105 protein-coding genes, 1 tRNA gene, 2 pseudogenes and 1 riboswitch (1 of these 109 only partly in view) are annotated in these 112,341 nt (G+C 67.0%); of the genes and pseudogenes, 65 read left to right on the forward strand and 43 right to left on the reverse strand.

The window, feature by feature from the left end; all coding sequences use genetic code 11:
• The 10 genes and pseudogenes from purU to QO033_RS14750 form a co-directional block, all read left to right on the forward strand.
• Positions 1-215, forward strand: a pseudogene (purU, locus tag QO033_RS14705) (formyltetrahydrofolate deformylase); the annotation flags it as partial.
• A gap of 199 nt (positions 216-414) precedes the next feature.
• Positions 415-1,128 (forward strand): FadR/GntR family transcriptional regulator, encoded by a 714-nt coding sequence (locus QO033_RS14710; protein ID WP_284481739.1) that lies wholly within the window; start codon positions 415-417, stop codon positions 1,126-1,128.
• A gap of 417 nt (positions 1,129-1,545) precedes the next feature.
• Complete coding sequence (locus tag QO033_RS14715; protein WP_284481740.1) at positions 1,546-2,925, forward strand: ammonium transporter; 1,380 nt, start codon at positions 1,546-1,548, stop codon at positions 2,923-2,925.
• A gap of 32 nt (positions 2,926-2,957) precedes the next feature.
• Positions 2,958-3,134 carry a hypothetical protein gene (locus QO033_RS14720; RefSeq protein WP_284481741.1) on the forward strand — a complete coding sequence of 59 codons (177 nt, stop codon included), beginning with the start codon at positions 2,958-2,960 and terminating at the stop codon, positions 3,132-3,134.
• Positions 3,135-3,204: 70 nt separating this feature from the next.
• Positions 3,205-4,338, forward strand: a complete 1,134-nt coding sequence (locus tag QO033_RS14725; protein ID WP_284481742.1) for an aminomethyltransferase family protein — start codon at positions 3,205-3,207, stop codon at positions 4,336-4,338.
• 68 nt (positions 4,339-4,406) lie between these two features.
• Complete coding sequence (locus QO033_RS14730; RefSeq protein WP_284481743.1) at positions 4,407-5,018, forward strand: dimethylamine monooxygenase subunit DmmA family protein; 612 nt, start codon at positions 4,407-4,409, stop codon at positions 5,016-5,018.
• Positions 5,015-5,965 (forward strand): PDR/VanB family oxidoreductase, encoded by a 951-nt coding sequence (locus QO033_RS14735; RefSeq protein ID WP_284481744.1) that lies wholly within the window; start codon positions 5,015-5,017, stop codon positions 5,963-5,965. The genes QO033_RS14730 and QO033_RS14735 overlap by 4 nt, the downstream gene beginning before the upstream one ends.
• Before the next feature lie 11 nt (positions 5,966-5,976).
• Positions 5,977-7,017: a heme-dependent oxidative N-demethylase family protein gene (locus tag QO033_RS14740; RefSeq protein ID WP_284481745.1), complete on the forward strand. Its 1,041-nt coding sequence runs from the start codon at positions 5,977-5,979 to the stop codon at positions 7,015-7,017.
• 108 nt (positions 7,018-7,125) lie between these two features.
• Positions 7,126-8,427, forward strand: coding sequence for a replication-associated recombination protein A (locus QO033_RS14745; protein WP_284481746.1), 1,302 nt, complete (start codon positions 7,126-7,128; stop codon positions 8,425-8,427).
• Positions 8,428-8,642: 215 nt separating this feature from the next.
• A complete protein-coding gene (locus tag QO033_RS14750) occupies positions 8,643-9,539 on the forward strand; it encodes an NAD-dependent epimerase/dehydratase family protein (protein WP_284481747.1) in 897 nt (298 codons plus the stop codon).
• Between the two features lie 53 nt (positions 9,540-9,592).
• Here QO033_RS14750 and QO033_RS14755 read toward each other — a convergent pair whose 3' ends face one another.
• From QO033_RS14755 to paaZ, 6 genes are all read right to left on the reverse strand, one after another.
• Positions 9,593-12,184: an ABC transporter substrate-binding protein gene (locus QO033_RS14755; RefSeq protein WP_284481748.1), complete on the reverse strand. Its 2,592-nt coding sequence runs from the start codon at positions 12,182-12,184 to the stop codon at positions 9,593-9,595.
• 465 nt (positions 12,185-12,649) lie between these two features.
• Positions 12,650-12,726: transfer RNA gene (locus tag QO033_RS14760), tRNA-Met, on the reverse strand.
• Between the two features lie 105 nt (positions 12,727-12,831).
• The gene (locus QO033_RS14765) at positions 12,832-13,788 is read right to left on the reverse strand and encodes an alpha/beta fold hydrolase (RefSeq protein ID WP_284481749.1); all 957 of its coding nucleotides are present in this window, start codon (positions 13,786-13,788) and stop codon (positions 12,832-12,834) included.
• A gap of 15 nt (positions 13,789-13,803) precedes the next feature.
• A complete protein-coding gene (locus QO033_RS14770) occupies positions 13,804-15,273 on the reverse strand; it encodes a flavin-containing monooxygenase (RefSeq protein WP_284481750.1) in 1,470 nt (489 codons plus the stop codon).
• A 93-nt stretch (positions 15,274-15,366) separates the two neighbouring features.
• Positions 15,367-16,188: a PaaX family transcriptional regulator C-terminal domain-containing protein gene (locus tag QO033_RS14775; protein WP_284481751.1), complete on the reverse strand. Its 822-nt coding sequence runs from the start codon at positions 16,186-16,188 to the stop codon at positions 15,367-15,369.
• A gap of 106 nt (positions 16,189-16,294) precedes the next feature.
• The gene (gene paaZ, locus QO033_RS14780) at positions 16,295-18,325 is read right to left on the reverse strand and encodes a phenylacetic acid degradation bifunctional protein PaaZ (protein ID WP_284481752.1); all 2,031 of its coding nucleotides are present in this window, start codon (positions 18,323-18,325) and stop codon (positions 16,295-16,297) included.
• A 179-nt stretch (positions 18,326-18,504) separates the two neighbouring features.
• Here paaZ and paaG point away from each other — a divergent pair, with 179 nt between their 5' ends.
• The 4 genes from paaG to QO033_RS14800 all read left to right on the forward strand — a co-directional run bounded on the left by paaG (position 18,505) and on the right by QO033_RS14800 (position 21,713).
• Positions 18,505-19,290, forward strand: a complete 786-nt coding sequence (paaG, locus tag QO033_RS14785; RefSeq protein ID WP_284481753.1) for a 2-(1,2-epoxy-1,2-dihydrophenyl)acetyl-CoA isomerase PaaG — start codon at positions 18,505-18,507, stop codon at positions 19,288-19,290.
• Positions 19,291-19,292: 2 nt separating this feature from the next.
• Positions 19,293-19,727, forward strand: coding sequence for a hydroxyphenylacetyl-CoA thioesterase PaaI (paaI, locus tag QO033_RS14790; protein WP_284481754.1), 435 nt, complete (start codon positions 19,293-19,295; stop codon positions 19,725-19,727).
• 75 nt (positions 19,728-19,802) lie between these two features.
• Positions 19,803-21,113, forward strand: coding sequence for a phenylacetate--CoA ligase PaaK (paaK, locus tag QO033_RS14795; RefSeq protein ID WP_284481755.1), 1,311 nt, complete (start codon positions 19,803-19,805; stop codon positions 21,111-21,113).
• A gap of 3 nt (positions 21,114-21,116) precedes the next feature.
• Positions 21,117-21,713, forward strand: a complete 597-nt coding sequence (locus QO033_RS14800; protein WP_284481756.1) for a TetR/AcrR family transcriptional regulator — start codon at positions 21,117-21,119, stop codon at positions 21,711-21,713.
• A 13-nt stretch (positions 21,714-21,726) separates the two neighbouring features.
• Here the strand turns inward: QO033_RS14800 and QO033_RS14805 are convergent, their stop codons facing one another.
• Positions 21,727-22,749, reverse strand: coding sequence for an acyltransferase family protein (locus tag QO033_RS14805; protein WP_284481757.1), 1,023 nt, complete (start codon positions 22,747-22,749; stop codon positions 21,727-21,729).
• Between the two features lie 281 nt (positions 22,750-23,030).
• Here QO033_RS14805 and QO033_RS14810 point away from each other — a divergent pair, with 281 nt between their 5' ends.
• Positions 23,031-24,392: an aspartate aminotransferase family protein gene (locus QO033_RS14810; protein WP_284481758.1), complete on the forward strand. Its 1,362-nt coding sequence runs from the start codon at positions 23,031-23,033 to the stop codon at positions 24,390-24,392.
• Between the two features lie 75 nt (positions 24,393-24,467).
• Here the strand turns inward: QO033_RS14810 and QO033_RS14815 are convergent, their stop codons facing one another.
• From QO033_RS14815 to pcaF, 8 genes are all read right to left on the reverse strand, one after another.
• Positions 24,468-25,178 (reverse strand): dienelactone hydrolase family protein, encoded by a 711-nt coding sequence (locus tag QO033_RS14815; protein ID WP_284481759.1) that lies wholly within the window; start codon positions 25,176-25,178, stop codon positions 24,468-24,470.
• A gap of 170 nt (positions 25,179-25,348) precedes the next feature.
• Positions 25,349-26,110, reverse strand: coding sequence for a Phenylacetic acid catabolic protein (locus QO033_RS14820; RefSeq protein WP_284481760.1), 762 nt, complete (start codon positions 26,108-26,110; stop codon positions 25,349-25,351).
• Positions 26,111-26,134: 24 nt separating this feature from the next.
• The gene (locus QO033_RS14825; RefSeq protein WP_284481761.1) at positions 26,135-27,208 is read right to left on the reverse strand and encodes a 2Fe-2S iron-sulfur cluster-binding protein; all 1,074 of its coding nucleotides are present in this window, start codon (positions 27,206-27,208) and stop codon (positions 26,135-26,137) included.
• A gap of 10 nt (positions 27,209-27,218) precedes the next feature.
• Entirely contained in the window at positions 27,219-27,692 is a 474-nt protein-coding gene (gene paaD, locus QO033_RS14830; protein ID WP_284481762.1) for a 1,2-phenylacetyl-CoA epoxidase subunit PaaD, read from the reverse strand.
• A 92-nt stretch (positions 27,693-27,784) separates the two neighbouring features.
• The gene (paaC, locus tag QO033_RS14835) at positions 27,785-28,546 is read right to left on the reverse strand and encodes a 1,2-phenylacetyl-CoA epoxidase subunit PaaC (protein WP_284481763.1); all 762 of its coding nucleotides are present in this window, start codon (positions 28,544-28,546) and stop codon (positions 27,785-27,787) included.
• A complete protein-coding gene (paaB, locus tag QO033_RS14840) occupies positions 28,546-28,830 on the reverse strand; it encodes a 1,2-phenylacetyl-CoA epoxidase subunit PaaB (RefSeq protein WP_284481764.1) in 285 nt (94 codons plus the stop codon). Before paaB ends, paaC begins: the two co-directional genes overlap by 1 nt.
• Positions 28,831-28,911: 81 nt before the next feature.
• Complete coding sequence (paaA, locus tag QO033_RS14845; protein WP_284481765.1) at positions 28,912-29,904, reverse strand: 1,2-phenylacetyl-CoA epoxidase subunit PaaA; 993 nt, start codon at positions 29,902-29,904, stop codon at positions 28,912-28,914.
• A gap of 30 nt (positions 29,905-29,934) precedes the next feature.
• Positions 29,935-31,137: a 3-oxoadipyl-CoA thiolase gene (gene pcaF, locus QO033_RS14850; RefSeq protein ID WP_284481766.1), complete on the reverse strand. Its 1,203-nt coding sequence runs from the start codon at positions 31,135-31,137 to the stop codon at positions 29,935-29,937.
• A gap of 317 nt (positions 31,138-31,454) precedes the next feature.
• Between pcaF and QO033_RS14855 the strand changes: the two genes are divergently transcribed.
• Positions 31,455-33,134: an alpha/beta hydrolase gene (locus QO033_RS14855; protein ID WP_284481767.1), complete on the forward strand. Its 1,680-nt coding sequence runs from the start codon at positions 31,455-31,457 to the stop codon at positions 33,132-33,134.
• A gap of 68 nt (positions 33,135-33,202) precedes the next feature.
• Here QO033_RS14855 and QO033_RS14860 read toward each other — a convergent pair whose 3' ends face one another.
• From QO033_RS14860 to QO033_RS14875, 4 genes and pseudogenes are all read right to left on the reverse strand, one after another.
• Positions 33,203-33,427: a hypothetical protein gene (locus tag QO033_RS14860; RefSeq protein ID WP_284481768.1), complete on the reverse strand. Its 225-nt coding sequence runs from the start codon at positions 33,425-33,427 to the stop codon at positions 33,203-33,205.
• A gap of 212 nt (positions 33,428-33,639) precedes the next feature.
• Positions 33,640-33,852, reverse strand: a complete 213-nt coding sequence (locus QO033_RS14865; protein WP_284481769.1) for a DUF1127 domain-containing protein — start codon at positions 33,850-33,852, stop codon at positions 33,640-33,642.
• A 157-nt stretch (positions 33,853-34,009) separates the two neighbouring features.
• On the reverse strand, positions 34,010-34,408 hold the full coding sequence (locus QO033_RS14870; RefSeq protein ID WP_284481770.1) for a carboxymuconolactone decarboxylase family protein: 399 nt from the start codon (positions 34,406-34,408) through the stop codon (positions 34,010-34,012).
• Positions 34,409-34,435: 27 nt separating this feature from the next.
• Positions 34,436-35,242: pseudogene (locus QO033_RS14875) on the reverse strand (cyclase family protein).
• Positions 35,243-35,437: 195 nt separating this feature from the next.
• Between QO033_RS14875 and QO033_RS14885 the strand changes: the two are divergent.
• Positions 35,438-36,088, forward strand: a complete 651-nt coding sequence (locus tag QO033_RS14885) for a GntR family transcriptional regulator (RefSeq protein ID WP_284481772.1) — start codon at positions 35,438-35,440, stop codon at positions 36,086-36,088.
• A gap of 151 nt (positions 36,089-36,239) precedes the next feature.
• On the opposite strand, the gene QO033_RS14890 is transcribed toward QO033_RS14885, so the two are convergent.
• Entirely contained in the window at positions 36,240-36,959 is a 720-nt protein-coding gene (locus QO033_RS14890) for a type 1 glutamine amidotransferase (protein WP_284481773.1), read from the reverse strand.
• Between the two features lie 79 nt (positions 36,960-37,038).
• On the opposite strand from QO033_RS14890, the gene QO033_RS14895 reads away from it, so the two are divergent.
• The 4 genes from QO033_RS14895 (at position 37,039) to QO033_RS14910 (ending at position 40,765) form a co-directional block, all read left to right on the forward strand.
• Positions 37,039-38,298 carry a cytochrome P450 gene (locus tag QO033_RS14895; protein WP_284481774.1) on the forward strand — a complete coding sequence of 420 codons (1,260 nt, stop codon included), beginning with the start codon at positions 37,039-37,041 and terminating at the stop codon, positions 38,296-38,298.
• Between the two features lie 10 nt (positions 38,299-38,308).
• Complete coding sequence (locus tag QO033_RS14900) at positions 38,309-39,598, forward strand: type I glutamate--ammonia ligase (protein ID WP_284481775.1); 1,290 nt, start codon at positions 38,309-38,311, stop codon at positions 39,596-39,598.
• A gap of 10 nt (positions 39,599-39,608) precedes the next feature.
• Positions 39,609-39,926: a 2Fe-2S iron-sulfur cluster-binding protein gene (locus QO033_RS14905; protein ID WP_284481776.1), complete on the forward strand. Its 318-nt coding sequence runs from the start codon at positions 39,609-39,611 to the stop codon at positions 39,924-39,926.
• A 128-nt stretch (positions 39,927-40,054) separates the two neighbouring features.
• Positions 40,055-40,765, forward strand: a complete 711-nt coding sequence (locus QO033_RS14910) for an FkbM family methyltransferase (RefSeq protein WP_284481777.1) — start codon at positions 40,055-40,057, stop codon at positions 40,763-40,765.
• A gap of 99 nt (positions 40,766-40,864) precedes the next feature.
• On the opposite strand, the gene QO033_RS14915 is transcribed toward QO033_RS14910, so the two are convergent.
• Genes QO033_RS14915 through QO033_RS14925 form a run of 3 tightly spaced genes read right to left on the reverse strand, consistent with a single transcriptional unit; the run spans position 40,865 to position 43,658 of the window.
• Positions 40,865-42,223: an aminotransferase class III-fold pyridoxal phosphate-dependent enzyme gene (locus tag QO033_RS14915; protein WP_284481778.1), complete on the reverse strand. Its 1,359-nt coding sequence runs from the start codon at positions 42,221-42,223 to the stop codon at positions 40,865-40,867.
• A complete protein-coding gene (locus QO033_RS14920) occupies positions 42,220-42,882 on the reverse strand; it encodes an HAD family hydrolase (RefSeq protein ID WP_284481779.1) in 663 nt (220 codons plus the stop codon). The genes QO033_RS14915 and QO033_RS14920 overlap by 4 nt, the downstream gene beginning before the upstream one ends.
• On the reverse strand, positions 42,879-43,658 hold the full coding sequence (locus QO033_RS14925; RefSeq protein ID WP_284481780.1) for an IclR family transcriptional regulator: 780 nt from the start codon (positions 43,656-43,658) through the stop codon (positions 42,879-42,881). The genes QO033_RS14920 and QO033_RS14925 overlap by 4 nt, the downstream gene beginning before the upstream one ends.
• 156 nt (positions 43,659-43,814) lie before the next feature.
• Between QO033_RS14925 and QO033_RS14930 the strand changes: the two genes are divergently transcribed.
• From QO033_RS14930 to QO033_RS14980, 11 genes are all read left to right on the forward strand, one after another.
• Positions 43,815-44,753 carry a tripartite tricarboxylate transporter substrate binding protein gene (locus tag QO033_RS14930; RefSeq protein ID WP_284481781.1) on the forward strand — a complete coding sequence of 313 codons (939 nt, stop codon included), beginning with the start codon at positions 43,815-43,817 and terminating at the stop codon, positions 44,751-44,753.
• A 66-nt stretch (positions 44,754-44,819) separates the two neighbouring features.
• The gene (locus QO033_RS14935) at positions 44,820-45,350 is read left to right on the forward strand and encodes a tripartite tricarboxylate transporter TctB family protein (protein ID WP_284481782.1); all 531 of its coding nucleotides are present in this window, start codon (positions 44,820-44,822) and stop codon (positions 45,348-45,350) included.
• Positions 45,350-46,972 (forward strand): tripartite tricarboxylate transporter permease, encoded by a 1,623-nt coding sequence (locus QO033_RS14940; protein WP_284481783.1) that lies wholly within the window; start codon positions 45,350-45,352, stop codon positions 46,970-46,972. The genes QO033_RS14935 and QO033_RS14940 overlap by 1 nt, the downstream gene beginning before the upstream one ends.
• Positions 46,942-48,321, forward strand: coding sequence for an aldehyde dehydrogenase (locus QO033_RS14945; protein WP_284481784.1), 1,380 nt, complete (start codon positions 46,942-46,944; stop codon positions 48,319-48,321). Before QO033_RS14940 ends, QO033_RS14945 begins: the two co-directional genes overlap by 31 nt.
• 14 nt (positions 48,322-48,335) lie before the next feature.
• Entirely contained in the window at positions 48,336-49,568 is a 1,233-nt protein-coding gene (locus tag QO033_RS14950) for a Tm-1-like ATP-binding domain-containing protein (RefSeq protein WP_284481785.1), read from the forward strand.
• A gap of 361 nt (positions 49,569-49,929) precedes the next feature.
• Complete coding sequence (locus QO033_RS14955; protein ID WP_284481786.1) at positions 49,930-52,017, forward strand: FAD-dependent oxidoreductase; 2,088 nt, start codon at positions 49,930-49,932, stop codon at positions 52,015-52,017.
• Positions 52,018-52,044: 27 nt separating this feature from the next.
• The gene (locus tag QO033_RS14960; RefSeq protein WP_284481787.1) at positions 52,045-53,220 is read left to right on the forward strand and encodes an acetyl-CoA C-acyltransferase; all 1,176 of its coding nucleotides are present in this window, start codon (positions 52,045-52,047) and stop codon (positions 53,218-53,220) included.
• An 11-nt stretch (positions 53,221-53,231) separates the two neighbouring features.
• Complete coding sequence (locus QO033_RS14965; protein WP_284481788.1) at positions 53,232-54,422, forward strand: acyl-CoA dehydrogenase family protein; 1,191 nt, start codon at positions 53,232-53,234, stop codon at positions 54,420-54,422.
• 5 nt (positions 54,423-54,427) lie between these two features.
• Entirely contained in the window at positions 54,428-55,561 is a 1,134-nt protein-coding gene (locus tag QO033_RS14970; RefSeq protein ID WP_284481789.1) for an acyl-CoA dehydrogenase family protein, read from the forward strand.
• Positions 55,542-55,982, forward strand: coding sequence for a PaaI family thioesterase (locus QO033_RS14975; protein WP_284481790.1), 441 nt, complete (start codon positions 55,542-55,544; stop codon positions 55,980-55,982). The genes QO033_RS14970 and QO033_RS14975 overlap by 20 nt, the downstream gene beginning before the upstream one ends.
• A complete protein-coding gene (locus QO033_RS14980; protein WP_284481791.1) occupies positions 55,979-56,752 on the forward strand; it encodes an oxepin-CoA hydrolase, alternative type in 774 nt (257 codons plus the stop codon). Before QO033_RS14975 ends, QO033_RS14980 begins: the two co-directional genes overlap by 4 nt.
• Before the next feature lie 105 nt (positions 56,753-56,857).
• Here the strand turns inward: QO033_RS14980 and rpe are convergent, their stop codons facing one another.
• Positions 56,858-57,550: a ribulose-phosphate 3-epimerase gene (gene rpe, locus QO033_RS14985; RefSeq protein WP_284481792.1), complete on the reverse strand. Its 693-nt coding sequence runs from the start codon at positions 57,548-57,550 to the stop codon at positions 56,858-56,860.
• A 171-nt stretch (positions 57,551-57,721) separates the two neighbouring features.
• Here rpe and phnC point away from each other — a divergent pair, with 171 nt between their 5' ends.
• From phnC to QO033_RS15010, 5 genes are all read left to right on the forward strand, one after another.
• The gene (phnC, locus tag QO033_RS14990; RefSeq protein ID WP_284481793.1) at positions 57,722-58,549 is read left to right on the forward strand and encodes a phosphonate ABC transporter ATP-binding protein; all 828 of its coding nucleotides are present in this window, start codon (positions 57,722-57,724) and stop codon (positions 58,547-58,549) included.
• Positions 58,550-58,613: 64 nt separating this feature from the next.
• Entirely contained in the window at positions 58,614-59,519 is a 906-nt protein-coding gene (phnD, locus tag QO033_RS14995) for a phosphonate ABC transporter substrate-binding protein (RefSeq protein ID WP_284481794.1), read from the forward strand.
• Positions 59,520-59,586: 67 nt separating this feature from the next.
• Positions 59,587-60,456 (forward strand): phosphonate ABC transporter, permease protein PhnE, encoded by an 870-nt coding sequence (phnE, locus tag QO033_RS15000; protein ID WP_284481795.1) that lies wholly within the window; start codon positions 59,587-59,589, stop codon positions 60,454-60,456.
• Complete coding sequence (gene phnE / locus QO033_RS15005; protein WP_284481796.1) at positions 60,453-61,805, forward strand: phosphonate ABC transporter, permease protein PhnE; 1,353 nt, start codon at positions 60,453-60,455, stop codon at positions 61,803-61,805. Before phnE (QO033_RS15000) ends, phnE (QO033_RS15005) begins: the two co-directional genes overlap by 4 nt.
• 54 nt (positions 61,806-61,859) lie before the next feature.
• Positions 61,860-62,483: an LbetaH domain-containing protein gene (locus QO033_RS15010; protein WP_284481797.1), complete on the forward strand. Its 624-nt coding sequence runs from the start codon at positions 61,860-61,862 to the stop codon at positions 62,481-62,483.
• 25 nt (positions 62,484-62,508) lie between these two features.
• Here QO033_RS15010 and phnF read toward each other — a convergent pair whose 3' ends face one another.
• Entirely contained in the window at positions 62,509-63,225 is a 717-nt protein-coding gene (phnF, locus tag QO033_RS15015) for a phosphonate metabolism transcriptional regulator PhnF (RefSeq protein WP_284481798.1), read from the reverse strand.
• A 103-nt stretch (positions 63,226-63,328) separates the two neighbouring features.
• Between phnF and phnG the strand changes: the two genes are divergently transcribed.
• From phnG to phnN, 8 genes are all read left to right on the forward strand, one after another.
• Positions 63,329-63,793: a phosphonate C-P lyase system protein PhnG gene (gene phnG, locus QO033_RS15020; RefSeq protein WP_284481799.1), complete on the forward strand. Its 465-nt coding sequence runs from the start codon at positions 63,329-63,331 to the stop codon at positions 63,791-63,793.
• Positions 63,793-64,371 carry a phosphonate C-P lyase system protein PhnH gene (phnH, locus tag QO033_RS15025; RefSeq protein ID WP_284481800.1) on the forward strand — a complete coding sequence of 193 codons (579 nt, stop codon included), beginning with the start codon at positions 63,793-63,795 and terminating at the stop codon, positions 64,369-64,371. Before phnG ends, phnH begins: the two co-directional genes overlap by 1 nt.
• A gap of 3 nt (positions 64,372-64,374) precedes the next feature.
• A complete protein-coding gene (locus QO033_RS15030) occupies positions 64,375-65,466 on the forward strand; it encodes a carbon-phosphorus lyase complex subunit PhnI (protein WP_284481801.1) in 1,092 nt (363 codons plus the stop codon).
• Positions 65,463-66,059, forward strand: coding sequence for an HAD family hydrolase (locus tag QO033_RS15035; RefSeq protein WP_284481802.1), 597 nt, complete (start codon positions 65,463-65,465; stop codon positions 66,057-66,059). The genes QO033_RS15030 and QO033_RS15035 overlap by 4 nt, the downstream gene beginning before the upstream one ends.
• Positions 66,056-66,916 (forward strand): alpha-D-ribose 1-methylphosphonate 5-phosphate C-P-lyase PhnJ, encoded by an 861-nt coding sequence (locus QO033_RS15040; protein WP_284481803.1) that lies wholly within the window; start codon positions 66,056-66,058, stop codon positions 66,914-66,916. The genes QO033_RS15035 and QO033_RS15040 overlap by 4 nt, the downstream gene beginning before the upstream one ends.
• A gap of 85 nt (positions 66,917-67,001) precedes the next feature.
• Entirely contained in the window at positions 67,002-67,772 is a 771-nt protein-coding gene (gene phnK / locus QO033_RS15045; RefSeq protein ID WP_284481804.1) for a phosphonate C-P lyase system protein PhnK, read from the forward strand.
• 10 nt (positions 67,773-67,782) lie between these two features.
• A complete protein-coding gene (phnL, locus tag QO033_RS15050; protein WP_407682119.1) occupies positions 67,783-68,496 on the forward strand; it encodes a phosphonate C-P lyase system protein PhnL in 714 nt (237 codons plus the stop codon).
• On the forward strand, positions 68,493-69,053 hold the full coding sequence (gene phnN / locus QO033_RS15055; RefSeq protein ID WP_284481805.1) for a phosphonate metabolism protein/1,5-bisphosphokinase (PRPP-forming) PhnN: 561 nt from the start codon (positions 68,493-68,495) through the stop codon (positions 69,051-69,053). Before phnL ends, phnN begins: the two co-directional genes overlap by 4 nt.
• Here the strand turns inward: phnN and QO033_RS15060 are convergent.
• Positions 69,035-69,724 (reverse strand): DUF1045 domain-containing protein, encoded by a 690-nt coding sequence (locus tag QO033_RS15060; RefSeq protein ID WP_284481806.1) that lies wholly within the window; start codon positions 69,722-69,724, stop codon positions 69,035-69,037. The genes phnN and QO033_RS15060 overlap by 19 nt on opposite strands.
• 46 nt (positions 69,725-69,770) lie before the next feature.
• Between QO033_RS15060 and QO033_RS15065 the strand changes: the two genes are divergently transcribed.
• Positions 69,771-70,913: an alpha-D-ribose 1-methylphosphonate 5-triphosphate diphosphatase gene (locus tag QO033_RS15065; protein WP_284481807.1), complete on the forward strand. Its 1,143-nt coding sequence runs from the start codon at positions 69,771-69,773 to the stop codon at positions 70,911-70,913.
• A gap of 83 nt (positions 70,914-70,996) precedes the next feature.
• Here QO033_RS15065 and QO033_RS15070 read toward each other — a convergent pair whose 3' ends face one another.
• From QO033_RS15070 to QO033_RS15105, 8 genes are read right to left on the reverse strand one after another with little or no spacing between them, the layout of a single operon-like run.
• Positions 70,997-71,473: a class I SAM-dependent methyltransferase gene (locus tag QO033_RS15070; protein ID WP_284481808.1), complete on the reverse strand. Its 477-nt coding sequence runs from the start codon at positions 71,471-71,473 to the stop codon at positions 70,997-70,999.
• On the reverse strand, positions 71,470-72,237 hold the full coding sequence (locus QO033_RS15075; protein WP_284481809.1) for a polysaccharide deacetylase family protein: 768 nt from the start codon (positions 72,235-72,237) through the stop codon (positions 71,470-71,472). The genes QO033_RS15070 and QO033_RS15075 overlap by 4 nt, the downstream gene beginning before the upstream one ends.
• Positions 72,234-73,370 (reverse strand): glycosyltransferase family protein, encoded by a 1,137-nt coding sequence (locus tag QO033_RS15080; RefSeq protein ID WP_284481810.1) that lies wholly within the window; start codon positions 73,368-73,370, stop codon positions 72,234-72,236. Before QO033_RS15080 ends, QO033_RS15075 begins: the two co-directional genes overlap by 4 nt.
• Entirely contained in the window at positions 73,367-73,957 is a 591-nt protein-coding gene (locus tag QO033_RS15085; RefSeq protein WP_284481811.1) for a histidine phosphatase family protein, read from the reverse strand. Before QO033_RS15085 ends, QO033_RS15080 begins: the two co-directional genes overlap by 4 nt.
• Positions 73,954-75,033: a glycosyltransferase family 4 protein gene (locus tag QO033_RS15090; RefSeq protein WP_284481812.1), complete on the reverse strand. Its 1,080-nt coding sequence runs from the start codon at positions 75,031-75,033 to the stop codon at positions 73,954-73,956. The genes QO033_RS15085 and QO033_RS15090 overlap by 4 nt, the downstream gene beginning before the upstream one ends.
• Positions 75,030-76,286, reverse strand: coding sequence for a glycosyltransferase family 4 protein (locus tag QO033_RS15095; RefSeq protein ID WP_284481813.1), 1,257 nt, complete (start codon positions 76,284-76,286; stop codon positions 75,030-75,032). Before QO033_RS15095 ends, QO033_RS15090 begins: the two co-directional genes overlap by 4 nt.
• On the reverse strand, positions 76,283-77,527 hold the full coding sequence (locus QO033_RS15100; RefSeq protein ID WP_407682120.1) for a glycosyltransferase family protein: 1,245 nt from the start codon (positions 77,525-77,527) through the stop codon (positions 76,283-76,285). The genes QO033_RS15095 and QO033_RS15100 overlap by 4 nt, the downstream gene beginning before the upstream one ends.
• A 4-nt stretch (positions 77,528-77,531) precedes the next feature.
• Complete coding sequence (locus tag QO033_RS15105; RefSeq protein ID WP_284481815.1) at positions 77,532-78,812, reverse strand: nucleotide sugar dehydrogenase; 1,281 nt, start codon at positions 78,810-78,812, stop codon at positions 77,532-77,534.
• 187 nt (positions 78,813-78,999) lie between these two features.
• Between QO033_RS15105 and QO033_RS15110 the strand changes: the two genes are divergently transcribed.
• A complete protein-coding gene (locus tag QO033_RS15110; RefSeq protein ID WP_284481816.1) occupies positions 79,000-81,420 on the forward strand; it encodes a mechanosensitive ion channel family protein in 2,421 nt (806 codons plus the stop codon).
• Between the two features lie 16 nt (positions 81,421-81,436).
• On the opposite strand, the gene QO033_RS15115 is transcribed toward QO033_RS15110, so the two are convergent.
• Genes QO033_RS15115 through QO033_RS15130 form a run of 4 tightly spaced genes read right to left on the reverse strand, consistent with a single transcriptional unit; the run spans position 81,437 to position 86,263 of the window.
• On the reverse strand, positions 81,437-81,934 hold the full coding sequence (locus QO033_RS15115) for a hypothetical protein (RefSeq protein WP_284481817.1): 498 nt from the start codon (positions 81,932-81,934) through the stop codon (positions 81,437-81,439).
• Positions 81,927-84,719 carry a 2Fe-2S iron-sulfur cluster-binding protein gene (locus QO033_RS15120; RefSeq protein ID WP_284481818.1) on the reverse strand — a complete coding sequence of 931 codons (2,793 nt, stop codon included), beginning with the start codon at positions 84,717-84,719 and terminating at the stop codon, positions 81,927-81,929. Before QO033_RS15120 ends, QO033_RS15115 begins: the two co-directional genes overlap by 8 nt.
• A complete protein-coding gene (locus QO033_RS15125; RefSeq protein WP_284481819.1) occupies positions 84,716-84,997 on the reverse strand; it encodes a sarcosine oxidase subunit delta in 282 nt (93 codons plus the stop codon). The genes QO033_RS15120 and QO033_RS15125 overlap by 4 nt, the downstream gene beginning before the upstream one ends.
• Positions 84,998-85,009: 12 nt before the next feature.
• Positions 85,010-86,263, reverse strand: coding sequence for a sarcosine oxidase subunit beta family protein (locus tag QO033_RS15130; protein WP_284481820.1), 1,254 nt, complete (start codon positions 86,261-86,263; stop codon positions 85,010-85,012).
• A 111-nt stretch (positions 86,264-86,374) separates the two neighbouring features.
• Between QO033_RS15130 and QO033_RS15135 the strand changes: the two genes are divergently transcribed.
• Positions 86,375-87,055 carry a TetR/AcrR family transcriptional regulator gene (locus tag QO033_RS15135; RefSeq protein WP_284481821.1) on the forward strand — a complete coding sequence of 227 codons (681 nt, stop codon included), beginning with the start codon at positions 86,375-86,377 and terminating at the stop codon, positions 87,053-87,055.
• A 6-nt stretch (positions 87,056-87,061) separates the two neighbouring features.
• Here QO033_RS15135 and QO033_RS15140 read toward each other — a convergent pair whose 3' ends face one another.
• The 4 genes from QO033_RS15140 to QO033_RS15155 all read right to left on the reverse strand — a co-directional run bounded on the left by QO033_RS15140 (position 87,062) and on the right by QO033_RS15155 (position 92,953).
• Positions 87,062-88,216, reverse strand: a complete 1,155-nt coding sequence (locus tag QO033_RS15140; protein ID WP_284481822.1) for an ABC transporter permease — start codon at positions 88,214-88,216, stop codon at positions 87,062-87,064.
• Entirely contained in the window at positions 88,213-89,241 is a 1,029-nt protein-coding gene (locus tag QO033_RS15145) for an ABC transporter permease (RefSeq protein ID WP_284481823.1), read from the reverse strand. Before QO033_RS15145 ends, QO033_RS15140 begins: the two co-directional genes overlap by 4 nt.
• 12 nt (positions 89,242-89,253) lie before the next feature.
• Positions 89,254-91,122 (reverse strand): ABC transporter substrate-binding protein, encoded by a 1,869-nt coding sequence (locus QO033_RS15150; protein WP_284481890.1) that lies wholly within the window; start codon positions 91,120-91,122, stop codon positions 89,254-89,256.
• A gap of 61 nt (positions 91,123-91,183) precedes the next feature.
• Entirely contained in the window at positions 91,184-92,953 is a 1,770-nt protein-coding gene (locus QO033_RS15155) for an ABC transporter ATP-binding protein (RefSeq protein ID WP_284481824.1), read from the reverse strand.
• Positions 92,954-93,163: 210 nt separating this feature from the next.
• On the opposite strand from QO033_RS15155, the gene QO033_RS15160 reads away from it, so the two are divergent.
• The 4 genes from QO033_RS15160 (at position 93,164) to ileS (ending at position 99,616) form a co-directional block, all read left to right on the forward strand.
• Complete coding sequence (locus QO033_RS15160) at positions 93,164-93,649, forward strand: class I SAM-dependent methyltransferase (RefSeq protein ID WP_284481825.1); 486 nt, start codon at positions 93,164-93,166, stop codon at positions 93,647-93,649.
• A gap of 230 nt (positions 93,650-93,879) precedes the next feature.
• Entirely contained in the window at positions 93,880-95,298 is a 1,419-nt protein-coding gene (locus tag QO033_RS15165) for a bifunctional enoyl-CoA hydratase/phosphate acetyltransferase (RefSeq protein WP_284481826.1), read from the forward strand.
• Positions 95,295-96,437: an acetate/propionate family kinase gene (locus QO033_RS15170; protein WP_284481827.1), complete on the forward strand. Its 1,143-nt coding sequence runs from the start codon at positions 95,295-95,297 to the stop codon at positions 96,435-96,437. The genes QO033_RS15165 and QO033_RS15170 overlap by 4 nt, the downstream gene beginning before the upstream one ends.
• Positions 96,438-96,670: 233 nt before the next feature.
• Entirely contained in the window at positions 96,671-99,616 is a 2,946-nt protein-coding gene (gene ileS, locus QO033_RS15175; protein ID WP_284481828.1) for an isoleucine--tRNA ligase, read from the forward strand.
• A 192-nt stretch (positions 99,617-99,808) separates the two neighbouring features.
• On the opposite strand, the gene QO033_RS15180 is transcribed toward ileS, so the two are convergent.
• On the reverse strand, positions 99,809-100,675 hold the full coding sequence (locus tag QO033_RS15180) for a hypothetical protein (protein ID WP_284481829.1): 867 nt from the start codon (positions 100,673-100,675) through the stop codon (positions 99,809-99,811).
• A 172-nt stretch (positions 100,676-100,847) separates the two neighbouring features.
• On the opposite strand from QO033_RS15180, the gene miaB reads away from it, so the two are divergent.
• The 13 genes from miaB to aroA form a co-directional block, all read left to right on the forward strand.
• Positions 100,848-102,170, forward strand: a complete 1,323-nt coding sequence (gene miaB, locus QO033_RS15185) for a tRNA (N6-isopentenyl adenosine(37)-C2)-methylthiotransferase MiaB (RefSeq protein WP_284481830.1) — start codon at positions 100,848-100,850, stop codon at positions 102,168-102,170.
• Positions 102,171-102,450: 280 nt separating this feature from the next.
• A complete protein-coding gene (locus tag QO033_RS15190) occupies positions 102,451-102,780 on the forward strand; it encodes a hypothetical protein (RefSeq protein WP_284481831.1) in 330 nt (109 codons plus the stop codon).
• Between the two features lie 279 nt (positions 102,781-103,059).
• Positions 103,060-103,638 carry an OmpA family protein gene (locus QO033_RS15195; protein ID WP_407682121.1) on the forward strand — a complete coding sequence of 193 codons (579 nt, stop codon included), beginning with the start codon at positions 103,060-103,062 and terminating at the stop codon, positions 103,636-103,638.
• 11 nt (positions 103,639-103,649) lie between these two features.
• A complete protein-coding gene (locus QO033_RS15200; RefSeq protein ID WP_284481832.1) occupies positions 103,650-103,946 on the forward strand; it encodes a hypothetical protein in 297 nt (98 codons plus the stop codon).
• A 167-nt stretch (positions 103,947-104,113) separates the two neighbouring features.
• The gene (locus QO033_RS15205) at positions 104,114-105,121 is read left to right on the forward strand and encodes a PhoH family protein (RefSeq protein WP_284481833.1); all 1,008 of its coding nucleotides are present in this window, start codon (positions 104,114-104,116) and stop codon (positions 105,119-105,121) included.
• Between the two features lie 110 nt (positions 105,122-105,231).
• Positions 105,232-105,744: an rRNA maturation RNase YbeY gene (gene ybeY / locus QO033_RS15210; RefSeq protein WP_284481834.1), complete on the forward strand. Its 513-nt coding sequence runs from the start codon at positions 105,232-105,234 to the stop codon at positions 105,742-105,744.
• 21 nt (positions 105,745-105,765) lie between these two features.
• Positions 105,766-106,662: a hemolysin family protein gene (locus QO033_RS15215; RefSeq protein WP_284481835.1), complete on the forward strand. Its 897-nt coding sequence runs from the start codon at positions 105,766-105,768 to the stop codon at positions 106,660-106,662.
• Positions 106,659-108,158 carry an apolipoprotein N-acyltransferase gene (lnt, locus tag QO033_RS15220; protein ID WP_284481836.1) on the forward strand — a complete coding sequence of 500 codons (1,500 nt, stop codon included), beginning with the start codon at positions 106,659-106,661 and terminating at the stop codon, positions 108,156-108,158. Before QO033_RS15215 ends, lnt begins: the two co-directional genes overlap by 4 nt.
• A 39-nt stretch (positions 108,159-108,197) precedes the next feature.
• Positions 108,198-108,247: riboswitch (SAM-SAH riboswitch) on the forward strand.
• Between the two features lie 6 nt (positions 108,248-108,253).
• Entirely contained in the window at positions 108,254-109,435 is a 1,182-nt protein-coding gene (gene metK, locus QO033_RS15225) for a methionine adenosyltransferase (RefSeq protein WP_284481837.1), read from the forward strand.
• A gap of 140 nt (positions 109,436-109,575) precedes the next feature.
• Entirely contained in the window at positions 109,576-110,217 is a 642-nt protein-coding gene (locus QO033_RS15230; RefSeq protein ID WP_284481838.1) for a COG3904 family protein, read from the forward strand.
• A 52-nt stretch (positions 110,218-110,269) separates the two neighbouring features.
• Positions 110,270-110,977, forward strand: coding sequence for a tRNA (guanosine(46)-N7)-methyltransferase TrmB (trmB, locus tag QO033_RS15235; RefSeq protein ID WP_284481839.1), 708 nt, complete (start codon positions 110,270-110,272; stop codon positions 110,975-110,977).
• A 53-nt stretch (positions 110,978-111,030) separates the two neighbouring features.
• A complete protein-coding gene (locus QO033_RS15240; protein WP_284481840.1) occupies positions 111,031-112,095 on the forward strand; it encodes an amidohydrolase family protein in 1,065 nt (354 codons plus the stop codon).
• A gap of 91 nt (positions 112,096-112,186) precedes the next feature.
• Positions 112,187-112,341: the start of a 3-phosphoshikimate 1-carboxyvinyltransferase gene (gene aroA / locus QO033_RS15245; protein ID WP_284481841.1), read on the forward strand. Its footprint extends 1,198 nt past the window's final position; 155 of the gene's 1,353 nt are visible here — the first part of the coding sequence; its start codon is at positions 112,187-112,189; its stop codon lies off the right edge, out of view.

The following is a 112,341-nucleotide window of genomic DNA, read 5'->3' on the forward strand; positions in this document are numbered from 1 at the left end:
ACCTGGACGAGGGCCCGATCATCGAACAGGACACGGTGCGGGTGACCCATGCGCAATCGGCGAGCGATTACGTCAGCCTCGGCCGCGACGTGGAAAGCCAGGTGCTGGCCCGGGCGATCCATGCCCATATCCACCGCCGGGTGTTCCTGAACGGCAACAAGACGGTGGTCTTCCCGGCGAGCCCGGGCTCCTACGCCTCCGAACGGATGGGCTGAGGCCCGAGGGCGATGGGGGCGCTGCCCCCGCCGCCCTGACGGGCGCCTCCCCCGGGATATTTGGGGCCAGAAAAAGAGCCGGGGGCCGCCAGGGAGAGGCGCCGGGCCGCTGCGGCGGCTGCAGGGTCGGGCTGGATCTTCCCCGGGCTTGGACGCTATCTTGCGGCACGCGCCGAATGCGCCTGTTCGAAGGACCGTCATGCCCAGCTCCCCCCGTCCCAATGCGCTGCAGTCGCTGCCCGGGTCCACCGTGCAATACGTGATAGATACGCTCAGCACGCGGATCGTGTCGCAGGAATATGCCGCCGAGGAGCGCCTGCCCTCGGAACGTCAGCTGGCGCAGGATCTGGGGGTGGCGCGCAATACCGTGCGCGAGGCGCTGGACCAGCTGGAGGAGCGCGGCATGATCCGGCGGCGCGCCGGCTCGGGCAGTTTCGTCACCTATGATCCCACCGGCGCCCGCGAGGCGATCTCGCCGGTGGCGGCAGAGACCGGGCCGCTGCAGCTGCAGGTGATGCGCGGCATCCTGGAGCCGGAGATGGTGCGGCTCGCCATCGTCAACATGTCGCCGCGCCAGATCGACGATCTGTCCGAAATCCTGTCGAAGATGGAAGCGGTGCAGGCCGATGCCACCGCCTTCGTGCGGCTGGAGGAGGAGTTCCATCGCCGCATCGCCGAGGGCACCGGCAACCCGCTGTTGATGGCTTGCTATAATCTGGTGATCGACGCGCGGCGGCAGAGTTTTCGTACCGCCATGTATCGCCGTCACCTGACACCGGCGCGGATCGCCGAATATCAGCGCGGCTACAACGGGCTGTTCAACGCCATTGCCGCGCGCGATATCGAGGAGGCGAGCGAGTTCATGAAGCTCGTCCTCATCCAGGATCAGAAGCTGTTGCTGCAGGAGACCTGAGCTGGTCTGAAACTGGCTCAATTGGTTCCTTTTGACCTGAGCGCGGGGCTGCGGCATGCGCCGCTGGCGCGGCTGCAATCCTGCGCCGGGCCATCGCCCGACTCGCGCCCGGACCCGTCAAAGGCGAGAGAATCATCTGATTTTCGTGCGATTCGCTCTATGTCCCGACGCTGCGGCGGTGCGGCGTTTGCGCTGAAAACGCCCGGATGACTGCACAATAATCACTCAAATAGCGCGAAACCTCTGTCCAAAACGCAGGTTTTTGCGCCCAACAAATTCCCGACAGGAAAAATAATTGACCCACGGTGAGTGGATTGGGTCAGTTTGTCCTATCCAGTGATCCAATTTCTGGATTTGGTTCAGACCAAAATAACGGACTGGGCAACACAGTCGCCTCCACAGGACAGGGAGTTTAGTGTGGAACAGGACCTTGCATCCTTGGCTGCCGCCGTCGCGGAGCTGAAGGCGGGCGTCGCCGCGACCAACGGCACGTTCTCCGAAACCTTCTACTTTCTCACGATCCCGCTCATGGTGCTGATCCATGTCGGGTTTCTCGCCTACGAGATGGGCGCCTCGCGCTCGAAGAACGCGCTGGCCTCGGGGATCAAGAACATCCTCGCCTTCGCGATGATCGTACCCTTCTTCTACTTCATCGGCTGGTGGATCTACTGGGCCTTCCCCACCGGGCTCAGCGGCAGCATGGGCGCGATGGAGATCTCCGGCTTCGACTATGCCACCGCCATCGCCGCGCCCTGGAGCGAATACATGGGGCCGAACCTGGATGACCGCTCTTCCGGCGTGTTCTTCGGGGCCTTCGTGCTGTTCGCCGCCACCACCGCCTCGATCCTCTCGGGCGCGCTGATCGAGCGGATCAAGCTGACCGGTTTCGTGGTGCTGGCCATCGTGCTGGGCGCCTTCGTCTGGATCCTCGCCGCCGCCTGGGGCTGGCATGCCGATGGCTGGCTGGTCACCAAATGGGGCTATCACGATTTCGGCGCCGCCGGCGTGGTGCATATGATCGCCGGGTTCTTCACGCTGGGTGTGCTGCTGAACCTCGGGCCGCGGATCGGCAAGTTCAACGCCGATGGCAGCGCCAACCACATCGCTGGACACTCGATGCCGATGACGCTGATCGGGCTGATGCTGATCATCGCCGGCTTCTGGGGCTTCCTGATGGGCTGCGTGATCGTGCCGGGCGAGGCCTGGAGCTGGTCGTCGAGCATCGAGGCGTCGATCTACGGCACGCCGATGACGATTTCGGGCATGACCTTCAACACGCTGATGGGCTTTGCCGGCGGTATCATCGGGGCCTGGATGATGACCCGCGATCCGTTCTGGATGATGTCCGGGGCGCTGGGGGGCATCATCTCCTGCGCCGCGGGGATCGACCTGTGGTATCCGCCCATGGCCTTTGCCATCGGCTTCGTCGGCGCCTGCGCCATGCCCTTCGTCGCCTCCTTCCTGGAGCGGCGCGGCATCGACGACGCGGTGGGTGCCTTTGCGGTGCATGGTTTCCTGGGCTTCTGGGGCGTCATGGCCGTGGGCATCGCCGCGCAGGGCTATCCGGCGATGTTCGGCGCCGATGTGGTGGAAACCTCCTTCATGGGCCAGCTGGTCGGTGCCGTGGTGATGGCGGTGCTGGGCTTTGCGCCGGGCTATGTCGTCTCCTTCATCCTGAAAGTCACCGGGCAGCTGCGTGTACCGGCCGAGGCCGAGGTGCTGGGCCTCGACAAGGTCAAGGTGCCCGCCACCGCCTATCCGGAATCGCTGCACCCCTCGGTCAGCCCGGCTGAATGATCCCAACCCTCTGATACGGAAAGGAAAGACCCATGGAAGCTCCTTTTGATGCAACCAGCTGGGACGGTATCTCCGGCGCCATCTATGCCGGCTACGGTTCGGTCGAAGGCCTGTGGCTGGCCCTGGTGCTGGCGATGGTGGTGGTGGCCGTGATCCTCGGCTGGCGGCACGAGAAACACGCCTACGACGCGGCGAAAGAAAAGGGCTGAGGCCCCCGGTGCGGGCGCTGATGCGCCCGCATCCCCCAAGTCAGAAGAAGACCCCAAGGAAGGACACGACATGACCGCATCCTGGCGATTTTCCGCATTGGCAGACCGGCACCGGGCGCTTGGCTCGGCGCTCGAGGACTGGAGCGGGATGGGCACCGCATGGAGCTATGACAAGGACCAGCTCGAGGAGTATCTGGCAATCCGCACCAAGGCGGGGGTCATGGATGTCTCCGGGCTGAAGAAGGTGCATGTGATCGGGCCGCATGCCAGCCATGTGATCGACCGCGCCACCACCCGCGATATCGAAAAGCTCAAGCCCGGCCGCTCGACCTATGCCACCATGCTCAACGATCAGGGCAAATTCGTCGACGACTGCGTGATCTACCGCATGGGGCCGCACAGCTTCATGGTGGTGCATGGCTCCGGACAGGGGCATGAGCAGCTGACCATGGCGGCGACCGGCCGCGCCGTGCAGGTGCTGTTCGACGACGATCTGCACGATATCTCGCTGCAGGGGCCGCTGGCGGTGGACTATCTCGAAAAGCACGTGCCGGGGATCCGCGACGTGGTCTATTTCAGCCACATCCAGACCACGCTGTTCGGCAAGCCGGTGATGATCTCGCGCACCGGCTACACCGGCGAACGCGGCTATGAGATCTTCTGCCGCCGCCAGGATGTGGTGGAGATCTGGGATACCATCGTCGCCGAGGGCGCCGAGATGGGGATCATTCCCACCCGTTTCACCACGCTCGACCTGCTGCGGGCGGAAAGCTATCTGCTGTTCTTCCCCTATGACAATTCCGAAATGTACCCATTTGCCGATGAGGCCTGCGGCGACACGCTGTGGGAACTGGGGCTGGAATTCACCGTTTCCAAGGGCAAGACCGGCTTCCGCGGGGCGGAGGAACATTATCGGCTGCAGGGCAAGGAGCGGTTCAAGATCTATGGCGTCAAGCTGGAGGGCACCACGCCCGCGGCCGAGGGCGCGCCGCTTCTCAAGGACGGGGTGCAGGTCGGTGTCGTGACCGTCGGCATGTACTCGCCCCTGAACGCGCATAACGTCGGCATCGCCAGGATGCCGGTGGACTGCGCGGTGGAGGGCACCGCGCTGACCGTGCGCAACCCGGACGGTGACATCGCCGCGATCGCCCATCCGATGCCCTTCTACGATGTGGAGAAGAAGCGCCGCACCGCCAAGGGCTGAGGCTCCGACACCCCGGGGCAGGGCGCCGAAGACGCCCGCCCCCACCTCTGAACAGGGAGGCACCGTTCATGCCAAATACGCAATTTTCCCCCTCGATCGATAGCCGGCCGGTCTATCCCGGGCTCACCCCGCATGGCGCCAGCCCGGCGATCATGGTCGCCGATGCCGAAGGCGCCGCGGCCCTGCGTGAGCTGGCCGCGCGCGACGCGTCGGTGATGGATCGCGCCCAGGTGGTGCTGGCTGCCGGGGGCGCCGCCGGTCTGGCCGAGGCCCGGGCGCTGCAGGCCCTGCAACCGAAGGGGGTCAGCCACGAACCAGACCTGGCTGCCGCGCTGCCGCTGCTGCGCCGTCTTCTGGCCGAGGCCCGGATGGGCACCCGGCTCTATCTGGCCGGCAGCGAGGGGCTGATCGGCCAGGTCTCGGCGCTGGCGCTGGACGCCGGATTGCCCGCCGACGCGATCGAGAGCGAACACCGCGGCCCGATCGCCCGCCGCATGCAGTGCGTTCATTGCAAGGGCATCACCGAAGGGGTGACCACCGACCCCTTCACCTGTTCCCACTGCGGGCTGACGCTTTTCGTGCGGGACCATTTCTCGCGCCGGCTGGGCGTGTTTCAGGGCGTCTGCGTCGACGCCGAAACCCCCGGCATCATCCCAGAACCCCAGGAGATTCGCCCATGAGCCGGCAGATGCTGCTCAGGGTGACCGAGGTCGAGCCGCTGACGCCGCTGGTCACCCGTTTCCGTTTCGAACATCCCGAGCGCGCGGCGCTGCCGCTGTTCTCCGGCGGCGCCCATGTGGTGGTCGAGATGCCCGATGACGGGGTGTTGCGCCGCAATGCCTATTCGCTGATTTCCGATCCCTATGACGGCTCCGGCTATGAGATCGCGGTGCGTCGCGAGGACACCGGCCGCGGCGGTTCGCGCTTCATGCACGGCCAGGTCGCCACGGGGACGGACCTGCGGGTGTCGCTGCCGCTGAACCTCTTCGCGCTGGACCCGCGGGCGAAGAAACACGTGCTGATCGCCGGCGGCATCGGCATCACCCCCTTTCTGGCGCAGCTGCGGCAGCTGGAGCGGCTGCAACAGCCCTATGAGCTGCACTACGCCGCGCGCTCGCAGGCCGAGGCCGCCGGGTTGAAGCTGTTGCCGCAGACGGCGCAGGTGCATGTGCATATCTCGGAAAACGGCGACCGAATGGATCCGGGCGCGCTGCTCGAAGGGCAGCCCATCGGCACCCATGCCTATGTCTGCGGCCCAGAGGGGCTGATCGCCGCGGTGATGGATGCCGGCGCCCGGCTGGGCTGGCCGCCATCGGCGCTGCATGCCGAGGCCTTCGCCGCGCCGCCCCCGGGCGAGGCGTTCCGCGTCACCATCGGATCCACCGGCGCCGAGATCGAGGTCGGCCCGCACCAGAGCCTGCTGGAGGCGCTGGAAGCGGCGGAGGTGGAGGTCGACTGGTCCTGTCGCGGCGGTGCCTGCGGCCGCTGCGAGACCGGGGTGCGCGCCTGCCATGGCCGGATCGAGCATCACGATCACTGGCTCAGCCCGGAAGAGCGCGCCGCACAGACCAAGATCATGCCCTGCATGTCGCGCTTCAGGGGCGACAGGCTGGTGCTGGACCTTTGAGGGACCCTTCGATGACAAAGCATTTCAACGACGAAACCTTCCGTGGCGATTACACCTACTACAACTCGCCCGAGGCCATCCGCCGCTTTCCCTTCCCCTTCGACCGCGACAGCTACATGTATTCGGTCAATATCGAGCAGCACCCCGGTGGCCCGGCCGGCTCGCCCTTCGAATATGCCTTCGACGTGGATGAACACTATGTGGCGGAGATGAAGGATCGCGCCATCACCCTGGCCGAGGATCCGCTGCGCTGCCAGTCGCTGCCGCATATGGAGCTGGCTGGCTGGGACCTGCTGGAACTGATCATGGAGGCGAAGGCGCGGGATTATCCCGATCTGTTCGGGCTGCACAAGGACGGCGACCGCTGGCACTGGATCAACCGGCCGCTGAGGATCGACCAGCGGTTCACCTTTCTCGACGCCACGACGCTGCCCTACGGGCCGATGGAATATATCACCCGTCAGGCCCAGGGCGATTTCGCGCTGCTGCACGAGCGCGAGGGCAATCTGTGGATGGATGCAGGCATGGTCACCAGCCAGGCCGACTGGTCGCTGGATTTCGATGTCGGCATGAATTTCTTCGAGTGGCACGCGCCTGTGCCCAAGGCCAAGAAGATGGGGGTCTTCGACAAGGCGCTGAAATTCCTGCTGGCGGTGCAGCAGGGGCAGGCCTATCGCCGCCTCAACTGGACCATGACGGTCAACCCGCGGCTCGATACCAGCCCGGAGAATTACCACAAATGGGGGCCGGAAAAGCGCACGATCACGCCGCAGAACGTCGGCCGCAAACAGTTCCTGCGGGTCGAGTTGCAGAGCTTCTGGCGGCTGCCGCGCTCCAATGCCATCGTGTTCCCGATCCGCTGCTACCTGGCCTGTCTCGACGATCTGGCGAGCCAGCCGAAATGGGGGCGCAGGCTGCACCGGGTGCTGCGCGATCTCGATCCGGTTCTGGTCGAGTACAAGGGGTTTGCGGTGAACCGCGACATCATCGTTGCCCATCTGGCGCGCTATGACGATGGCGCGCCGACCTCGCCGGGCATCTTCCCGGACTGAGCCGGGGCAGGGCGCCCCCTGCACCTCCGGCCCCGGGCGGTTGCCGGCTGGCGGCGGCTGCGGCCCCGGGGTATGGAAAGGGCGCTCTGTCCGATCTGGAGGTCGCCGATGATGGATCTGTTCGATACCGCGCCGTCCGGCCGGCGCCGGCCGCTCGCCGATGTGCTGCGGCCGGAGACGCTGGATCAGGTGATCGGGCAACAGGCGCTGGTGGCGCCGGGCTCGCTCCTGCGGCGCCGGATCGCGGCGGATGCGCTCGGCAGCCTGCTGCTCTATGGTCCGCCGGGGATCGGCAAGACCTCGATCGCGCGGGCGGTGGGGCAGATGCTGGGCAAGGAGTTCCGGGTGCTGCATGCCGCCGGGGTGCGGGTGGCGGATATCCGCAAGATCGCGGATGAGGCGCGGATACGCCCGGTGCTGATGTTCGTCGACGAGGTGCATCGCCTGTCGGCGACACAGGCGGACGACCTGCTGACGATCTGCGAGGAAGGCACCGCAGACTTCATCGGCGCCACCACCGAGAACCCCTATCATGCGATTCCCAAGGCGTTGATCTCGCGCTCGCAGGTGCTCAAGCTCGAACCGCTGTCGGTGGAGGACATGGAGGAGGTGATCCGCCGCGGGCTGGCGCATTTCGCCGGGGCCGGGATCGAGGTCGAGCTGTCGCCGGGCCACCTGCGCCTGATCGCCGGGCGGTCGGGCGGCGATGCCCGGCGGGCGCTGACCACGCTGGAAAGCCTGGTGGTGGGGCATCCGGCCAACCCGGTGCGGATCAGCGACGAGATGATCGAGGAGGCCTATGCCGCAGCCGCGGTGAGTTTCGACCGCTCCGGCGATCAGCACTACGACGTGATCTCCGCCTTCGTCAAATCCATGCGCGGCTCCGACCCGGATGCGACGCTGCACTGGCTGGCGGTCCTGGTTCATGCCGGTGAGGACCCGCGCTATATCGCCCGCCGGATCATGATCCACGCTTCCGAGGATGTCGGGCTGGCGGACAACAGCGCGTTGCAGACGGCGGTGGCGGCGGCGCAGGCGGTGGAGATGATCGGCTACCCCGAGGCGCAGATCATCCTCGCCCATGCGGCGCTGCATGTGGCGCGGGCGCCGAAGTCGGGCGCTGCCTGCCGCGGGATCGGCACCGCGCTTGAGCATGTGCGCAGCGCCCCGCAGCTGCAGGTGCCGCTGCACCTCAGGGATGCGCATTACGCCGGTGCCGCCAAGCTTGGCCATGTCGGCTATCGGTTTCCGCACGACGATCCGCGCGGCTGGGTCGAGCAGGACTATGCCCCCGGCATCGAGCCCGGCCGGTTTTACCAGAGCGACGCGCGGCAGGCCGCGACCTTTGAGAAACGCGCGGATGAGTACTGGACGAAGCTGACCGGCAAACCGGCGCCCCGGCGGTTCTGACCGCAGCCTTGCCGGACCCCCGGCGGGCCTGGTTGCCGGATGTGAGCGGTGCTCAGATCACGACCGTTTCAGCCTGCTGGCCGGTGCAATCGCGGTTTCGTCCGGTGTGCCGTGGCGGTGTGGCGGCAACAGGCTTGCGGGCTCTGGTCCGACGGCGGACAGTCGGGCCAAGCCGCGCTCAGAATGCGCGGGGCACCTGGAAGGAGAGGCGGATCATGAAGAATATCGTTGTCACCGGCGGCAGCGGCAAGGCCGGTCGGGCCGTGTGCCGGCATCTGGTCGAGCAGGGCCTCAACGTGCTGAATGTCGATACGGTTCCGTCGTCGGACCCGGTCTGTCCGTTCTACAGGGTCGATCTGACCGATCGCGGGCAGGTCATGGATGCGCTGCAGTGGACCGGCGGCCGGGATCATCCCTTCCGCAGCTTCGCGACCCCCGATGCGGTGGTGCATTTCGCCGCCATCCGGGCGCCCGACCTGGCGCCGGAGGATGTGACCTTCCGCAACAACATGATGAGCACCTACAACGTGTTCGACGCGGCCATGCGGGTCGGCATCAGGCGCGTCGTCTGGGCCTCCAGCGAAACCACCCTGGGGTTGCCGTTCACCCCTGATAATCCGCCGGCCTATGCCCCGGTCGACGAAGAGCACCCGATGCGTCCGGAAAGCGCTTATGCCCTGTCCAAGGATCTGGGTGAGGAAATGGCGCGCCAGTTTCACCGATGGAACCCCGATAGCAGCTTCATCGGTCTGCGCCTGTCCAACGTCATGGAGGTCCAGGATTATGATCGGTTCGCGTCCTGGCAGACCGATGCGGCGATCCGGAAGTGGAACCTCTGGGGTTATATCGATGCGCGCGACTGTGCGCAGGCGGTGCGCCGGGCGCTGCAGGTCGATTTCGTCGGGGCCGACCATTTCATCATCGCCAATGCGGACACCGTGATGGAACAGACCAGTGCCGAGCTGATGGCAGAGATCTTTCCCGACGTGCCGCTGCGGGCGGCGGTGCCCGGGCATGAGACGCTGCTGTCGATCGACAAGGCGCGCCGGGTTCTGGGCTTTGCGCCGGAATTCTCCTGGCGTGACGGCCAGACCCCGGGGGGTGGGGCATAGGCATCGCGCCGGGCGCTCAGGTCAGCCTGCCAGCGGGCGCAAGGGGCGTCATCTCATGTCTTTGTCGGCTCCGCGCCCCGCAGGCGCGGCGACCGGAGACCATAGTGGATGACCAGCAGGCGAAGCGTGAAGACGAAGGCGAGAGTGACGAAAAGCACCGCCGACACCAGCCAGCTGACCCCTTCGAAGCGATCCGCCACCTCCAGCAGCAACAGCATCAGCAGGCTGCCCAAGACCGCCAGTTCCTCGTAAGGTTCGCCGCGGAACGTGCGCGGTTCGCGTCCGGCGACGATATCGGACAGCATGCCGCCGCCGGCGCTGGTGACGGCGGCAAAGAACGGTGCCCAGAACCACTCCAGCCCGGCGACCAGCGCCACCTTGGTTCCGATCACCGTGAAGGCGGAGAGACCGATGGTATCGGCCAGATCCATTAGCCGGTCGAAGACGGCGGTTCGCGGTTTGAAATCGGGCGCGATGCGGGTCGCCAGGGTTCCGGCCAGCAGCACGGCAAAGATCAGAAACATGTAGTTCGGATCCTGGAACACGAAGGGCGGTGAGCGTTCGCCGCCGATCAGGAGATCCCGCAGGGTGCCGCCGCCGATGGCGGGCAGCATGGTCAGAATCAGCGCGCCCCAAAGGTCGAATTCGCGCGTGCGGGCGCGCAGGAACCCGGCGATCCCGGCTGCGAGGCAGCCGAGGATATCGAGGACGTAGAACCAGCGGGTGCTGACCGTCTGCTCGATGAAATGCAGGGTCGAGGCGCGGGGGCGCAGCAGGTTGTCGTGACTGAGGCCGGCATCGTACCAGATGTCATGGGTCCAGAGCCCGGCGAGCGCTGCGGGGCCGAGCAGCGGTGCAAGGTCGGCACTGTTCGCCGCGTCTGCGCCGGCCAGCTGTTCCACGCCTTCGACTGCGGAGAGGTCCAGAAGCCCGAGTTCCGATCCCTCGCCCAGATGGGTCAGCACCTCCTGCAGGATGGCGCGCTGTTCGAGGTCGTCGAGATCCGGGCTCAGCATCCGGCCCATCAGCGCGACCTCTTCGGGTTTCTCGCGGGCAAGGCGCCAGCCGGCCACGGTGGCGGCGAGGAACTGTGCGATGGCCTGGCGCCGCGCGGGATCTTTCAGGCTCTCGCGCCGCACGTAGAGCCCGTCCTCGGGGAGCGCATCGGCGGCATCCGCCAGCCGGAAGGTCCGCAGGCTGCCGCCGTTGAAGCCGGCGCCCAGAACCGTGCGGAAATCCCCCTGCGACAAGGCGGTGACGCAATCGCTGTTGCCGGAGAGCAGGTCGGTGACCAGATCGGTCTGCTGCACGAGGCTGACCTTTCCGGGGGCGATGTTCTGCGCCGCGAGGAACAGGGCCAGGTTCCGTTCGTCCCCGGTGTTGCGCACCGCGAGGCGCTTGCCAGCGAGATCCTCCAGCGTGGCAATGCCGGAATCGCGCCGGCAGATCAGCGTCGCCGAGGGGGTCCTATAGAACTGCGCGATGTTGAGGATGTCGTGACCCTGGGCGCGGAAAGCCAGGGCGTCGCCCATCCAGGCCAGCGCGACATCGCTCTTCCCGGCGATCAGAGAGGCCAGGGAATGGCTGTCGGCTTCGCCCTCGAGCAGATGCACGTCGAGCCCGGCCTCACCGTAAAGCCCGGTGGCGTCGGCGGCGTAGAAGCCGGAATACCGTGGCTGGTGCCGGTCCATCAGCTGCACCCGCAGCGGCCGGTAAACCTCAAGCGGGGGAGCCTGGCAGGCGGTGGCATCGGCCCGGCAGGCCGCGCTCTGCCACCGCTCCGATTGATGCTGGAGAAAGTCGGTGGGGAGTTTGTGGGCCTGCGCCAGCGCGATCAGCGTGCCGTCCCGGTGCAGCGTTTCGATCTCGGCTTCGAAGACACGGGCCAGCGGCGCCGGGGTCGTCAGCGGCATCGCTGCCCCCCAGTGTACCGGGATGAGCGAGAGTTTCCGCTCGAATTGTGCGGCGAAGGCGGGATCGTCCAGCCAGGCCGCGAGCAGGCCGTCGTCCTGTGCTATCAGCGGGCAGGTGCCGGTTTCCAGCGCGTCATGCAGCTGTCCGATATTGCGAAACAGCATCAGCTGCCCCGCCACCTTGGACAATTGGGCATTGGCGTAATTGCCGCTGGTGCTGCAAATGGTCCGGCCCCTCAGATCCGCCCAGCCGGTCACGGCCAGCGGCGCGCGGCCCACCAGCACGGTCTCACTGCTGTAGTAGTGGGTCCTGAGAAACCGGGCACGGCGATCCCGCTGCGTGTTGTGCCCCATCGTGGCGATGACGAGATCGACGTCACCGTCGCTGAGCGCGGGCAGCCGGGTGACCGGGGTGACCGTCTCGATCTTGAGCGTGAGGCCCAGCCGCCGGGCCAGCAGGCGGGCAAGATCCACCTCGAACCCCTCCGGCTCTGACCGGCCGGCGCGGCGGACGGCAAAACCGGGGTAGTCGTCGCGCAGACCGACCCGCAGGACACGATCGCAGACGATGTCCTGCCACGCCGTGGGCACATCGGTAGCACCGCAGGCGATTTCGCCGGATGCGGCCAGACGGTCCAATGCGGCGGCCCCGTCGTCAGACTGCGCCCATGCCTCCGGTCCGGAGAGGAGTGCGAAAGCCAGCGCCAGGATCGAGAGTAGAAGTGCCTTCATCGACCGGAGAGGCGATCCGGGGGGGCGGCAGGTGCTGCCCCGGGAAACTGGAGCGGGTGTTCAGGCATGTCCTCCTCCAGAGTGCAACGCGCGGGCAGGGACCGAAGTATACGTAAAGACAATGGGTTGAACTATCGCGTCCGGAATAGAGCCGGTCAACAGAGCTTGGCCAGAAAGCGGGTCGGTGGGGGAGGGGCTGCACGTTCAGGCGCCACAGCGCTCCGGTTTCGCCTCAACGGGAGTCGAGCGCTTGCCTCAGGTGGCGGGGGCGCCCGATCCGGGGGGCACCGGAAACCGGCAAACCGATCTGACCGAGATCGCGCATCACAAAAAGGGGGGCGGCGCGATGCAGGAGAGAGCAGGCCCCAGCGCCGTAGGCAGGTTTCCCGAGGGCGCACTGCGATCGATGCGCCGATGCAGGGCAGCGCCGAGGCGTGATGACTTTGCGATCTGGGGGGGGGGAAGTGGTAGCGGAGGAGGGACTTGAACCCCCGACACGCGGATTATGATTCCGCTGCTCTAACCAACTGAGCTACTCCGCCATGAGTGCAGGCGATTTAGGGGAGACGGCGGGGAGGGTCAAGCAGGAATTTGCGCCTTTCGGCGATGTTTTTTTCGCGCCTTTTCTGCCGGTGGCTGCGCGCGTCCTACTCGCGCGCGGCCATCCGCTGGATGAAATCGGCGCAGAGCCCGGGGGCGGTGATCGGCAGCATATGACCGCGTCCCGGCGCGGCCTCGTAATGCAGCCCGTAGCGCATCATCGGCCGCCCCTGGGTGTCGGGCGGCAGCAGGTTGTCCTCCGCCCCGAAGAGCACGCCGCCGGGGGTCTTCAGTTCATCGGCATAGCGTCCCTCCTGGGCGAGGATGCCGTCATTGGCGGCCATGTAATCGGCGGAAGCGGAAATGAATCCCTTGGGCCGCAGGCCGAGCGCGCCGCCGCCACGGGCGAGAAAATCGTCGGGCCAGGCCTCGGGGCGGAATACTTCGGTCAGCACCGTGGTGGCGGTGCGCTGTGCCAGCGGGGCGGCGATGGTATAGCCGATCAGCCGGCGCAGCGCCGCGGAGGGCACGTCGAGCCCACGGAAGGCGTCCATTTCCTCGGGCTGGCGATGGGTCAGCGGGCTGATCAGCGCCAGGCCGCTGGCCGCGCCGGGCCGTTCCAGCGCCATTGCCAGCGCCACCGCGCCCCCCAGCGAATGGCCGACCAGCAGCGGTGTCTCCACCCCCAGCGCGTCCAGCGCCTCCCAGATCATTTTGGCCTGTTCGGGCAGCGCGGCCAGCGTGTCGTGATCGCGTTCGGAATAGCCGCAGCCGGGCCGGTCCAGCGCGATGACGCGGAACTGTTGCTCCAGCAGCGGCACGATGCCGTAGGTATAGTGTTGCAACTGTGCCGACAGCCCGTGAATCAGCACCACCGCCGGCGCGTCGGAATTGCCGCTCTCGACATAGTGGATGGCGCCCCCCCGAACCTTCTGCATCTGTCCCGGACGCGGCACCAGCCGTTCGGCCATGCGGGCAAGCGACGCGGTCCAGAGCGCCGCCCCCAGCAGCAGCAGGGCCAGGATCGCGACGGGGATCAGCAGCAGGATCAGCAGGATGGGCATGGCGCGAGGGTCCTTTCAGGGCGGTGGTGGAGCGGGGATGTAGTGGTCGAGCCCGGCCCGGGCCAAACGTTTGCGATACTCGGCCACGGTGCCGGGCCAGAGCGTGGTGTTGCGACCGCGCCGGTCCTGATACCAGGAGCTGCAGCCGCCGGCCTGCCAGACCGTGGCGGCGAGGCGGTCGTCCATTTCCGTCTCGAAAGCCTCCTGCGCTTCTGCCCGGGGTTCAACCGCCGGCAGTGCATTTTCCCGCATTGCGCTGATCAGTCGTGCGATATGCTCCGCCTGCGCCTCGATCATCAGCACGACAGAGTTGTGGCCGAGCCCGCTGTGCGGCCCCAGCAGGAAGAACAGGTTGGGAAAACCGCTGACCGCCAGCCCCAGATGCGCCTCCAGTCCGCGCAGCCAGCGCCGGGCCAGGCTCTGGCCGTCACGGCCGGTGATGCGCAGGCCGCGCAGCGCGTCGGTGACGTGAAACCCGGTGCCCCAGATCAGCACGTCGGCCTCCGCTGTGGCGCCGGTCTCGGCGATCAGCCGGTGGCCCTCGATCCGCGACAGCCCGGCGGGGATCACCGTCACGTTGTCGCGGGCCAGCGCCGGATACCAGGCGTTCGAACTGAGGATGCGTTTGCAGCCGATGCGATAGGGGGGCGTCAGATCGGCGCGCAGCTGCGGGTCGGCGATGGTCTTCTCCAGCGTCCGGCGCCACATCTTCATGGCTTTGCGCACCGCCATCGGGCGACCGCGAAACACCATGTGGCGGGCCTCGAAGCTGTGAAACAGCCACCAGCGTCTGACGCGGCGGGTCCAGGGCCAGCGCCGGTGCAGCGCGCGCAGCCGGGGCGTGATCGGCCGGTCGGCGCGGGGCAGCACATAGGGGGCGCTGCGCTGAAACAGGGTGACGTGGTGCGCCTGACGGGCCACCTCGGGGAGGAATTGCACCGCGGAGGCGCCGCTGCCGATCACCGCCACCCGCTTGCCGGCGAAATCGACGCTCTGGTCCCAGCGGGCGGAATGGAAGGAGGGGCCGGGAAAGCTCTTCGCCCCGGGCACCTTCGGGATCAGCGGCAGGTGCAGCGCCCCGAGCGCCAGGCACAGAACCGGGGCGGCGAACCGGTCGCCGGTTTTCGTTTCCACCTGCCACAGCCGGCCGTCCCAGCGCGCCGCGCTCAGTTCCTGTCCGAAGCGGCAGAGATCGTAGAGGCCGTCCGTCCGGGCGACCCCCTGCAGATAGGACTGGATTTCCGGCCCTGGCGCATAGCTGCGCGACCAGTCGGGATTCGGCCGCCGGGCCATGGAATAGAGATGCGAGGGGATATCGCAGGCCACCCCGGGATAGACATTGTCGCGCCAGGTGCCACCGATATCGCTGGCTTTCTCGAGGATGACGATATCGGTGATCCCTTGCCGCCGCGCCTCCAACGCCATGATCAGGCCGGAAAACCCGGCCCCGACGATCAGAAGCTCGCAGCGAAGGGCGTCAGACATCTCGGTTGCTTCATTGCCAATATTCACAACCTATAGGGTTATTCCTGCGCTGTTAAGCCGGATTGTCGGCAAACCGCGCGGCCGCGCCGGGCCCTACTCGGCCTCCAGCTCGGCGAGGGCGGGGCGCGGCAACCGGTCCAGCAGGTCGAAGACGGCGGCGCGGCAGGCGGGGCCGGGCCAGTCGGCGGGAAAGAAGGCGGCGGGCAGATCGGGCTGGCGCAGCACCACCCGGCGCCAGCGGTGGACGATCAGCATTCGCAGCGTCGCGATCTGCAGCGGAGAGATCGCCTCCGGCGTGCGTGGCAGCAGGGCGTCGGCCTGGCTCAGGTCCCTCAGCAGCCCATGCGCCGCCTCTGACAGTTCGGGCGGGCAGGCGCGCAGCCTGACCCAGGCGGGAACGGTGCGGGCGCTGGCGTCGAAGACCAGCAGGTCGTCATCGATATCCTCGGGCACCGGCCCGGCGCCGAGTGCCACGTTGCGGGCGATGCTGAAATATTCCTCCGCCAGCAGCAGATCGTCGAGCGCGGTCTGGCCGGCGCCGTCCTCGGCGATCAGCAGGTGCCACGCCTCCGGTGCGGCGGCGGCGCGGGTATAGATGCGGGGGCTGACCTCGGCGCTCTGGGCGCGGCCATAGTCGGTGAGAAAATGCGCGCTGGCGCGGCCCTGGCGGGCGCTGTCGATCCAGCCATCCTTGCGCAGCCGGTGCAGGGCAACCCGAATCGCCTCGGGCTTGATGCCGGCGGGCATGATGATGCGCGACAGCGCGCCGCCGCTCAGCCGGTCGCCGGGGCGTTGTGCCAGATCGCCGAACAGCGACACGATAACAGACCAGACCCGCAGGTTCTGCGGATCGGTCAACAAGGCGGCGCAGGTGTCGAACCAGCTGTCTTGCCAGCTGTCTTTGGTGTCTTTCATGCGCTCAGGATATCTTCCCGGCCCGCGGGCGACCATCCTGAAGTTGCAGCGCTGGGGAGATGGGGGGCAGCGGCGGGCCGCCACCCCCCGGGGAGGAATGCTCTTCTCAGAAGGCGTTCATGGTCAGCAGCTCGTATTCGGCCACCTGATCGCCATCCTGATTGGTCAGCGTCACGTTCCAGCGCACCTCGCCATAGTCGTCGGTGCGCGGGGTCTTCTGCTTGACCGTCAGCCGCACCTTGACACTATCGCCCGGCACCACCGGTTTCATGAACCGCAGGTTGTCCAGCCCGGTATTGGCCAGCACCGGCCCTTCGTTCGGTTCGACGAACAGCCCGGCGGCGAAGCTGAGCAGCAGATAGCCATGTGCCACCCGGCCGGGGAAGAACGGGTTCCGCGCCGCCGCAGCCTCGTCCATATGGGCGTAGAAGGTATCGCCGGTGAAGGCGGCGAAATGCTCGATATCCTCCAGCGTCACGGTGCGGGCGGCGCTGTGCAGCGTCTCGCCGATCGACAGCTCGCCATAGCGGCGGGTGAAGGGATGCGCCGGCCCCTCGATCTCGGTCGCGCCGGGAACCCATTTGCTGCCGATGGCGCTGATCATGTCGGGCGAGCCCTGGATCGCGGTGCGCTGCATGTAATGCTTCACCCCGCGCACACCGCCCATTTCCTCGCCGCCGCCGGCCCGTCCCGGGCCACCATGCACCAGATGCGGCAGGGGGGAGCCGTGGCCGGTCGATTCCTTCATCGAGACCCGGTCATTGATATAGATGCGCCCGTGCCAGGCCGCCGCCCCCAGCACCACCCGCCGGGCCACCGCCGGGTCATGGGTGATGACCGAGGCCACCAGAGAGCCCTGACCGCGCTTGGCGATGTCGATGGCGTGATCCAGATCGCGATAGCCCATCACGGTGGAGACCGGTCCGAAGGCCTCGGTGTCATGCACCCGGGCGGCGCCGTCGGGATCGGCGCAGTGAAACAGCATCGGCGGCAGGAAGGCGCCCTTGTCCTTGTCGGCCCCCTCGACGGTGAAATTCTCGGGATCGCCGAAGACCCGCTCGGCCTCCGCCCCGATCAGCGCGGCGCGCTCCAGCACGTCGGCCTTTTGCCGGGCGGAAACCAGTGCCCCCATGCGGGTGGTCTCTGCCCGGGGATCGCCGATCACCACTTTCGACAGCCGCGCACTCAGGGCCTCGATCACCGCGCCCACCTGCGATTCGGGGGCGAGGATGCGGCGGATGGCGGTGCATTTCTGCCCCGCCTTGGCGGTCATTTCGCGGCTGACCTCCTTGACGAAGAGATCGAATTCCGGCGTGCCCGGCACCGCGTCTGGCCCCAGGATCGAGGCGTTCAGGCTGTCCTGCTCGGCGACGAATCGCACCGAGTTCTCCAGCAGATGCCGGTTCGACCGCAGCAGGTTGGCGGTGTCGGCGGAGCCGGTGAAGCTGACCACATCCTGCATCCCGAGTCGTTCCAGCAGATCGCCGACACCGCCGGTGATCAGCTGCAGCGCACCGGCGGGCAGGATGCCGCTCTCCAGCATGATCCGCACCGCCCGTTCGGTGACATAGCAGCTGTCGGTCGCCGGCTTCACGATCGCCGGCACGCCGGCCAGCAGGGTCGGGGCCAGTTTCTCCAGCATGCCCCAGACCGGGAAGTTGAAGGCGTTGATATGGACGCCGACCCCATGCAGCGGCGTACAGACATGCTGGCCGAGGAAGCTGCCGGTGCGGCCCAGCTGCTCGATCCCGCCATCGAGATAGATGTGATCGTCCGGCATCTCGCGCCGGCCCTTGGAGGCGAAGACGAACAGCGTGCCGATGCCACCGTCGATGTCGATCATATGGTCGGACTGGGTGGCGCCGGTGTCGAAGGAGATATCGTAGAGCGCCTGCTTGTGGGCGTTCAGGTGCTGTCCCAGCGCCTTCAGCATCCGGGCGCGCTGATGAAAGGTCATCGCCCTGAGCGCCGGCCCGCCGGTGCCCCGCGCATAATCCAGCATCGCCTGCATATCGAGCGCGCCATTGCCCGCCTCGGCGATCACCGCGCCGGTGATGGCGCTGGCGATCTGCCGCGCGCCGGCGCCGGGCGCGATCCATTCTCCAGCGGCAAAGCTGGCGATCTTCTGAATGCTCATCGGTATCCTCCCCGTTTCTCCTCCGTCGACCGCGGCCGGGAAAGCCACGATCTGTCGATTCAATATATTGACCGTCCGGTCGGTTTATGCAAGAAATTTGTCCAGGGACGCGAGACTGTCGCCGGGGGAGGACCCGGGGGCAGGGAGTCGCGAGGAGACAGCAGAAGAGGGAGGCGCAGATGTCGGAGACGATTCTGACCACGGATCACGGCGGCTGGGTCGAGATCACGCTGAACCGGCCGGAGCGGCTGAACAGTTTTACCGAAGAGATGCATCATGCGCTGCGCGCGGCGCTGGAGGCCGCCCGTGACGACGGTGCGCGCGCGGTGCTGCTGACCGGCGCCGGGCGCGGGTTCTGCGCCGGCCAGGATCTGGGCGATCGCGATCCGCGCAAGATGGACGGTCCGCCCGATCTGGGTAACACGGTGCGCACCTTCTATGCGCCGCTGGTCAATCTGATCCGTTCGCTGGAGTTTCCGGTGATCTGCGCGGTGAACGGCGTCGCCGCCGGCGCCGGGGCCAATCTGGCGCTGGCCTGCGATGTGGTTCTGGCCGCCGAGAGCGCCAAGTTCATCCAGTCGTTTTCCAAGGTGGGCCTGATTCCCGACACCGGCGGCAGCTGGCATCTGCCGCGCCTGCTGGGCGAGGCGCGGGCCAAGGGACTCGCCTTCACCGCAGAGCCGCTGCCGGCGCAGAAGGCCGAGGACTGGGGGCTGATCTGGAAGGCGCTGCCCGATGACCGGCTGATGGAGGAGGCGCGGGCCATGGCGGCGAAATTCGCCGCCGGTCCGACCCTGGGGCTGGGGCTGACCAAACAGTGCATCCAGGCCGCCGCCACCGATACGCTCAGCGCACATCTGGAGCTGGAGGCCGATGCGATGAAACGCTGCGGTGAAAGCGCCGATTATGCCGAAGGCGTGGCGTCGTTTCTGGAAAAGCGCGCGCCGGTCTTCCGGGGGGAATGAAGATGACGCCGGAGGATCGCGCTCAACGCTCTGCCGCCGCGATGTGGGAGAACGACCATGCCGCCCGCTGGGCCGGGATGCAGATCGACCAGGTGGGCGAGGGCCATGCAGCGCTGTCGCTGACGGTCGAGCCGCATCATTGTAACGGTCACAGCATCTGCCATGGCGGTGTCACCTTCATGCTGGCCGATACCGCCTTCGCTTACGCCTGCAACAGCCGCAACCAATCGACCGTGGCGCAGCACAACCTGATCAGCTTTCTGGCGCCCGGGCGGCTGGGCGACCGGCTGACCGCCACCGCGACCGAGATCAGCCAGACCGGTCGCAGCGGTATCTACGACGTCAAGGTCACCACCCAGGAGGGGCAGGTGATCGCCGAATTCCGCGGCATTTCCCGCGCGATCAAGGGCCAGCTCTTCGACGAAGACGGGCTTTGACCCCTTTGCGCGCGCAGAGGGTTCCGGCCCCCGGCGCGCACCCCTGACCGATACGACCCAGGCGAGGAGGACGCCATGAAGGATATGACCCCCAACAGCTGCGATCTGGATCCGATCGAGATCGCCTCACGCGATGAAATCGAGGCGCTGCAGCTCGAGCGGCTGAAATGGTCGCTGCGCCACGCTTATGACAACGTGCCGATGTACAAGGCGCGGTTCGATGCCGCCGGCGTACACCCCGACGATCTGACGTCGCTGTCGGATCTGGCGAAGTTCCCCTTCACCTACAAGAACGACCTGCGCGACAACTATCCCTTCGGTCTGTTCGCGGTGCCGCGGGAACAGATCGTGCGGCTGCATGCCTCCTCCGGCACCACCGGCAAGCCGACCGTGGTGGGCTATACCCAGCGCGATATCGACAACTGGGCCGATCTTGTGGCCCGGTCGCTGCGGGCCTCGGGGCTCCGCCGCGGCGACATGGTGCATAACGCCTATGGCTACGGCCTCTTTACCGGCGGTCTGGGCGCGCATTACGGCATCGAGAGGCTCGGCGCCACGGTGGTGCCGATGAGCGGCGGCCAGACCGAGAAACAGGTGAGCCTGATCAACGACTTCCGTCCCGACGGGATCATGGTGACGCCGTCCTACATGCTCAATATCCTGGAGCAGTTCCACAAGGTCGGTCTCGATCCGCGCGAGTGTTCGCTCAAGGTCGGGGTCTTCGGGGCCGAGCCCTGGACCGACGCCATGCGCAAGGAGGTCGAAGACGCCTTCGACATGCATGCGGTCGATATCTACGGCCTGTCCGAGATCATGGGGCCGGGCGTCGCCAACGAATGCGTCGAGACCAAGGACGGCCCTGTCATCTGGGAGGATCACTTCTACCCCGAGATCATCAACCCCGAGACCGGCGAGCCGGTGGCGGATGGCGAAATGGGCGAGCTGGTCTTCACCACGCTGACCAAGGAAGGTCTGCCGATGATCCGCTATCGCACCCGCGACCTGACCCGGCTGCTGCCCGGCACCGCGCGCAGCATGCGGCGGATGGCCAAGATCACCGGCCGGTCGGACGACATGATGATCCTGCGCGGCGTCAACGTCTTCCCCACCCAGATCGAGGAACAGGTGATCGCCACCGGCGGGTTGACCAACCATTTCCAGATCGAGCTGTATCGGTCCGGCCGGATGGACGCGATGCGGGTGCATGTGGAGGCCGCGGCCGACAGCACCGATGAGATGTCGAAAACGGCGGCTGCCCGCATGCTCTACAAACGGATCAAGGATGTGGTGGGGATCTCGACCGAAATCGACATCCGGGATCCAGGTGAGGTTGAACGCTCCCAGGGGAAAGCGGTACGGGTCGTCGACAACCGCCCGAAGGAGTGACCCTTGGCCCGCACCATCGCCAAAGACCACGATCACAAACGCGCCCAGATCCTGAAATCGGCGGCCAAGGTCTTCGCCGAAGAAGGGTTTGACCGCGCGTCGATGACCAAGCTGGCCAAGGACTGCGGGATCTCCAAGGCGAATATCTACCACTATTACGACAGCAAGGATGCGCTCCTCTATGACATTCTCGACAGCTATCTGTCGCGTCTGCGGGACCGCATCCTCAGCGTCGATACCGAAGGGCTGAGCCCCGAGGATCGTCTGCGCCGGCTGCTGCGCGAGATCCTGCACGCCTATCAGGGGGCGGATCACGAACATCAGGTGCAGATCAGTGCGCTGTCGGCCCTGCCGGAGGATCAGCAAGAGCAGATGCGCGGCTATCAGCGGGACATGGTCAAGTTCATGGGCCATTGCCTGCAGGATCTGGCGCCGGAGGTCTTCGGCCCGCAGCCGGAGAAGCTGCGTGGGGTGACAATGTCGGTCTATGGCATGCTGAACTGGTATTTCATGTGGAATTCCGATGCCGAGGCGCAGGAGCGCGACAATTACGCCGATCTGGTCTGTGACCTGACCCTGAAGGGGGTGCACGGCCTGTGACCGGCGCACGGCATCAATAACCCAGCAGAAACCGGCTGCGGCGGCCCAGCAGCCGGCGCGCCGACAGGGCCAGTGCCATCGAGAACCCCACGGCCTGTGCCGTGATCCAGAGCAGGTTGATCCAGGCCAGCCCGGTGGGGTGCTGGGTGCCGGCCTTCTCGATCAGGATCAATGCGACCGGGTGCAGAAAGAAGATCGAGAAGCTGGTTTCCGAGACCGGGCGCAGCCGGTCCAGACGCGGCCCGGTGCCGCGTTCCAGCAGTGCGAAGATCGCCAGGCTGAGCAGCAGCTTCTGCGGCAGCATCAGGTCGATTCCGGACCAGCTCAGCGCCGCGCTGTGCAGATTGCCCTGTTGCCCGAGCCCGGTCTGGACCAGCGCCAGAAGCAGGGCGGCGGCGAGCAGAGCGGTCTCCTGCTCTCGCAGCCGGCGGAGCAGCGCCGCACGATAGCGCGACGCACAGAGGCCGCACAGATAGGCCGGCGTGAAATAGATCAGCGATTGCAGCGGGTTCAGATTGGCCACCGGGCGATGCACCAGCACGGCGGCGATCAGCCCAGCGATGATGATCAGCGCCTGCGGCTGTGGCGCCAGCCCCAGGAAACGAAGGTGCAGCGGCGACATCAGGAACATGCACAGGATGAAGGGGGCGAACCAATAGGCCTGAAACAGCGCCCCGGTCACGATCACCTTGCCGATCTGCAGCGGCGCTGCGCTCTGCCCGAGCGTCTCGGAGGCGAACTCCGGGTTGCGGATCACGAAATAGCAGGTGATCGGAACGCAGAGCGCCAGATAGGGCAGCAGAATGGTGCGGAGCTTGGCGGTGATGAAGCGGCGAAAGGCGAAGCGGTGGGCAAAGACATGGTGGAACATGTAGCCCGAGATACAGACGAAAAGCGTGGTGCCGCCGGTGATCAGATTGGCGAGTGTGCCGGAGATCAGGTCCTGCGGGGCGATGGCGGCCAGCGGGAACCCGTGACCGGCGACGATCAGCAGGATCGCGATGGCGCGGAACCGGGCAATGGATGTCAGATACATGGCGGCCCCCTCTGGCGTGGCGACCATTCTGCCGCTTCGGCGCATCCTGACCTGCCGGAGAGGGGGAGGGGGCAGCGGAACAGGGGATGTATCCGAAGGGATGGAACTGAGGGCCGGTTCAACAGGCAGAATCGGGCCGTCCCGGGAAGCTTTTACATGATATATCTTCCTTCCCTCTCGCCATTCCCGGCGGGCTGGGCGTATCGTCCGGCGCAGACCAGCGCGTCGATTCTTTCGGATCGGCGGCCCGGTAACACACTGAATGTCAGAAAGGCTCTCCCATGACTCTCCGTCCGAATTCGCCCGAGGCGCGTGATGCCGCCTATCACATGCACAGCTATACCAACGCCCGTGCGCTGGAGAAGGATGGCCCCCTGGTTCTGGAGAGCGGTGAGGGAATCCGCGTCACTGACAACAACGGCAAGTCCTATATCGAAGGCATGGCCGGTCTCTGGAGCGTTGGCGTCGGCTTCAACGAAAAGCGTCTGGTGGATGTCGCCGCCGCGCAGATGAGCAAGCTGCCCTACTACCACAACTTCACCGCCCGGTCGCATGGCCCGGTCATCGATCTGGCCGAAAAGCTGATCGGCATGGCGCCGGTGCCGATGAGCAAGGTGTTCTTCACCAATTCCGGGTCGGAAGCCAACGACACCATCGTCAAGCTGATCTGGTATCGCTCGAACGCGCTGGGCAAGCCCGAGAAGAAGAAGATCATCTCGCGCAACCGCGGCTATCACGGCGTGACCATCGTCTCCGCCTCGCTGACCGGCCTGCCGAACAACCACCGCTCCTTCGACCTGCCGCTGCCCGGCATCCTGCACACCACCTGCCCGCACTACTGGAAAGAGGGTCAGGAAGGGGAAACCGAAGAACAGTTCGCCAGCCGTTGCGCCGCCGATCTGGACGCGATGATCCAGGCGGAAGGTCCTGACACCATCGCCGCCTTCATCGGTGAGCCGGTGATGGGCGCGGGCGGCGTCGTGGTGCCGCCGGCGACCTACTGGGAGAAAATCCAGGAAGTTCTGGCCAAATACGACATCCTGCTGATCGCCGACGAGGTGATCTGCGGCTTCGGCCGGACCGGCAAGATGTTCGGCACCGAGACCTTCGGCATCAAGCCGGACATCATGACCATGTCCAAGCAGCTGTCGTCCTCCTACTTCCCGTTCTCCGCCTTCATGATGAACGATCGCGTCTATCAGCCTATCGCCGATGAAAGCGACAAGATCGGCGTGCTGGGCCATGGCTATACCGGTGCGGCCCACCCGGTGGGCGCGGCGATCTCGCTGGAAAACCTGAAGATCATCGAAGAACGTGGCCTGGTCGAGAATGCCGCCGCCATGGGCGCGATCATGCGCAAGGGTCTGGACGATCTGACCGGCAACGCGCTGGTGGGCGAATCCCGCGGCGTCGGCCTGATCGCCGCGCTGGAACTGGCCGCTCCCGAGGGCATGGAGATCCCGGTGGGCCAGCTGGGCGCCAAGATGTCGGGCTACATGATGGAAAACGGCCTGATCTCGCGGGCGATGGGCGATGCACTGGGCTTCTGCCCGCCGATGATCATCACCGAGGCGGAAGTGAAGGAGCTGCTGGACATCGTCGGCACCAGCCTCGATGCGCTGACCAAGGAAATCCTCGGCTAATCCGGGCAGACCCGGACTTTCTTCAGGCGGCTCCGGGACACCGGGGCCGCCTTTTTCATGACTGGCGCGCGGCGCTCAGACCTTCAGCTTGTCGGCGAAGAAGCGGGTCAGGTTGTCCCAGGACCGCTGGCTGGCCGCCGGACTATACATCATGCCGGCGGAATTGGCGTTCGGGTTGGTGAAGGCGTGGCCGGTATGGCCGAAGGCCAGAAGCTGCCAGTCCGGGCAGGTCTCGGTCATTTCAGCGGCGAAGGCCAGCACCGCCTCCGGGGTGGCCAGCGGATCGTCCCAGCCATGGCAGGCCAGTACCGCGGCCTTCATGGTCTGGCGCGGCATCGGCGGTGCGTCGAACAGCCCGTGCAGCGAGACGGCCGCGCGCAGATCGGCGCCGGTGCGGGCGAGGTCGAGGGCGATCTTGCCGCCGAAGCAATAGCCCATGGCGCCGATCCGGGCCGGGTCGACCATCGGCAGGCTGCGCAGTTCCTCGAAGGCGGCGGTGATGCGCCGGGCCACCAGCGGCCGATCGGCGTTCAGCGCGCTCATCCAGGCGCCGGCCTGTTCGGGGCCGCTGGCCTGGGCGCCTTCGCCATAGTAATCCACCGCTAGCACGACATAGCCGAGCGCGGCCAGCTCCTCGGCGCGCTCGATCTCGAAACTGCCGAGACCGCCGAAGGCCGGGATGATCAGGACGCCGGGGCGCTGACCGCTGACCGCGTCGTCATGGACCAGACGGCCGATGAATGTGGTGTCGCCGTCGGAATAGCTGTGGGGGGTGCTGCTGATCATGAAAGGGCCCTCGCCTGTGATGACTGTCGCGGCGCAGAGTAATCCGCGCCGGGGCAGGGGCAAGGGGCGCCTGCCCCTGCCGCCGTCACGAAGGCGTTCCTGCCCGAGCTCCGGACAGAGACGCGCTCGGGGGCACGGTCAGGGACAGGGTCAGGGGTGGACGCCGGGGATCAGGCCGGTGCCGACAGGCCGAGCCGGCCCAGAACCTGACCGGCCTCGGCCTCCCAGCGCGCCTTCAGCTCGGCATTGCTGGCGTGGCGCAGTCCCATGGCCTTGAGGCTTTCGGTCTTCGGAGAGCTCATCTGCCCGAAGCTTGCAGCCACCCGGGGCCACCAGTAGGACAGGCTGTCGGTGAGCGTTTCGGTTTCGCCTGCCGCGATCAGCCGGGCGACCCCCTCTTCGGCCAGCTCGGCATGGCGCGCTTCGACCGGGGCGATGGCGCGGAACGCCTCGGCCAGCGGCTGATAGGAGACCAGCGCGAAATCGGCCATCTGCACCCCCACGGCGCGGCCCATCAGCAGGTTCATCATCACCGCATCGGCCCAGCCGGTCAGCGGATAGTTGAACACCGCCAGCCGCATGTCGTGTTCGCCGCGGGTTGCCCCGATGTCGGCGTCGCGCGCCAGCCGGGCGGTCCAGGGGTGGTGGTTGGCATAGCGGGCGGTATCGGCGCCGAACTCGCCCATGATCCGCAGCACCCGGTCGGCGTGATCGGTCTTTTCCAACACGATCCGTGCCGCCGCGATCCGTTCCTTGATGCCGGGGCCCTGGTTGATGATATCGGCGAAGCCGGCGGCGCCCGCCAGTTCGCTGTCGACGAAGCTCGCCATCAGTTTCAGCAGCTCCGCGCGATAGCGGGGCGGCACATTGGCCGGATTGCTCAGCACCCCACCCTTGGCAAGGTAATCTTCGATCCGCATTTCTTCGCTCATGGTGTCTCCTCCCGTGCGCGGCGGTTATTGATCGTAATCGACCACGACGCGGTCGGTCAGCGGATAGGACTGGCACGAGAGGACATAGCCTTTCTCGACCTCGTAATCCTCCAGCGCATGGTTGGCGACCATCTCCACCTCGCCCTCCAGCACCCGGCAGCGGCAGGTGGAACAGACCCCGGCTTTGCAGGCATAGGGCGCGTCCATCGCGTTCTGCAGCGCGGCGTCGAGGATTGTGCTGTCCTTGCCCATGGTCACGGTCTGGGTGGCCCCGTCCAGCGTGATCGCGGCCGCGGTCTGATTGGCGCTGTCGGCGGCATCCTTGCTGACCACCCGCCGCTTCAGCCGGCCCGGCTGGGCCGAGGCGAAGAGCTCGAACTTGATCTGGCCGTCTTCCAGCCCGTGGGCCCTGAGCGCGGCGGCGATGCCCAGCATCATCGGTTCCGGTCCGCAGATGAAGGCGGTGTCCACCGCCTCGATATCGATCCAGTGCCTGAAGAGCTCGCCGCATTTCTCCTCGGTCACCAGCCCGGTGAACAGATCGATCTCCTGCGCGTCGGTTTCCAGCACGTGGATGATGTTGAGCCGCCCCATGTAGAGATTCTTCAGATCCTCCAGCTCCTCGCGGAACATGATCGTGTTCACGCCCTTGTTGGCATAGACCAGCGTGAAGGCGGATTTCGGTTCGCGCGCCAGCACGGTCTTCAGGATCGACAGCACCGGGGTGATGCCGGAGCCGCCGGCAAAGCCCAGGTATTGCCGCGCCGCGCCGGGATCCAGCGGGGTGTGGAATGTCCCCATCGGCGACATTGCCTGCAGGGTGTCGCCGACCTTCAGATCCTCGTTGGCCCAGGTCGAGAAGGCGCCACCATCGACCCGCTTGATGCCGACCTGCAGGACGCCATCGTCCTTGCCGGCGCAGATCGAGTAGCTGCGCCGCAGCTCTTCGCCATCGAAATCGTGGCGGAAGGTCAGATACTGGCCTTGGGTGAAATCGAAGGCGCCGGCCTCGGCGGTTTCGGGTTTCAGGGTCACGACCACCGCATCGCGGATGGTCTTCTGGATGTCGGTGACGGTCAGATCGTGAAAACGCGCCATCTGCTTCTCCTCAGATGCACTTGAAGTAGTCGAAGGGTTCGAGACAGTCCCGGCAGCGCCAGGTCGCCTTGCAGGGGGTGGAGCCGAACTGGCTGACCTTCTCGACATGGGTCGAGCCGCAATGCGGGCAACGCTCCGGGCCGCCGGCGGGCTGCGGCGGGGCGATGCCGTATTCCTCCAGCTTGGCGCGACCGGCCTCGCTCAGCCAGTCGGTGGTCCAGGCGGGGGAAAGCTGGCGCTTCAGCTCGATCTTCTCGATCCCGTGGCCGCGTAGCGCCGTCTCGATATCGAGGTTGATGATGGATGTGGCGGGGCAGCCCGAATAGGTCGGCGTCACGGTGACGACCAGCGTGTCGTCCTGCCAGCCCACATCGCGGATGATGCCCAGATCGGTCAGCGAGATCACCGGGATTTCCGGATCGGGCACCTGGCCCAGCCAGTCCCAGATCTGCTGAACGCTGGGATGGTCCTGCGTTTGGCTCATGGGGGTCTCCTCCTGTGGCGGGGCCGGGCCCCGCCTGCCGTTTCCGCCCCCCGCTTGGACGCGGGGCGCGGATCGTTCCGAATGAACCGGCGTTACCAGCGGGCGTCGGGATAGGCGCGCTGCAGCCATTGCATCTGCGTCAGCAGATGGCCCAGATGCTCGCTGTGCATGCGCCCGTCGCGGCCGCCCTTGTGGGCGAAACGGCTGTCGGGAATGGTCAGCGTCGCCTCTGCCAGCACCCGGCCGATCAGCGCATCGTAATCCGCGCGCAGGCCGGTGGGATCGGGGGCGATGCCCTCCTCTGCCATCGCCTGATCCACCGCGTCGGCCTCGAACATCTCACCGACGTAGGGCCAAAGGTAATCCAGCGCCGCCTGCATGCGGGCATGGCTTTCCTCGGTGCCATCTCCCAGCGCCACCACCGTGTCGGCGGAGCGTTCCAGGTGATAGGCGGCTTCCTTGCTGGCCTTCTCGGCGATCTCCGCCACCCGGCGGTCGGAAGAGCCGATCAGCCGGCCCAGCAGGATGGTGTGCCAGGCGTCGAACAGGAACTGCCGCATCAGGGTGCGGCCGAAATCGCCATTCGGCATCTCGACCAGCAGCAGGTTGCGGAAATCCCAGGCGTCGCGGTGAAAGGCCAGCCTGTCGGCATCGCGCCCCTCTCCCTCGACCTCGCCGGCGAGCCCGAGCCAGAGCTGAGTCTGGCCGATCAGGTCCAGCGCGGTATTGGCCAGCGCGATGTCCTCCTCCAGGACCGGCGCGTGACCGCACCATTCGCTGACCCGATGGCCGAGGACCAGGGTATTGTCCCCCATCCGGCAGAGAAATTCGAAAAAGGCCTCGTCGCGGGTCATCACATCGCCCCCACTTCCTCGGGGATGTCGAAGAAGGTCGGGTGGCGATAGACCTTCGACTCGCTCGGCTCATAGAGCGGGCCCTTGTCGCTGGGCGACGAGGCGGCGATGTGGCGCGCCTCGACCACCCAGATGCTGACGCCTTCGTTGCGGCGGGTGTAGACATCGCGGGCGTTCTTGATCGCCATTTCGGCGTCGGGCGCGTGCAGGCTGCCGACATGGCGGTGGCTCATGCCGTGCTGGCCGCGGATGAAGACTTCCCAAAGGGGCCATTCGTTTTTCATGGGTCAAACTCCTCCTAGCCCCGGCCGCGCATTGCGCGCCGGGTGATGGCTCAGGGTCGGGCCGGGTGGCCCATCACCGGATTATTCCGCCGCGACCTTGGCGGCTGCTTTCTTGCGGGCATGCGCCAGCATGGCGTCGCGCACCCACTGGCCCTCCTCCCAGGCCTCGCGGCGGGCGTTCAGCCGGTCGGTGTTGCAGGGGCCGTTGCCCTTCAGCACGTCATAGAACTCCGACCAGTCGGGTTCGGAGAAATCGTAATGCCCGCGCTCCTCGTTCCATTTCAGGTGTTCGTCGGGAACGGTGAGGCCCAGGTATTCCGCCTGCGGCACGGTCTGGTCGACGAACTTCTGACGCAGCTCGTCATTGGTGTTCATCTTGATCTTCCAGGCCATCGACTGGGCGGAATGGACCGAGTCCTTGTCGGACGGCCCGAACATCATCAGCGACGGATACCAGAAGCGGTTGAGCGCATCCTGCGCCATCTTCTTCTGCGCCGGCGTGCCTTGGGCCATCTTCATCATGATGTCGTAGCCCTGCCGCTGGTGGAAGCTTTCCTCCTTGCAGATGCGGATCATCGCGCGGGAGTAGGGGCCGAAGGAGGTCCGCTGCAGCGGTACCTGGTTCATGATCGCGGCGCCATCGACCAGCCAGCCCACCGCGCCCATATCGGCCCAGGTTAGCGTCGGGTAGTTGAAGATGGAGCTGTATTTCATCTTGCCCGACAGCAGCTGTTCGGTCAGCTCGTCGCGGCTCACCCCCAGGGTTTCCGCCGCGCAATAGAGGTAGAGTCCATGGCCGGCCTCGTCCTGCACCTTGGCCAGCAGGATCGCCTTGCGTTCCAGCGTGGGCGCGCGGGTGATCCAGTTACCTTCCGGCAGCTGGCCGACGATTTCCGAATGCGCATGCTGGCCAATCTGGCGGATCAGCGTCTTGCGATAGTCCTCGGGCATCCAGTCCTTGGGCTCGATCTTCTCGTTCGCGTCAACGCGGGCCTGAAACCGGCGCTCTTCCTCCGTCATCTCCTCGGGGGATTTGACGCCGGTGCCGGCGGTCTTGATCATCTGGGCATACATTTGCAGTCCTCCCGGGTTGGGCGTCTCTCCTCAGACGCGTTCGAGTATCAGGGCGGCGCCCTGGCCGACACCGACGCACATGGTGCAGAGCGCATAGCGTCCGCCGGTTCGTTTCAACTGATAGGCCGCCGTCATCACCAGCCGCGCGCCGGACATGCCCAGCGGATGGCCGATGGCGATGGCGCCGCCGTTGGGATTCACATGCGGCGCATCGTCCGCCACCCCCAGTTCGCGCAGGGTGGCAAGACCCTGGCTGGCGAAGGCTTCGTTCAGTTCGATCACATCCATCTGGTCGATGGTCAGGCCGGCACGGGCCAGCACCTTGCGGGTCGCGGGCACCGGGCCGATGCCCATGACCCGCGGCGCGACGCCGGCGGCGGACATCGCCACCACGCGGGCGATCGGGGTCAGGCCGTTCTTCGCGGCGGCCGCCTCATTCGCCAGCAGCAGCGCCGCGGCCCCATCGTTGACGCCGGAGGCATTGCCGGCGGTCACCGTCAGATCGGGGCCGTTGACGCCCTTCAGCCTGGCAAGTTTCTCGATATCGGTGCCGGGGCGCGGGTGTTCGTCGGTGTCGACGGTCACCGGCTCGCCCCGATGCTGGGGAATAACAACCGGTGTGATCTCCTCCTTGAACACACCGGCGGCCTGCGCCGCAGCCCAGCGGGCTTGGCTGCGGGCGGCAAAAGCATCCTGATCCTCGCGGCCGATATTGTAATCGGCGGCGACGTTGTCTGCGGTCTCGGGCATCGAATCGACGCCATATTGCGCCTTCATCTTCGGGTTGACGAAGCGCCAGCCGATAGTGGTGTCATAAACCGCATTGGCCCGTGAAAACGCGCTGGTCGCCTTCGGCATCACGAAGGGCGCGCGGCTCATGCTCTCGACCCCGCCGGCAATCGCCATGTCGTAATCGCCGGCGCGAATGGCGCGGGCGGCGAAGCCCACGGCATCCATGCCGGAGGCACAGAGCCGGTTGATGGTGCTGCCCGGAACCTCCTCCGGCAAGCCGGCCAGCAGCGCCGCCATGCGGGCCACGTTGCGGTTGTCCTCACCGGCCTGGTTGGCGTCGCCATAGATCACGTCGTCGAGGCTGGCCCAGTCCACCTGCGGATTGCGCGCCATCAGCGCGGCAATCGGGATCGCGGCCAGATCGTCGGTCCGGACCGAAGAAAGGGCTCCACCGTAGCGGCCGATCGGGGTGCGCTGCGCGTCGCAGATGAAGGCGTCCATTCTCAGTCTTCTCCAGCCATTCTGTCTTGATAAGGTGACCGACTGGTCGGGTAATACGGCCCGGCGTGATTCGGGGCAAGTAAAATGTAACCGAGAATCCTTTGAATTGAAATTCTCGTAACGCAAAAGGATCGTGCCCGGTGACGATGCCTCTGCCCGCTCTCTCATCCGTACCGCCGCAGGGCGGGCGAATCCGCGCCCAGCCTCGCGGGGCGACGTGCAATTCTGGCGCCGATGGCCTAGGGCGGGGGCGGGGCGCCGGGATGGCCCCGGCCCCCGGGCGCGCCAACCGCAGGCGCGGGCAACAGGAGCGCGGCATGCCGGTGAAATCCCGTCTTCTCATCGCGATTCCCCTGATCGCCGCCCTGGGGGCGCTGCCGGTGCCGCGCACGGTCGAGGCAGAGCCGGTGGCCCCGGCGGCGGACCGGACAGACCTGCCGCCCGACCCGGGCTTCGCGGCGCTGAACCAGATGATCACCATGGATCCGGATGCGGCGCTGACCCGGATCGGCCGGCTGCTCGAGGCGTTGCAGGCCGAGGAGACCTCCGACCCGCAGGTCATCTTCGACCTCTACGCGGCGGCTGCCGATCTGATGATCGAGGGCGGCGCCGCTGCGCAGGCGGCGCAGGTGCTGGCGCAGCTGGCGGATTTCGCCGCCCGGTTCCGGCTGGAGGTCGATCACGATCCGATCCCCCTTTATGCACAGGCGGCGGCGATGCTGGAGGATACCGGTCAGCCGGAGGCGGCGCAGGAGGCGTTGCTGGCGCTGCTGGCGGAAGAACGCGCCGGCGGGCTCGCCCCGGCGGAGACGGCGCCAACCCGAGCGGCGCTGGTCCGGATTGCCCGGGCCCTGGGGCGGTCTGAACCGGAGGTGCCGGCGGCGCCGGCGACCGGGCCGATCAACCGGGCGACGATCCTCTATGCCACCGATCGCGCTCGGGGCGACAGTCGCCGGCCGCAGAGCTTCTATGGGGCAGGTCGCGGTCCACTGGAGCTGGGTCGGGCAGAGGTTTCCCTGCCGGTGACGGCGGAGGAGCGGGCGGTTCTGCGACAGGTCGCGCCGCTGTCCGCCGAAGCCTTCGATTCGGCCCTGGCCGGGGCTGCGGCGCCGGATCTGCTGGTCGTGGTGCCGGGTTACAACAGCAGCTTCGAGCAATCCGCCCGTCACGCGGCGCAGCTGGCGCGGGATCTGCGGCTCGACGGGGCGGTGTTGCTGCTGTCCTGGGCCTCCGCCGGGACCAGGCTTGGCTATCTCTCCGACACCGCCACCGTGCGCCTCAGCGGCCGGAACCTGGCCCACCTGCTGCGGCAGGTGGCGCCGCGGGTGGCGCCCGGCCACCTGCACCTGCTGGCGGAGGGGTTGGGCGCGCAGGCGCTGGCCGATGCGCTGGAGCTGATCGGCGCCGGTGCCAATCCGCCGCCGCTGGGGCAGGTGTTCTTCGTCACCCCCGATCTGGATGCAGATCTGTTCCGGGCGATGCTGCCGGCGATCCAGCCGCTGGCGGCGCGGGTGACGCTCTATACCTCGGACCGGTCCAGCGCGCTGGAGGTCGCCAGGCCGATCTATGGTCCGGCGCTGCGGGCGGGGGAGGGGGAGGCGATTCTGCTGAGGGCGCCCGGGCTCGACAGTATCGACGTCTCGGCGCTGGGGCGGCTGCCGCTGCGGCCTGAGGTGGTTCTTGAGGCCGATGGCGCCAGTCGCGTGGCGCCGGAGACGCTGGTGGCCGATATCGCGGCGCTGCTGTGGCGTAACGCCCCGCCTGCCGCCCGCTGCGGGTTGGTTGCGGCCGATGATCTTGCCGAAACGGGCTGGCGGGTGACGGTCGGCGCGCCGGGCGCCTGCAAGGATCCGGCCTGGCCCGCACTGCTGGGGGCATTGCGCCGCTCCGGCGCCGCAACCCTGCCCGAGGCGGAGGCGGTACTGCGTCGCAACATCACCGATCCGGAACTGCGAAAAAAAATGCAGCCTGCGATCACGCGGCTGCTCGGGGAGTAAGCGGTGGTGTCACGCCGGGCGAGGGGCAGGCCCCGGGCCCGGTGCGAAGAGTATGCGGTCGCGCCGTCTCAGACGCCGAAGCGATCGGCGAAGACGTGATAGACGATGCGCTCGCGCTTGATGCCCAGCTTGGCCAGTTGCTCGTCGTTCAGCGCCTGCAGATACTTGATCTGATCCTGACGCGAGTTGGCTTCAGCAATACGTTCGATCCAGGCGCCGAAGTGGTGGGCGAAGGCCACGAAGGGGCGCGCAATCGAGAAACCGACGGACGGTTGGGTGGTGGTGTGTGCCATTTGGACCCTCGAAAAAAGGTGTTTCGGTTCGTCCCTCCCTGACCCTGATATTTGGTCAACGGTGCTGACTTTACTAGGGGGGGAACCGGCATAGCCGTCTTGCGTTTTCTGCAATGCAGCGGAAATTTAGCTGCGATGCAGCATGAAAAAGGCCCCGCCGAGGGGCGGAGCCAGGGGCCTCGTTCAAGAGGCGAAGGAGACTTGAATAGGGGTCAGCGCCAGAAGGAGTCGTGCATCACGAAACGCCCGATGTCGCCGCGTCGCAGGCCGCGATCGGCCAACTCTGCATCGCTCAGGTCGGCGATCTCGGCGGCCTGCCGGCTGGGCGACAGGATGTCGGATTCCGAGCCGAAGAGAGCGGACAGGAAAGAAAAGACGGTCGGCATGGGGGCGGGCAGGGCCGCCGGTGCGGTCGAGTGGGCCATCGGAATGCTCCTCACGGATGATATATTTTCTGCGGTTGCACGGTAATCTATGCTGCACATGCAGCATCAGCCAGAGGGGGTGCTGCATAGCCCGCATGCGTGAGGTGCATAACGATCGTGATGGCCGGGACCCGGACAGGCCGCGCCCCGGCGGCGCTCAGCCGGCCTGAAAGATCTCGTCGACCGGGACCTGCAGGGCGGTGACCTGCGCATTGGTCTGGCTGGCCATGCCGATCACCGACAACAGCTCGGCATGCATCTCCGGGGTCATCCCCTTGGCCTTGGCGGCCGCCGTGTGGGAATGGATGCAGTAGCTGCAGCCATTGGCGACGGAGACCGCGACATAGAGCATCTCCTTGACCAGCGGATCGAGGCTGCCGGGCCCCATCACCACCTTCAGCCGCTCCCAGGTGGCACGCAGCTGCACCGGGTCATGCGCCAGCGCCCGCCAGAAGTTGTTGACGTAATCGGTGTTCCGCAGGCTGCGGATTTCATCGAAGACCGCCTGTGCCTCGGGGCTCAGTTCTTCGTCTTTCAGCAGGGGGAGGGTCGTCATCGTGCTTCCTTTCGCCGGGCGGCCGGCTCAGACCAGTGCAAAGATGCGGGCCGGGCCGCCGGTGCCGCCGCCGACCTTGGGGGCGCCGACCACCAGGGTGGCGCCGCTGGCGGGCATCCGCTCCAGCCCCGCGAGACATTCAATGCCATAGCGGCCCGAGGGCAGCCAGACAGAATGGGTGGCGAAATCGGTGGAGGGGCCATGATCCAGCGACAGCGTGTCCACCGCGATGGCGGCGGCGTCGGTCGCCTCCATCAGCATCTGCGCCGCCTCGACATGAAAGCCGGGGAAATGCAGGCGGCCGGGACGGTCGGCATCGGCACCGCGAAAGGCCGGGGTGCCGAGGTTTTCCGACCAGCCCGAGAGCATCGCCACGCAGGCGCCTTCGGGGATCGGGCTGTTGGTGCCGATCCAGGCGGGTCAGGTCGTCGGGGCTTAGCCGGGTGTCGCGGTCCACGGCGGCGCGGGCCCGGATGTCGATCACGCAAAGCGGGCAGATCAGCCGCTCCACCGGGATCTGATCGACGGAGGCGCCATCGGCCGAGAAATGCAGCGGCGCGTCGATATGGGTGCCGCTGTGTTCGTCGATCGTCAGCCTGTAGAGGTTGTAGCCATTCTCGGCGAAGTCGAAGGCCTTGTCATAGGCGATCCCGGGCCCGCCGCCAAACGTGGGGAAATCGGCGTCGAGCCGATGGGTCATGTCATGCACCGTGCCGTGTCGTGCCCGGCCTGGAGCGCGGGCGCTGCCGCGCCGCCGCCCAGCCCCGCGCCGGGAAAGCCGCGCCGCGACATCATCCGGTCTTTCACCGTCTCGATCACGCAGAGATCGCACATCCGTGCTCTCTTCCTGTTGGCCCGTGGTGCGGTCGCGGGCCTGTCCGCCCCGGTGCCGCCAGCATAGCAAGGCGGCTGGGGTTGGGTCCCGCTTTGGCCCCGGGGTTCGGCGCCGCAGGTCCGCCGGCGTCCCGGGCCGATTGCGCCCACTCGGGCGGCGCCTTACTCTGGGCGCAACAGGCAGAAGGGGCCGGCATGGCGGGGCAGACGGAACAGGTTCTGGGCGCGATCCTGGACGATATCGACGCCGGGCGGCTGCAGCCCGGCGATGTGCTGGAGGAGGCGCCGCTGATGGCGGCCCACGGGGTGTCGCGCACGCCGGTGCGCGAGGTCTTCATCCAGCTGGAAACCGCCGGCCTGATCAAGCGGTTGCCGCGCAAGGGGGCGGTTTTGTTCAAGCCGACGCTGAAGGAATTCCTCGGCATCCTTGAGGTTCACATCCGGCTGGAGGGCCAGGCCGCAGGGCTGGCCGCTCGGCGGCACACGGCCGCCCAGGCGGAGGCGCTGGAGGCGGCGGTTCAGGCCTGCGAGGCGCATGCGCGCGACAAGGGCGATGGCGATCCCGGCGGCTATTATCAGCTGAACCTCAGGTTCCACGAGATCGTCGCGCTAGCCTCGGGTAACCCGTTTCTGGTCGAGATGATCAAGACCAACGCGCGCAAGCTGATGGCCTACTATCGGGCGCAATACCGCTACCCCGGCGCCATCGCCACCTCGGCGCGGGAGCACCGGGAAATCGCCGACCGGATCGCGGCGCGTGACTTCGCCGCGGCGGAGGCGGCGATGATCGCCCACATGGGGTTCGATCAGGCTACGGTTCTCGACCTGCTGGCAACGCTGGGCTGATCCTCCTGGCCGGGAGGGGGGCTTTGCCCCCCCGGCCTGCGGCCGCCCCCCAGAGTATTTTCGCAGAGAAGAACGGGGGCGCCGGCGGTTTCTTCTCTGTTGAAATACTCCCGCCGGAGGCATCGCGGCGGGCGCGAGGCCGCCGCGGTCGTCAGCCTTGCCGCCGGGCGCCCTGTTCGAAGAAGCGCGCAATGCTTTCGGCGAAGGCGGCGGTATCGGCCGGCTCGGCAAGCGAGGCCAGCGCCTGGGCACCGCGCTCCGGCCCAAGGGTCTCGGCCATCTCGCCGGTGAGATCGGCGACGAAGTCGCGCTCCATCTCCGGGTGGTGCTGAGTGGTATAAACATGCTGTCCGAGGCTGAAACCGGCGATGGGGCAGCCCTCGGAGCGGGCCAGCACGGTGGCGCCCTCGGGCGCGCGGGTCACCTGTTCGCAATGGCTGCCATAGAGCCGCAGGACATCGGGCAGGTCGCGGGTCCAGTCCGGGCGCGCCAGCATCTCGGCCCGCAGGAGGCCGTGCGCCCAGCCTTCCGGGTTGTCGCCGACCGCCCCGCCGAGCGCGAGGGCGATCGCCTGATGGCCGAAGCAGACCCCCATCAGCGGCTGGCGTGCCGCATGCATCTGCCGGATCAGATCGAAGAGGCGCAGCGTCCATGCCGCGCCGGACCGGGTGGAGGCCGGGCTGCCGGTGATCAGGGCGCCGTCGAAGCGGCTCATGTCTTCGGGAAAGATACCGTCCTTCACGGCGAAGACCGTGACCCTCCAGTCGGGGCGCGCCAGCCGGATCAGCGCGGCGAATTTCTCGCCATCGCCGGGGTGGCGCTGCGCAAATGCGCTGTCATCGGTGTTTGTCATCAGAATGGCGAGATGCATGGGCGCGTCCGCATGTTTTTTGTTTACATATTTATGAGCTCTCATAATATACATATGAACCCACGCAGGAAAGCCCCTCATGACCCTCTGGACGCCGACCGACGATGGCTTTGCCGATCTGACCAGCCACGACACATTCGCCGGTGGCGCGCCGCACAATACCTTTGCGCGTCTTCGCCGCGACGATCCACTGCACTGGACCGAATATAAGGACGGGCAGGATTTCTGGTCGGTCACCCGCCATGCCGATATCGCCGAGATGAACAAGAACACTGCTGTCTTCTCCTCGGCCCGCGGCATCCGGATGGAGGACCAGAGCTATGAGGAATACCTCGCCCGTCGCACCTTTCAGGAGACCGATCCGCCGGAGCACAGCCAGACCCGCATGCTGCTGATGCGGGCGTTTTCCCGGCCCGTCATGGCCCAATACGAGAATGATATCCGCCAGCTCTGCGACGAGATTCTCGACGCCGCGCTGGAGAAGGGGACCTTCGACGCCACCCGGGAGATCGCCCGGCAATTGCCGATGCGGATGCTGGGTCGCGTCATGGGCCTGCCGGAGGCCGATCTACCCTGGCTGGTGGAAAAGGGCGATGCGCTCATTGCCAATACCGATCCGGATTTCACCAGCCATGTCCTCGACAAGATGGACACCGACGAATTCCGCATGATGCCCTTCAATTCGCCGGCGGGGGCGGAGCTTTATGCCTATGCCAAGGAGCTGATGGCGGCAAAGGCGGCCTCAGGCGATACCGAGGGCGTGTTGCACATGGTGCGCCAGCCGGCCAAGGACGGCAGCACCATCACCGAGACGGAGTTTCGCAATTTCTTCTGCCTGCTGGTGGCCGCCGGCAACGATACCACGCGCTATTCCATCGCCGCCGGTCTCCAGGCGCTCTGCCATCAGCCCGAGCTGCTGGGCCAGATGCAGCAGGGCGGCGATATCTGGGACACCGCCCCGGACGAGATCATCCGCTGGGCGACGCCGGCGCTCTATTTCCGCCGCACCGCGCTGGCCGATTACGAGATGCACGGCAAGACCATCCGGGCCGGCGACAAGGTGCTTTACTGGTTTTCCTCGGCCAACCGCGATGACTCCGTGTTCGACGATCCGTTCCGGGTCGACCTGTTCCGCAGCCCGAACCGCCACATGAGCTTCGGTCAGGGCGGTCCGCATGTCTGCCTGGGCATGTGGTTGGCGCGGCTGGAGGTGCGGGTGCTGTTCCAGGAACTTGCGAAACGGCTGAAATCCATCGAACCTGCAGGTCCGCACAAATTCCTGCGCTCGAATTTTGTCGGCGGGATCAAGGAACTGCCCGTCACCGTCACCCTGGCCTGAGGAGATCCCGATGAAACCCCGCTTGCGCGCGCTCTTTTGCGATCACCTCAGCATCATGCGCGGCAAATATCTGCCGCAGTCCAAGATCGGCGATGACGGCACCCGGTTCTGCCGCTCGGTCTTCGGCACGCATTACGACCGCGATCTGCTGAACGCGCCCGGCGCGATGGTCTATCAGGGGCTGCCGGACATGGAACTGCGCTGGCGCCATGACGACATCCGCGACAGCTGGGACGAGACCACGCAGATCGTGCTGGGCGATCTTTATGACGATGCTGGCCTGCCGCTGCCGCTCTGCCCCCGGGGAGCGCTGAAACGGGCGGTCGCCGCCTGGGGCGAGATCGGGCTGACCCCCAAGGTAGGGATCGAGCTGGAGGCCTATGCGCTGCAGGGGGATGAGGCCGGACGGCTGGAGCCCTATGATACCCCCGGCGGCGTGGTCTATGGCACCGGCCCCTTTGCCGATCCGCTGCGGTTCAACGATCGCATCTGGGAAATGGCGGATCGGCTGGGCTTCTCGCTCGACATGATCACCGCCGAATTCGACGCGCCGCAGTTCGAATATACGCTGACCTTCGACGATGCGGTGAAGGCGGTGGACGATATCGTTCTCTTCCGCCTGATGGCGCGGGAGGTGGCGCTGGAATATGGCGTTGTGCTGACCTTCATGCCGAAGCCGATCGCCGAGGCCGGCGGCTCGGGCATGCATATCAACTTCTCCTTCGCCGATGAGGCCGGTGGCAACGCGCTCTCCTCCGGGCCGCTGGGCGGGCCGGAGCATATGAACGATCTGGCGCGGAATTGTCTGGCCGGGCTTCTGCATCACCACAAGGGGCTGGCCGGGCTGATCGCGCCCACCGCGAATTCCTATCTCCGGCTGCAGCCCGGGTCGCTGTCGGGTTACTGGAAGAACTGGGGTGGCGATCATCGCAACGTGACCACCCGGATCTCTTCCGAAGGCGGGCCGAAGGCGCGGCTGGAACACCGGATGGCGGACGCCAGTGCCAACCCCTATACCGCCGTGGCCGCCGTGCTGCAGGCGGCGTTGCTGGGGGTGAAGAACGGCTATGCGCTGCCGCCGATGGAGACAGGTGACGGGTTTGAAAAGACCGACGCCCGGGACGGCACCGCCACCAGCCTCAAGGGGGCGATTGCCGATCTTGCCGCCGATACCGCGCTGACCGAGGCGGTTGGGGCCGATCTGGTCGCCAACCACGTCTTCATGAAGGAGAAGGAGGCGCGCAAGACCCGCGATCTCGAGGGCGACGCGCTGCGCGATTTCTACGTCTATTTCATCTGAGGAGGGGCCGATGCATGTGACCTGGAAGCTGCCCGGCGGGGCGGAGATCGTGGCCGAAGTCGCCGACGGGCTCAACCTGATGGAGGCCGCCGTGGCCAACAACGTGCCCGGTGTGATCGGCGAATGCGGCGGCTGTCTCAGCTGTGCCACCTGCCATGTCTTCGTCACCGAAGACTGGCTCGACCGCGTCGGCGGCCCGGGGGAGATGGAGGATGTGATGCTGGATATGGTCGCCGGCGAGCGACGGCCGAACAGCCGGCTCAGCTGTCAGATCACCGCTGCCGTCGCGCTCGACGGGCTGGTGCTGGAGGTGCCGGAGGAGAGCTGACCGCCGCGCTCCGGCGCAGGTGATGCAGCGGGGACTCGGGGGCCGGGAAACCGTTGCCCGGCCGCTTGCCTTCGCGCCGCCCCCGGATCAGGATGCGCCCAGCGTAACGAGAGCACCCGGGGTAACCGATGACCGAGCAGACCGACATTCCCGACATCGCCGCCGAATGCCTGGGCGTGAAAGTGCCCGGCTCGCGGTTTCTGCACGACAAGCGGATCGACCGCATCAATGCCGCCGAATACGAGGGGCTGGAGATGGCCGGCGCCCTGCATGTGGTAGGCGAAGACGATGTGGTTCTGGAAATCGGCGCCGGCATCGGCTTGGTCGGGGCGGTGATCGCGGCCAATGCGAAACCGCGGCGGGTGCAGTCTTTCGAGGCCAACCCGGAGCTGATCCCGGCGATCGAGGCGCTCTATGCCGCCAATGGGCTGGGTGATCGGATCTCGGTGCAGAACAAGGTCTTGGTCAGCGCGCCGGAGCGGCCGGAGACGATGACCTTCCACATTCACAGCAGCTATCTCGGCTCCTCGCTGATCGAACCTCAAAACCGCGACACCCGCGCGGTCGAGGTGCCCACCGCTAGTTTCCACGAGGTCTGCGCCGATCTGAAGCCGACGGTTCTGGTGATGGATATCGAGGGCGGCGAACGCGACATCCTGCTGCATGCCGATCTCAGCCCGTTCCGCGCCATGGTGCTGGAATTCCACCCCAACGCCTATGGCGTGGGCGGCATGCGCGAATGCAAGAACGTCCTGCGCGAGGCCGGTTTCGAGCGGGTGGCAGAGAAATCCACCCGCACCGTCTGGACCTGCCTGCGCGATCCGGCCCCGGCGGCGTGACCGCCGCGCCCGGGTCTTTTCCTGGCTGAAAATATCCCCGCCGGAGGCAGCGCCCGCGCGCGGGCGCTTCGGCCCGCCCGAGGGCGGGCCGGGCGCGGCTCAGCTCGCGGCGGCCGAAAGGCCTTTGTCCAATGCGGTCAGGATCACCTCGACATCCGCCTCGGTGACCACCAGCGCCGGCGACAGGATCACATTGGGACCGGAGACGCGCACCATCGCGCCGGCCTCATAGGCGACTTCCTGCACCCGGGCGATCGCCGGCTTGGCGATGGGGGTCTTGCTGGCGCGGTCGCTTACCAGCTCCAGCGCGTTCATCAGCCCGTGGCCGCCGCGCACATCGCCGATGATCTCGTGCTTCTCCTGCAGCGCCAGCAGGCCCCGATGCATCTGCGCGCCGCGCGCCCCCGCATTCTCCGCCACGTTCAGCCGCTTGGTTTCGGCCAGACAGGCCAGCGCCGCCGCCGCTCCCACCGGGTGGCCGGAGTAGGTATAGCCGTGGCCGATGGCGGCGCGACCGGTCTCGTCGCCTTCGAAGACCTGGGCCACATGCTCTGCGATCATCACCGCGCCAAAGGGGAAATAGCCGTTGGTAATCGCCTTCGCGGTGGTCATCAGGTCGGGCTGCACGCCCCAATGGCGCGAGCCGGTCCAGCTGCCGGTGCGGCCGAAGGCGGTGATCACCTCGTCGGCGATCAGCAGGATGCCGTGTTTCGAGCAGATCTCGCGCACCCCGGGCATGAAGCTCTCGTGCGGCGGGATCACGCCGCCGGCGCCCAGCACCGGTTCCATGATAAAGGCGGCGATGGTGTTCGCCCCCTGAAAGGCGATCTCGTCCTCCAGGGCCGCAAGGCAGAGCTGCGCCAGCTTGGCCGGGTCGCTCTCGTTGAACGGGTTGCGGTAGGTGTAGGGCGCCGGGATGTGGAAACAGCCGGGCAACAGCGGCTCATAGGGCGCGCGGAAGTTCTGGTTGCCGTTGACTGAGGCGGCGCCGAAATGGGTGCCGTGATAGCCCTTCTTCAGCGACAGGTACTTGATCCGTCCGGCCTCGCCGCGGATCTTGTGATACTGCCGCGCCAGCCGCAGCGCGGTTTCCACCGAATCGCCGCCGCCGGAGGTGTAGAACGCCCGGGTCAGCCCGTCGGGTTCGAAGAAGTCGCGCAGCTCTTCCGACAGCTGGATCACCGCGTCGTTGGTGGTGCCGCGGAAGATCGAATAATAGGGCAGGGTGTCGAGCTGGGCGGTGATCGCCTCTTTCACCGGCTGGCAGGAAAAGCCGAGGTTGACGTTCCACAACCCGCCGACGCCATCGACCACCTCATGCCCGTCGACATCGGTGATCCGCACGCCCGCGCCGCCGGTGACGATGGTCGGCGGGTTCTTCAGGCTGTCGGCCGGATGCGCCATCGGGTGCCACAGGGACCGGGCGTTGTGTTCCTTGAGATAGTTGGAATCCTTCATGCGGACAGCTCCTTGCTGAGGCCCAGCATCTGCAGGGCTTTGGAATAGCTCGCCGCCGGATTGGCGACGTCGAAATGGACATGCGGCAGACCCACCGCCTCGGCGCCGGCGATGTTGCGGCGCTGGTCGTCGACGAAGACGCAGGCGCCCGCCGGCAGGCCCAACTGGTCGAGACAGGCGGCATAGGCGCGCGGGTCGGGCTTCAGGATGCCGCTGTAGGTGGCGTCGACGATCACGTCGAAATCGGCCAGGAACGGCAGCCGGTCGCGGAAATCGGCGCCGTAGAAGAGATCGAGCTCGTTCGACAGGATCGCCAGCTTCAGCCCCGCCGCCTTGACCTGAGCGATGGCGGCGCGGAATTCCGGCCGTATCACCGCCTCCGGCTCGGCGCCGCGGGCGGCCCGGACGAACTGGCTCATCTCGGTCCAGTTCTCGCCCAGCAGCCCGCCCACCTCGGCGGTGCGGCGGCGCCAGTAGTCGCGTTCAGTGATCGTGCCCGCCTGCATGTCGCGCCAGAGCGCATCGGTCTCCGGCGCGAAGGGGCCCTGCCAGTCCAGCGTGCCGGGCGCCAGCCCCAGCGCCGTTTCGGTGAGAGCATGGGTTTCGAACAGCGTGCGGGTAATCACGCCGCCGAAATCGAGGATCAGCGCCCGGTTCATGCGGCGACCTGCCGGGGAAAACCGGGCGGGCAGATGCCGCCGATGCTCTGCGTCAGCCCCAGCGCGGCCAGGCGCAGCTCCGTCCGGATCAGCCTCCGGGCCTCCGGCGTCATCCGGGTCACCGGCGCGGCGACGGCGATGGCGCCCAGCGGTTTGCCGTCGGGGCCGAAGATCGGGGCGGCGTGGGAATGGACGTCGGCTTCGAACCCGCCGATGGATTCGGCGATGCCATCGGCGCGGATCGCCGAGAGCTGCGCCCGGATCGCCTGCGGCTGGGTCAGCGTGTCGCCAGTATGGGCGGGCAGCGGCCGGGCCAGCACGCGGTCGACGAAGTCGGCATCGGCGAAGGCCAGCACCGACAGGCCCGAGGCGGTGCCGTGATAGCTGACGACCTCGGCGTCCTCCATCATCACCTTGGTGGCGTGTCGCGGGCTGTAGGCATGGGCGATGGTGTTCAACACCTCTTCCTTGGCCAGGGAGACGTGGGTGGTTTCTCCCGTCGCCGCGCTCAGCCGGTCGAGCGCGGGGCGGGAGGCGCTGAGAATCGGCACCGCCGCCTCGCGCAGTGCCGCCAGCCGCAGAACCTCTGGCCCCAGCCGGTAGGCGCGGTCGGCGCCGGCCTGTTCGACGAATCCCGCCTGCTGCAGTTCGCTCATCAGCCGATAGGCGGTGGCCTTGTTCAGACCCGAAAGCCGCGTCAGATCGCTCAGCCCGATCTCGGTTCGGGTCTGGTTGAAAAACGTCAGCAAAGACAGGGCCTTAGTGACTGTTCCCATGGGGTCTTCATGCTCCTTTCCGGTCGCTCGGACCGGCAGATCGTCATTTTGCTGCGGGGCGCTTGGCAATTTTCTTGACAGATCGGCCCACGGGCTGTCAATCTAAATCAAACCAATGGTTCGAATAATGAACCGATCCAGCAAGGAGGTCCTGGAATGAAATTCACCCATGCAGTGCTTGGCGCGGCGACGGCGGCCCTGATGACCGCCGGCGCGGCCTTCGCCGAATACCCCGAGAAACCGGTCAATTTCATCGTGCCCTGGCCGCCGGGCGATCTGGAGGACGTGCTGACCCGGATGATCGCCGAGGACTTCCAGAACGAATACGGCGTTGCCGCAGCGGTGGTGAACAAGCCCGGTGGCGGCGGTGGCCCGTTCCCGGGCGCCATCGAGGTCGCCAATGCGCCGGCGGACGGCTATACCATCGGGTCCTTCGTGATCGGGGTGCCGGTGGTCGGTCACCAGATCGACATTCCGCCGCTGACGCCGGCGAAATTCGACCCGCTGGGGATCTTCCTGACCTATCCCTTCGTGATCGCCACCAGCGGCGATGCCCCTTATTCGACGATGGATGAGCTGGCCGCCTACGCCAAGGAGAACGACGTGGCGCTGGGGCATTTCGGCGATGTGCTGACGCCGACCCAGGTGACCAAGGCCTATGCCAAGACTGCCGGGTTCGAATTCGGCTCCGACGCGGCCTTCGACGCGCTCGACTGCAATACGCTGGCGAGCGGGGATGCCGATGTGATCAACACCACGCTGCAGCTGATCCTGCCCTGCCTGGACAGCGTCAAGGTGCTGGTGGCGATCACCGACCAGCGCATCCCGCTGATCCCCGACACCCCCACCATCGGAGAGCTGGAGCCGAGCCTGGACATCGCGCTGTGGAACGGGCTCTTCGTGACCAAGGAGACGCCGCAGGACGTGCGCGACAAGATCATCGCCGTGGCCAGCAAGACGGTGATGAGCGATCGTGCCCAGGCCGTTGCCAAGGAGACCGGCGCGCTGGTCTACTGGCAGAACGCCCAGGACAGCACCGCGCGGATCGAGAAAGACATCGAGACCGTGGCCCGCATCGGCGAGTTGCTGAACTGATCGATCCGGGGCCGGGGCGTGCTGCTCCGGCCCTTTTCCGATCCACTCTCCTCGGGGGCACTCCGAATGGCAACTGAACGCGAACGCCGCTTCGTCGGCCCGCGCCGGGGGCAGCTGATCTTCGCGCTGGGGTTCGTCGCGTTGTCGCTGCTGCTGCTGTCGCAGATCGGCACGCAAACGATCTGGGCCAACAAGACCAAGTTCTTCGCCCAGCCGCGGTTCTGGCCGGGGGTCGGACTGGGCGGCATGGTGGTCCTGGGCGGGCTGCACCTCTACCGGCTGCCGTGGCGACGGTTCACCGCCAGCGATCGGGCCGAGGTGATCCGCTGGGCGCAGGTGCTGGAATACACCCTGTGGTTCCTGGTCTATGTGCTGATCGTGCCGGTGATCGGCTATCTTCTTTCCACCCTGATCTTCGTGCCGGCGCTGACCTGGCGCATGGGCTACCGCCGCCCGCTGATCCTCTGGGCCAGCGTGGTCTTCGCCCTGGCGGTGGTGGTGCTGTTCAAGACTTTCCTGTCGGTGAAAATCCCCGGCGGCCTGATCTACGACTATCTTCCCGGCGCGCTGCGCAGCTTCTTCATTCTGTATCTCTGATGGACCTTCTTCTTTCCGCTCTCGATATCCTGATGCGCTGGGACGTGGCGCTGGCGCTGCTGGTGGGGTCCATCGGCGGGGTGCTGATCGGCGCCATTCCCGGCGTCGGCCCGGCGGTGGCCATCGCCATCCTGCTGCCCGCGACCTTCTCGATGGACCCGATCGTCGGGCTGACCGTGCTCTTGGGCATCTACGGCAGCTCGATGTACGGCGGCTCGATCCCCGCCATCCTGATCAACACCCCGGGCACTGCGGTGAACGCGCTGACCACCTACGACGGCTATCCGATGACCGCGCGGGGGGAGCCGAAGCGGGCGCTGAGCCTGGCCTATTCGTCGTCGTTCTTCGGCGGCATCTTCTCGGTGCTCTGCCTGATCCTCTTCGCCCCGGTGCTGGCGAAGGTGGCCCCGATGTTCGGCAGCCGCGAGATCTTTCTCGCCGCGCTTCTGGGTATTCTCCTGGTCATCGTCGCCCATCGCGGCCAGTCGCTGATCGCCGGTGCGCTCGCCTGTTTCGGCATCTTCCTGCAGACCATCGGCATGGAGCCGGTGAAATATTCCCAGCGCTACACCTTCGATCAGCCGTTCCTGCAGGGTGGCATCAACCTGATCGTGGTGGTTCTGGGTCTCTTCGCGCTGAGCCAGGCCTTCGTGCTGCTGACCAGCGAGGACGAGAAGATCCGCACCACCCGGCTGCGCGGCGGCGGGCTGTTCCAGGGGCTGCGCGAACTGGCGCGGCACCCGCGGGTCGCCACCGTCTCGGCCAGTTTCGGCGTGCTGATGGGGATGATCCCCGGCGTCGGCGAATTCACCGCGCAGTTCATGTCCTACACCTATGCGCAGCGCAGTTCGAAACGGCCGCAGGACTTCGGCCGCGGCTCCTCCGAGGGGCTGATCGCGGCGGAGACCTCGAACAACGCGGTGCCGGCCGCGGCGATGGTGCCGCTCCTTGCGCTCGGCATCCCCGGCGAGGCGCTGACGGCGATGATGCTCAGCGTCTTCTACGTACATAACGTGGTGCCGGGGCCGGGGCTCTTCCAGAACGACATGGATTTCGTCGTCGCCCTCTATCTGGCGCTTCTGATCCTCAACGTGCTGGTGCTGGTCTTCCTGCTCTTCGCCACGAAATCGCTGATCCAGGTGGTCAAGATCCCCAACCGGTTTCTCGGCGTCTGCATCCTCGCGCTCAGTTTCGTGGGGGTCTATTCGCTGCGCAACTCTGCCACCGACTGCGTGCTGGCAGCGGTGTTCGGGGTGGTGGGCTATATCCTCAAACGTCTGTCGCTGCCCAGCGTGCCGATCATCCTTGGCATGGTTCTGGGCGGCATCATGGAGGTCAAGCTGCGTGCCGGCATGGCGCGGGTGAAATCCCCGCTCGACATGATCGACCGGCCGGTGGCCTTCATCCTGTTTCTCATCATCATCGCTGTGCTCGTGATGCATATCCGCCGGGTCTGGCTGGATCGCCGCGAGCTGAAGGAGGCCGAATGGCAATTCAAACGCAGATCGACCAGCTTCGGCGCCATGCTGTTGCGCCGCAGAAGCTCTTTCTTGATGGAACGTGGCAAGCTGGTTCGGGCACGCCGGTTGGAGTGGTTTCGCCGATTGACGGGTCTGTTCTGACCACGCTGGAGGGGGCGAGCGCGGCGGATGTCGACCGCGCCGTCGCCTCCGCCCGCGCCGCTTTCGAGGAGGGCCGCTGGTCGCGCCTGGCGCCGGCTGGGCGCAAGAAGGTGTTGCACGCCATCGCCGACCGGATCGAGGCCGAGGCGCTGGATCTGGCGGTACTGGGCATTCGCGACAATGGTACCGAGTTCAACATGGCCTACAAGGCCGAACCGGGAAGCGCGGCGGGCACCTTCCGCTACTACGCCGAGGCGCTGGACAAGGTGGCCGGAGAGATCGCGCCGACCGCGCCCGACGTGCTGGGGCTGGTGCACCGGATGCCGGTGGGGGTGGTGGGCGCCATCGTGCCCTGGAACTTCCCGCTGATGATCGGCGCCTGGAAGCTGGCGCCGGCGCTGGCGATGGGCAATTCCGTGGTGCTGAAACCGGCGGAGACGGCCTCGCTCACCTTGCTGCGGCTGGCCGAGATCTGTTCCGAATGCGGTCTGCCCGACGGGGTGCTGAACGTGGTCACCGGCACCGGGGCAGAGACGGGTTCGGCGCTGGCTCATGCGATGGACGTCGATGTGCTGACCTTCACCGGCTCCGGCGCCACCGGGCGGCGGCTGCTCGAGGCTTCCGCCGCGTCGAACCTCAAGCGGGTCTATCTGGAGCTTGGCGGCAAATCCCCCAATATCGTCTTTGCCGACGCCCCCGATCTGAAACAGGCGGCGCAGGTGTCGGCCAAGGGGATCTTCCGCAACTCCGGCCAGGTCTGTGTCGCCGGCTCCCGCCTGCTGGTGGAACGTTCGGTGCATGATGACTTCGTGGCGCTGCTGCAGGCGGAGGCGGAGGCGCTGAAGGTCGGCGATCCGCTCGACCTGACCAGCCACGTCGGCGCGGTGAATTCCGAGGATCAGCTGGCCCGCAACCTGTCCTTCATGGCGACGGCCGCGGCAGAGGGGGGCGAGGTCGTCACCGGCGGTCGCCGCATCCTGGCCGAGACCGGCGGTACCTATATGGCGCCCACCATCGTCACCGGGGTGACGCCGGAGGCGACGCTGTTTCAGAAGGAGGTCTTCGGCCCGGTGCTGGCCGTCACCCCCTTCGACACCGAGGAAGAGGCGATGCGGCTGGCCAATGCCACCGATTTCGGACTGGCGGCGGCGGTCTGGACCGGCAGCCTCAGTCGGGCGCATCGCATGGTGGCGGGCATCCGCGCCGGGGTGGTTCATGTGAACACCTATGGCGGCGCCGACAACACGGTGCCGCTGGGTGGCGTCAAACAGTCGGGCAACGGCCACGACAAATCCCTGCACGCGCTCGACAAATACGTCGATCTGAAAACCGCTTGGATTCAGCTGTGAGCGGAGGCCGCGCCATGACCGACAAGACCATCCTGGTTGCCGGAACCTTTGACACCAAGGACGATGAGCTGACCTATCTGTCGAACCGGATCCGGGGGCAGGGCGGTGGGGTTCTGACCATGGACGTCTCTGTCCTGGGGGAGCCGTCGCAGCCCACCGATGTCAGCAAGCATCAGGTGGCCGAGGCGGGCGGCAGCTCCATTCAGGCGGCGATCGACAGCGGCGATGAAAACACCGCCATGCAGATCATGGCACGGGGTGCCGCCGCGCAGGCCCGCAGCCTGTACGACGCTGGCGGGATCGACGGGGTGATCGTGCTGGGCGGCACCATGGGCACCGATCTGGCGCTGGATCTGTGTGCCGCGTTGCCACTGGGGGTGCCTAAATATATCGTCTCTACTGTCTCCTTCTCGCCGTTGATGCCGCCCGAGCGGATCCCGGCGGATGTGCAGATGATCCTCTGGGCCGGCGGGCTCTATGGGCTGAACTCGGTCTGCAAGGCCGCGCTCAGCCAGGCCGCGGGCGCGGTGCTGGGGGCGGCGCGGGCAGTTGAGAAACCGGCGCGTGACCGACCGCTGATCGGCATGACCTCCTTCGGCAAGACGGTGCTGCGCTATATGGTGACGCTGAAGCCCGAGCTGGAGAAGCGCGGCTATGAGGTCGCGGTGTTCCACGCCACCGGCATGGGCGGGCGGGCCTTTGAATCGCTGGCGGCCGAGGGCGCCTTTGCCGCGGTGATGGATTTCGCGCCGCAGGAGGTGTCGAACCACCTGTTCGGCGGCCTGAGCGCGGGCGAGGACCGGATGACCAACGCCGGCCGTGCGGGCATCCCTCAGATCGTGGCACCGGGCTGTTACGACCTGGTCGATTTCATCGGCTGGCAGGAGACCCCGGCACGGCTGGCCGACCGCCCGGTACATGCGCACAACCGGCTGCTGACCTCGGCCGTGCTGACTGCGGAGGAACGCCGGCAGGTGGCGCGGACGATCTGCGACAAGCTGGGCCAGGCGGTCGCGCCGGTCACCATCCTGTTGCCCAGGGGCGGTTGCAACGAATGGGACCGCCCCGGCGCCGATCTGCACGATGCCGGGGGGCTGGCCGCCTTCTGCGACGAGATGATGGCCGCCTGTCCGCCCACCGCCCGGCTGGAGCCGCTTGAGGCGCATATCAACGATGCCGCCTTCACCGCCCGGGCGCTGGAGGTCTTTGACGACTGGGTCGCGGCCGGGGTGATTCCCCGCCCCTGAGCCGCCGCGCCGCGCCTCTCTCCCCGGTTCATTTCACCGTGACGTAAGGGCGGAGCCGGGTCTTGCCGCAATAAACTTGCGTCTGCGGGCTTGGCTCTTGATCTTCCTTGCGGCTTGCGCCTATCGTGCGCCGGCGTGGTGGAATGTCATTCCGCACTGCGAAATTTTAGAGGGGGGATTCTGGCTGCGCGCGCTGAGCGCCGGGGAGGGGCCGGGTTTGAGGCCGACGCGATGCCGTCATGCGGCAGGTCTCCGGTTTGCCTTCCGCCTGCTTTCGCCAGTAGAACCCCGATAGATGGAGAGCTTTCCCGGGGCAAGGCCCAAGCCAGGGCCCGACCGGACAGACAGAGGGGTAGGCCGGATGACCGAGGCCATCGTTTATGAAAAAATTGGGGATATTGCGGTTCTGGCGGCGAACAACCCGCCGGTGAACGCATTGGGCCAGGCGGTGCGCCAGGGCCTGGTCGAGGGCATCGAACGCGCCGAGAAGGAAGGCGCCAAGGCGGTCCTGATCTATGGCGAGGGGCGGACCTTTTTCGCCGGCGCCGATATCCGCGAATTCGGCAAGGCGCCGACCGAGCCCTTCCTGCCGGACGTCTGCACCCGCATTGAAGCCTCGCCGCTGATCGTGGTCTCGGCGCTGCATGGCACCGCGCTGGGGGGCGGGCTGGAGATCGCGCTGGGGTCGCATTACCGGATTGCCGTGCCCAAGGCGCGCATGGGCCTGCCCGAGGTTCTGATCGGCGTCATGCCGGGCGCCGGTGGCACCCAGCGGCTGCCGCGTCTGATCGGCATCGATAAATCTCTCGACGTGATCACCTCGGGCCGCCAGATCGGCGCCAAGGAGGCGCTGGAGCTGGGTATCCTTGACAAGGTCGCCGAGGGTGAACCGCGCGAGATCGGCCTCGCCTATGCGCAGGAGCTGATCGACGCCGCCGCGCCGCGCCGCGCCATCAGCGAGATGCCGGCGCCGGAGCCGGTGGATTTCGACGCTCTCTATGACGCGGTCCTGAAGAAGGGCCGCGGCCTGCTGGCCCCCGCCGTCGCCGTGCGCGGCATTCAGGCCTGCTGCGAGCTGCCCTTCGCCGAGGGCATGAAACGCGAACGCGAGCTGTTCATGGAGCTGATGGCGACCGACCAGCGCCAGGGCCTGATCCATGCCTTCTTCGCCGAGCGTGCCGTCGGCAAGCTGCCGGAGCTCAAGGACGTGGAGCCGCGTCAGCTGGCGGCGATCGGCGTCATCGGCGGTGGCACCATGGGCGCGGGCATCGCCACTTCGGCGCTGCTGTCGGGCCTGACCGTCACCCTGATCGAGATGAGCCCCGAGGCCGCCGAGGCCGCCAAGGGCCGGATTTCGGGCAACCTGCAGGGCGCGCTGAAGCGCGGCAAGATTTCCCCGGAGAAATTCGCCGAGCTGACCGAAAAGGCGCTGACGCTCGCCACCGATTACGCGGCGCTGAAAGACGCCGATCTGGTGATCGAGGCGGTGTTTGAGGAGATGAGCGTGAAGAAGGACGTCTTCACCAAGCTCGACGCCATCTGCAAGCCCGGCGCAGTGCTGGCCTCGAACACCTCCTATCTGGACGTGAACGAGATCGCCGCCTGCACCAGCCGGCCCGAGGATGTGATCGGGCTGCATTTCTTCTCACCGGCGCATGTGATGAAGCTTCTGGAGATCGTCGTCGCCGACAAGACCGCGGCGGATGTGGTCGCCACCGGCTTCGCGCTGGGGGGCAAGATGGGCAAGGTTTCGGTCCGCGCCGGCGTCTGCGATGGCTTCATCGGCAACCGTATCCTGTCGAAATACCGCACCTGCGCCGATTACATGATCCTCGACGGCGCCTCGCCCTATCAGATCGACGCCGCGCTTGAGGCCTTCGGCTTCGCCATGGGGCCCTACGCGGTGGGCGATCTGGCCGGGCTCGACATCGGCTGGGCGGTGCGCAAGCGCAAGCGGGCCGAGGGCATGGACCCCAGGGCGCGCGATTTCACCTATGCTGACAAGCTCTGCGAAGACGGCCATTTCGGCCAGAAGACCGGCATGGGCTATTACGACTATTCCGCCGGCGCAAAGGCCCGGGTGCCCAACCCCGAGGTGATGCCGCTGATCGAGGCGGATCGCGCCGCGCAGGGCATCACCCCGCGCGAATTCACCGATGAGGAGATCGTCCGCCGCTACATGGCCGCGATGGTGAACGAAGCCGCCCGGGTGGTGGGCGAGGGGATCGCCAAGCGGCCGCTCGATGTCGATGTGACGCTGCTCTACGGCTACGGCTTCCCGCGTTATCGCGGCGGCCCGATGAAATGGGCCGACATGCAGGGCCTGCCGGGCCTGCTGGCGGACATCAAATCCTGGGCGCAGGACGATCCCTATTTCTGGGAACCGGCGCCGCTGCTGGAAAAACTGGTCGCCGAAGGTCGGAGCTTTGACGATCTGAACAAGGACTGAAAGACGGACTGAGGAGGAGAAGTCCCGATGAAACAGGCTGTTATCGTATCGGCCGCCCGCACCGGGCTGGCCAAATCCTTCCGTGGGTCATTCAACGTGACCCACGGGGCCACCATGGGCGGTCACGCGGTTCAGGCCGCGGTCGCCCGGGCCGGGCTGGATGGCTCGGAGATCGAGGATTGCATCATGGGCTGCGGCGCACCGGAGGCGGAGACCGGCAGCAACATCGCCCGCCAGATCGCCCTGCGGGCCGGTCTGCCGATCACCGCCTCGGGCATGACGGTGAACCGGTTCTGCTCCTCCGGGTTGCAGACCATCGCGCTGGCGGCCAACGCGATCACCGCCGAGGGCACCGGCCCGATGGTCGCCGGCGGGGTCGAGAGCATCTCGATGGTACAGCCGAAGGCGCGGCACGCGCCGGAAGCCTGGCTGATGGAACACAAGCCGGCGGTCTACATGACGATGATCGAGACCGCCGATATCGTCGCCGAACGCTACGGCATCAGCCGCGAGCGCCAAGACGAATACGGTCTGCGCAGTCAGCAGCGGATCGCCGCCGCGCAACAGGCCGGCTATTTCGACGATGAAATCGTGCCGATGCAGGCGACCATGGCGGTCAAGGACAAGGAAACCGGCGAGATCTCGATGAAAGAGGTCACCGTCGACCGCGACGAATGCAACCGCCCGACCACCACGCTGGAGGGCCTGGCCGGGCTGGAACCGGTGCGCGGCGCTGGCAAGTTCATCACCGCCGGCAATGCCAGCCAGCTCTCCGATGGCGCTGCCGCCGTGGTGCTGATGGAGGCGAAAGAGGCCGAGAAGCGCGGGCTGGAGCCGATGGGTGCCTTCAAGGGCTTCGCCGTCGCCGGTTGCGAGCCCGACGAGATGGGTATCGGTCCGGTCTTCGCCGTGCCGCGCCTGTTGGAACGTCATGGGCTCAAGGTCGACGATATCGACCTGTGGGAGCTGAACGAGGCCTTCGCCTCCCAGGCGCTCTATTGCCGTGACCGGCTGGGCATCGACGACGAGAAATGCAACGTCAACGGCGGGTCCATCGCCATCGGCCACCCCTTTGGCATGACCGGGGCGCGGATGACCGGCCACCTGATGCGCGAAGGCAAGCGGCGCGGCGCCAAGCTGGGCGTCGTCACCATGTGCATCGGCGGCGGCATGGGCGCGGCCGGCCTGTTCGAAATCTACTAAGGAGGTTCCACATGGATCTGAGCTACTCCCCCGCGGAGCAGGCCTTTCGGGAAGAGGTCCGCGCCTTTCTGCGCGACGAGCTTCCTGCGGCGCTGTCGGACAAGGTCCGTTCCGGCGCCGAACTCGGCAAGGCCGATATCGAACAGTGGCACGCGATCCTGAACGGGCGCGGCTGGCTGGCGGCGAACTGGCCGAAGGAATACGGCGGTGCCGAGTGGAACGCGGTGCAGCGCCATATCTTCGAAGAGGAGGCCGCCCAAGCCAACGCGCCCCGCATCGTGCCCTTCGGCCTGTCGATGCTGGCGCCGGTGCTGATGAAATTCGGCAATCAGGCGCAGAAGGATTATTACCTGCCGCGTATCCTGAACGGCGACGACTGGTGGTGTCAGGGCTATTCCGAACCGGGCGCGGGATCGGATCTGGCCAGCCTCAAGACTCGCGCGGTGCGCGAGGGCGATCACTACATCGTCAACGGTCAGAAGACCTGGACCACGCTGGGCCAGCACGCCAACAAGATCTTCTGTCTGGTGCGCACCAACCCGGACGTGAAGCAGCAGGAGGGCATCTCCTTCCTGCTGATCGACATGGACACGCCCGGCATCGAGGTGCGGCCGATCATCCTGCTCGACGGCACGCCCGAGGTGAACGAGGTCTTCTTCGACAACGTCAAGGTGCCGGCCGAGAACCTGGTGGGCGAGGAGAACAAGGGCTGGACCTACGCCAAGTATCTGCTGACCCATGAGCGCACCAATATCGCCGGTGTCGGTTTCTCGCAGGCCGGGCTCGACGCGCTGAAGCGGATCGCTAGGGTCGAGATGTCGGGCGGCCGCCCGCTGATCGAAAACCCGCATTTCGCCGCCCGGATGGCCAAGGTGGAAATCGACCTGATGGCGATGGCCACCACCAACCTGCGCATCATCAGCCAGGCGGCCTCCGGTCAGGCGCCGGGGGTTGAAAGCTCCATGCTCAAGGTCAAGGGCACCATCATCCGGCAGGAGATCAACGATCTGACCCGCCGCGCGGTGGGCCCTTACGCGCTGCCCTTCCCGTCCGAGGCGCTGGCCGGCAACAACGACCCGATCGGGCCGGATTACGCCGCGCCGCTGTCGGCGGAGTATTTCAACAACCGAAAGCTGTCGATCTTCGGCGGCTCCAACGAAATCCAGCGCGGCATCATCGCCAAGGTCAAAATGGGAGGCTGACGGTCATGGACTTCAATCTGACCGAAGAACGCCAGATGCTGCAGGATACCCTGCGCCGCTATCTGTCCGACAAATATACCACCGCCACCCGCAACACGATCCTGGAGTCGGAGACGGGGATGAGCGCCGATATCTGGGCCGGCCTGGCCGAGCTCGGGGTGATCGGCGCGCTCTTCACCGAAGAGGAGGGCGGCTTCGGTGGCGCCGGCTTCGACATCACCACTGTGTTCGAGGAACTGGGCCGCGCCGGCGTGGTCGAGCCGATGCTGGAAACCGCCGTTCTGGGCGGTCGGCTGCTCGCGGCGCTTGGCAACGACAGCCAGACCGCGCTGATCGAAGAGGTCATCGGCGGCGGGTTGCATCTGGCTTTCGCCCATGGCGAGCCGACCAGCCGGTATGACCTGAACCGGGTTGCGACCGAGGCGAAGGTCAGCGGCGGTGACATCGTGCTGAATGGCCGCAAGGCCGTGGTCGCCAATGCCGAGGCGGCGGGTTACCTCATCGTTTCCGCCCGCGAAGGCGGTGCGGTGGATGACGAGGCGGGAATTTCCCTGTTCCTGGTGCCGGCCGGCACTTCGGGCGTGACCCTGCGGGGCTATCCGCTCTTCGCCGGTGGCCGCGCCGCCGAGGTGACGCTGGACGAGGTGCGCCTGCCGGCCTCTGCCCGGCTGGGCGCGGCGGGTGCGGCCTATGGGGCCATCGCCGGCGCGGTCGCCGCCGCCAATGTGGCGCTTGCCGCCGAGGCGCTCGGCGCCATGGTCACCGCCACCGAGCTGACCCGTGGCTATCTGATGACGCGGCAGCAGTTCGGCCGGCCGATCGGCAGCTTTCAGGCGCTGCAGCACCGCTTCTCCGATCTGCTGATCGAGCTGGAGCAGGCCCGCTCTGCGGTGATCAACGCCGCCGGCCACCTGTCGGATCCGGTGGCAGAGCGCGATCGCCAGATCGCCGCCGCCCGCAACCTGATCGGCCGTGCCGGTCGTCTGGTCGCCGAAGAGGCGATCCAGATGCACGGCGGCATCGCCATGACCCAGGAATATGAACTGGCGCATATCGCCAAGCGCATCGTGATGACCGATCATCGCTTCGGCGATACCGATTATCATCTGGAGCGGTTCATTGCCCTCAGCGCCGCATGATCCCGTTCCCGCTGCCGAGGTCGCGCGCCACGGCAGCGGGGCACAGGAGCTGATCGGATATCGCCTGGACCTGAGCGGCGCCGATGGCGCCGGTCGGGTCGTTCTCGACATCGAGCCGCGGCATCTGAACCGCAACGGCACGCTGCACGGCGGGATCGTGGCGATGATGCTGGATGTGGCCAGCGGGTTCGCGGTGGCGCGGTCCGCGCCGACCCCGGGGCTCGGCTCCACCGCCACGGTGTCGCTCAGTACCCATTACGTGGCGCCGGCCCGCAGTGGCCGGGTTGTGGCCACCGGCCGGGTCACCGGCGGCGGTCGGACCATCGCCTATACCCAGGCGGAACTGCACGACGCCGAGGGCGCCCTCTGCGCCAGCGCCGCCGGTGTCTTCCGCCGCATCCTGCCGAAAGGACGCCCATGACCCATGCCCGGATCGAAGATCGCGGCGACCGGCTGGTCGTCCTGAACGGCAATGCCGCCCGGCGCGGCGCGCTGACGCCGGAGTTTCTCGACGCCATCACCGCGGCGGCGGAGCAGGCGCTCGCCCCCCGCATCAAGGCGGTGATCCTCAGCTCCGAGGGGCCGTTCTTCTGTGCTGGTGGCGATCTCAACGTGCTGATCACCCGTCAGGGCCTCGCCGAAGATGACCGCCGCGCCCAGATCGACCGGCTGCACGCCCGGATCCGGGCGATTCGCACCTGCCCGGTGCCGGTGATCGCCGCCATCGAGGGGGGCGCCGCCGGGGCCGGCCTCTCCATCGCGCTGGCCTGCGACCTGATCGTGGCGGCCGAGGATGCGAAATTCACCGCCGCCTACGTCAAGGCCGGGCTGGTGCCCGACGGCGGGCTCACCGCCGCCCTGGCGCGCATCCTGCCGCGTCCGCTGTCGATGGAGATGTGCCTTCTGGGCCGCCCGGTCACCGCCGCGCGGATGGCCGCGCTCGGCGCCGTCAACCTGCTGACCGCTCCGGGTGGGGCGGAGGCGGGCGCGATGGAACTGGCCGATGCGCTGGCGAAGGGCCCGCGCAATACGCAGGGGGTGATCCGTTCCATGGTCGCCCGCGCCTACGACACCACCGAGGCCGAACAGCTCGACATCGAACGCGATGCCATGGGCCGCGCCACCGGCAGTGCAGACGCCGCCGAAGGCATCGCCGCCTTCCTGGAAAAACGTGCCCCAGACTGGTCATAATGCCCGGGTGCCGTCACGGCGCCCGCTGTCTTTTTCTGGCCGCAGATATCCCGGGGGAGGCGCGCGTCAGCGCAGCGGGGGCAGCGCCCCCACTGCTCCTCGCGATCAGGCGTAGACGCCGGTCGCCGCCTCGCGGATGGCGCGGATGTTCTGGCCGTAGACCTCCGGCGCGCTCACCGATCCGCCCTTGAACACCGCCGATCCCGCCACCAGCACATCGGCGCCGGCGTCCGTCATCAGCGGCGCGGTGGTCGGGTCGATGCCGCCGTCGATCTCGATATGGATCGGGCGGGAGCCGATCATCCGGCTCAGTTCCTTCACCTTCTCCACCTGCGAATGGATGAACTTCTGGCCGCCGAAGCCGGGGTTCACCGTCATCACGCAGATCAGGTCGACCATATCCAGCAGATATTCCACCGCCGAAGCCGGGGTGCCCGGGTTCAGCGCCACGCCGGCCTTGGCGCCGTTCGCGCGGATCGCCTGCAGGGTGCGGTGGATATGCGGGCCGGCCTCCACATGGGCGGTGATCACATCGGCGCCGGCCTCGGCGAAGGCCTCGATATAGGGATCGACCGGCGCGATCATCAGATGGACGTCCATCACCGTCTTGATATGGGGCCGGATCGCCTTGCACATCGCCGGGCCGAAGGTCAGGTTCGGCACGAAATGCCCGTCCATGACATCGACATGGACCCAATCGGCGCCCTGCGCTTCGATCGCCTGAATTTCCTGGCCGAAATTGGCGAAATCGGCGGAGAGGATCGACGGGGCGATCTTGAGGGTACGGTCAAAGGACATGGCTGCGTCTCCGGTTTGATCTGTTCCGCATATAGGGGGCCGGTGCCGCCGGGCCTAGGGAAAAATGCGGTGAGCCCGTCACCGCGCCGCGTCACAAAAGTTTCATTCCTCTGACACATGCCCTTTGGACTGCGGCGGTAGGCCCGGCCCGGACACGGATGGGGGTGGCCTGTGCTGCGCATCGAGAAACTGACGAAACGCTTCGGCGCCAATACGGCCGTGGAAACGGCCAACCTGGATATCGACAAGCCGGCGATGATCGGGATCATCGGCCGCTCCGGCGCCGGCAAGTCGACGCTGCTCAGGATGATCAACCGGCTCGCCGACGCGACCGAGGGCCGCATCCTGTTCGAGGGGCGCGATGTCACCCAGCTGACCGGCAAGGCCAAGCGCGCCTGGCAATCGGACTGCGCGATGATCTTCCAGCAGTTCAACCTGGTGCCGCGAATGGACGTGGTCTCCAACGTGCTGCACGGCACGCTGAACCGGCGCTCGACCTTCGCCACGCTGTTCAACCTCTTCCCGATGGAGGACATCCACCGGGCCATCGATATTCTCGACCGTCTCGGCATTGCCGAACACGCCCCCAAGCGGGCGGAGGCGTTGTCGGGCGGTCAGCAGCAGCGCGTCGCCATCGCCCGCGCCCTGATGCAGGACCCCAAGATCATCCTCGCCGACGAACCCATCGCCTCGCTCGATCCGATGAACGCGCAGACGGTGATGGAGGCACTGCGCCGCATTCACGAGGAAGACGGCCGCACCGTCATCGCCAACCTGCATACGCTGGACACTGCGCGGCGCTATTGCGACCGCGTCGTCGGCATGCGCGATGGCCGCATCGTCTTTGACGGGCTGCCCGAACAGCTGACCTCGGGCGTCGCGCGCGAGATCTACGGCGCCGGAGCCGAGTTCTCGGAAGCCGCCACCTCGACCCAGATCGAAACCCTCGACGCCATGGCGCATGCGCCCGACGCGGCGCGCAGCGAGGCGCTGATCTGAACCTTCGTTTTTCAACGCCCCCGGCGCGCGGGCGTCGGGGATCACATCCCAGGAGTGTACTCTCATGAAGACCCTGCTTGCCGCCCTCGTGGCCACCACCGCCCTGGCCGCTCCGGCCCTGGCCGAAGACAGCATCACCGAATTCCGCATCGGCATCCTTGGCGGCGAGAACGCTCAGGACCGGATGAACAACAACGAATGCCTGCGCAAATACACCGAGGAAACCCTCGGCGTTCCGGCCAAGCTGTTCGCGCCGGCCGACTATAACGGCGTGATCCAGGGTCTGCTGGGCGGCACCATCGACATGGCGATCCTCGGCGCCTCGGGCTATGCCAAGACCTATCTGTCCGATCCCGAAGCGGTCGAGCCGGTGCTGGTGAAGGTCAACACCGACGGCTCCTACGGCTATTACTCGATCGGCTTCGCCCGCAAGGACAGCGGCATCACCTCGATCGAGGACATGAAGGGCAAGACCTTCGGCTTCGGCGATCCGAACTCGACCTCGGGCTACCTGATCCCCTCGATCGAAATCCCCGCCGAATTCGGCGTGACGATGAATTCGGGCGATTACTTCGGCGAAGTGAAATTCACCGGTGGTCATGAGCAGACCATCGTCGCCGTCTATAACGGCGATATCGATGCCGGCGTTACCTGGGCCGACGGTCTGGGCGAATGGGAAGACGGCTACAACTCCGGCGCGCTGCGCAAGGCGGTCGATGCCGGTCTGGTCGACATGAACGACATGGTGCAGATCTGGAAATCCAAGCCGATCCCGGAAGGCCCGCTGGTGATGCGCAAGGCGCTGCCGGCCGAGGTCAAGGCGAAGATGACCGCGCTGATCGACACCCTGGATGAGAAGGATCAGGAATGCTTCTACGGCGTCGCTTCGGGCGAGGCCAAGAGCTTCGACCCGATCACCCATGACGCCTACCTGAGCATCATCGAAGCACGCAAGCTGAAGTCCAACTGAGACGCGTGACGCATTCAGGCGGGGTCCGGAGATGTCCGGGCCCCGTTGTCCCGAAAGGAAGACCGCGATGGCCGATATCTCTGCTGATGCTGCCCGAGTGCAGGACATTCGAACGTCCTATGCCGCGCTGACCCGGCGCAAGCGGATTTACGGCGGCCTGCTGCTGGCGATTTTCGTGGCGCTGATGGTGTCGGGCTTCCGCACCGCCGACATGCGCAATGCCGGCGGCTTTCGTGATGGCCTGTCGCATGTCTTCGACTATCCCGCAGAGGTGCTGAGCGAGGCGATCGAGAAATCCGCGGCGCTGCCGGCCAATCTGGTGCGGTTCTTCCCGTCGCTGGTCGAAACGCTCAATATCGCCGCCGCCTCCACCCTGCTGGGCGCTGCCGGTGGGTTGGTGCTGTCGCTGCTCGCGACCCGGGGGATGGCGCGCTGGCCGCTGCTGATCCCGCTGTTCCGGCGCCTCATGGATATCCTGCGGGCGATCCCCGAGATCGTGATCGCCCTGGTTCTGATCTTCATTCTGGGCGGCGGGCCGGTGCCGGCGATGATCGCCATCGCGCTGCACACCGTCGGCGCGCTCGGCAAGCTGTTTTCCGAGGTGAACGAGAACGTCTCGCTGAAGCCGGTGGAAGGGCTGCAATCGGTCGGCGCCAACTGGTCGCAGCGGATGATCCTGGGGGTGATCCCGCAGGTCGGCCCGAATTACGTCAGCTACGCGCTGCTGCGGTTCGAGATCAACATCCGCGCCTCCGCCATCCTCGGTTTCGTCGGCGCCGGAGGCATCGGCTATGACCTGCGCAACGCTATGTCCTGGGGGCAGGGGCGCTACGACGAGGCGGCCGCCATCTTCATCCTGCTGTTCCTGACCATCGTGGTGGTCGATCAGATCTCCGGCGCGCTGCGCGACCGGCTGACACACGGAGCCCGCGCATGACGACCTTTACCACCGATCTGGGCGACACCCGCGGGGTGGCGGCGCTGAAGTCGCAGGCCGAGGGGCTGTTCCTTCGCAAGCGGCTGATCGCCTTTGGCCTGCCGGCGCTGGTGCTGGCCTATCTGATCTACGTGATCTTCGCCTTCGATGTGCCGGGCCTCTACGGACGGGCCAGCCTCGAACACGCCAGAACGCTGGTGGCCGACAGCTACAGTTACAAGACCCATGTGACCCGGGATGCGCGCAGCGGCGATGTCTCCGTCGCCATCGAGGGTGAGCGCAAGGGCGCCTATCCCGCCGGCGAGGCGCCCGACTGGGTGCAGCTGGGCGGGGACGCCTCGGCGGTGACGGTGGTCGATCTGGGCCGGGGCCATCAGGTCCGCTTCCTGCCCGACAATGTCACCGAATACGATGTGCCGGGCTATGGCACCATCCATGTCAGCTCCAGCCGGTCGGGCGGCGTGGTGGCCGATCTGCCCAGTGCCGATGTGCCGGACTGGATCAACCTGTCGAAGAGCCGGCTGGCGCTGAAAACCGAGGCCGGGCGGCTGACGGTGACCCGCACCAAGGCGGAGGTGTTTCGCTATTTCACCGGCTGGGAGCTGTTCTGGTTCACCCTCGACAGCCCCTATCACGGCATGGGGCCGGCGATGCTGCTGCGCCATGCGATGAACGGCGAGGCGGCGGCGATCTGGCATGATTTCTGGATGAACCCGATGTGGCATCACGGAGAGGTCGCCTGGGCGCTGTTCGAAACCGTGCTGATGGCCTTTCTCGGCACCTTCGGCGCGGCGCTGGTGGCGCTGCCGCTGGCCTTTCTCGCGGCACGCAACTTCACGCCGCTGATGGCGCTGCGCTTCGGCATGCGGCGGATCTTCGATTTCGTGCGCGGGGTCGACGGGCTGATCTGGACCATCGTCCTGGCCCGCGCCTTCGGCCCGGGCCCCCTGACCGGGGCGCTGGCGATCCTGCTGACCGACAGCGGCACCTTCGGCAAGATCTTCTCCGAGGCGCTCGAGAATGTCGACGACAAGCAGATCGAGGGGGTGTCCTCGACCGGGGCGAAACCGCTGCAGCGCTACCGCTTCGGGGTGATCCCGCAGATCACCCCGGTGCTGTTGAGCCAGATCCTCTATTTCCTGGAGTCGAACACCCGCAGCGCCACCATCATCGGCGCCATCACCGGCGGCGGCATCGGTCTGCTGCTGACCCAGGCGATCATCACCCAGAAGGACTGGGAGGAAGTCTCCTATTACATCGTGCTGATCGTGCTGATGGTGATGGCGATGGACTGGCTTTCGGGCTGGCTGCGGCGCCGGCTGATCGCCGGGGATGCGGGTGGCCACTGAGACGCCGGTTCCGCCTCCGGCGGGAGTATTTGGACAGAGAAGAAGGGGCGGGCCATGGTGGGGCCGAAGCTGAGCGCCAGAGGACCTCTGGTGCATGAGGATTGCCTGATCGCCGAGAGCGAGCTGGGCCGGTTCGTGGAGATCGGCGCCGGGTCGCGGCTGTCGAATGCGGTCTTCGGGGACTATTCCTATTGCGACCGGACCTGCGACATCGCCAATGCGCGGATCGGCAAGTTCGCCAATATCGCGGCCTCGGTGCGGATCGGGGCGACCGATCATCCGCTGGACCGCGCCAGCCTGCATCATTTCATGTACCGCTCAGCTGATTACTGGCCGGACGCGGAGCACGATGCCGAATGGTTCGAAAAGCGCGCCGCGCGGCTGGCCCGTATCGGTCATGACACCTGGATCGGCCATGGCGCCCAGATCAAGCCGGAGGTGACGGTGGGCGATGGCGCCATTATCGCCTCGGGCGCGGTGGTGACCCGGGATGTGGCGCCCTATACCATCGTCACCGGCGTACCGGCGCAGCCGTTGCGCCGCCGACAGCCGGAGGCGATCGCCCGACGGCTGATCGCCCTGGCCTGGTGGGACTGGGATCACCAGCTTCTGCGCGAGCGGTTAAGCGATTTCCGCAGCCTGCCGGCAGAGGCGTTTCTGGACAGATACGAGACCTGAGGCTGGGGCGGCGGGCTGAGACGGTTCAGCCGCCTTCGCCCTCGACCGTCAGGGTGACCCGGTCGCCGGCGAACCAGGTGCGGCCGTATTCCACCGGCTGGCCGGTGGCATCGACATTGACCGCAACGGTGCGCAGGATCGGCGCGCCCTCGGCGATCCGCAGGTGGACCGCCTGTGTCGCATTGGCCAGCTTGGCGGTGACCCGGGTGGTGGCGCGGGTGTAATCGGCGACGCCGCAGCGGGCCAGCGCCTGGGTCACCGAGCGGGTCTTGGTCAGCGCCGCTTCGAGATCGGGAAACCGCCGCGCCGGAAAGGCCGAGCGGAACAGCGCGATCGGCGCCCCGTCGGCCAGCGACAGCCCGTCATAGACCAGCACCGGATCGCCGGGGGCGAGCGCCAGCGCCTCGGCCTCACGCGCATCGGCGGCGCGGGTGTCGAGGGCGAGAAGCTGCTTGGCCGGGGTCTGGCCGCCGGCGGCGACGCTCTGGTGAAAGCGCACTCGCCGGCCGATCGGGTAATCGGTGGGGCGGGCGGCGACGAAGACGCCGGCGCCGCGGCGGGCATGGACCAGCCCCTGCGCCGCCATTTCGGCCAGCGCCCGGCGCACGGTATGGCGGTTGACGCCGAATTTCGCCGCCAGCTGCGCCTCGGTCGGGAGCTGGTCGCCGGTGCGGTAGCGGTCTTCGGCGATATCGGCGGTCAGCGCCAGCGCGATGGATTTCCACAGGGGGGTCCGGGTCATGTCACCAAATCTTCATACCGTAAACAATTGCGTGCCGGCGCAGCTCCGGCTAATATTTGTATAGTTGTATAGGTCATGTAGACAACCGGGCCAAGAGGCTTTGATGGCAAGTGAAGAAAAAATCGGCGCGGCTGAGGCGGCGCGGCGCAGCTGGATGGGGCTGCTGGCACGGGCGCCCGAGGCGCGGCTGCGAGAGCTCTGGCAGGGTTATGGCGCGGTCCCCGGCTTCGACTGGCTGCGCCGGCCTGAGGTGGGCGCGGTGATGGTGCGCGGCCGCATGGGCGGCACCGGCGCGCCGTTCAATCTGGGCGAGATGACGGTGACCCGCTGTTCCCTGACCCTGGAGGACGGCACCGTCGGCCATGCCTATGTGCAGGGGCGCGACAAGGCCAAGGCCGAGGCGGCGGCGCTGATCGATGCGCTGATGCAGACCCCGGCGGCGGCGGCGGTCCGGGCGGTCGTGCTCGATCCGCTGGAGAGCGGCATGGCCGCGGCCAAACAGACACGCGCCGCCAAATCGGCGGCCACCAAGGTCGATTTCTTCACATTGGTCCGGGGAGAGGATTGATGCGCGTTTCAGCCCAGACCGCCTATGGGGGCGGCTTTGACGATCCCGCCCGTGCCGCTGCGCGCGCCTTTCGCGCGGCGATGAATGCGATGGCGAAACCGGGAGAGATCCGGGTGCTGGATCAGGCGGTGCCGCCGGTGCCGCTGTCGGCGGCTGCGGGCACGCTGCTGCTGACGCTCTGCGATCCGGAAACCGGGGTCTATCTTGCCGGCGCCTGCGACACCGCCGAGCTGCGCGGCTGGATCGCCTTTCACACCGGTGCGCCGGTGGTGACGGCGGCCGAGGCCGATTTCGCAGTGGGAAGCTGGGCGGATCTGCAGCCGATCGACCGGTTCCGGATCGGCGCGGCGGAATATCCCGACCGCTCCGCCACGCTGATCGTCGAGATGCCGGCGCTGGCGCCCGAAGGCGCCGCCCTGCGTGGCCCCGGGATCGAGGAGGTCGCGCATCTGTCGCTTCCTGAGCTGGCGGCGTTTCAGGGCAATGCCATGCTCTATCCCCTGGGGCTGGATTTCTTTTTCACCTGCGGTGACCGCGTGGCGGCGCTGCCGCGCAGCACCCAAGTGACGGAGGGCTGAGCGATGTATGTTGCAGTCAAGGGCGGTGAACGGGCTATCGAGAACGCCCATGCCTGGCTGGCCGAAGAACGGCGCGGCGATACCTCGGTCGCCGAGCTGTCGGTGGCGCAAATCCGCGAGCAACTGGCGCTGGCGGTGAACCGGGTGATGGCCGAAGGCTCGCTCTACGATCCCGATCTGGCGGCGCTGGCGATCAAGCAGGCGCGCGGCGATCTGATCGAGGCGATCTTTCTGATCCGCGCCTATCGCACCACCCTGCCGCGTTTCGGCGCCACCCGGCCGGTGGAGACCGGAGAGATGGTCTGCGACCGCCGGATCTCTGCCACCTTCAAGGACGCGCCGGGCGGCCAGGTGCTGGGGCCGACCTTCGATTACACCCACCGGCTGCTGGATTTCAAACTGGCAGCGGAGGGCGAGGTGCCGGAGGCGCCGAAGGCGGACCCGCGCAGCGAGTCGACGCCGCATATCACCGAGTTTCTGCAGGGAGAGGATATCATCCAGCGCGAGCCGGAGAGCGAGGCGGTGCCGGGTGATCTGACCCGCCAGCCGATGTCCTTTCCCGCCGGCCGCGATGTGCGGCTGCAATCGCTGACGCGGGGGGACGAGGGCTTCATCCTCGGCATGGCCTATTCGACCCAGCGCGGCTACGCCCGCAACCATGCCTTTGTCGGGGAACTCAGGATCGGCACCGTGGCGGTGGAGATGGAGATCCCCGAACTGGGGTTCGCCATCGAGATCGGTGAGGTCGAGCTGACCGAATGCGAGACGGTGAACCAGTTCAAGGGGTCGAAGACCGAACCGCCGCAATTCACCCGCGGCTACGGGCTGGTCTTCGGCCAGACCGAGCGCAAGGCGATCGCCATGGCGCTGGTCGACCGGGCGCTGCGCTGGCGTGAACTGGGCGAGGATTTCCTGGGCGCCGCCGCGCAGGACGAGGAATTCGTGCTGAGCCATTCGGACAATATCCAGGCCACCGGTTTTCTCGAACACATCAAGCTGCCCCACTACGTGGACTTCCAGTCCGAACTGGAGCTGGTCCGCAAGTTGCGCCGTGAGGCCGGGGTGGATGACGAGGCGCGGGAGGCGGCGGAATGACCGCGGTTGTTTTCGATATCGGCAACGTGCTGGTCGAGTGGGATCCGTGCCGCGCCTGGGAGGACAAGCTGCCCGACCGGGACGCCATCGCGGCCTTCATGGCGCGGGTCGATTTCCCGGCCCTTAACCTGCGCGGCGATCGCGGCGAAAGCTTCGCCTCGTTGGCGGCCGAGGTCGTGGACCCCGGGGACCGGGCGCTGCTTCTGGCCTATCTGGACGGCTACCATCGCACCATCGAGGCCAAGATCGACGGCTCCTGGGACCTGCTCAAGCGCCTGCGGGCGGCCGGGGTGGCGATTCACGCGATCACCAACTGGTCGCACGAGACCTGGCCGATCGGCGTGTCGGTGCATCCCGAACTGGGCGAGGTTTTCGGTGTGACCGTCGTGTCGGGACAGGAAAAGCTGCTGAAACCGGAGCCGGCGATCTTCAGGACGCTGCTGGATCGGACCGGGCTGGCAGCCGACGATTGTCTGTTCATCGACGATTCTCCACGCAACGTCGACGGCGCCCGCGCTGTCGGCATGGACGCGGTTCACTTCACCTCTCCCCAAGCGCTGGAAACCGCGCTGACCGAAAGGGGGCTCCTATGAGCGACTACAACTTCGCCTATCTGGACGAACAGACCAAGCGGATGATCCGCCGGGCGATCCTGAAGGGGCTGGCGGTGCCGGGCTATCAGGTGCCGTTTGCCAGCCGGGAGATGCCGATGCCCTATGGCTGGGGCACCGGTGGGGTGCAGGTCTCCGCCGCGGTGCTGACGCCGGAGGATACCTTCAAGGTGATCGATCAGGGCTCTGACGACACCACCAACGCAGTGTCGATCCGCAAGTTCTTCGAGAAGACCGCGGATGTGGCGGTGACCGAGGCGACCGAAGCGGCGAGTGTCATCCAGACCCGTCACCGTATCCCCGAGGCCGAGCTGAGCGAAGATCAGATCCTGGTCTATCAGGTGCCGATCCCGGAACCGCTGAGGTTCCTGGAGCCGCGCGAGACCGAGACCCGAAAGATGCACAGCCTGGAAGAATACGGGCTGATGCATGTGAAGCTCTATGAGGATATCAGCCAGCACGGCGCCATCGCCACCTCCTATGCCTATCCGGTGAAGGTGGCGGACCGCTATGTGATGGATCCGTCGCCGATCCCGAAGTTCGATAATCCGAAGCTGGAAATGGCGGCAATCCAGCTGTTCGGTGCCGGACGGGAACAGCGCATCTATGCGGTGCCGCCCTATACGCCGGTGGTGAGCCTCGATTTCGAGGATTACCCTTTCGAGGCGACCAAGGCGGATCATCCCTGCGATCTCTGCGGCGCCGAGGACAGCTATCTCGACGAGGTGATCCTCGACGATGCCGGCAACCGGATGTTTGTCTGTTCCGACAGCGATTACTGCCGCAGCCGGCGCGAGGCGGGTCATGTCGGCCGGCTGGGGGTGGAGACGGCGGCATGAGCCGGGACGCAAAATTCTTCGAAGAATTTTGCCAAGAGTTTTCGAAAACTCTTGGTGCTAACCCCGAGGGCGGGGAGGAATGCAAATGACACCTTTGTTGCAGGTCCGCGATGTGGCCAAGATGTATGGGGCGCGCATCGGCTGTACCGGTGTGAGCTTCGATCTCTATCCGGGCGAAGTGATGGGGATCGTCGGCGAAAGCGGCTCGGGCAAGTCGACCTTGCTGAACTGTCTTGCCGGGCATCTGAAACCGGATGCCGGGCAGGTGATCTTCGACACCCGGGTCGACGGGCCGGTGGATACCGTCACCATGTCGGAACCGGCGCGGCGGATGCTGGGGCGCACCGACTGGGCCTTTGTCCATCAGCATGCCCGCGACGGGCTGAGAATGAACGTCAGTGCCGGGGGCAATATCGGCGAGCGGCTGATGGCGGTCGGCGCGCGGCATTACGGCGATATCCGTGCCCGCGCCGTCGACTGGCTGGACCGGGTGGAGATTTCGGAAACCCGGGTGGACGACCGCCCCAGCGCCTTTTCCGGCGGCATGCAGCAGCGGCTGCAGATCGCCCGCAACCTGGTGACAGATCCGCGGCTGGTGTTCATGGATGAACCCACAGGCGGGCTGGACGTGAGCGTTCAGGCCCGGCTGCTGGATCTGCTGCGCGGTCTGGTGCGGCAGATGGGGCTGAGCGCGCTGATCGTCACCCATGATCTGGCGGTGGTGCGGCTGCTGGCGGACCGGCTGATGGTGATGAAGGACGGCCATGTCGTGGAAACCGGGCTGACCGATCAGGTGCTGGACGACCCCCAGCATGCCTATACGCAGCTTCTGGTTTCCTCGGTATTGCAGGTGTGAGGCGCGGGATATGAGTATTTTCGCAGAGAAGAAGAGCCCGGTGATCGCGCTCTCCGGCGTGGGCAAGAGCTTCGTGCTGCACAATCAGGGCGGCGCGGTGATCCCGGTGATGGAGGGCGCCGCGCTGGAGGTTCTGCCCGGTGAATGTGTGGCGCTGACCGGCGCCTCGGGGGCGGGGAAATCGACATTGATGCGGATGATCTACGGCAATTACCGCGCCAATCAGGGGCATATCCTGGTGGGCGGTGTCGATGTCGCCCGGGCCGAGCCGCGCGAGATCATTCGCTTGCGACGCGAGGGTCTGGGCTATGTCAGCCAGTTCCTGAGGGTGGTGCCGCGGGTGCCGACGCTGGATGTGGTGGCCGAGCCGCTGCTGGCCTTGGGCGTGGCGGAAGATCGGGCACGGGCGCGGGCGGCGGCGCTTTTGGCGCGGCTCAACATCCCCGAGCGGCTGTGGAGCCTGAGCCCGACCACCTTTTCCGGTGGCGAGCAGCAGCGGGTCAATATCGCCCGCGGTTTCGCGCATGAATACCCGGCGCTGCTGCTGGATGAGCCAACCGCTAGCCTCGACCCGGTGAACCGCGCCGTGGTGCTGGAACTGATCGAGGCCGCCAAGGCGCGGGGGACGGCGATTGTCGGTATCTTCCACGATGCCGAGGCACGCGACCGGGTCTGTGACCGGGCAGTCGATGTCGCGGCCTTCACACCGCAGGTGGCGGCATGAGCGAGACGGGGGCAGACGGGCCGGTGATTGCCGTCGTCGGCCCCTCCGGTGTCGGCAAGGACAGCGTCATGGCGGCGCTGGTGGCGCGCGATCCCGGCTACCGGCTGCAGCGGCGGGTGATCACCCGCGCCGAGACCGCTGGGGGAGAGGCCTTTACCGGCGTCAGCCCCGAGCGGTTCGAACAGATGGAGGCGGCCGGGGCCTTTGCGCTGAGCTGGCGGGCGCATGGGCTGGCCTATGGCATCCCGGTCCAGATCGCGGCGGCGCGGCGTGGCGCGCGCGGCGTGCTGGTCAACCTGTCGCGCGGCGTGCTGACCGAGGCGGCGGCGCGGTTCCCCGATCTGATCGTCCTGGCGCTGAGCGCCGATCCGGCGGTGCTGGCGGCGCGTCTGGCGGCGCGCGGCCGTGAGGATGCCGAGGATCGCGCCCGCCGGCTGATCCGGGCCGCCGCGCCGTTGCCGGCCGGTCTGCCGCGGGTGGTGGCGCTGGACAACAGCGGTTCGTTGGAGGCGACGGTCACCGCCGCCCTGAGTCTGCTTCAGCCGGAGAGCGCGTAGCGATGGATCAGGTGGAACCGGCCGTCGGCGGCCTCTCCCATCAGCGCCAGATCGGCGATCGCGAAGGGTGCGGGCAGCAGCGGCGCCAGATTGCGACCGAGATGGGCATCGACCGCTGCCAGCCGGTCCTTGGCGAGCTTGCCGGTCAGGGTGATGTGAAACCGGAATTCTTCCATCACGTAGGGATAGCCCCAGCGGATCAGGTTCGCCTCCTGCGCCGGGCTGAGACCGGCGGCGCGGCGGCGGGCCAGTTCGGCTTCGGGCGCGGGTGCGCGGAAGGGATCCAGGGCCTCGACCACCCGGGCGGCCAGCGCGTTCAGCGCCGCCTGATCGCCGCAGGGCCGCAGCGCCAGGAAGCGGCCGAGGCGCGCCAGTTCAAGACCGTCGAGGCGGAGCGGCGCCAGGTCGCGGCAGAGCGCGGCACAGGCGGCCTCCAGCGCGACGCGGCTCTGGCCTGCGGCGAGGCGGAAGGGCGGCTTGATCGTGGCGTGGGCGCCGTATTTGCGCGGCGTCGCGGTGATCTCCGCCACCGGCAGCGGCAGCTCCGGGGCCTCGGGATGCGGCATCTCCCGGCCGGTCTCCATGTCCCAGCCCAGCCAGCGGGTGATGAACCGGCCCCAGTCCGCATTGACGGGTGGGGCGTAGTAGACAGCGTAACGTTCGAATTCCATGTCGGCTCCGGCAGACGGGTCTTTCCCCAGAAAATGCGATAATCAGATGACAGAAACACTACATCTTGCCAATGCCCTGCTGGTTCTGCCGGAGGAGGTCGTGGCCGGCGGGGTCACCCTGGTGGACGGCCGGATCGCGGCGATCGACAGCGGCACCGGGGTGCCGGCCGGCGCGGTGGATTGCGGCGGCGATTACCTTGCCCCGGGGCTGATCGAGCTGCACACCGACAACCTGGAACGCCATATCCAGCCGCGCCCCAAGGTCGACTGGCCGCATGCGGCGGCGATGCTGGCGCATGACGCGGAACTGGCGGGCACCGGCATCACCACCGTCTTCGATGCGATGCGGGTGGGCTCGATCCCCAACGGCAAGGGACGTTACCTGAAATATGCCCGCCAGCTGGCCAGCGAGCTGATGGAGCTGCGCGCCGCCGATGCACTGAAGATCAGCCATTTCCTGCACCTGCGCGCCGAGGTCTGTTCCGAGACGCTGATGGAGGAGCTCTCCGAATTCGGCGAGGCCGACCGGGTCGGGCTGGTCAGCCTGATGGATCACACCCCGGGGCAGCGGCAATTCCGCGACATCTCGAAGCTTGAGCAATACATGAAGGGCAAGCACGCGATGAGCGACGACGACTTCCTGCAGCATGTGGCGCAGCTGAAATCGCTGCGCGACCGGCTGGGGGAGGCGCATGAGCAAGCGGTGGTGGCCGAGGCGGCGCGCTTCGGCGCGGTGCTGGCGAGCCATGACGACACCACGGCGGAGCAGGTGGCGACCTCGGCCGCCTATGGCATCGGGCTGGCGGAATTTCCCACCACGGTGGAGGCGGCGCGGGCCTGCCGGGAGCACGGCATCAAGGTGATCATGGGGGCGCCCAACCTGGTGCGCGGCGGGTCGCATTCGGGCAATGTGGCGGCCTCGGAACTGGCGGAACTGGGGCTTCTGGACATCGTGTCTTCGGATTACGTGCCGGCGGCGCTGCTCTTGTCGGCGGTGCGGCTGGGGACGATGTGGGGCGATCTGGCGCGCGGCCTGGCGACGGTCACCCGCACCCCGGCGGCGGCGGTGGGTCTGGCCGATCGCGGGGTGCTGGAGACCGGCAAGCGCGCCGATCTGATCCGCTTCGGACTGCGCGGCGAAGTGCCGGTGCTGCACGCGGTCTGGGTTCAGGGGCGCCGGGTGGCGTGATCCGAGCGCGCGCGCCTGAGGGCGCGCGTGCCTCCGGCGGGGATGTTTGCGGCCAGAAAAGATCGCGGAGCCGTCCCGGCCGGTCAGGCGCGGTAAAACAGGTAGCGGTCGGGCGCGATGCTGTCCGGTCCGGTGAGCGGGGCGAAGCCGACCAGCGGCTGGCCCGAGACGATGATCCCGCCGGGCGCCATCACTGCCGCGATCAGCGGCGACAGCCGGGCCGCCTCTGCCACGTCCTTTTCCTTGATGCCGAAGCCGAAGTCGTAATGCGCCAGCACGATGCGGGCGCCGGTCTCGGCCAGTTTGCGCAGCATCGGTTCGGCCTCGCCCTGTAGGAAATCCGCCTCGGGCGGGGTGCAGGAGGGGTGGCACTGCAGCACCCGGTCGATCACCCAGATGCGGCGGTCGGGCAGGATTTCGCGCAGGTGGTCGTAGGTGCGGCCGTTGCCGAGGCCGAGATCGACGACATCGCCGGAGAGGCCCGCGATCTGCTCGGCGGCCCAGTTCAGCCCGTCGCGTTGCGCGGCGAGCCGCCGCAGCATGGAATCCAATCGGCTCATGTCGTCTCCTCGGGGTCGGTGGGAAAGATCCAGCGGCGGACCGGGCCGGCGGCGAGCCGGGTCAGCAGCGCTGCGGTGAAATCCTGGATCGCCGCGTCATGGACCAGGTGGTGGGTCAGCAGCCCGTAGGGCTCGGCCGCATCGGCGCGGCCTTCGCGGCGGTCGGCCAGATCGCCGGCCATCTGGGCGATCAGCCGGTCGGGATCGGCCAGCGACCGGCTGCCGCGCCAGTCGATCGGGTCGAGATGGGTGTTTATCTGCTGCAGTCCCGGCGCGGCCTCGGCCCTTGCCCGCGGCGTGAAGGTCGAGATCGCCCGGTAGCCGAGCGCCGGCAGCAGCGCCACCATCTCCGGCGCGATGCGGTTCCAGGGCGGCACGAAGACGGGACGCAGCGCCGGGCCGAACAGGGCGGAGAGGCGCAGCAACCCGTTGCGGGCCTCTGCCGCCATGTCGGGCAGCGGCCGGTGGGCACCGAATTCGGCCTTTTTCTCGCCCCGGGGGGCGTGGCTGCGATGTGCCCAGCCGTGGACCAGCGGGATCAGAGTTTGTCGGCTGGCGACCAGATCGGCCAGCGCCGGGCTGGCCTGCGCCGGGATGATCGCCAGATGGACCGGAAAGCCGGTCATGTCCGACAGCGCCATCAGTTCGCCGAGCCGGGCGCCGGGGGCGACGGCATCGTCGTCGCGCCACCAGACCGGCAGCATCCGCCCGGCGGCGCGCCAGCGGTCGAGTTCACGGTCGAGCGGGGTCCAGTCCGGGGTCATCTGCCTGCCTCTGCCATCTCTGAGGCAATTGCCACGGATCGGGCGGCGCCGTCAAATCTGAGCGCGCTGCCCTGTCGCGGGCCGGCGGCGATCACCCGGTCCAGCGCGGTGGCCAGGGCGGCGGCATCCAGATCGGCGGCGGGCAGCAGGGAAATGCCCGGCAGACGGGCGAGGCTGGCGGCGCGCAGGCCCTGTTCCACCTCCTTGCCGGCATCGAAGGGGACCAGCACCGCCGGGGTGCCCGCCTGCAGCAGATCCATCGCCGTGTTGTAGCCGCACATGCTGACCGAGGCGCGGGCGGCCGGCAGCATCTGGCGGAAATCTGGGCGGGCGGGTTCCACCCGGGCATTGGCGGGGGCGGCATGGCGGAGCGCGGCGAGACGCTCGGGATCGCCGCCGCCGACCAGCAGCCGCCAGCTCAGATCGGGACGCAGCCGGGCGGTGGCCAGCGCGGTTTCGAAGATCGGATCGCCGACCGCACCGCCGCCGGCGCTGACCAGCACTTCGCCCTGGCCTTCGCCGGTCGGGTGCGGGGCGGGCGCCGGTGGCGCGACATAGCCGGTATAGCGCAGTTTCCGCGTCAGCGCCGGGGTCAGCGGCCAGCTGATGTCCAGTGTGGTCGCGGCGGGATCGGAATGCACCAGCACCGCGTCGTAGAATGCGGTGACGATTTCCTCGGCGCGGGCCGCCTTCTTCGGTTTCGAGGGCGGCGCCAGGATATCGCGGATCGAGGCGAGCACCACTGGCCGCCGCCGCATGTCGCGGGCGGTTTCCAGCAGGGCGAGGAATTCCCCCGACAGGCTGCGGCGGCCGAAGGGGAAGAGCTCGGTGATCAGCACATCGGGGGCGAAGGCGGTCAGCCCTTCGCGCAGGGCGGTGATGCGGGCGTCGAGCCAGGCGGCATCGGCCTCCTCGCCGCGATCGGTGAGCAGGCGGGTGAAATCCACCCCGTCCGAGGCCAGGGGCGGCAGTTGCAGCCAGCCGAGCCCGCCGCGGTCCAGATGCGGCGCCGGGCGGCCGCCGGAGGCGATCAGCACCTCGTGACCGGCGGCCGCGAAGGCGTGGCCCAGGGTCAGCGCGCGCGCCAGATGGCCGGTGCCCAGCAGGTGGGTGACGACGATCATCACCTTCATGGCGCTGTCTCCGCCGGGATCAGCCGGATCGGTTCGCCCTCCGGGATGAGGCGGTCGCCGGAGACCTGCAGCAGATAGAGCCGGTTGCGCTTGATCCGGAACGGGGCGGGGCCGTCGAAGTCCCAGCCATGGGCGCGCGCCAGCAGCACCCGCATCACCCCGATGTGGCAGACCGCCACCGCGTCGCGGTCGAGCGTGGCGAGCCAGGGGCGGAGCCGGGTCCAGAGGTCGCGCGGGCTTTCGCCGCCGGGCGCGCGATAGTCCCAGCCCCAATCCTCGATATGCCGGAAGCCGCTGTCGGGCGAGGCCAGCAGGTCGAGGCCGCGCTGCCCCTCCCACGCGCCCCAGTTCATTTCCATCAGCTCCGGGACGAGCCGGGGGGCGCGGCCGGCCACCAGTCGGGCGGTCTCTGCCGCGCGCTCCAGTGGGCTGGACCAGAGCTCTGCCCCGGCCCAGGCGCCGGGCAGGCGCAGGGCGGCAAGGCTGGCCCGCGCCTCATCGTCCAGGGGGATGTCACTGGCGCCCTGAATGCGGCCCTGCCGGTTCCAGCCGGTATGGCCATGGCGGAGGAGGGCGAGGCGGATCATGCGGCGGGCTCCAGCAAGGGGGCCACGGCGGACCAGAACCGGTCGGTCGCGGCCGGGCGCAGGTGGGTGGCGGCAATCATCGCGCGGGCCTCCGCCCCCCGGGCGCGGCGCAGCGCGGGATCGTCCAGCAGGCGGCTCAGGGTGCGGGCCAGCGCTTCGGGGCCGGCCTCGGGTGTCGGGTAATCGCCGGGCAGCAGCACGTCGCGCACCCCGGGGCGGTCCTGGGCCACCACCGGCAGGCCGGCGGCCTGGGCTTCGAGATAGACCATGCCGAAGGCCTCGTTCACCCCGGGCCAGAAGAACAGCCCGGCGCGGGCATAGGCGGCGGTGAGTGCTGTGCGGTCCAGCAGGCCGAGAAAGCGGACCCGGTTGCCGAAGCGGGCCATCAGCGCCGCGACCTCGGCCCGGGCGGGGCCATCGCCGGCGATCTCCAGCCGCCAGTCGCCGGGCAGATGGGCAAGGGTCTCGGCGATGATGCGGTAGGAGGAGAGTTTGTCGCCGGCCCGCATCATGCCGGCACTCAGCATCGGGCCGTCGCAGCCGGAGGCCGCCGGCAGCCCGTCGGCGGGCAGGAAGGGCGGCAGATGCACCAGCCGCTGCCCCGCCGGACGATGGCGGTCCAGGGTGATCAGATCGTTCGCGGTCAGGTAGAAGATCACCGCCGCCGCATCGCAGGCGGCCTCTGCCGCCTGTGCGAACTCCGCCCAGGGGCCGGTCAGCCGCTTCTTGGCCCGGGTGGACTCGAGCTGGACATAGGGCAGGTCCAGCGCGGCGCAGACCGCGGGGCCGATCAGATCGGGCGCCTTGTAGTAATTGTGATAGGTCACCCAGAGCGCCGGGCGATCCTGACCGAGGGCGGGGATCAGCCGCGCGACCTCATCCGCAGCCCGCCGCCGCAGCGCGGCCTGCCGGGCGGGATCGCCGGTCTTGTCATGCAGCCGCAGGTCCGAGACCAGCCGCACCTCCGCCCCGCCGGCGCCAATGGCGGCGATCAGGTTGCGCGCCATTTCCCGGTCGCCGGAGGGCGTCGAGGCATTGGGCGGTTTCAGCGGCGCGTAAAAGGCGATCGGGGTCATCGGGCCAGGGCGGGTGCGGTGGCGATCATCCGGCGCAGCCTGGCGGCGAGCCGGTCGATGCCGGGCTGCATGGTGAACTCCGCCAAGAGCCGGGCGCGGGCGGCGTCGGCCATGCTGGCGGCGCGAGCCGGATCGCGGCCGAGGGTCTCGATCGCCTGCGCCAGTTCGGCGGGATCGTCGCCGGCCAGCAGCCCCTGTTTGCCGCTGTCGATGAACTCGGGGATCGCCGCGACGGCGGTGGAAATCACCGGCAGCAGCTGCGAGGCTGCCTCCATCAGCACGTTGGGCAGCCCGTCGCGGTCGCCGTCGGCGGCGATGCGGCTGGGCAGGACGAAGAGATCGGCTGCGCGCATGGCGGCGATCACCTCGGGCTGGTCGCAGGCGCCGCGCCAGTCGATCCGCGCCGCGATGCCGGCGGCTTCGGCCTGGGCGGCCAGCGGCGCGCGCAGCTCGCCGCCGCCGATATGGGTCCAGTACCAGTCGATATCCCCGGGCAGCAGCGCCAGCGCCGCGATCAGCCGGTCGAAGCCCTTCTTCTCCACCAGCCGTCCCACCGACAGCAGATGCAGCGGTGCCCCGGGCGCGCGCAGCGGCCGCTGCGGCGGCGGCGGAAAGCGCGACAGGTCGAGCCCGTGATAGATCAGATCGACCTTGGCCGGATCGCCGGCCAGATCACGCAGGTGCCGGGCGCCATAGGCGGTGCAGGTGGCGCCGAAGATCGCCGCATGGGGGCCGGCCAGCTTCTCGCGCTTCTCCCAGTCGGGCGAGGTCCAGATATCCTTGGCATGGGCGGCATAGCTCCAGGGCAGGCCGCGCATGATCGCGGCATAGCGGGCGACCGAACTGGGGGTGTGCAGGAAGTGGGAGTAGAGGCCGCGGGTGCCCTCAGGCAGTTCGGCGGCTAGAACGCAGGCCTGACCGAAGCGGCGGATGCGGTTGCGGCTCTGGTCCCGGCGCAGATCGGCGCGCCAGATCGCATAGGCCTGCGGGTAGCCGGGCAGGGCGCGGGCGATCCCCCGGGCACGGGCGACGCGGGCGGGATCGTCATGGAGGTATTCCGGCAGATAGCGCACCCTGGCCCTCAGCCGGTCGTGCAGCGGGTGGCGCTTGACGTCGGTGGGATGGCGCAGCGACCAGATGTCGAAGCGCAGCCCGGCCTCTTCCAGCGCGACCAGTTCCTGGGCGATGAAGGTTTCGGACAAGCGCGGCCAGCCCTTCACCACAACGGCGAGCGGCGGGGACTGCAGGGTCATTCCGCTGCCTGTCCGGCCGGGTGGTCCAGCAGGGCGGAGACCCGGCGGGTCACGTCGTCGAGCCCGTCGAGGAGCCCCGACAGCCGGCCGTCCCGCATGGCCTGTGACGGCAGCGGCTGGCCGGGCAGGTCGCGGATGGCGCGGATCATCGCCGCCGGGGTCAGCCCGTCGCGGCCTTCTTCCAGCATGCGCACCAGGCCCAGTTCCTCCGCCCGCGAGGCGCGGATCCATTGTTCCAGCCGCGGCACGGTGCGCGGCACGATCACCGCCCGCTGGTCGAAGGAGAGCACCTCGCAGAATGTATTGTAGCCGCCCATGCAGACCACGCCGCGGGCGTTGGCGAACAGCGGTTCGATCTGGGATTCGAAGCCCACGGCACTGACCCGCCCCTCCAGCCGGGCGACGCGGGCCTCGAATTCGGCGCGGGTGTCGCCGGACAGGAAGGGGCCATAGACGATCACCGCCCGGGGGCCCAGATCGGGGTCCTGCTCATAGGCGGACAGCACCAGATCGACCATGAATTCGCCGTCGCCGCCACCGCCGGGGGTGATCAGCACATAGGGGTCGTCGTCGGACGCATGGGCTGCACCCGGCCCCAGATCGCGGCGCAGATAGCCGGTCCAGTGCATCCGCGCCCGCACCGATGCCGGCAGGTTGAGACCGGCGACCGGATCGTAGATTTCGCGCAGCCCGTAGACCCAGATCTCGTCGTAGAACTCCTGCATCACCTCGGCCGCGCCCTTGCGCGACCATTCGGCGGCCAGCAGCTCGGGATCGTCGAGCACGTCGCGCAGACCCAGCACCAGCTTGGTCCGGCCGCCTGCCCGCAGCAGTTTCAGCGTCTGCAGCAGTTCGCCGCGAAATCCAGAGGGTTCCTTGTCGACGATCAGGATGTCGGGCTCGTATTGCCGGGCGGAGGTTTCGATCAGCGCCGCGCGCAGATCTGTGATCTCCTCGATGTCGAGCCCCAGGGTCTGGGCGACATAGGAACCGTCGGAGCGTTTTGTGACGCCGGGCAGGCGGATATGATCGACCCGGCGCGGAAAGGCGAAGCGGCCGGCCACCGGCGATCCGGTCAGGATCAGGGCCGAGGCCTCCGGCATGGCGCGGGTGATCGCCCCGGCCAGCGCGCGCGACCGGCGCAGATGCCCCAGTCCGAAGGTGTCATGGCTGTAGAGCATGACCCGCGGCGCACGGTCCCGTTGCCGCAGATGGCTCTGATATGTCCCGCCCGTCATCATGCTGTCACAGCCTCAGGTCAGCGCCCGATTTGCCGAAAATCCCCTTGATATCGTACAGGACCGCCCCCGGTTTGCCCAAGCCGCGAATGGCGTCGCTGCCCATATCGGTGAATTCCTTATGCGCCACGGCCACGATGATGGCATCATAGGCCCCGGCATCGGGGCTGGCGATAGGGGTGATGCCATATTCCGCGGCGATGGCGGCGGGGTCGACCCAGGGATCGTAGACATCGGCGCCCAGCGAATAGGCTTCGAGCTCGGAAACGATATCGGCGACCCGGGTGTTGCGGGTGTCGGCACAGTTTTCCTTGAAGGTGAAGCCCATCACCAGAACCCGGGCCCGGGCCAGATTGGCGCCGCGCGCCAGCAGCGCCTTGATCAGCTCATGGGTGACATGCTTGCCCATCTGGTCGTTGATGCGGCGGCCGGCCAGGATCACCTCGGGGTGATAGCCCAGCTGTTCGGCGCGATAGGTCAGGTAATAGGGGTCGACGCCGATGCAGTGGCCACCGACCAGGCCGGGCCGGAACGGCAGGAAGTTCCACTTGGTGCCCGCCGCCTCCAGCACCTCCAGCGTATCGAGCCCGAGGCGCGAGAAGATCAGCGAGAATTCGTTGACCAGGGCGATGTTCAGGTCGCGCTGGGTGTTCTCGATCACCTTGGCGGCCTCCGCCGTCATGATGGAGCTCGCCCGGTGCAGCCCGGCCTTGACCACCGGTGCATAGAGCGCCTCGACCCGGTCGAGCGTTTCCGCGTCCTGCGCGGAGATGATCTTGACCACATCCTGCAGCGAATGTTCGGCGTCGCCGGGGTTCACCCGCTCCGGCGAATAGGCCAGTTTGATGTCGTCATAGAGCGTCAGCCCGGAGAGCGCGGCGAGCACCGGGCCGCAGACCTCTTCGGTGACGCCGGGATAGACGGTGCTTTCCACCACCACCAGCGCGCCCGGGGTCAGATGGGGGGCGATGGTGCGGCAGGCGGCGCGCAGCGGCTCCAGATCCGGGGTCTTGGCGTCGGTGATCGGGGTTGGCACCGCGATGATGAAGGTGGTGCAACCGGCCAGATCGCCGGGCTCGGCGGCGAATTGCATCTGGGCCGCGCTGAGCGAGGCGCCGGACACCTCGCCGTTGCGGTCGCGGCCCTGACGCAGCGCCGCAATATGCGCCTGATCGGTGTCGAAGCCGACGGTGTCGAAGCCGGCGCGGGCCAATGCCACAGCCAGGGGCAGCCCGACATAGCCGAGACCCAGCACCGCGATCCTGTCCTGATTGCCTTGCCTGGCCATCGCCTGTCTCTTGCTTGCCTTGGTCCGCACGGGCCTGGGCGCTGGCGGACACGCCCGTACTAGTGAAATCGGGTCTGAATGCAAACAGGTTTCTGCGGTTCATCTATGACCGATCATCCGGGTTTGCCTTGAAAATCGCGCTCCTGTAGCGTGACGGAAACATGCGCGACAGGAACCGGGCCGAGGAATGACCATGCTGCTACGTCTGGTGCTGATGTTCTGGCTGCTGATGCTGGCACCATTGCCCGGGATGGCGCAATCGCTGTTCTCGCTGGGAACCGGCAGCAGCACGGCGACCGGCCGTTCCGGCGCCGACGCCGCCGCAGCCGATCCGGTGAACAATCTGGCCGAGGCGCTGAAGCAGGCCGCCGCCGCCGGGGTGAAGGTGATCGTCGTCGACCCTGAGGGCCGGCCGGTGCCGACCGCCGCCACCTCGGATGCGGGCCCGACGGTGCCGGCAGAGGCGGGCGCGGGGAAGGCCGATGGCACCGGCGCGGGGAGCGGGATGAAGGGCGGCTCGTCAATGATGATGGCGCAGAGCCGCATCGATGCCTTCCGCCTCGCGCTGCGCGAACGGCTCGACGCGTTGCCCAATTCGATCAACGAAGTCGCCTATATCTTGCGCGCCACCAGTCCCGACGGGCGCATCAGGACCTATGCCGAGGTGCTGTTCTGGAACATCGTGTTCCTGGTGATCGGCTATATCATCTATGCCCGGGTCTACGGCCCGCATCTGGCGGGAAAATTCATCATTCCCAAGGTCAAGGCAGCGCCGCGCGGCTATTTGGAAAAGATGCCCTTCCTGGTCTACCGCTTTTTCGCCGGCATGCTGGGCACGGTGCTGTGCATCGTGGTGGCGCTGATCCTCGGGACGATCTTTGCCCGCTACGGCGACGATCTGTCGGTGCAGCTGACGGCGACGGCGATTTTCGCGACCTTCTTCGTCTCCCGTTCGGTCTCCGATCTGTGGCGGATGATCCTATCGCCGTTCCTCAGCCAGTACCGGATGCCGCATTTCTCTGATCGCGATGCGCGGCGGATCTACTACTGGGCCTCGGCGCTGACCTCCTTCAACGTGGCGACGGTGGTGTTCAGTACCTGGATCAACGATTTCGGGCTGAACTATAACGCCTATGCGCTGCTCTACGGCATGCTGACGCTGCTGGGCGCGCTGGGGAACGTGCTGCTGCTGGTGGTCAACGGGCGGGCGATCAGCCATGCGATCCGCGGCGGTCGCGCGGTGACCGAGGTGACCTGGATGGCACGCATGCTGTCCTATCTCTGGGCGCCGGTGATGCTGGGTTATTTCATCTATTCCTGGCTGCGGCTGTTCTATGAACTGGTGATGGAGGTGCCGGTGGGCATCCCGCCGATTGCCGCGGCCTATTCCAGCTTCGTTGCCATCATCGTGGTCTATGCGGCGATCAACTACGGCATCGAGCTTTATTTCGCGCGCAGCCGCGGGCGGGCGGTGCTGAACGACATTTCCACCGCCGCCGAACGGGCCGAGGCCGAGGCGAGCGGCCTGTCCCGGTCGCTGCGGCTGCATGCGCCGTCGATCACCACCTACGAACAGCTGGCGCGCCATGTCTCGGGGCTGCTCGCCTTCACCGCCGGCGTCTATGCGCTGGTGCTGATCTGGGACACCAAGCGCCGGCTCAGCCAGAACCCGATGGTCGACAGCCTGATGGACGTGATTGTGATCCTCTTCATCGGCTATGTCGTCTATCACATGTTCCGGATCTGGATTGACAGCCGCATCGCCGAGGAGGCGGGAGAGGCCGGGGAATCGGAACTGGGCGACGAGGGCGGGGCCGCCGGGGCCAGCCGCCTGGCGACGCTGCTGCCGCTGTTTCGCGGCGCCATCCTGGCGGTCGTCGTCGTCTCCATCGGGCTGATCGCGCTGATGGAACTGGGCATCAACGTCAGCCCCCTGTTCGCCGGCGCTGGCGTCGTCGGCCTGGCGGTGGGCTTTGGGGCGCAGACGCTGGTGCGCGATATCTTCTCGGGCGCGTTCTTCCTGATCGACGATGCCTTTCGCAAGGGCGAATATATCGACATCGGCGACGTGAAGGGCACGGTGGAGAAGATATCGGTCCGATCGTTCCAGCTGCGTCACCACCTGGGCGCGCTGCACACCATTCCCTTCGGCGAGATCAAGGTGCTGACCAATTTCTCCCGCGATTGGGTGATCATGAAGCTGCCCCTGCGGGTGACCTATGACACCGATGTGGAAAAGGTCCGCAAGCTGATCAAAAGGCTGGGGCAGGAGCTGCTGAGCGATCCGGTGATCGGCGATAACTTCATCCAGCCGCTGAAATCCCAGGGCGTGATCGAGATGCAGGACAGCGCCATGATCATCCGGGTCAAGTTCATGACCAAACCGGGCGATCAGTTCCTGGTGCGCAAGCGCGTCTACGAGGAAATCCGCGAGCTCTTTGCCCGCGAGGGCATCAAGTTCGCCCATCGCGAGGTGACCGTGCGGCTGGCCGACGGCGACAGCAAGGAGCTGACGCCGGAGCAGCGCGAAGCCGTGGCGGGAGCGGTGCAGGGGGCCATCGAGGACGACGATCTGGAGCAGGGCGGCGGCCACGCCGACGACCGCTGAGGGGGTTCAGCCCCCTTCAGCCCATCAGGTCGAGATGCGCTTTCAGCCGGTGCCAGAGCGCCGGGCCATCGGCGCGCGGGGCGTGCAGGCGCAGCCGGTCTTCCCAGCGGTAGAGCATCAGCTCGGTCCCGAAGCCCAGCCGCTGGACCGAGCGCGACGGCTGCCTCTCGCTGATCTCCGTGCCGCGCTGGATCAGCGCCAGGGCGGCGGCGCCTGCGATCTCGAAGACGATCAACCCATCGGTGATGTCGGAGATCGCCTGCCCATCGTGCCAGCCCGCCGCGCGTTCCGGTCCGTTGATCTCCAGCACCCGGTCACGGCGCAGGCAGAGGCTGTAGCGGTCGCCGGTGGCCACATCGGGCCAGCCAAGTGCCGCGGGCTGTCGCGTCAGGATATCCGGGGCGCTGATCAGGGTTTGCCGCACCGGCAGGATGCGGGTCACCGTCACGCCGGCGCCGTGCAGGGGCTGGCTGTGATCGGGCGGCGGCGCCCAGGACTGGCTGTCATCACGCATTCAGACGCTCTCCCTCAGGATCCAGGGCACAGGGGGCGGTGACCGTCGCGCTCAGGCTCTGGCCCAGGTGGCGCAGCTGCACCCGGTCGCCGATCCGCTGCTGTCCGGACTCCAGCAGCGCCAGCGCGATCGGCCGGTCCAGCGTCGGGCTGAAATAGCTGGAGGTGACAAAGCCGATCGACCGCTGCGGGCCGTCGCCGGTGACGATATGGGCGCCGGTGGGCAGCACGGTGCCACTGTCGGCGACCCGCAGCCCGACCAGCTGGCGGCGGTCGGCGGCATTGGCCGCCTCTGTCTGCAGGGCCCGGTCGCCGACAAAGGCGGCCTTCTTCTTCCGGCGCGGGACATCGAAGCCCAGGTCGTGCGGCATGGTTTCCCCGTCGGTGTCCTTGCCGACCATGATGAAGCCCTTCTCGGCGCGCAGCACCGACATCGCCTCGAGCCCGATGGGCCGGGCACCGAGCGGCGTGCCGGCCGCCAGCACCGCCTGCCAGAGATCGGCGGCGCGGGAGGCGGGGACCGACAACTCGAAGCTCGCATCGCCGGTGAAGCTGACCCGGGCGATGCGCAGCGGGCTGTCGCCGAAGCGACCCTCGGTCAGGGTCATATGCGCGAGCGTCGCCGGATCGGCACCGGTGTCGAGGGCGGCGACGATGGCGCGCGCCTGCGGACCGGTGACGGTGATCGTCGCCCAGTGCTGGGTGGTGTCATGCACGAAGATGCGGTCGGGGTCGTTGCCGTCCTGGCGCCAGCTTTCCAGCATCGCCTCCACCCCGGCGACATGCGAGGAGGAGCAGGAGATCAGGAAGCGGTCTTCGGCCAGCCTGGCGATGACACCGTCGTCGAAGATCAGCCCGTTTTCCCTGAGCATGAAGCCGTAGCGGATATGCCCGGGTTCTAGCGTGGCGATGGTGTTGTAATAGATGAAGTTGACGAAGGCGGCGGCATCCGGGCCCATGACCTCGATCTTGCCGAGGGGGGAGCCGTCGAAGACACCCGCCGCCTGCCGCGCCGCCTGGACCTCGGCGGTGATGGCGGACTGATCCTCGGGGCCGTACCAGGCCGGCCGCAGCCAGCCGCCGTATTCGCCCATCGCCGCGCCGGCGGCGCGATGCTGGGGTTCCAGCTCCAGCCGCTTCAGCGGGTTGACTGCCTGGCCGCGCCGGGTGCCGTGATAGAGCTCCATCGGCACCGGCACGAAGGGCGGCCGGAAGGTGGTGGTGCCGACCTCGGGGATCGGGCGGCCCTGGATCGCGGCCATGGCGGCGAGGCCGGCCATATTCGCGGTCTTGCCCTGATCGGCGGCCATGCCCAGGGTGGTGTAGCGTTTCAGATGTTCGACCGAGACATAGTTTTCCCGCGCCGCCAGCTCGACGTCCTTCAGGGTGACGTCATGCTGGAAATCGATCCATTGCCTGCCCTTGCTGCCGGGCTGCGGCCAGAGCGGCCTGACACGGTAGCCGGAGGCACCGGTCGCGTGAGGCGTGCCAAGGGCGGCGGCGCGGGCCTCGGCCAGCGCTGGGTCCAGGTCGAAGGTGCCATTGGCGGCGCCGGCGGCCAGCATGTGGTCGGGTCCGGCGCCGGGGACGAAGGCGGCCTTTTCAGCGCTCCAGTCCAGCTTGCCGCCGGCATGGCGCCACAGATGCACCGTCGGTGTCAGCCCACCGGAGACCAGGAGGGTGTCGCAGTCGATCTTGCGGGCACCGATCTGAACCCCGCTCAGCCGCTTGCCCCCCAGTGCGCGGGGAGCGCCTTCGGCCGGGTCGGCCTCGATCACCTCGGCGCCGGCGGCGCGCAGGCGGGCGACGATCGGGGCGGAGTGCGAATTGTTGGACAGCACCGCGATCCGCTGGCCGGCCAGAACGCCGTAGCGGCCGAGAAACTCCGCCGCGCCCTGCAGCGACATCACCCCGGGGCGGTCGTTGTCGGCGAAGGTGATGGGCCGGTCCATGGCGCCGGTGGCCACCAGCGTGCGCCGCGCCCGAAGCCGCCACAGCCGGGGCGCGCGGGCGAAGCCGCGATCCTCGGCCAACGCCGCGAGCCCGTGATCGTAGAGCCCGAAGACAGTGGTGGAGGTGAGGATGCGGCCGCCGGCGGCACGGATCGCCGCCACCTGCGCCGCGACCCAGGCCTGCGGCTCTTCGCCCTCGATGGGCTCATCGCCCTGATAGAGACTGCCGCCCAGCGTGGGGTGATCGTCGGCCAGCACCACGGAATACCCGGCCTCCGCCGCCGCGCGCGCCGCCGCCAGACCCGCCGCGCCGCCGCCGGCGACCAGCAGATCGCAATCGTCATGGAGCTGATCGGCGACATAGCCGTCGATCGCCTTGCCGTCGACGGCGCCGAGCCCGGCCATCTTGCGGATGGACGGCTCGAACAGGTGCCAGTCTGGCCACATGAAGGTCTTGTAGTAGAATCCGGCTCCGAGCCAGCGGTGGAACAGGTCGAGCCCGCCCTTGAGATCGTTTTCGGCGTTGGGCCAGGCGTTCACCGCCCGGGCCTGCATGCCATCGACCAGCGCGGTGGTCGTGGCGGGGCAGTTCGGCAGCTCATCGCCCCTGAGGCGGACGTTGAAGACGGCGTTGGGATCGTCGAACCAGGCGCCCCAGAGCCCACGGGGGCGGTGATATTTGAACGACCGCCCCATTACCCGCACGCCGCTGGCCAGAAGCGCCGAGGCCAGGGTATCGCCGGGATGGCCGGTGAAATCGCGCCCGTCGAAGCGGAAACGCAGCAAACGGCTGCGGTCGATCAACCCGCCCTGAGAGAGACGCCGGCCGCTCATGCCGCACCCTCCGCGGGCAGGGTGCGGCGCAGGGTTTTGCTGCCCAGAACGTCCATCGTCACGCTGTCGCGCTCCATCACGAAGAGCTCGCGGCAGGTCAGATGCATCCAGACCTCGCGCACCGGGCCCTTTTCGTTTTTCGTGTCGTAGAGATAGGCGGCCCAATCCTCGGCGGTGATGTCGCCGGTGGTATCGGGGCGGGTCTTGCCTGGTTCGGCGACATAGTGGAACTCGCGCTCGTTGCGCGGACCGCAGAAGGGGCAGGGGAAGAGCTGCATGGCCGGTCCTTTCTAATGCGCGATGCCGGAGGCGGCGCCTTCGTCGATCAGCCGGCCCCTGGTGAAGCGGCTGAGGTCGAAGGGACGCGACAGGTCGTGATGGCGTCCGGTGGCGAGGATATGGGCCAGCATGTAGCCGCCCACCGGGATCGCCTTGAAGCCGCCGGTGCCCCAGCCGCAGTTGAGATAGAGCCCCTCGACCCCGGACGGCCCGATGATGGGGGAGCTGTCGGGGGTGACATCGACGATGCCGGCCCAGTGGCGCAGGAGCTTCACCTTGGAGAACATGGGCACCATCTCGCTCAGCCCGCCGATGACGGTTTCCTGAACCGGCAGGTTGCCGCGCTGCCCGTAGGAGGGGATGCGGTCCAGCCCGCCGCCGAAGACCAGCCCGCCCTTGTCGGACTGGCTGACATAGGTGCCATGGCCGGGCGACAGCACCACGGTGTCCAGCACCGGTTTCAGCGGTTCGGAGACGAAGGCCTGCAGCGCGTAGGAATGGATCGGCAGCCGGTAGCCTGCCATATGCGCCAGAACCGAGGAATGGCCGGCCACCGCCGCGCCGATGCGGTCGGCCCGAATCTCGCCCCGGGTGGTGGCAACACCGGTGACGCGGCCGCCTTCGACGATCACATCGGTGACCTCGCAATTCTGGATGATATCGACGCCGAGCCGGTCGGCGCCACGGGCAAAGCCCCAGACCACGGCATCGTGGCGCGCGGTGCCGCCGCGCCCCTGGTACATCGCCCCGTGGATCGGATAGCGCGCGCCGCGGTCGAAATTCAGGATCGGCGCCAGCTTGCGCACACCCTCGGTGTCCAGCAGTTGCGAGTCGATGCCGTTGATCTGCATCGCGTTGACCTGCCGCGCGGCGATCTCCATCTCTGCCTCGGAATGGGCGAGGATCATCATGCCGCGTTGCGAGAGCATGATGTTGTAGTTCAGCTCGCGCGACAGCCCCTCATAGAGGCGGACCGACATGTCGTAGAGCGCGGCGCTTTCCGGATAGTAGTAGTCCGACCGGACAACAGTGGTGTTGCGGCCGCTGTTGCCGCCGCCGATCCAGCCCTTTTCCAGAACCGCGACATTGCGCACCCCGTGCACCTTGGCCAGGTAATAGGCCGTCGCCAGCCCATGGCCGCCGCCGCCGATGACGATGACATCATAGGCGGGTTTCGGCTTCGGGCTGCGCCAGGCCGGGGCCCAGCCGCGCTGGCCGCGCAGGCCCTCGCGAAACAGGTTCAGGGCTGAATAAGTCTTGTTCATGGCGTTCCCGCGATGCGAAGCTCTGGGTTCCGGTCCCTTGGGGGCGAGCATAGAAGGAGGCGCGCTTATGTTCAATGATGTACGTTTTTCCCGGATCGCGGGCGCGGGCCTTTGACGCAGGATTCAGCACAGGGTGGCAAGCGGCGCGGGCGCGGCCCGGGCCGGACCACGCGGGCCGACTGGGTGCAGGCGGCGCTGGAGACGCTGATCGCGGAGGGGGTCGACCGGGTGCGGGTGCTGGAACTGGCCCGCAGGCTGGAGTGCGCGCGCTCCAGCTTCTACTGGTATTTCAAGAACCGGGCAGAGTTGCTGGACAGCCTGCTGGAGCATTGGCAGCAGACCAATACCCAGTTGCTGGTGGCCGCCGCGGCCCGGCCGGCCGAGACCATCAACTTCGCCGTCGGCCAGCTGATCGCCGATTGGGCGGCGCCGGGGGAATTCGACATCCCGCTGGATCTGGCGGTGCGCGACTGGGCGCGGCGGTCGGATGCGGTGCGCCGGGCGGTGGACAGTTCCGACGCGCAGCGGATCGAGGCCTTTGCCGCGATGTTCCGCCGCTACGGCTATCCGCAGGCGGAGGCCGAGGTGCGCGCCCAGATCCTCTATTTCCACCAGTTCGGCTATGACGCGCTGGACCGGCGCGAAAGCTGGGACACCCGGCTGGGGCGCAGCGCCGACTACCTCTATTGTCTGACCGGCAAGACGGCAGGCACGGCCGAGGTCGCGGCGCTGGCCGAAGCGGTGCGGCGCAACCTGGCCACGGCGCAGCAGGCGCCCCGCCCGGCGGGCTGAGGCGGCCTAGCTGTCGTAGGGATCGAGCGAGTCGCGCAGCCCGTCGCCGAGGAAGTTGAAGGCCAGCACCACCACGATGATCGGCAGCATCGGGATCGCGGTCCAGGGATAGATCTCGATCGAGGCGAGGTTCTGCGCGTCGTTCAGCATCACCCCCCAGCTGACCGCCGGCGCCCGCAGCCCGAGCCCGAGGAAGGACAGCGCGGTCTCCCCCAGGATCATCGCCGGGATGGACAGCGTGGCGGAGGCGATCAGATGCGACATGAAGTTCGGCAGCAGGTGCTTGCGGATCACCCGCCCGGAGGAGGCGCCCATCATCTCGGCGGCGCGGACGTATTCCTCCTCCCTGAGCGAGAGGAACTTGGCGCGTACCGATCGCGCCAGCCCGGGCCAGTCGAGAATGCCCAGGATGACCGAGATGATGAAGAACACCGAGACCGGCCCCCAGTTCGACGGCACCGCCGCCGACAGCGCCAGCCACAGCGGCAGCTCCGGCAGCGATCGCAGGATCTCGATCACCCGGTTGATCACCCAGTCGATCTTGCCGCCGAAATAGCCGGCGATGGAGCCAAAGCCGATGCCCAGCAGGAAAGAGACCGTGATGCCAATCAGGCCCACCGTCAGCGACAGCTGCGCGCCGTAGAGGATGCGGCTGAACACGTCCCGCCCCAGCCGATCGGACCCCCAGAGGAAGACGGTGGCCCCCTCCTGGGCGCAGAACAGATGCGTTTCGGAAGGAAACAGCCCGGCGAGGTGATAGCTGTCGCCCTTGCAGAAGAACTTCAGCGGGATCGGTCGGCTGGTGTCGGGCACGAACTTCCACTGGAAGGTCTCCATGTCGGGTTCCGAGGTGGTGCGATAGACATAGGGACCGACGAATTTGCCCTCATGCCACAGCTTGATCGACTGCGGCGGTGCATAGAGATGTTCGGACATCCGCTGGTTCGGCGTATAGGGCGCGATGAAGCCGGCGAAGGGCAGCATCAGATAGCTCAGCAGCAGGAAGAGGCCGGAGATCAGCCCCAGCTTGTGACGGCGGAACTTGCGCCAGACCAGCAGCCAGTTCGGCGCGTCGAGATCGCGGCGTTCGATCTGCTGGATGCTGGTCTGCGGGTCATAGGGCGCATCGTCGACATAGCGCCCGTCGGGAAGCCGGCTCATGTCTCGCGCCCCTCGTAACGGATGCGCGGATCGAGCAGCACCAGCAGCACGTCGGAGACCATTGTGCCCACCAGTGTCAGAAGCGCCACGAACATCAGCACGAAGCCGGACAGGAACTGATCCTGTGTCTTCAGGGCCGTCAGCAGGGTCGGGCCGATGGTCTGCAGCCCCAGCACGACCGAAACCAGAACCGAGCCCGATACCATCGAAGGGAGCAGGTTGCCGATATCGGCGACGAAGGGATTGAAGGCCATGCGCAGCGGATATTTCGTCAGCATGCGCCGTGGGCTCATGCCCTTGGCAATGGCGGTTTCGACATAGGGTTTGCCCAGTTCGTCCAGCAGGTTGGCGCGCAGCCGCTGCATCATCGCCGCCGCCCCCGAGGTGCCGATCACGAAGGTCGGCACGATCAGGTGGACCAGGATCGACCAGGCCTTGTCGGAGGTCATCGGCTGGCCTTCGAACCGCGGGTCCATCAGCCCGCCGATCGGCAGGTTGAAATATTTGTGCCCGTAGTAGAACAGGATCAACGCCAGCAGGAAGTTCGGCGTCGCCAGCCCGAGATAGCCGACGAAGGCCGAGGTGTAATCTACCCAGGTCTTTGATCTCGCCGCCGCCAGCACCCCCAGCGGCAGCGCCACCAGATAGACGAAGAGCACCGCCGCCAGATTGACCAGAACCGTCAGCCACAGGCTTTCGCCGACGATCTCGGCGACGGGGCGGTCGAATTCGAAGGACCAGCCGAAATTGCCGTGGATCAGCCCGGAGAAGCCGTTGGGACCGGGCATGAAACCGACCCAGATCATGTATTGTTCCCACAGCGGCCGATCCAGCGCGTATTCGTGACGCAGGAACTCCGCCTTGGCGACGCCCGCATCCTGGCCGCTGGCCCGCAGCTCGGCGATCTGGTTCGACAGGTAATCTCCCGGCGGCAGGTTGATGATCAGGAAGATTAGTGCCGAGACGACCAGCAGCGTCAGCAGCATGGTCGCGAAACGGTAGATCGCATAGCGCAGGAGCATCATGCCGGGATCCGATCAGCCGTCATCGGCGAAGAAGAATTCGTCTGGCCGGTGAATGCCGAAATGCGCCCCCGGGTCCCAGGCCCAGAGCGCCTTTTCCGGCACGTTGCGCAGCCGCTTGTTGACGACGATCGGCTGCGGCGCCTCGGCCAGGATGCCGATGCCATAGATTTCCTCGGCGTGGATCTTCAGCATGGCGCGCCAGACCGCGCTGCGCTGGTCGTCGTCGGTGGCATCCTGCCAGTCGGCGGCCAGCCGCATCAGCTGCTGTGCCGGCGCCATGTCGGGCGGCTCTCCGGCGGCGCCATCGGTCTGGTAATATTGTCCCCATTTGGGCCAGGCGAGGAATTCCTGCTGGCGCGGCGCCAGATAGTCGGGCGCGGTGTAGGGCTGCGGGATGCCGTTGTCCCAGCCGAACCAGACCGAACACATGGTGTTACCGGCATAGACCCGGTTGCGCAGGATATCGCGGTCCAGTGGCCGCATGATCAGCTTGACCCCGATCTCGCGCCAGGTGTCGGTGACGATCTGCAGCGCGTTCTCGACCTCCTGCCGTTCGCCGGCGGTCTCGATCACCAGTTCCATCGGCCGCCCGTCGGGCAGCAGGCGGGTGCCGTCGCCGGCGCGTTGGTCGAGACCGGCGGCATCCAGCAGCGCATTGGCCTGATCGGGATCGAAACTGGCCCAGGCGGCGCGGTTCTCCGGGTCGAAGAACGGGCTTTGCGGCAACACGGTCATCGCGCCGGGCTTGGCCAGCCGGAAATACAGGGCCTGGTTGATCGTGTTGCGGTCGATCCCCAGCGACAGCGCCCGGCGCACCCGTACGTCGCGCAGCACGTCGCGCCAGCCTTTGTCGTTGTAATTTAGGTTGGGATAGATCGCGATCTGCGAGGCGACGCCGGTAGGCCACAGCAGGGTGCGGTAATTGCCGCCATCGGCCTCGCCCTTGCGGAGGATCGAGATATCGCGGAAATCGAGGCCGCGGCCCTGCAGGTCGGCCTCGCCGGCATTGGACTTTGCGGCGATCAGCCCGGGGGCGACGATCTCCATCTCGATCACATCGATATAGGGCAGCTGCACGCCGGTGGTGTCGATCCGGTGGAAATAGGGATTGCGCACGAAAAGATGGCGGATCTTCTTGCCCGAAGTCGCGTTCATCCAGGGCTGCAGCGTCGGCAGCGCGCTGTTGTCGAACTTGTACATGTTGTCGAGCTTGTTGTGCAGCGCTGCCCAGCTCTTGACCCGCGCTTCCTCGACGGCCTCGGCCAGCTGCGCGGCATCGGCGTATTTGACGTGGAACTGCCTGAGGAAATGCGCCGGGCGGAAGATGAAGGGCGGCCGCGCCAGCGCCAGATTTTCCAGGAACCCGGGGTTCGGCCGGCTCCATTCGAAGATCACCGTGGTGGCATCGGGAAAGCTGACCACGGGCATTTCGCCATCGACGCGCAGGAAATCCGGCGGCCCGGCGGGGGACAGCTGCGGATTGTTGGCCACATCGTCCCACCAATAGGCGAAATCGGCTGAGGTGAAGGGAGCGCCATCGGACCATTTGTGCCCGGGCCGGAGCCGCAGGGTGAACTTGCGGTTGGCCTCGTTCTCGTAGCTTTCGAGGATATCGGGCCGGAGCTGATAGGCCTCGTCATAGCCGATCAGCCGCGCATAGCCGTAGACCACCATCTGGCGGATGTCCTTGCTGCGGGTCACCATGGTGCGCAGCGTGCCGCCCTGGGTGCCGAGCCGGCGGCCCTTGGCCTCCAGATCGACCACCAGCGGCACATCGGGCAGCCGGTCGTTCACCGGCGGCAGGTCGCCGGCGGTGACCTCGGACTGCCAGAAGCTGCTTTCCTGCAGCGCCGGCAGCGCCGCGGTGGCCAGCGGGATCATGACGGTGGCCAGCGAAACCGACGACAGCAGGAAGGCGCGTCGGCTTCGGTCAAGGGTGCGATCAGACATGGCAACGTACCTTATGGCCGGGTTCGAATTCGGTAAGAGACGGTATCACGCTGGCGGAAAAACGAAAGGCTTCGGGCCAGGTTTCCGGCGATCCGGCCCCGGCGGCGACCAGCTTGAGGTTGATCGGGCGGTCGATATCGGGCTGCGGCTGGGCCGCGATCAGCGCCTTGGTATAGGGGTGGCGGGGATCGTGGAACAGCACCTCGGGCGGGGCCTGTTCGACCACCAGCCCCTGCCGCATCACTGCGACCTCATCGGCGATCCGGGCGACCACCGCCAGATCGTGGCTGATGAACAGATAGCTCAGGTTCATCCGGTCGCGGATGTCCTCCAGCAGTTGCAGGATCTGCTCCTGCACCGAGACATCCAGCGCCGAGGTCGGCTCGTCGCAGACGATCAGCGAGGGGTCGAGCATCATCGCCCGGGCGATCGACAGCCGCTGCCGCTGACCGCCGGAGAAGGCATGCGGGAACCGCTGCAGCATATCGGCGTTCAGCCCGACCTGCCGCAGCATGTCGGCGGCACGGTCGCGGCGCTCGGCGGCGCTGCCGATCCGGTGGATCTCCAGCGGTTCGGTCAGCGCGTCCAGCACCCGCATCCGCGGACTGAGCGAGGAATAGGGATCCTGAAACACCATCTGCGCTTCGCGCTGAAAGGCGGTGCGCTGGGCGCGGGTCATGTCGTGAACGGCGATCGGGTCGCCGTGGGCCGGGCGGAACCAGACCGCACCGCCGGGATCGGGCAACTCGGCGCCGAGCGCGATACGCGCGGCCGTGGTCTTGCCGGAGCCGCTTTCGCCGACGATGGCCAGGGTCTTGCCGCGCGGCAGCGCCAGATCGACGCCGCGGCAGGCGTGGATTTCCACATCCGGGCGCCAGGCCGATCCGGCGCGCAGCGTATAGGTCTTGGAGACCGCCTGCATCTCCAGGATCAGATCGCTCTCGGCGGCCGGGGCCGGGCGCGGGATCACCTCGGGGATGGCGGGGGCGGCTTCGAACAGCTGCCGGGTATAGGGATGCGCCGGCGCCTTCAGCAGCGGCGCCGCGGCACCCGATTCCATCACCCGGCCGCGATGCATCACCACCACCTGCTCGGCCATATTGGCGACCACCCCCAGGTCGTGGGTGACCAGGATCAGCCCCATGCCGGTTTCCTGCTGCAGATCCTTGATCAGCCCGAGAACCTGGGCCTGCGTCGTCACGTCGAGCGCGGTGGTCGGCTCGTCGGCGATCAACAGATCGGGTTTCGACACCATCGCCATGGCGATCATCGCCCGTTGCCGCATGCCGCCCGACAGCTCGAACGGATAGGAGCGATAGGCGCGGTCGGGATCGGGGAAGCCGACCCGCTCAAAGGTCTCCAGCACTGTCTTGCGCGCCTGCGACTCGCTCATGCGGCGGTGCAGCCAGAGCACCTCGCTCACCTGATTGCCGATCCGGTGCAGCGGCGACAGCGAGCGCATCGGCTCCTGAAAGATCATCGAGATCTGGTTGCCGCGCACGTCGCGCATCCGCCGTTCGCTGAGCGTGGTCAGATCGGTGGATTTGCCGTCGCAGGTCAGAACTACCCGGCCGCTGTGGATATGGGCGTTGCGCGGCAGGATGCGCAGCACCGCGCGGCAGGTGACCGTCTTGCCCGAACCGGACTCGCCCACCAGCGCCAGGGTCTCCCCCGGGGCCAGGCTGAAGCTCACGTCCTGCACCACCGGATCGAAGGTTCCGAAGCCGATGCTCAGGTTCTCGACGGTCAGAAGGGCGGCCATTCAGCTGCGCCCCGGCCACCGCATTCGGTGCGAATTCAATGTCATACCCCCCAACAGGTTGTTGGCGGTACAATCGCGTGGCTCTATGCCGATAGTCAAACCCCAATTGCCGGATGCGGGGTTCCGGCGGCATTTGTCCTCTGCCGGCTACACATTGCGCGCCGCATTTGGCAAGAGGGGGGCGAACCCGCAGGCCGCAAGGAGGGCCCCATGAGCAGACTCGATCTTTTCATCGACCGGATGGTGTCGCAACGCGCTTGTCTGGACTACGCCATCGCCCAGACGGCGGCGATGCCGGGGCCGGTGTTCGAACTGGGGCTCGGCAACGGGCGCACCTATCACCACATGCGCGAGAAGATTGAGGGCCGCGATATCTACGTCTTCGAACGCGCCGTCGCCTCGCATCCCGATTCGACACCGGAGGAGGCCTTTACCCTGCTGGGTGACGTGATGGAGACGCTGCCGGCGGCGCTGGCGCGGTTCGGTCCGACCGCCAGCCTGGTCCATGCCGATCTGGGTGGCCACAACCGGGCGAAGAACGATGTCTTCGCCCGCAAGGTGTCGCCGCTGATCGAACCGCTGCTGGCGGAGGGCGGGCTGATGGTCTCCTCCGACCGGATGTATTTCGAGACGCTGACCGAATTGCCGCTGCCCGAGGGCGCGGTCGAGGGGCGCTGCTTCATCTATCGCAAGTGATGCCCCTTCCGGGCCGTGCCGCCTCCGTCCTCAGGCGGGCGGCGCGACCCGGGCCCGGGCGCGGCGCCGGTCGGGGTGCTGCGCCGAAACCGCCCAATCGGGCCGCAGCGCCCGGCCGATCCTTGCTGCGACGCGGCGACCCCCTTGCCGCAGGGTTTCCCAGCCGGTTTAACGGTTCTGTCATCCCCGGGCGGTAGCCCCGGGAGAAACGTCACAGGGAGGCCGAGGGCTTGACCACTCCGACCATTCAGAATGTCCCGTTCGATCAGCTCGAAATCGGCATGGAGGCGGCGCACGAGCGGACGCTGCGGGCCGAGGATCTGTTCATTTTCGCCAACAGCTCGGGCAACATGAACCCGATGCACCTGCCTGAGGAGGACGGCGATGGCGACGGCCGGCCCGAGGCGGTGGCGCCGGGGATGTGGATCGCTTCGCTGATCTCTTCGGTGCTGGGCTGCGAACTGCCGGGGCCGGGCACGCTCTATCATTCGCAGACGCTGCGTTTCATCGGCCGCGCCCATGCCGGCGACGCGCTGACCGTCAAGGTGCGGCTGACCGGCAAGGGAGCCGATCGGCTGGTCACCTTCGACACCTGGGTCGAGACCACCGGCGGCAGCCGCGTGCTGGAGGGCGAAGCCGAGGTCTACGCCCCTGAGAAGGCGATGAGTTTCAAGGCCGGCGAGGTGCCCGGGCTGACCCTGCAGCGCCATGTGCATTTCGACCGTATCCTGGAGATGGCGGAGCCGTTGGCGGCGATTCCCACGGCGGTGGTCGCCCCAGAGAAGCCCGATGCGCTGGCCGGTGCCATCCTGGCGGCGGAACACACGCTGATCGATCCGGTGCTGGTCGGCCATGCCGAGCGTATCGCCGAGGCGGCGGCGGCCGAGGGTATCGACCTTTCCCCCTACCGGATCGTCGATGTGCGCGATCACGCGCTGGCCGCGCAGGAGGCTGTGCGGATGGTGCGGGCCCGTGAAGTCGCGGCGCTGATGAAGGGGCATCTGCATACCGATGTGCTGCTGCATGAGGTCGTCAAGCGCGACGGCGGGCTCAGGAAGGGCGGGCGCAAGCTCAGCCATGTCTTCGTGATGGATGTGCCGGGGCTCGACCATCTGCTGATGGTGACCGATGCGGCGATCAATATCGCCCCCGATCTCGCCGCCAAGGCCGATATCGTGCAGAACGCCATCGATCTGGCCCATGCGCTGGGGATCGAACAACCCAAGGTCGGCGTGCTGTCGGCGGTGGAGGTGGTCAATCCCGCGATCCCCTCGACGCTGGATGCGGCGGCGTTGTCGAAGATGGCCGAGCGTGGCCAGATCACCGGCGGGCTGGTCGACGGGCCGCTGGCGATGGACAACGCGGTGGATATCGGCGCGGCCGCGACCAAGGGCATTCACTCGCTGGTCGCCGGTCGGGCGGAGATCCTGATGGCGCCCAATCTGGAAGCCGGCAACATGCTGGCCAAGGAGCTGACCTTTCTGGCCCATGCCGAAGCCGGCGGCGTGGTGATGGGGGCGAAATGCCCGATCATCCTGACCAGCCGGGCCGATGACGACAAGGCGCGGCTGGTGTCCTGCGCGGTGGCGGCGCTGGCGGCGCATGCCTCGGGGATGATGGCGGCGGTGAGCGGGGAGGCCGGGGCATGAGCGCGATCCTGACGCTGAACGCCGGCAGCTCCTCTGTGAAATTCGGGGTCTATCAGGTGGCCGAGGAACCCGTGCTGTTGCTCAAGGGCCAGGTCGAGAACCTCGGCCCGCTGGCCCGGATGAAGCTTCAGGGCGGCGCGGCGGAGGAGATCGGCCCCGCCGATCACGCCGTGGCGCTGCACGAGATCCTGCATGCCATTCAGCCGGCGCTGGACGGCCGGGTGGTGATGGGGGTCGGGCACCGCATCGTCCACGGGGGCAAGAGCTTCGGCGAACCCGAGGTGTTGACCGAACGGGTGCTGGCCAAGCTCAGGACGCTGGAACAGCTGGCGCCGCTGCACCAGCCGCACAACCTGGCGGCGGTCTATGCGGCGCAGAAGGAATTTCCCGAATCGGTGCAGATCGGTTGTTTCGACACCGCCTTTCACCGCGGCCATCCCTTCGTGAACGATACCTTCGCGCTGCCGCGCAAGTATTACGAACACGGGGTGCGCCGCTATGGCTTCCACGGGCTCAGCTACGATTACATTACCTCCTGCCTGCGGCACGACTGGCCCGATCTCTACAAGGGCCGGGTGGTGGTGGCGCATCTGGGCAATGGCGCCTCGATGTGCGCGATCCGCGGCGGTCAGAGCGTGGGGTCGACCATGGGGTTCTCGGCGCTGGACGGCCTGCCGATGGGCACCCGCTGCGGCCAGCTCGATCCCGGTGTTCTGCTCTACCTGATGGCGCAGGGCATGGGGGCGGATGAGATCTCGAACCTGCTCTATCACGACAGCGGGCTCAAGGGCCTGTCCGAGATCAGCCATGACATGCGCACGCTGCTGGACAGCGACGATCCCCGCGCCGCCCAGGCGGTGGACTATTACGTGTTCCGTATCCGCCGCGAGCTGGGGGCGATGGCAGCGATCCTGGGCGGCATCGACGGGCTGGTATTCTGCGGCGGCATCGGCGAACACGCCGCCGCCATCCGCGCCCGGGTGCTGGAGGGGATGGAGTTTCTGGGCCTGGCCGAGAACGCCGCCGCCAATGCCGCCAGCGAGACCCGGATCGGTGCCGGCGCGACCGAGGTGCTGGTGATCCCCACCGACGAGGAACGGGTCATCGCCCGGTCGGTCGCCGATGCGCTTCTGGCCTGACCGGGAAGCTGACGGCGACGGCTGACGGCAGGGCCGGGCGGCCCGGTGCGCGCGCATCTTTACCCCGCGCGCGCCGGGGCCTATAAGGCGCCACATGAGCCTTATGCGCATCATTATTATTCGAATTACTGTCCCGGCGCTCTGATCCAGACGAGCCGCCGGGCAAAGGTGCTTGAGCCATCGCACCGACCGCAGAAATTCCCCGATCCGAACATCGACGAAGGACGCCACCCATGTGCGCCGAAACTCCCGACTACAAAGACACGCTGAACCTGCCCAAGACCGATTTCCCGATGCGCGCCGGCCTGCCCAAGCGCGAACCCGAATGGCTGGAACGCTGGGCCCGGATCGGCATCTACGACCGGCTGCGCGACAAGGCGGTCGAGGCCGAGGGCACCGCCGCCGCGCGCAAGCCCTTCACCCTGCATGACGGCCCCCCCTACGCCAACGGTCACCTGCACATCGGCCATGCGCTGAACAAGACCATCAAGGACATGATCGTCCGGTCGCATCAGATGATGGGCTTCGAGAGCCGCTATGTCCCCGGCTGGGACTGTCACGGCCTGCCGATCGAATGGAAGATCGAGGAACAGTATCGCGCCAAGGGGCTCGACAAGGACGACGTGCCGGTGGTCGACTTCCGCCAGGAGTGCCGCAAGTTCGCCGAAGGCTGGGTCGACATCCAGCGTGAGGAGTTCAAGCGTCTGGGCATCACCGGCAACTGGGCCGATCCCTATCTGACGATGGATTTCCACGCCGAACGGGTGATCGCCGAGGAGTTCATGAAGTTCCTGATGAACGGCACCCTCTATCAGGGCTCGAAGCCGGTGATGTGGTCGCCGGTCGAGGAGACTGCCCTGGCCGAGGCCGAGGTCGAATATCACGACAAGGAGAGCTTCACCGTCTGGGTGAAATTCAAGGTGGCCGAGCCCGGAGACGGCCCGCTGGCCGGTGCCTATGTGGTGATCTGGACCACCACCCCCTGGACCATGCCGTCGAACAAGGCCGTGGTCTTCGGCGAAAACATCGCCTACGGCCTCTATGAGGTCACCGGCACGCCGGAGGAAAGCTGGGCCAATGTCGGCGACAAATACGTCCTGGCCGACAACCTGGCCGCCGATGTGATGACCCGCGCCCGGCTCGACGACAGCATGTACACCCGCCTGCGCGATGTGCCCGTCTCCGAGCTGGAGGGGGTGAAACTGACCCACCCGCTGGCCGGCGTCGAAGGCGGCAATGGCGAATGGGACGACCTGCGCGATTTCCGCGCCGCCGATTTCGTCACCGATACCGAGGGCACCGGCTTCGTGCATTGCGCCCCCAGCCACGGGATGGAGGAATACGAACTCTATCGCGGGCTCGGCATGCTGGATCAGGTGATCACCTACAACGTTATGGACGATGGCTCCTTCCGCGCCGATCTGCCCTTCTTCGGAGGCAAGCGCATCCTGCGGGCCAAACCCAAGAAGGGTGATTGGGAGGGCGACGCCAACGCCGCCGTGATCGCCAAGCTGGCCGAGGTCGGCGGTCTGCTGGCGCGCGGCAAGATCAAGCACTCCTATCCGCACAGCTGGCGGTCGAAGGCGCCGGTGATCTATCGCAACACGCCGCAATGGTTCGCCGCCATCGACCGCACCATCGGCGACGGCCAGGACAGCTACGGCACCACCATCCGCAGCCGGGCGCTGACCTCGATCGACGAGCTGGTGAAATTCACCCCGCAGACCGGGCGCAACCGGCTCTATTCGATGATCGAAAGCCGGCCCGACTGGGTGCTGTCGCGGCAACGCGCCTGGGGTGTGCCGCTGACCTGCTTCGTCAAGAAAGGCGCGCTGCCGACCGATCCCGACTTCCTGCTGCGCGATGCGGCGGTGAATGCCCGCATCGCCGAGGCCTTCGAGACCGAGGGCGCCGACGCCTGGTACAAGGACGGTGCCAAGGCGCGGTTCATCGCCGATGCCGCCGACCCGGAGGCCTATGAGCAGATCTTCGATGTGCTCGACGTCTGGTTCGACAGCGGCTCGACCCATGCCTTCGTGTTGCGCGACCGTGCGGACGGCACCGAAGACGGTATCGCCGATGTCTATATGGAAGGCACCGACCAGCATCGCGGCTGGTTCCATTCCTCGCTGCTGCAGGCCTGCGGAACCATCGGCCGCGCGCCCTATCGCAACGTGGTCACCCATGGCTTCACGCTGGACGAGAAGGGCAACAAGATGTCCAAATCGCTCGGCAACACCATCGTGCCGGAAGAGGTGATCAAGCAGTACGGCGCCGATATCCTGCGGCTCTGGGTGGCGCAGACCGATTATTCCGCCGACCAGCGGATCGGGCCGGAAATCCTCAAGGGTGTCGCCGACAGCTATCGCCGCCTGCGCAACACCTTGCGGTTCATGCTGGGCAGCCTGGGCGAGTTCTCCGAAGCCGACCGGGTGGCGCCGGACCAGATGCCGGAGCTGGAGCGCTGGGTGCTGCACCGTCTGGCCGAACTGGATAAGGTGGTGCGCGACGGCTATGCCGCCTTCGACTTCCAGTCGGTGTTCCAGTCGGTCTTCACCTTCGCGACGGTGGAACTCTCGGCCTTCTACTTCGACATCCGCAAGGACGCGCTCTATTGCGACGGCGACACCCCGCGCCGCCGTGCGACGCTGACGGTGCTCGATGCGCTGTTCCACCGGCTCACCACCTGGCTGGCGCCGATCCTGGTCTTCACCATGGAAGAGGTCTGGCTGGAGCGCTTCCCCGGCGGCGAAAGCTCGGTCCACCTGGTCGACTTTCCGGACACCCCGGAGGAATGGTTCGACGCGGAACTGGCGGCGAAATGGGCCGGTATCCGCCGGGTGCGCCGGGTGGTCACTGCGGCGCTGGAAATCCAGCGCAGCGAGAAGGTGATCGGCGCCAGCCTGGAGGCCGCCCCGATGGTCCATGTCGAGGATGCGGCGGTGCTGGCGGCGCTGAAATCGGTGGATTTCGCCGATATCTGCATCACCTCGGGGCTGACGCTGACCGGCGATCCCGAACCGCAGGAGGCCTTCCGCCTGCCGGAGGTCGAGGGGGTCGGCGTGGTCTTCGAGAAGGCCGATGGCGAGAAATGCCAGCGCTGCTGGAAAATCCTGCCCGATGTCGGCCATCACGCCCATGCCGGGGTCTGCGCCCGCTGCGACGCCGCATTGGGCTGAGGCCCTCCGCGCGTGCCCCTGACGGGGCGCGCGCCCGTCAGGGGGCTTTGCCCCCTCGGACCCTGCGGGTCCTCACCCCCAGAGTATTTTTGCAGAAAAGAAGCCACGGGCACCGGATCGCGCGTCCCGGGGCAGCGCCCCGTCCGCGATTTGACCCGGGTGCGTGGCCTCAGGCCCGGGCTCAGCTTCGGCTCAGAACCACTGGCCGGGCTCGATCAGCCCCAGATCCATCAGTTGCCGGGAATGCCACTCGAAGGGAGTGGAGTTGTGCCAGCGGAAGGTCGGGATGTCGAAGGTCGATCCGGGGTTCGATTTCAGCGCCTTGGCGGTGCGGAACGAACAGATCGCCGCGGTCAGGTTGTGGTGCCAGGGGCAGGAATAGGTGTTGTATTCCTGATCGTTGAAGGTGTGATCGGGCTGCAGTTCCAGCCCCGGCACGGCGCGGAACAGCGCGATCCGGTCGATCTTGCGGCTGGCTTTGGGGATATGCTCCTCATAGCGCCAGCGCAGCCCGCCGAAGAAATCCAGCTGACGTTCGCGCGGGTGGCCGGTGACCGGATCGGGCCGTGCCAGCGCGTAATAGCCGGAGCGGTCCAGATGCGCCCGGTCGAGCGAGACCGCATCGGGTGATTGCTCCAGATCGTCGGCGTAGAGGTCGATGACATAGGTCAGCATGGCATCGCGGCGTTCCTCGGCGTGAAAGGTCAGCATTTCGCCGATGCTGCGGGTCTCGCAGAAGGGGTAGAACAGATATTCCGCGTTATAGCCATAATAGAGCCAGATGCCGGGCGCTGCCGCGATCACCCGGTTGACGGCGGCGAAGACCGCGGCGGGGGCGCTGCAGTCGAACCGGACCCGGTGGATCTGCGCCTCGAGATCCGAGGGCAGGGCGAAGGCATCGGGCATCAGCGCCACCACGCTGGCGAAGCGGCATTGCAGGTGGTGGCGCAGGGTGGTGGCGATCTCGGTGGCATCCTCGACGAAGATCAGCGCCACCGGCCCCTTGGCCAGCGCCGCCTTGCCCCGGCCGAGGAAACTGTCGAGGGAATCGTGGATCATGATGTCGCTCTGCCCGCTCTGTTGCCCGCCCGGCGGTGTCCGGTTGCGGGCGATTGCGCCTTGCTGGCGTTTCCGCGAAGATTCGGGTATTCGGGCCGCCATTGCAAGCCGCCCGGCTTCGTCCGCCTGCCCGACGCGACGGAGCGCCCAGACCCTGCGAGACCCTGAGATCATGACCGCGCCGAAAAAACTCTATATCAAGACCTATGGCTGCCAGATGAATGTCTATGACAGCGAGCGCATGGCCGAGGCCCTGGGCGGAGAGGGTTATGTCGAGACCTCGCGCCCCGACGATGCCGACATGATCCTGCTGAACACCTGCCACATCCGTGAGAAGGCTGCGGAGAAGGTCTATTCCGAACTGGGCCGGTTCCGCGGGCTGAAGGCGGCCAATCCCGATCTGAAGATCGGCGTCGCCGGCTGCGTCGCCCAGGCCGAGGGCGAGGAGATCATGCGCCGCCAGCCGCTTGTCGATCTGGTGGTGGGGCCGCAGTCCTATCACCGCCTGCCGGAGATGGAGGCGAAGACGCGCGCGGGTGAAAAGGCGCTCGACACCGATTTCCCCGAGGAAGACAAGTTCGAGAAGCTGAAATCGCGCCCCAAGGCGAAACGCGGCCCGACCGCCTTCCTGACCGTGCAGGAGGGCTGCGACAAGTTCTGTGCCTTCTGCGTGGTGCCCTATACCCGGGGCGCCGAAGTGTCGCGCCCGGTCGATCGCATCCTGACCGAGGCGCGCGATCTGGTCGAACGCGGCGTGCGCGAGATCACGCTGCTGGGCCAGAACGTCAATGCCTATCACGGTGCCGGCCCGGATGGCGACTGGTCGCTGGCGCGGCTGATCTGGGCGCTGAACGATGTCGACGGGCTGGAGCGGATCCGGTTTACCACCAGCCATCCCAACGACATGGCCGACGACCTGATCGAGGCCCATGCCGACTGTCCAAAGCTGATGCCCTACCTGCATCTGCCGGTGCAATCGGGCAGCGATCGCATCCTGAAGCGGATGAACCGGTCGCATACCGCCGAAAGCTATCTGAAGCTGATCGAGCGGCTGCGCGCGGCGCGGCCCGATCTGCATATGTCGGGCGATTTCATCGTCGGCTTCCCGGAAGAGACCGAACAGGATTTCCAGGACACTTTGGCGCTGGTCGAGGCGGTGCAATACGGCTCTGCCTTCTCGTTCAAGTACTCCACCCGTCCCGGCACGCCGGCGGCGGAGCGGTCGCAGGTCGACGAGGCCGAGAAAGACGATCGTCTGCAGCGGCTGCAGGCGCTGCTGACCCGCCAGCAGCGGGCGCTGCAGGATGCCATGGTCGGCCGTGAGGTCGGTGTGCTGTTCGAAAAACCGGGGCGGTTGCCGGGGCAGATGGTCGGCAAGTCCGATTACCTGCACGCGGTACATGTGGACAGCGATGCCGTCGTCCCGGGCGATCTGGCGCGGGTACGCATCGTCAGCTCCGGCCCGAATTCGCTCGCCGGCGAAGTGCTGGGCTGAGCGGTCGGCCCGGGCAGGACGCTCCGCAGGGATCTGACCACGATTCGGCCTGCGATCCGATGTCCCGACCCCAGATCATGGGGGTGTTTGTTCCGCAGGGCGCACATGTTCCTACGGAGCCTCGGCACTGTTTCCTGTTTTAGTCTAATCTTAATGAAAATTTTGCCAGGCCCCCCGCGGAGCGTATGATGGAGCGAGCTCACGCCCGATCTCGGCAACGAGGTGGCAAACGTCCGGTGGAGCCGCAACGCATAGGAATTCTCGATTTCGGAGGTCTCGAATGAGACGAGTGATGATCGCCGCGGCCCTTCTGGGCGCTCTGGCAACGCAAGCATCGGCTGAGGCCTACAAGCTGACCGCAGACGGAAACACCATGATCGTGAGCTGCTTTCGCGGCCCTTGGAAGGACGTGATCTGGGACCGGCCGAATTCGAACTTCATCGATAGCCTGATCGACTTCGGCTACGACTATCCCAACGCTCATGCCATCGCCGAGCGCATCTGCCGCGACGACCGGCTGGTGAACAACAAGGAGGCGATGAAAGCGGAGATGATCCGCATCTATTACGAGTCGCCGGAAATCCGCGCCAAGACCCGCATCCTACGCTAAGCTGCGGGTCGGATCGCCGGCCGTGGCGCCCCGTGCCCGGCCCGCGCCTTGCGGCAGCGGCTGAGGGCCGTCCCGGCCGGGGCGGTCGTTTCGATGCGGCGAACCCGTCGGGGCTGAGTGAAATGTGCTTGTCTCTGGTGGCCTGCGCGCATGACCCCACAAGATGTGGTGGTTTTTTACTTCACAAAATACGTGATTTTTCCTAACCTTGCCGCATTACCAACGGGGGCGTCCCCAATTGCGGGAAGCTGCGTCATATTCGGGGGATAAAAGGTGAAAATATCGAAGGTGATTGAGAATTTGGCGGCGCGCGCGACGACGGCGCTGATCGCCGCACTGGCGCTGGCGTTTGCCTTTGCCACCGTGGCGGAGGCGCAATCCGGGACCCGCACCGTTGTCGGCGAGAAATATATTCCCACCATCTGGGTCGATCCCGATGGCTGCGAACACTGGGTGATGGATGACGGCGCCGAGGGCTATATGACGCCGCATGTGCGCCGGGATGGCACCCCGGTCTGCCGCCGTGGCAATCTCTGCGGGTCGCTGCCGGCGGATCAGTTCTTCGCCACCGACAAGTATTACATCAACGAGGCCGGCAAAGAGCGGCTGCGCCAGTTCTTCCGCAATGCCGGCGCCCGTGGTTACATCATCACCGGCCATACCGACAGCCGTGCCTCCGACGCCTATAATATGCGCCTGTCGATCAACCGTGCCAACTCGGTCGCGCGGGTTGCCCGCTCGGTCGGGGCGCCGGTCTTCGATGTGCGCGGCTACGGCGAACGCGACCCCCGGGTGCCGAATACCTCTGCTGCCAACATGGCGCAGAACCGTCGGGTCGAAATCATCTGCGTGCAGTGAGGAGAGAGAGTATGAACCTGGTTAAATCCGTCGCCCTCATCGCTGCCTTCGGCACCCTCGCCGCCTGCGAGGCCACCGACAAGACCCGCGACCGCAACATCTTCGACACCAAGGACCTCAGCCAGCTGAAAGCCGGCATCTGGGTCGATCCCAACGGCTGCGATCACTGGATCATCGACGATGGCGTCGAAGGCTATCTGTCGCAGCGGCTCAGCCCGGATGGCAAGCCGGTCTGCTCCGGTGTGGCGCCGCCGAACACCGCCACCGGCCCCTTCAAGGAAGGCTCCTGGGTGCCCGATACCATCTGATCTGCGATCTGATCGCGGGGGCGGTCCGGCCCTTGCCCGCATCGCGGCCGTCCCCCGGGGGGCGGCCTTTTTTTCGTGTCAAATCGGCGAAAACGCGCGCCGCCCGCTTGCGCGATGACAGCGATCTTGGCAGGCTGGAAACAGGAGCCTGACACAAGGAGAGTGGATTGGCCATTGGTGCCCTGACCCCACCGCATACCGACGCAGCACCGCGGCAGGTGCTGATCGAATTTCCTGACAATCGCCTGCTGATCGATCTCTGCGGCGAACATGACCGTAACCTGGCCGAAATCGAACGCGCCCTCTCGGTGCATATCCACCGGCGCGGCAACCAGCTCGAGGTGATCGGAGAGGAGGCGGCGCAGGATCAGGCCGCCCAGGTGCTGCAGGCGCTCTACGAACGATTGGAAGGCGGGCGGGCGCTGGAAACCGGTGATATCGACCGCGAATTGCGGATGGGCGGCGCCGAGGCGGGCGGCGGTGCCCGCGACGGCGATCAGCTGGAGATGTTCAAGGGCGGCCCGATCGAGATCAAGACCCGCAAGAAGCCGGTCGAACCCCGCACCCAGGCACAGAAGGCCTATGTCCGCTCGCTCTTCGAATACGAGCTCGCCTTCGGCATCGGCCCGGCCGGCACCGGCAAGACCTATCTGGCTGTCGCCGTCGGCGTCAGCATGTTCATCAACGGTCTGGTCGACCGCATCATCCTGGCCCGCCCGGCGGTCGAGGCCGGCGAAAAGCTCGGCTATCTGCCCGGCGACATGAAGGACAAGGTCGATCCCTACATGCAGCCGCTCTACGATGCGCTGAACGATTTCCTGCCGGGCAAGCAGCTGGCCAAGCTGATGGAGGAAAAGCGGATCGAGATCGCGCCGCTCGCCTTCATGCGCGGCCGCACCCTGTCGAATGCCTTCATTGTGCTGGACGAGGCGCAGAACGCCACCACCATGCAGATGAAGATGTTCCTCACCCGCCTCGGCGAAGGCTCGCGCATGGTGATCACCGGCGACCGCAGCCAGGTCGACCTGCCGCGCGGGGTGCCCTCCGGCCTCTGGGATGCGGAGCGGCTTCTGGGCGAGGTGCCGGGCATCAGCTTCAACTACTTCACCGCCGACGATGTGGTGCGCCACCCGCTGGTCGCCGCCATCATCAAGGCCTATGAGGCCGACGCCTGACCGCCGGGGCGCCCTGTGGCTTCTTCTCTGTGCAAATACTCCGGGGGTGAATTGGCCGCAGGCCAAGAGGGGGCTGGCCCCCTCCCGCCGGCTGCCGTAAAGCCCGCGCCATGACACTAGAGCTCGACATCGAAGACCCGGCCTGGGAGGCGCTCGACCTCGCCGCACTGGCGCAGCGCGCAGTGGCTGCGACGCTCGTCCATCTCGGGCTCGACCCCGAGCTGTGCGAGATCGCGCTGCTGGCCTGCGACGATACCCGCATCGCCGCGCTGAACGCCGATTTTCGCGACAAGCCCACCGCCACCAATGTGCTGAGCTGGCCGGCCGAGGAGCTGGCCGCCGAGGCTCCGGGCGGCATCCCCGACCTGCCGGAGCCGGATTTCACCGGGGAAATTCCGCTCGGCGATATCGCCATCGCCTATGGCACCTGCGCCCGCGAGGCGACGGAACAGGGCAAGAGCCTTGCCGACCATTGCACCCATCTGATCATCCACGGGCTTCTGCACCTGCTGGGCTACGACCATATCCGTGACCCCGATGCCACTCTGATGGAGGGTCTGGAGATCGAAATACTTGGCAGTCTGGGGTTGAATGACCCATATAATGCCTCTGACGGGCCTTAGGGCTCTTTTCGGATAGGACCAATGGGCGACGACGACTCTTCTATCGCAGCGCAGAGCGCGCAACAGGACAGCGACACGGGTGAGACCGGCGAGAGGCCGGGACTGTTAGGACGGATTCTGGAAGCTTTCTCGGGAACCGAGGAGACTCAGGCAGCGCCTGAGACGCATGAGCCGCATCAGCAGGTGCACAGGCCGCATGGGATGATCAACCTGCGCCGCATGCGGGTCGAGGATGTCGCCATCCCCACTGCCGAGATCGTGGCGGTGCCCAATACGATTTCCATGGAAGATCTGGTCAATGTCTTCCGCGAAAGCGGCATGACCCGGATCCCGGTCTACGAGGGCACGCTGGACACGCCGCTGGGTTTCGTCCACCTCAAGGATCTGGCGCTGACGCATGGGTTCAACGGCGATGACGAGGCAGAGTTCGATCTGGGCTCGATGCTGCGGCCGCTGCTGTTCGTGCCGCCGTCGATGCCCATCGGGGTGTTGTTGCAGAAGATGCAGTCGGAGCGCCGCCATATGGCGCTGGTGATCGACGAATACGGTGGCGTCGACGGTCTGCTGACGATCGAGGATCTGATCGAACAGGTCGTGGGCGAGATCGAGGACGAGCACGACACCGACGAAGACAAGCTCTGGATGAAGGAAAAACCCGGCGTCTACATCGCCCAGGCGCGGGCGCCGCTGGAGGATTTCGAGGCAGAGATCGGCCGGTCGCTGACCAATCACGAGGATGTCGACGAAGAGGAGATCGACACGCTCGGCGGTCTGGTCTTCATGCTGTCGGGCCGGGTCCCGGCGCGCGGCGAGGTTGTGGTGCATCCCGACGGGCCGGAGTTCGAGGTGATCGACGCCGATCCGCGACGGATCAAACGCCTGCGGGTGCGGTTGCCGGATCTGGCGGCGGTGGGATGACCGGGATCGGCCGCTGGCCGCTCTGGCGCCGGCTGGGGCTGGCGGCGGGGGCGGGGGCGCTTGGCGCTCTTGGGTTGGCGCCCTTCGGGCTCTGGCCGCTGGCGTTGCTGGCGCTGGCGGCGCTGCCGGCGCTCTACCTGTCGGCCGGGCGGGGGCGGGACGCGGCGCTGATCGGCTGGGCCTTCGCCACCGGCTGGTTCGCCAACGGTCTGTCCTGGATCGTCGAGCCGTTCTTGGTCGAACCCGAGGTCTATGGCTGGATGGCGCCCTTCGCGCTGGTGCTGATGGCCGGCGGGCTGGCGCTGTTCTGGGGGGCGGCCTTCTGGGGCGGCTTCCGCGCCGCATCGCGGCCGGGGGCGCGCATCGCGGCGCTGATCGTGGTGCTTTCGCTGGCGGAATTCGGCCGCGCCTATCTGCTCACCGGCTTTCCCTGGGCGGCGCTGGCGCAGGTCTGGACGGCGACGCCGCTATTGCAGCTTCTGGCCTGGATCGGCCCGCAGGGGCTGGCGCTGACGACGCTGCTGGCCGCGCTGTTGCCCGGTGCGGCGCTGGTCACCCGGCGGCACCGTCTGCTGTCATTGTTGCCCTTGGCGCTGCTGGGGCTTGCCGCTCTGGCATGTGCCCGGCTGCCAGAGCCGGCGTTGACCGGTCACACCGTGCGGGTGGTGCAGCCCAATGCGCGGCAGGACCAGAAATGGGACCCGCAGTGGATGCCGGTCTTCTTCCGTCGCCAGATCGAATATACCGCCGCCGATCCGCGCCCCGACTTGGTGGTCTGGCCGGAAAGCTCGGTGCCGGTCTGGCTGGAGGAGGCAGGCCCCACCTTCGCCCGGATCGCCGAGGCGGCGCGCGGCGCCGACGTGGTGCTGGGCATCCAGCGCTATGAGGATCTGCGCATCTACAACTCGCTGGCGCATCTGGACGGCAACGGCCGGCTGGCCGGGGTCTACGACAAACACCACCTGGTGCCCTTCGGGGAATATATGCCGCTGGGCGATATCGCCGACCGCTTCGGGCTGCATGGATTCGCCGCCCAGGCCGGCCAGGGCTACAGCCCCGGGCCGGGCGCAGAGTTGATGGGGCTGGGGGATTTCGGCCCGGCGCTGCCGCTGATCTGCTATGAGGCGGTGTTCCCGCAGGACGTCAACGCGGCGCCGGGACGGCCGCGGCTGCTGTTGCAGATCACCAACGACGCCTGGTTCGGCACCCGGTCCGGCCCCTATCAGCATCTGGCGCAGGCGCGGATGCGGGCGGTGGAGCAGGGGGTGCCGATGGTGCGCGCCGCCAATACCGGGATTTCGGCGGTGATCAGCCCGCGCGGTCGGATCCTGACCGAATTGCCGCTGGGAGAGGCCGGCTATGCCGATGCGCTGCTGCCGCAGCCGCTGGCCCCGACGCTCTATGCCCGCACCGGGGACTGGCCGGTGTTCGGGCTGCTCGTCCTGGCGGCGCTCGCCCTCTGGGCCCTGCGGCGTCGCGGGCTCTCCCGCAAATAGCGATTGACCCGTGCCGATCAGGCGCGTACCGGTTCTAGGTGCCTGTCACAACGGCTTCCTGGCGTGACAGAGGGAAAATCAATGGAGCGCTTTTCATGACCCGAAAGAACTATATCTTCACCTCCGAGTCCGTTTCGGAGGGCCATCCGGATAAGGTCTGCGACCGTATCTCCGACGCGGTCCTCGACGCCTTCCTAGCCGAGGAACCCGAAGCCCGTGTCGCCTGCGAGACCTTTGCCACCACCGGCATGGTCGTGATCGGCGGTGAAGTCGGTCTTTCGGATCAGGAGCGGCTGAAGAACTACATGGGCCGGATCGGCCAGATCGCCCGCGACTGCATCCGCGACATCGGCTATGAGCAGGAGAAGTTCCACTGGAACACCTGCCACGTGCTGAACTTCCTGCACGAGCAGTCGGCCCATATCGCCCAGGGCGTCGATGCCGCCGACAACAAGGACGAAGGCGCCGGCGACCAGGGCATCATGTTCGGTTATGCGACCGACGAGACCGAGGCACTGATGCCCGCCCCGATCCAGTACAGCCACGCGATCCTGCGCCGTCTGGCCGAGGCCCGCAAATCCGGCGCCGAGCCGACACTGCGCCCGGATGCGAAAAGCCAGCTTTCGGTGGTTTACGAGAACGGCAAGCCGGTTCGCGTCAGCTCCATCGTGCTGTCGACCCAGCACGAGAGCGAGAGCCAGACCAGCGACGACATCCGCCAGATCGTGGAACCCTATATCCGCGAAGTGCTGCCGTCGGGCTGGATCACCGAGGAAACCGAATGGTGGGTCAACCCGACCGGCACCTTCGTGATCGGCGGTCCCGATGGCGACGCCGGCCTGACCGGCCGCAAGATCATCGTCGACACCTATGGCGGTGCGGCCCCGCATGGCGGCGGCGCCTTCTCGGGCAAGGACCCGACCAAGGTGGACCGCTCGGCGGCCTATGCGGCGCGCTATCTGGCGAAGAACGTGGTTGCCGCCGGGCTGGCGCATAAATGCACCCTGCAGCTGTCCTATGCCATCGGCGTCAGCAAGCCGCTGTCGATCTATGTCGATACCCACGGTACCGGCGAAGTGCCCGACGAGGTGATCGAAAAGGCGGTTTCGCAGTCCATGGACCTGAGCCCGCGCGGCATCCGTCAGCACCTGCAGCTGAACAAGCCGATCTATCAGCGCACCGCCGCCTATGGCCATTTCGGCCGCGAGCCCGATGCCGACGGTGGCTTCAGCTGGGAGAAAACCGATCTGGTCGAGACGCTGAAAAAAGCGGTCTGAGGCCGGCTGAACGCAGTGCGAATGGATCGAAAGGCGGGCCATGGCCCGCCTTTTTTTCGGGCCGGGCGCCTTGCCATGGACATTCGGGCCGGGGGCAGGTCATAGATGGGGCAGGCCCTTGATCGACCGGGAGAAAGACCATGCTCCGTGCCGCAATCGCAGCCCTGCTGACGGCGTTGCCGCTGGCCGCCGTGGCGCAGCAGGACGATGCCGGTCTGGCCAAGTTCAGCGTCGACGGCGTCACCCTGATCTACGACACCGAAACCACGGTGGAGGGGGAAGAGGCGGAGATCACCTATGAGGATATCGACCGGCTGCGCGCGTTGCTGCGGGACAATGACGGCATCAAGGTGCTGGAACTGAACAGCACCGGCGGCGGCGTCTTCGCCAGCGAAGAAATGGCCCGGATCGTGATCGACTTCGGGCTCGATACCGTGGTCTCGGGCAGCTGCGTCAGTTCCTGCGTCAATGTCTTTCTGGCCGGCACGTCGCGGCGCATGCTGCTGGGCTCGAAGATCGGCTTTCACCGCCGGCAATGGTCGGCCGCCGCGATCGAGGACTATTACGAGAGCCAGCGCGAATCGCGGGGCTGGGATACCCCCTATGAATTCGCCTCCTGGGTCTATGAGGATACCCAGGCGGAGACCTACAAGCATCTGGCCTATATGATCTCGCGCGGGGTGGACCCGGCCTTTGCGATCCGCACCAAGGCGGTCTCCAACGACGATGAATGGTATCCCTCCCGGCTGGAGTTGTTCCAGGCCGGCGTTCTGACCGAGTGAGCGACCGCGACAGCCGTTGCCCCGACTCGGCAAGATCGCTAAACGGCGCGGCATGAGCACCAGCACCCCCGACCGCCCCTTTCGCAATTTCTATGGCCGTATCCACGGCAAGACCCTGAAGAAGAACCAGCGTCTCTATCTGGACGAGGACCTGGCGCCGTTGTCGCCGGGACCGGTCAGCTGGGAGGACAACCCGGCGCGCACGCCGCTGGATCTGGCGGCGCGGTTCGGCGATCGGCCGGTCTGGCTTGAGGTCGGCTTCGGCGGTGGCGAACATATGGTGCATCAGGCGGTGCAGAACCCGGATGTCGCCATCATCGGCGCGGAACCCTTCATCAACGGCGTCGCCATGCTGCTGGGCAAGATCCGCAAGGCCGGGGCGGAGAATGTCGCGGTGCATCCGGGCGATGCGCGCGACCTGATGGATGTACTACCCGATCAGTCGATCAGCCGCGCCTTCCTGCTCTACCCCGATCCCTGGCCGAAGAAGCGGCACCACCGCCGCCGGTTCGTGACCCAGGAACATCTTGAGCCGCTGGCGCGGGTACTGAAGCCGGGCGCGATCTTTCGGGTCGCCACCGACATTCCCGACTATGTGCGCCAGACGCTGGAGGAAGTGCCGAAGGCCGGCTTCGAATGGCTGGCGGAACGGCCCGCCGACTGGCGCCAGCCCTGGGACGACTGGCTGTCGACCCGCTATGAGCAGAAGGCGCTGCGCGAGGGGCGGGTGCCGCATTACCTGACCTTCCGCAGGACTTGATTTTCGGGGGCACGGGCGCAGACTGACGGGGTATTTCGTCAAAGAGTTCGCCCATGTCCCCCATCCGCATCGTCAACTGCCATATTCATACCTTCACCTCGGACCATGTGCCGCGGGATTTCCCCTATCGCTGGCTGCGCCCGTTTCGCCGGGCGCCGCATCTGATCCGCGGTCTGGCGCGGCTGGCCGGCTGGATGGGGCGGGAACGCCTGGCCGACCGGCTGGAGCGGCTCTATCAGTTCCAGCAGCAGGGGGCGCGGGCGACCCAGGCCGATATCCTCGCTGACGTGAAACGCCACTACCCGGCCAATACCCGCTTTGTCGTGCTGCCGATGGATATGGCCAACACCGGCTATGGCCCGGTGCCGGTGGGGCTGAAGGACCAGCATGACGAGCTTTACCGCCTGCGGCAGAGCGATGCGCATCTGGGCACGGTAATCCCCTTCGCCAAGGTCAACCCGCTGGCGCCCGGCAGTGTCGACGAGGCGCTGCGGGCGATCACCCATCTGGGGTTCGAGGGACTCAAGCTCTATCCCCGGCTGGGCTATCCACCCGATCACCCCGACCTGATGGAACGGGTCTATCCCGAGGTGGTGGCGCGGGGCCTGCCGGTGATGACCCATTGTTCGCGCGGCGGCGTGCAGGGCCGCATGGTCGAGGATTACAAGGCCGATCTCTATACCCGGCCAGAGGCCTATCTGCCGGTGCTGCACGCCTTTCCGCAGATGCGGCTGTGTCTGGCGCATTTCGGCGGCCAGAAGGACTGGCAGGCCTACGCCGACGGCACCGAACCTTCGGGCGCGGCCAACTGGCAGGTGCAGATCCGGCGGATGATCGGCAGCGGCGCGTTTCCCAACCTCTGGACCGATATCTCCTACACGCTGTTTCACTTCGACGATTACATCCCCTTTCTGCAGCTGTTCCTGAACGGTCGCGATCCGGCGTCGAAACGGTTGCAGGACCGGGTGCTGTTCGGCTCGGATTTCTACATGACCCGGCAGGAGCGGCTGAGCGAGAAGGCGGTCTGCTTCCGGCTGCGCAATGCCTTGGGAGAGCCGCTCTTCCGGCGCATCGCCGAGGAGAATCCCCGGCGCTGGCTGGAGGGGCCCTCGGTCTGAGCCGGATCGGGCAAACACCGCATGGACGCCTGCGCCGTCTTGCGCTACCCAAGCGGTCGAACGATCTGGCCCAGCAAGGAAGAGCCCCGAGATGTCCGGACATGGTACCCCGATCCCGATGACCGCCGGCCACGCCGGTCCGCTGACCGGCGTGGCCGAGGTGCCCGGCGACAAGTCGATTTCGCACCGGGCGCTGATCCTTGGCGCCATGGCGGTGGGGGAGACCCGGATCACCGGCCTGCTGGA

The organism is Pseudodonghicola flavimaris (assembly GCF_030164425.1).
GTDB classification, from domain to species: Bacteria; Pseudomonadota; Alphaproteobacteria; order Rhodobacterales; family Rhodobacteraceae; genus Pseudodonghicola; species Pseudodonghicola flavimaris.

What these genes read in the sequence shown, in the direction of transcription:
- QO033_RS14710 (WP_284481739.1), top strand. Translation starts at nt 415, where the DNA reads ATGCCCAGCTCCCCCCGTCCCAATGCGCTGCAGTCGCTGCCCGGGTCC.
- QO033_RS14720 (WP_284481741.1), top strand. Translation starts at nt 2,958, where the DNA reads ATGGAAGCTCCTTTTGATGCAACCAGCTGGGACGGTATCTCCGGCGCC.
- QO033_RS14725 (WP_284481742.1), top strand. Translation starts at nt 3,205, where the DNA reads ATGACCGCATCCTGGCGATTTTCCGCATTGGCAGACCGGCACCGGGCG.
- QO033_RS14730 (WP_284481743.1), top strand. Translation starts at nt 4,407, where the DNA reads ATGCCAAATACGCAATTTTCCCCCTCGATCGATAGCCGGCCGGTCTAT.
- QO033_RS14735 (WP_284481744.1), top strand. Translation starts at nt 5,015, where the DNA reads ATGAGCCGGCAGATGCTGCTCAGGGTGACCGAGGTCGAGCCGCTGACG.
- QO033_RS14740 (WP_284481745.1), top strand. Translation starts at nt 5,977, where the DNA reads ATGACAAAGCATTTCAACGACGAAACCTTCCGTGGCGATTACACCTAC.
- QO033_RS14745 (WP_284481746.1), top strand. Translation starts at nt 7,126, where the DNA reads ATGATGGATCTGTTCGATACCGCGCCGTCCGGCCGGCGCCGGCCGCTC.
- QO033_RS14750 (WP_284481747.1), top strand. Translation starts at nt 8,643, where the DNA reads ATGAAGAATATCGTTGTCACCGGCGGCAGCGGCAAGGCCGGTCGGGCC.
- QO033_RS14755 (WP_284481748.1), bottom strand. Translation starts at nt 12,184, where the DNA reads ATGAAGGCACTTCTACTCTCGATCCTGGCGCTGGCTTTCGCACTCCTC.
- QO033_RS14765 (WP_284481749.1), bottom strand. Translation starts at nt 13,788, where the DNA reads ATGCCCATCCTGCTGATCCTGCTGCTGATCCCCGTCGCGATCCTGGCC.
- QO033_RS14770 (WP_284481750.1), bottom strand. Translation starts at nt 15,273, where the DNA reads ATGTCTGACGCCCTTCGCTGCGAGCTTCTGATCGTCGGGGCCGGGTTT.
- QO033_RS14775 (WP_284481751.1), bottom strand. Translation starts at nt 16,188, where the DNA reads ATGAAAGACACCAAAGACAGCTGGCAAGACAGCTGGTTCGACACCTGC.
- paaZ (WP_284481752.1), bottom strand. Translation starts at nt 18,325, where the DNA reads ATGAGCATTCAGAAGATCGCCAGCTTTGCCGCTGGAGAATGGATCGCG.
- paaG (WP_284481753.1), top strand. Translation starts at nt 18,505, where the DNA reads ATGTCGGAGACGATTCTGACCACGGATCACGGCGGCTGGGTCGAGATC.
- paaI (WP_284481754.1), top strand. Translation starts at nt 19,293, where the DNA reads ATGACGCCGGAGGATCGCGCTCAACGCTCTGCCGCCGCGATGTGGGAG.
- paaK (WP_284481755.1), top strand. Translation starts at nt 19,803, where the DNA reads ATGAAGGATATGACCCCCAACAGCTGCGATCTGGATCCGATCGAGATC.
- QO033_RS14805 (WP_284481757.1), bottom strand. Translation starts at nt 22,749, where the DNA reads ATGTATCTGACATCCATTGCCCGGTTCCGCGCCATCGCGATCCTGCTG.
- QO033_RS14810 (WP_284481758.1), top strand. Translation starts at nt 23,031, where the DNA reads ATGACTCTCCGTCCGAATTCGCCCGAGGCGCGTGATGCCGCCTATCAC.
- QO033_RS14815 (WP_284481759.1), bottom strand. Translation starts at nt 25,178, where the DNA reads ATGATCAGCAGCACCCCCCACAGCTATTCCGACGGCGACACCACATTC.
- QO033_RS14820 (WP_284481760.1), bottom strand. Translation starts at nt 26,110, where the DNA reads ATGAGCGAAGAAATGCGGATCGAAGATTACCTTGCCAAGGGTGGGGTG.
- QO033_RS14825 (WP_284481761.1), bottom strand. Translation starts at nt 27,208, where the DNA reads ATGGCGCGTTTTCACGATCTGACCGTCACCGACATCCAGAAGACCATC.
- paaD (WP_284481762.1), bottom strand. Translation starts at nt 27,692, where the DNA reads ATGAGCCAAACGCAGGACCATCCCAGCGTTCAGCAGATCTGGGACTGG.
- paaC (WP_284481763.1), bottom strand. Translation starts at nt 28,546, where the DNA reads ATGACCCGCGACGAGGCCTTTTTCGAATTTCTCTGCCGGATGGGGGAC.
- paaB (WP_284481764.1), bottom strand. Translation starts at nt 28,830, where the DNA reads ATGAAAAACGAATGGCCCCTTTGGGAAGTCTTCATCCGCGGCCAGCAC.
- paaA (WP_284481765.1), bottom strand. Translation starts at nt 29,904, where the DNA reads ATGTATGCCCAGATGATCAAGACCGCCGGCACCGGCGTCAAATCCCCC.
- pcaF (WP_284481766.1), bottom strand. Translation starts at nt 31,137, where the DNA reads ATGGACGCCTTCATCTGCGACGCGCAGCGCACCCCGATCGGCCGCTAC.
- QO033_RS14855 (WP_284481767.1), top strand. Translation starts at nt 31,455, where the DNA reads ATGCCGGTGAAATCCCGTCTTCTCATCGCGATTCCCCTGATCGCCGCC.
- QO033_RS14860 (WP_284481768.1), bottom strand. Translation starts at nt 33,427, where the DNA reads ATGGCACACACCACCACCCAACCGTCCGTCGGTTTCTCGATTGCGCGC.
- QO033_RS14865 (WP_284481769.1), bottom strand. Translation starts at nt 33,852, where the DNA reads ATGGCCCACTCGACCGCACCGGCGGCCCTGCCCGCCCCCATGCCGACC.
- QO033_RS14870 (WP_284481770.1), bottom strand. Translation starts at nt 34,408, where the DNA reads ATGACGACCCTCCCCCTGCTGAAAGACGAAGAACTGAGCCCCGAGGCA.
- QO033_RS14885 (WP_284481772.1), top strand. Translation starts at nt 35,438, where the DNA reads ATGGCGGGGCAGACGGAACAGGTTCTGGGCGCGATCCTGGACGATATC.
- QO033_RS14890 (WP_284481773.1), bottom strand. Translation starts at nt 36,959, where the DNA reads ATGCATCTCGCCATTCTGATGACAAACACCGATGACAGCGCATTTGCG.
- QO033_RS14895 (WP_284481774.1), top strand. Translation starts at nt 37,039, where the DNA reads ATGACCCTCTGGACGCCGACCGACGATGGCTTTGCCGATCTGACCAGC.
- QO033_RS14900 (WP_284481775.1), top strand. Translation starts at nt 38,309, where the DNA reads ATGAAACCCCGCTTGCGCGCGCTCTTTTGCGATCACCTCAGCATCATG.
- QO033_RS14905 (WP_284481776.1), top strand. Translation starts at nt 39,609, where the DNA reads ATGCATGTGACCTGGAAGCTGCCCGGCGGGGCGGAGATCGTGGCCGAA.
- QO033_RS14910 (WP_284481777.1), top strand. Translation starts at nt 40,055, where the DNA reads ATGACCGAGCAGACCGACATTCCCGACATCGCCGCCGAATGCCTGGGC.
- QO033_RS14915 (WP_284481778.1), bottom strand. Translation starts at nt 42,223, where the DNA reads ATGAAGGATTCCAACTATCTCAAGGAACACAACGCCCGGTCCCTGTGG.
- QO033_RS14920 (WP_284481779.1), bottom strand. Translation starts at nt 42,882, where the DNA reads ATGAACCGGGCGCTGATCCTCGATTTCGGCGGCGTGATTACCCGCACG.
- QO033_RS14925 (WP_284481780.1), bottom strand. Translation starts at nt 43,658, where the DNA reads ATGGGAACAGTCACTAAGGCCCTGTCTTTGCTGACGTTTTTCAACCAG.
- QO033_RS14930 (WP_284481781.1), top strand. Translation starts at nt 43,815, where the DNA reads ATGAAATTCACCCATGCAGTGCTTGGCGCGGCGACGGCGGCCCTGATG.
- QO033_RS14935 (WP_284481782.1), top strand. Translation starts at nt 44,820, where the DNA reads ATGGCAACTGAACGCGAACGCCGCTTCGTCGGCCCGCGCCGGGGGCAG.
- QO033_RS14940 (WP_284481783.1), top strand. Translation starts at nt 45,350, where the DNA reads ATGGACCTTCTTCTTTCCGCTCTCGATATCCTGATGCGCTGGGACGTG.
- QO033_RS14950 (WP_284481785.1), top strand. Translation starts at nt 48,336, where the DNA reads ATGACCGACAAGACCATCCTGGTTGCCGGAACCTTTGACACCAAGGAC.
- QO033_RS14955 (WP_284481786.1), top strand. Translation starts at nt 49,930, where the DNA reads ATGACCGAGGCCATCGTTTATGAAAAAATTGGGGATATTGCGGTTCTG.
- QO033_RS14960 (WP_284481787.1), top strand. Translation starts at nt 52,045, where the DNA reads ATGAAACAGGCTGTTATCGTATCGGCCGCCCGCACCGGGCTGGCCAAA.
- QO033_RS14965 (WP_284481788.1), top strand. Translation starts at nt 53,232, where the DNA reads ATGGATCTGAGCTACTCCCCCGCGGAGCAGGCCTTTCGGGAAGAGGTC.
- QO033_RS14970 (WP_284481789.1), top strand. Translation starts at nt 54,428, where the DNA reads ATGGACTTCAATCTGACCGAAGAACGCCAGATGCTGCAGGATACCCTG.
- QO033_RS14980 (WP_284481791.1), top strand. Translation starts at nt 55,979, where the DNA reads ATGACCCATGCCCGGATCGAAGATCGCGGCGACCGGCTGGTCGTCCTG.
- rpe (WP_284481792.1), bottom strand. Translation starts at nt 57,550, where the DNA reads ATGTCCTTTGACCGTACCCTCAAGATCGCCCCGTCGATCCTCTCCGCC.
- phnD (WP_284481794.1), top strand. Translation starts at nt 58,614, where the DNA reads ATGAAGACCCTGCTTGCCGCCCTCGTGGCCACCACCGCCCTGGCCGCT.
- phnE (WP_284481795.1), top strand. Translation starts at nt 59,587, where the DNA reads ATGGCCGATATCTCTGCTGATGCTGCCCGAGTGCAGGACATTCGAACG.
- phnE (WP_284481796.1), top strand. Translation starts at nt 60,453, where the DNA reads ATGACGACCTTTACCACCGATCTGGGCGACACCCGCGGGGTGGCGGCG.
- QO033_RS15010 (WP_284481797.1), top strand. Translation starts at nt 61,860, where the DNA reads ATGGTGGGGCCGAAGCTGAGCGCCAGAGGACCTCTGGTGCATGAGGAT.
- phnF (WP_284481798.1), bottom strand. Translation starts at nt 63,225, where the DNA reads ATGACCCGGACCCCCCTGTGGAAATCCATCGCGCTGGCGCTGACCGCC.
- phnG (WP_284481799.1), top strand. Translation starts at nt 63,329, where the DNA reads ATGGCAAGTGAAGAAAAAATCGGCGCGGCTGAGGCGGCGCGGCGCAGC.
- phnH (WP_284481800.1), top strand. Translation starts at nt 63,793, where the DNA reads ATGCGCGTTTCAGCCCAGACCGCCTATGGGGGCGGCTTTGACGATCCC.
- QO033_RS15030 (WP_284481801.1), top strand. Translation starts at nt 64,375, where the DNA reads ATGTATGTTGCAGTCAAGGGCGGTGAACGGGCTATCGAGAACGCCCAT.
- QO033_RS15035 (WP_284481802.1), top strand. Translation starts at nt 65,463, where the DNA reads ATGACCGCGGTTGTTTTCGATATCGGCAACGTGCTGGTCGAGTGGGAT.
- QO033_RS15040 (WP_284481803.1), top strand. Translation starts at nt 66,056, where the DNA reads ATGAGCGACTACAACTTCGCCTATCTGGACGAACAGACCAAGCGGATG.
- phnK (WP_284481804.1), top strand. Translation starts at nt 67,002, where the DNA reads ATGACACCTTTGTTGCAGGTCCGCGATGTGGCCAAGATGTATGGGGCG.
- phnL (WP_407682119.1), top strand. Translation starts at nt 67,783, where the DNA reads ATGAGTATTTTCGCAGAGAAGAAGAGCCCGGTGATCGCGCTCTCCGGC.
- phnN (WP_284481805.1), top strand. Translation starts at nt 68,493, where the DNA reads ATGAGCGAGACGGGGGCAGACGGGCCGGTGATTGCCGTCGTCGGCCCC.
- QO033_RS15060 (WP_284481806.1), bottom strand. Translation starts at nt 69,724, where the DNA reads ATGGAATTCGAACGTTACGCTGTCTACTACGCCCCACCCGTCAATGCG.
- QO033_RS15065 (WP_284481807.1), top strand. Translation starts at nt 69,771, where the DNA reads ATGACAGAAACACTACATCTTGCCAATGCCCTGCTGGTTCTGCCGGAG.
- QO033_RS15070 (WP_284481808.1), bottom strand. Translation starts at nt 71,473, where the DNA reads ATGAGCCGATTGGATTCCATGCTGCGGCGGCTCGCCGCGCAACGCGAC.
- QO033_RS15075 (WP_284481809.1), bottom strand. Translation starts at nt 72,237, where the DNA reads ATGACCCCGGACTGGACCCCGCTCGACCGTGAACTCGACCGCTGGCGC.
- QO033_RS15080 (WP_284481810.1), bottom strand. Translation starts at nt 73,370, where the DNA reads ATGAAGGTGATGATCGTCGTCACCCACCTGCTGGGCACCGGCCATCTG.
- QO033_RS15085 (WP_284481811.1), bottom strand. Translation starts at nt 73,957, where the DNA reads ATGATCCGCCTCGCCCTCCTCCGCCATGGCCATACCGGCTGGAACCGG.
- QO033_RS15090 (WP_284481812.1), bottom strand. Translation starts at nt 75,033, where the DNA reads ATGACCCCGATCGCCTTTTACGCGCCGCTGAAACCGCCCAATGCCTCG.
- QO033_RS15095 (WP_284481813.1), bottom strand. Translation starts at nt 76,286, where the DNA reads ATGACCCTGCAGTCCCCGCCGCTCGCCGTTGTGGTGAAGGGCTGGCCG.
- QO033_RS15100 (WP_407682120.1), bottom strand. Translation starts at nt 77,527, where the DNA reads ATGATGACGGGCGGGACATATCAGAGCCATCTGCGGCAACGGGACCGT.
- QO033_RS15105 (WP_284481815.1), bottom strand. Translation starts at nt 78,812, where the DNA reads ATGGCCAGGCAAGGCAATCAGGACAGGATCGCGGTGCTGGGTCTCGGC.
- QO033_RS15110 (WP_284481816.1), top strand. Translation starts at nt 79,000, where the DNA reads ATGACCATGCTGCTACGTCTGGTGCTGATGTTCTGGCTGCTGATGCTG.
- QO033_RS15115 (WP_284481817.1), bottom strand. Translation starts at nt 81,934, where the DNA reads ATGCGTGATGACAGCCAGTCCTGGGCGCCGCCGCCCGATCACAGCCAG.
- QO033_RS15120 (WP_284481818.1), bottom strand. Translation starts at nt 84,719, where the DNA reads ATGAGCGGCCGGCGTCTCTCTCAGGGCGGGTTGATCGACCGCAGCCGT.
- QO033_RS15125 (WP_284481819.1), bottom strand. Translation starts at nt 84,997, where the DNA reads ATGCAGCTCTTCCCCTGCCCCTTCTGCGGTCCGCGCAACGAGCGCGAG.
- QO033_RS15130 (WP_284481820.1), bottom strand. Translation starts at nt 86,263, where the DNA reads ATGAACAAGACTTATTCAGCCCTGAACCTGTTTCGCGAGGGCCTGCGC.
- QO033_RS15140 (WP_284481822.1), bottom strand. Translation starts at nt 88,216, where the DNA reads ATGAGCCGGCTTCCCGACGGGCGCTATGTCGACGATGCGCCCTATGAC.
- QO033_RS15145 (WP_284481823.1), bottom strand. Translation starts at nt 89,241, where the DNA reads ATGATGCTCCTGCGCTATGCGATCTACCGTTTCGCGACCATGCTGCTG.
- QO033_RS15150 (WP_284481890.1), bottom strand. Translation starts at nt 91,122, where the DNA reads ATGATCCCGCTGGCCACCGCGGCGCTGCCGGCGCTGCAGGAAAGCAGC.
- QO033_RS15155 (WP_284481824.1), bottom strand. Translation starts at nt 92,953, where the DNA reads ATGGCCGCCCTTCTGACCGTCGAGAACCTGAGCATCGGCTTCGGAACC.
- QO033_RS15160 (WP_284481825.1), top strand. Translation starts at nt 93,164, where the DNA reads ATGAGCAGACTCGATCTTTTCATCGACCGGATGGTGTCGCAACGCGCT.
- QO033_RS15170 (WP_284481827.1), top strand. Translation starts at nt 95,295, where the DNA reads ATGAGCGCGATCCTGACGCTGAACGCCGGCAGCTCCTCTGTGAAATTC.
- ileS (WP_284481828.1), top strand. Translation starts at nt 96,671, where the DNA reads ATGTGCGCCGAAACTCCCGACTACAAAGACACGCTGAACCTGCCCAAG.
- QO033_RS15180 (WP_284481829.1), bottom strand. Translation starts at nt 100,675, where the DNA reads ATGATCCACGATTCCCTCGACAGTTTCCTCGGCCGGGGCAAGGCGGCG.
- miaB (WP_284481830.1), top strand. Translation starts at nt 100,848, where the DNA reads ATGACCGCGCCGAAAAAACTCTATATCAAGACCTATGGCTGCCAGATG.
- QO033_RS15190 (WP_284481831.1), top strand. Translation starts at nt 102,451, where the DNA reads ATGAGACGAGTGATGATCGCCGCGGCCCTTCTGGGCGCTCTGGCAACG.
- QO033_RS15200 (WP_284481832.1), top strand. Translation starts at nt 103,650, where the DNA reads ATGAACCTGGTTAAATCCGTCGCCCTCATCGCTGCCTTCGGCACCCTC.
- ybeY (WP_284481834.1), top strand. Translation starts at nt 105,232, where the DNA reads ATGACACTAGAGCTCGACATCGAAGACCCGGCCTGGGAGGCGCTCGAC.
- QO033_RS15215 (WP_284481835.1), top strand. Translation starts at nt 105,766, where the DNA reads ATGGGCGACGACGACTCTTCTATCGCAGCGCAGAGCGCGCAACAGGAC.
- lnt (WP_284481836.1), top strand. Translation starts at nt 106,659, where the DNA reads ATGACCGGGATCGGCCGCTGGCCGCTCTGGCGCCGGCTGGGGCTGGCG.
- metK (WP_284481837.1), top strand. Translation starts at nt 108,254, where the DNA reads ATGACCCGAAAGAACTATATCTTCACCTCCGAGTCCGTTTCGGAGGGC.
- QO033_RS15230 (WP_284481838.1), top strand. Translation starts at nt 109,576, where the DNA reads ATGCTCCGTGCCGCAATCGCAGCCCTGCTGACGGCGTTGCCGCTGGCC.
- trmB (WP_284481839.1), top strand. Translation starts at nt 110,270, where the DNA reads ATGAGCACCAGCACCCCCGACCGCCCCTTTCGCAATTTCTATGGCCGT.
- QO033_RS15240 (WP_284481840.1), top strand. Translation starts at nt 111,031, where the DNA reads ATGTCCCCCATCCGCATCGTCAACTGCCATATTCATACCTTCACCTCG.